At 72.2% G+C, this 112,859-nt stretch carries 101 protein-coding genes, 1 tRNA gene and 2 pseudogenes (2 of these 104 cut by a window edge); 61 read left to right on the top strand and 43 right to left on the bottom strand.

Annotation, left to right across the window (positions count from 1 at the left end; genetic code table 11):
• The 5 genes from OG488_RS07870 to OG488_RS07850 all read left to right on the top strand — a co-directional run.
• On the top strand, window positions 1-884 hold the 3' portion of the coding sequence (locus tag OG488_RS07870) for an LLM class flavin-dependent oxidoreductase (RefSeq protein WP_329227197.1). Its footprint begins 193 nt before the window's first position; only the last 884 of its 1,077 coding nucleotides appear in the window; its start codon lies beyond the left edge, outside the window; its stop codon occupies window positions 882-884.
• 5 nt (window positions 885-889) lie between these two features.
• Window positions 890-2,209, top strand: a complete 1,320-nt coding sequence (locus tag OG488_RS07865) for an NtaA/DmoA family FMN-dependent monooxygenase (protein WP_329238494.1) — start codon at window positions 890-892, stop codon at window positions 2,207-2,209.
• A gap of 4 nt (window positions 2,210-2,213) precedes the next feature.
• Window positions 2,214-3,020: a DUF1684 domain-containing protein gene (locus OG488_RS07860; protein ID WP_329227195.1), complete on the top strand. Its 807-nt coding sequence runs from the start codon at window positions 2,214-2,216 to the stop codon at window positions 3,018-3,020.
• A 270-nt stretch (window positions 3,021-3,290) separates the two neighbouring features.
• On the top strand, window positions 3,291-4,193 hold the full coding sequence (locus tag OG488_RS07855) for a S1 family peptidase (protein WP_329227193.1): 903 nt from the start codon (window positions 3,291-3,293) through the stop codon (window positions 4,191-4,193).
• Window positions 4,194-4,378: 185 nt separating this feature from the next.
• Window positions 4,379-4,858: a hypothetical protein gene (locus OG488_RS07850; protein ID WP_329227191.1), complete on the top strand. Its 480-nt coding sequence runs from the start codon at window positions 4,379-4,381 to the stop codon at window positions 4,856-4,858.
• Window positions 4,859-4,870: 12 nt separating this feature from the next.
• Here OG488_RS07850 and OG488_RS07845 read toward each other — a convergent pair whose 3' ends face one another.
• A complete protein-coding gene (locus tag OG488_RS07845; protein WP_329227188.1) occupies window positions 4,871-5,800 on the bottom strand; it encodes a DUF4231 domain-containing protein in 930 nt (309 codons plus the stop codon).
• Between the two features lie 337 nt (window positions 5,801-6,137).
• Between OG488_RS07845 and OG488_RS07840 the strand changes: the two genes are divergently transcribed.
• From OG488_RS07840 to fxsT, 4 genes are all read left to right on the top strand, one after another.
• Window positions 6,138-6,815 (top strand): hypothetical protein, encoded by a 678-nt coding sequence (locus OG488_RS07840; protein ID WP_329227186.1) that lies wholly within the window; start codon window positions 6,138-6,140, stop codon window positions 6,813-6,815.
• 649 nt (window positions 6,816-7,464) lie between these two features.
• Window positions 7,465-9,744: a radical SAM/SPASM protein FxsBH, inactivated beta-hydroxylase extension form gene (fxsBH, locus tag OG488_RS07835; protein WP_329227184.1), complete on the top strand. Its 2,280-nt coding sequence runs from the start codon at window positions 7,465-7,467 to the stop codon at window positions 9,742-9,744.
• A gap of 152 nt (window positions 9,745-9,896) precedes the next feature.
• On the top strand, window positions 9,897-11,201 hold the full coding sequence (fsxC, locus tag OG488_RS07830; RefSeq protein WP_329227182.1) for an FxsC protein: 1,305 nt from the start codon (window positions 9,897-9,899) through the stop codon (window positions 11,199-11,201).
• A complete protein-coding gene (gene fxsT / locus OG488_RS07825; protein WP_329227180.1) occupies window positions 11,198-15,133 on the top strand; it encodes an FxSxx-COOH system tetratricopeptide repeat protein in 3,936 nt (1,311 codons plus the stop codon). Before fsxC ends, fxsT begins: the two co-directional genes overlap by 4 nt.
• 51 nt (window positions 15,134-15,184) lie before the next feature.
• Here the strand turns inward: fxsT and OG488_RS07820 are convergent, their stop codons facing one another.
• A complete protein-coding gene (locus OG488_RS07820; protein ID WP_329227178.1) occupies window positions 15,185-16,069 on the bottom strand; it encodes an alpha/beta fold hydrolase in 885 nt (294 codons plus the stop codon).
• 435 nt (window positions 16,070-16,504) lie between these two features.
• Here OG488_RS07820 and OG488_RS07815 point away from each other — a divergent pair, with 435 nt between their 5' ends.
• Window positions 16,505-17,590, top strand: a complete 1,086-nt coding sequence (locus OG488_RS07815) for a S1 family peptidase (protein ID WP_329227176.1) — start codon at window positions 16,505-16,507, stop codon at window positions 17,588-17,590.
• Window positions 17,591-17,690: 100 nt separating this feature from the next.
• On the opposite strand, the gene OG488_RS07810 is transcribed toward OG488_RS07815, so the two are convergent.
• From OG488_RS07810 to OG488_RS07800, 3 genes are all read right to left on the bottom strand, one after another.
• Window positions 17,691-18,239, bottom strand: coding sequence for a hypothetical protein (locus tag OG488_RS07810; protein WP_329227174.1), 549 nt, complete (start codon window positions 18,237-18,239; stop codon window positions 17,691-17,693).
• A 194-nt stretch (window positions 18,240-18,433) separates the two neighbouring features.
• Window positions 18,434-18,931 (bottom strand): phospholipase, encoded by a 498-nt coding sequence (locus OG488_RS07805; RefSeq protein ID WP_329227173.1) that lies wholly within the window; start codon window positions 18,929-18,931, stop codon window positions 18,434-18,436.
• A 270-nt stretch (window positions 18,932-19,201) separates the two neighbouring features.
• Complete coding sequence (locus tag OG488_RS07800) at window positions 19,202-20,248, bottom strand: DUF3533 domain-containing protein (RefSeq protein ID WP_329227171.1); 1,047 nt, start codon at window positions 20,246-20,248, stop codon at window positions 19,202-19,204.
• 155 nt (window positions 20,249-20,403) lie between these two features.
• Between OG488_RS07800 and OG488_RS07795 the strand changes: the two genes are divergently transcribed.
• From OG488_RS07795 to OG488_RS07785, 3 genes are all read left to right on the top strand, one after another.
• A complete protein-coding gene (locus OG488_RS07795) occupies window positions 20,404-23,862 on the top strand; it encodes a DNA polymerase III subunit alpha (RefSeq protein ID WP_329227169.1) in 3,459 nt (1,152 codons plus the stop codon).
• Window positions 23,859-24,857, top strand: a complete 999-nt coding sequence (locus OG488_RS07790; RefSeq protein ID WP_329227168.1) for a DNA polymerase Y family protein — start codon at window positions 23,859-23,861, stop codon at window positions 24,855-24,857. The genes OG488_RS07795 and OG488_RS07790 overlap by 4 nt, the downstream gene beginning before the upstream one ends.
• Window positions 24,858-25,039: 182 nt before the next feature.
• Window positions 25,040-25,930, top strand: a complete 891-nt coding sequence (locus OG488_RS07785; RefSeq protein ID WP_329227166.1) for an esterase/lipase family protein — start codon at window positions 25,040-25,042, stop codon at window positions 25,928-25,930.
• 48 nt (window positions 25,931-25,978) lie between these two features.
• On the opposite strand, the gene OG488_RS07780 is transcribed toward OG488_RS07785, so the two are convergent.
• The gene (locus OG488_RS07780; RefSeq protein WP_329227164.1) at window positions 25,979-27,037 is read right to left on the bottom strand and encodes a lytic polysaccharide monooxygenase auxiliary activity family 9 protein; all 1,059 of its coding nucleotides are present in this window, start codon (window positions 27,035-27,037) and stop codon (window positions 25,979-25,981) included.
• A gap of 243 nt (window positions 27,038-27,280) precedes the next feature.
• Window positions 27,281-28,000: a hypothetical protein gene (locus OG488_RS07775; protein ID WP_329227162.1), complete on the bottom strand. Its 720-nt coding sequence runs from the start codon at window positions 27,998-28,000 to the stop codon at window positions 27,281-27,283.
• Window positions 28,001-28,299: 299 nt separating this feature from the next.
• On the opposite strand from OG488_RS07775, the gene OG488_RS07770 reads away from it, so the two are divergent.
• Both OG488_RS07770 and OG488_RS39240 read left to right on the top strand, forming a co-directional pair.
• Entirely contained in the window at window positions 28,300-28,584 is a 285-nt protein-coding gene (locus OG488_RS07770; RefSeq protein WP_329227160.1) for a hypothetical protein, read from the top strand.
• Between the two features lie 36 nt (window positions 28,585-28,620).
• Window positions 28,621-29,028 (top strand): annotated as a pseudogene (locus OG488_RS39240) (DUF4232 domain-containing protein); the annotation flags it as partial.
• 39 nt (window positions 29,029-29,067) lie between these two features.
• Here the strand turns inward: OG488_RS39240 and OG488_RS07765 are convergent.
• Window positions 29,068-30,642 carry an alkaline phosphatase D family protein gene (locus OG488_RS07765; protein ID WP_329227158.1) on the bottom strand — a complete coding sequence of 525 codons (1,575 nt, stop codon included), beginning with the start codon at window positions 30,640-30,642 and terminating at the stop codon, window positions 29,068-29,070.
• A gap of 126 nt (window positions 30,643-30,768) precedes the next feature.
• On the bottom strand, window positions 30,769-31,467 hold the full coding sequence (locus tag OG488_RS07760; RefSeq protein WP_329227156.1) for a response regulator: 699 nt from the start codon (window positions 31,465-31,467) through the stop codon (window positions 30,769-30,771).
• 132 nt (window positions 31,468-31,599) lie between these two features.
• Between OG488_RS07760 and OG488_RS07755 the strand changes: the two genes are divergently transcribed.
• Genes OG488_RS07755 through OG488_RS07740 form a run of 4 tightly spaced genes read left to right on the top strand, consistent with a single transcriptional unit; the run spans window position 31,600 to window position 36,114 of the window.
• On the top strand, window positions 31,600-32,583 hold the full coding sequence (locus OG488_RS07755; protein WP_329227154.1) for a Bug family tripartite tricarboxylate transporter substrate binding protein: 984 nt from the start codon (window positions 31,600-31,602) through the stop codon (window positions 32,581-32,583).
• Window positions 32,580-33,110 carry a tripartite tricarboxylate transporter TctB family protein gene (locus OG488_RS07750; RefSeq protein WP_329227153.1) on the top strand — a complete coding sequence of 177 codons (531 nt, stop codon included), beginning with the start codon at window positions 32,580-32,582 and terminating at the stop codon, window positions 33,108-33,110. Before OG488_RS07755 ends, OG488_RS07750 begins: the two co-directional genes overlap by 4 nt.
• 3 nt (window positions 33,111-33,113) lie before the next feature.
• Entirely contained in the window at window positions 33,114-34,601 is a 1,488-nt protein-coding gene (locus OG488_RS07745) for a tripartite tricarboxylate transporter permease (RefSeq protein ID WP_329227150.1), read from the top strand.
• A 34-nt stretch (window positions 34,602-34,635) separates the two neighbouring features.
• Window positions 34,636-36,114: a trifunctional class I SAM-dependent methyltransferase/NUDIX hydrolase/VOC family protein gene (locus OG488_RS07740; RefSeq protein WP_329227148.1), complete on the top strand. Its 1,479-nt coding sequence runs from the start codon at window positions 34,636-34,638 to the stop codon at window positions 36,112-36,114.
• A gap of 110 nt (window positions 36,115-36,224) precedes the next feature.
• On the opposite strand, the gene OG488_RS07735 is transcribed toward OG488_RS07740, so the two are convergent.
• The 3 genes from OG488_RS07735 to OG488_RS07725 all read right to left on the bottom strand — a co-directional run bounded on the left by OG488_RS07735 (window position 36,225) and on the right by OG488_RS07725 (window position 38,132).
• The gene (locus tag OG488_RS07735; RefSeq protein ID WP_329227146.1) at window positions 36,225-36,629 is read right to left on the bottom strand and encodes a hypothetical protein; all 405 of its coding nucleotides are present in this window, start codon (window positions 36,627-36,629) and stop codon (window positions 36,225-36,227) included.
• Between the two features lie 101 nt (window positions 36,630-36,730).
• A complete protein-coding gene (locus OG488_RS07730) occupies window positions 36,731-37,231 on the bottom strand; it encodes a DUF402 domain-containing protein (protein WP_329227145.1) in 501 nt (166 codons plus the stop codon).
• Complete coding sequence (locus OG488_RS07725) at window positions 37,212-38,132, bottom strand: GNAT family N-acetyltransferase (protein ID WP_329227143.1); 921 nt, start codon at window positions 38,130-38,132, stop codon at window positions 37,212-37,214. The genes OG488_RS07730 and OG488_RS07725 overlap by 20 nt, the downstream gene beginning before the upstream one ends.
• 92 nt (window positions 38,133-38,224) lie before the next feature.
• Between OG488_RS07725 and OG488_RS07720 the strand changes: the two genes are divergently transcribed.
• Both OG488_RS07720 and OG488_RS07715 read left to right on the top strand, forming a co-directional pair.
• Window positions 38,225-38,599, top strand: a complete 375-nt coding sequence (locus tag OG488_RS07720; protein WP_329227141.1) for a GntR family transcriptional regulator — start codon at window positions 38,225-38,227, stop codon at window positions 38,597-38,599.
• Between the two features lie 115 nt (window positions 38,600-38,714).
• Entirely contained in the window at window positions 38,715-39,494 is a 780-nt protein-coding gene (locus OG488_RS07715; RefSeq protein ID WP_329227139.1) for a hypothetical protein, read from the top strand.
• Window positions 39,495-39,658: 164 nt separating this feature from the next.
• On the opposite strand, the gene OG488_RS07710 is transcribed toward OG488_RS07715, so the two are convergent.
• On the bottom strand, window positions 39,659-40,753 hold the full coding sequence (locus OG488_RS07710; protein WP_329227137.1) for a DUF5925 domain-containing protein: 1,095 nt from the start codon (window positions 40,751-40,753) through the stop codon (window positions 39,659-39,661).
• Window positions 40,754-41,045: 292 nt separating this feature from the next.
• On the opposite strand from OG488_RS07710, the gene OG488_RS07705 reads away from it, so the two are divergent.
• Entirely contained in the window at window positions 41,046-41,855 is an 810-nt protein-coding gene (locus OG488_RS07705) for an SGNH/GDSL hydrolase family protein (RefSeq protein WP_329227135.1), read from the top strand.
• Window positions 41,856-41,936: 81 nt separating this feature from the next.
• On the opposite strand, the gene OG488_RS07700 is transcribed toward OG488_RS07705, so the two are convergent.
• The gene (locus OG488_RS07700) at window positions 41,937-43,046 is read right to left on the bottom strand and encodes a serine/threonine-protein kinase (protein WP_329227134.1); all 1,110 of its coding nucleotides are present in this window, start codon (window positions 43,044-43,046) and stop codon (window positions 41,937-41,939) included.
• Window positions 43,047-43,254: 208 nt separating this feature from the next.
• Here OG488_RS07700 and OG488_RS07695 point away from each other — a divergent pair, with 208 nt between their 5' ends.
• A complete protein-coding gene (locus OG488_RS07695; RefSeq protein WP_104790182.1) occupies window positions 43,255-43,518 on the top strand; it encodes a hypothetical protein in 264 nt (87 codons plus the stop codon).
• Between the two features lie 268 nt (window positions 43,519-43,786).
• Here OG488_RS07695 and OG488_RS07690 read toward each other — a convergent pair whose 3' ends face one another.
• The 3 genes from OG488_RS07690 to hmgA all read right to left on the bottom strand — a co-directional run bounded on the left by OG488_RS07690 (window position 43,787) and on the right by hmgA (window position 47,255).
• Window positions 43,787-45,010, bottom strand: coding sequence for a type ISP restriction/modification enzyme (locus OG488_RS07690; protein ID WP_329227132.1), 1,224 nt, complete (start codon window positions 45,008-45,010; stop codon window positions 43,787-43,789).
• Window positions 45,011-45,118: 108 nt separating this feature from the next.
• On the bottom strand, window positions 45,119-45,892 hold the full coding sequence (locus OG488_RS07685) for a GntR family transcriptional regulator (RefSeq protein WP_329227130.1): 774 nt from the start codon (window positions 45,890-45,892) through the stop codon (window positions 45,119-45,121).
• Between the two features lie 43 nt (window positions 45,893-45,935).
• Complete coding sequence (hmgA, locus tag OG488_RS07680) at window positions 45,936-47,255, bottom strand: homogentisate 1,2-dioxygenase (RefSeq protein WP_329227129.1); 1,320 nt, start codon at window positions 47,253-47,255, stop codon at window positions 45,936-45,938.
• 111 nt (window positions 47,256-47,366) lie between these two features.
• On the opposite strand from hmgA, the gene OG488_RS07675 reads away from it, so the two are divergent.
• The 7 genes from OG488_RS07675 (at window position 47,367) to OG488_RS07645 (ending at window position 57,286) form a co-directional block, all read left to right on the top strand.
• Entirely contained in the window at window positions 47,367-47,996 is a 630-nt protein-coding gene (locus OG488_RS07675; RefSeq protein ID WP_329227128.1) for a TetR/AcrR family transcriptional regulator, read from the top strand.
• Between the two features lie 155 nt (window positions 47,997-48,151).
• Window positions 48,152-50,332, top strand: a complete 2,181-nt coding sequence (locus OG488_RS07670; protein WP_329227126.1) for a molybdopterin oxidoreductase family protein — start codon at window positions 48,152-48,154, stop codon at window positions 50,330-50,332.
• A gap of 121 nt (window positions 50,333-50,453) precedes the next feature.
• Entirely contained in the window at window positions 50,454-51,863 is a 1,410-nt protein-coding gene (locus OG488_RS07665; protein ID WP_329227124.1) for a CitMHS family transporter, read from the top strand.
• Entirely contained in the window at window positions 51,863-53,185 is a 1,323-nt protein-coding gene (locus OG488_RS07660; protein ID WP_329227122.1) for an MFS transporter, read from the top strand. Before OG488_RS07665 ends, OG488_RS07660 begins: the two co-directional genes overlap by 1 nt.
• A 116-nt stretch (window positions 53,186-53,301) precedes the next feature.
• Window positions 53,302-54,636, top strand: coding sequence for an ABC transporter ATP-binding protein (locus OG488_RS07655; RefSeq protein ID WP_329227119.1), 1,335 nt, complete (start codon window positions 53,302-53,304; stop codon window positions 54,634-54,636).
• A 146-nt stretch (window positions 54,637-54,782) separates the two neighbouring features.
• Window positions 54,783-56,177, top strand: coding sequence for an aldehyde dehydrogenase family protein (locus OG488_RS07650; protein ID WP_329227117.1), 1,395 nt, complete (start codon window positions 54,783-54,785; stop codon window positions 56,175-56,177).
• A 29-nt stretch (window positions 56,178-56,206) separates the two neighbouring features.
• Window positions 56,207-57,286 carry a Zn-dependent alcohol dehydrogenase gene (locus OG488_RS07645; protein WP_329227115.1) on the top strand — a complete coding sequence of 360 codons (1,080 nt, stop codon included), beginning with the start codon at window positions 56,207-56,209 and terminating at the stop codon, window positions 57,284-57,286.
• A 45-nt stretch (window positions 57,287-57,331) separates the two neighbouring features.
• Here OG488_RS07645 and OG488_RS07640 read toward each other — a convergent pair whose 3' ends face one another.
• The 4 genes from OG488_RS07640 to OG488_RS07625 form a co-directional block, all read right to left on the bottom strand.
• The gene (locus OG488_RS07640; protein WP_329227113.1) at window positions 57,332-58,321 is read right to left on the bottom strand and encodes an Acg family FMN-binding oxidoreductase; all 990 of its coding nucleotides are present in this window, start codon (window positions 58,319-58,321) and stop codon (window positions 57,332-57,334) included.
• 164 nt (window positions 58,322-58,485) lie between these two features.
• Window positions 58,486-59,439: a DMT family transporter gene (locus OG488_RS07635; protein WP_329227112.1), complete on the bottom strand. Its 954-nt coding sequence runs from the start codon at window positions 59,437-59,439 to the stop codon at window positions 58,486-58,488.
• Between the two features lie 44 nt (window positions 59,440-59,483).
• Window positions 59,484-60,209, bottom strand: coding sequence for an ArsR/SmtB family transcription factor (locus tag OG488_RS07630; RefSeq protein ID WP_329227111.1), 726 nt, complete (start codon window positions 60,207-60,209; stop codon window positions 59,484-59,486).
• Between the two features lie 14 nt (window positions 60,210-60,223).
• The gene (locus OG488_RS07625; RefSeq protein ID WP_329227109.1) at window positions 60,224-60,901 is read right to left on the bottom strand and encodes a TetR/AcrR family transcriptional regulator; all 678 of its coding nucleotides are present in this window, start codon (window positions 60,899-60,901) and stop codon (window positions 60,224-60,226) included.
• A 65-nt stretch (window positions 60,902-60,966) separates the two neighbouring features.
• Here OG488_RS07625 and OG488_RS07620 point away from each other — a divergent pair, with 65 nt between their 5' ends.
• The 3 genes from OG488_RS07620 to OG488_RS07610 all read left to right on the top strand — a co-directional run bounded on the left by OG488_RS07620 (window position 60,967) and on the right by OG488_RS07610 (window position 63,222).
• Window positions 60,967-62,118 (top strand): acyl-CoA dehydrogenase family protein, encoded by a 1,152-nt coding sequence (locus OG488_RS07620; RefSeq protein WP_329227107.1) that lies wholly within the window; start codon window positions 60,967-60,969, stop codon window positions 62,116-62,118.
• A 105-nt stretch (window positions 62,119-62,223) separates the two neighbouring features.
• Window positions 62,224-62,514, top strand: a complete 291-nt coding sequence (locus tag OG488_RS07615; RefSeq protein WP_329227105.1) for a YiaA/YiaB family inner membrane protein — start codon at window positions 62,224-62,226, stop codon at window positions 62,512-62,514.
• An 84-nt stretch (window positions 62,515-62,598) separates the two neighbouring features.
• The gene (locus tag OG488_RS07610; RefSeq protein ID WP_329227104.1) at window positions 62,599-63,222 is read left to right on the top strand and encodes a TetR/AcrR family transcriptional regulator; all 624 of its coding nucleotides are present in this window, start codon (window positions 62,599-62,601) and stop codon (window positions 63,220-63,222) included.
• A 53-nt stretch (window positions 63,223-63,275) separates the two neighbouring features.
• Here OG488_RS07610 and OG488_RS07605 read toward each other — a convergent pair whose 3' ends face one another.
• Entirely contained in the window at window positions 63,276-63,737 is a 462-nt protein-coding gene (locus OG488_RS07605) for a MaoC family dehydratase (RefSeq protein ID WP_329227102.1), read from the bottom strand.
• A gap of 159 nt (window positions 63,738-63,896) precedes the next feature.
• Here OG488_RS07605 and soxR point away from each other — a divergent pair, with 159 nt between their 5' ends.
• Window positions 63,897-64,370 carry a redox-sensitive transcriptional activator SoxR gene (gene soxR / locus OG488_RS07600; protein WP_329227101.1) on the top strand — a complete coding sequence of 158 codons (474 nt, stop codon included), beginning with the start codon at window positions 63,897-63,899 and terminating at the stop codon, window positions 64,368-64,370.
• 109 nt (window positions 64,371-64,479) lie between these two features.
• Here the strand turns inward: soxR and OG488_RS07595 are convergent, their stop codons facing one another.
• Window positions 64,480-65,094, bottom strand: a complete 615-nt coding sequence (locus tag OG488_RS07595) for a hypothetical protein (RefSeq protein WP_329227099.1) — start codon at window positions 65,092-65,094, stop codon at window positions 64,480-64,482.
• Between the two features lie 222 nt (window positions 65,095-65,316).
• On the opposite strand from OG488_RS07595, the gene OG488_RS07590 reads away from it, so the two are divergent.
• Window positions 65,317-68,145 (top strand): penicillin acylase family protein, encoded by a 2,829-nt coding sequence (locus tag OG488_RS07590; protein WP_329227097.1) that lies wholly within the window; start codon window positions 65,317-65,319, stop codon window positions 68,143-68,145.
• 195 nt (window positions 68,146-68,340) lie between these two features.
• Here the strand turns inward: OG488_RS07590 and OG488_RS07585 are convergent, their stop codons facing one another.
• Complete coding sequence (locus OG488_RS07585) at window positions 68,341-69,600, bottom strand: exo-beta-N-acetylmuramidase NamZ family protein (RefSeq protein WP_329227095.1); 1,260 nt, start codon at window positions 69,598-69,600, stop codon at window positions 68,341-68,343.
• Between the two features lie 172 nt (window positions 69,601-69,772).
• Between OG488_RS07585 and OG488_RS07580 the strand changes: the two genes are divergently transcribed.
• From OG488_RS07580 to OG488_RS07570, 3 genes are read left to right on the top strand one after another with little or no spacing between them, the layout of a single operon-like run.
• The gene (locus OG488_RS07580) at window positions 69,773-70,537 is read left to right on the top strand and encodes an SDR family oxidoreductase (protein WP_329227093.1); all 765 of its coding nucleotides are present in this window, start codon (window positions 69,773-69,775) and stop codon (window positions 70,535-70,537) included.
• Window positions 70,534-72,201, top strand: coding sequence for an AMP-binding protein (locus tag OG488_RS07575; RefSeq protein WP_329227091.1), 1,668 nt, complete (start codon window positions 70,534-70,536; stop codon window positions 72,199-72,201). Before OG488_RS07580 ends, OG488_RS07575 begins: the two co-directional genes overlap by 4 nt.
• 38 nt (window positions 72,202-72,239) lie before the next feature.
• Entirely contained in the window at window positions 72,240-72,833 is a 594-nt protein-coding gene (locus tag OG488_RS07570) for a TetR/AcrR family transcriptional regulator (RefSeq protein WP_329227090.1), read from the top strand.
• A gap of 32 nt (window positions 72,834-72,865) precedes the next feature.
• Here OG488_RS07570 and OG488_RS07565 read toward each other — a convergent pair whose 3' ends face one another.
• A complete protein-coding gene (locus OG488_RS07565; protein ID WP_329227088.1) occupies window positions 72,866-73,012 on the bottom strand; it encodes a hypothetical protein in 147 nt (48 codons plus the stop codon).
• A 252-nt stretch (window positions 73,013-73,264) separates the two neighbouring features.
• Between OG488_RS07565 and OG488_RS07560 the strand changes: the two genes are divergently transcribed.
• Window positions 73,265-74,572 carry a M28 family metallopeptidase gene (locus tag OG488_RS07560; protein ID WP_329227086.1) on the top strand — a complete coding sequence of 436 codons (1,308 nt, stop codon included), beginning with the start codon at window positions 73,265-73,267 and terminating at the stop codon, window positions 74,570-74,572.
• Window positions 74,573-74,626: 54 nt separating this feature from the next.
• Here OG488_RS07560 and OG488_RS07555 read toward each other — a convergent pair whose 3' ends face one another.
• The 3 genes from OG488_RS07555 to OG488_RS07545 all read right to left on the bottom strand — a co-directional run bounded on the left by OG488_RS07555 (window position 74,627) and on the right by OG488_RS07545 (window position 77,330).
• On the bottom strand, window positions 74,627-75,841 hold the full coding sequence (locus OG488_RS07555) for an acyl-CoA dehydrogenase family protein (RefSeq protein WP_329227084.1): 1,215 nt from the start codon (window positions 75,839-75,841) through the stop codon (window positions 74,627-74,629).
• A 7-nt stretch (window positions 75,842-75,848) separates the two neighbouring features.
• Window positions 75,849-76,871, bottom strand: a complete 1,023-nt coding sequence (locus OG488_RS07550; RefSeq protein WP_329227082.1) for a phosphotransferase family protein — start codon at window positions 76,869-76,871, stop codon at window positions 75,849-75,851.
• A 117-nt stretch (window positions 76,872-76,988) separates the two neighbouring features.
• Complete coding sequence (locus OG488_RS07545; protein ID WP_329227081.1) at window positions 76,989-77,330, bottom strand: winged helix-turn-helix transcriptional regulator; 342 nt, start codon at window positions 77,328-77,330, stop codon at window positions 76,989-76,991.
• A 78-nt stretch (window positions 77,331-77,408) separates the two neighbouring features.
• Between OG488_RS07545 and OG488_RS07540 the strand changes: the two genes are divergently transcribed.
• Entirely contained in the window at window positions 77,409-78,071 is a 663-nt protein-coding gene (locus tag OG488_RS07540) for an NADPH-dependent F420 reductase (protein WP_405695986.1), read from the top strand.
• A 36-nt stretch (window positions 78,072-78,107) separates the two neighbouring features.
• Window positions 78,108-79,043 (top strand): NADP-dependent oxidoreductase, encoded by a 936-nt coding sequence (locus OG488_RS07535; RefSeq protein WP_329227079.1) that lies wholly within the window; start codon window positions 78,108-78,110, stop codon window positions 79,041-79,043.
• 35 nt (window positions 79,044-79,078) lie between these two features.
• Here the strand turns inward: OG488_RS07535 and OG488_RS07530 are convergent, their stop codons facing one another.
• From OG488_RS07530 to OG488_RS07515, 4 genes are read right to left on the bottom strand one after another with little or no spacing between them, the layout of a single operon-like run.
• Window positions 79,079-79,390: a DUF202 domain-containing protein gene (locus OG488_RS07530; RefSeq protein ID WP_329227077.1), complete on the bottom strand. Its 312-nt coding sequence runs from the start codon at window positions 79,388-79,390 to the stop codon at window positions 79,079-79,081.
• On the bottom strand, window positions 79,387-79,782 hold the full coding sequence (locus OG488_RS07525; protein WP_329227076.1) for a YidH family protein: 396 nt from the start codon (window positions 79,780-79,782) through the stop codon (window positions 79,387-79,389). Before OG488_RS07525 ends, OG488_RS07530 begins: the two co-directional genes overlap by 4 nt.
• Complete coding sequence (locus tag OG488_RS07520; RefSeq protein ID WP_329227074.1) at window positions 79,779-80,309, bottom strand: NUDIX hydrolase; 531 nt, start codon at window positions 80,307-80,309, stop codon at window positions 79,779-79,781. The genes OG488_RS07525 and OG488_RS07520 overlap by 4 nt, the downstream gene beginning before the upstream one ends.
• Window positions 80,296-81,213: a DMT family transporter gene (locus OG488_RS07515; protein WP_329227072.1), complete on the bottom strand. Its 918-nt coding sequence runs from the start codon at window positions 81,211-81,213 to the stop codon at window positions 80,296-80,298. The genes OG488_RS07520 and OG488_RS07515 overlap by 14 nt, the downstream gene beginning before the upstream one ends.
• A gap of 154 nt (window positions 81,214-81,367) precedes the next feature.
• On the opposite strand from OG488_RS07515, the gene OG488_RS07510 reads away from it, so the two are divergent.
• Complete coding sequence (locus OG488_RS07510; RefSeq protein ID WP_329227070.1) at window positions 81,368-83,023, top strand: FAD-binding dehydrogenase; 1,656 nt, start codon at window positions 81,368-81,370, stop codon at window positions 83,021-83,023.
• Window positions 83,024-83,041: 18 nt separating this feature from the next.
• Here OG488_RS07510 and OG488_RS07505 read toward each other — a convergent pair whose 3' ends face one another.
• Complete coding sequence (locus OG488_RS07505; RefSeq protein WP_329227068.1) at window positions 83,042-83,467, bottom strand: ASCH domain-containing protein; 426 nt, start codon at window positions 83,465-83,467, stop codon at window positions 83,042-83,044.
• A gap of 241 nt (window positions 83,468-83,708) precedes the next feature.
• Between OG488_RS07505 and OG488_RS07500 the strand changes: the two genes are divergently transcribed.
• From OG488_RS07500 to OG488_RS07485, 4 genes are all read left to right on the top strand, one after another.
• The gene (locus OG488_RS07500; protein WP_329227066.1) at window positions 83,709-84,671 is read left to right on the top strand and encodes a hypothetical protein; all 963 of its coding nucleotides are present in this window, start codon (window positions 83,709-83,711) and stop codon (window positions 84,669-84,671) included.
• Window positions 84,672-84,706: 35 nt separating this feature from the next.
• The gene (locus OG488_RS07495) at window positions 84,707-86,278 is read left to right on the top strand and encodes an APC family permease (protein ID WP_329227064.1); all 1,572 of its coding nucleotides are present in this window, start codon (window positions 84,707-84,709) and stop codon (window positions 86,276-86,278) included.
• 150 nt (window positions 86,279-86,428) lie between these two features.
• The gene (locus OG488_RS07490) at window positions 86,429-87,094 is read left to right on the top strand and encodes a molybdopterin-dependent oxidoreductase (RefSeq protein ID WP_329238492.1); all 666 of its coding nucleotides are present in this window, start codon (window positions 86,429-86,431) and stop codon (window positions 87,092-87,094) included.
• Window positions 87,036-87,701, top strand: a complete 666-nt coding sequence (locus OG488_RS07485; RefSeq protein WP_329227062.1) for a cytochrome b/b6 domain-containing protein — start codon at window positions 87,036-87,038, stop codon at window positions 87,699-87,701. Before OG488_RS07490 ends, OG488_RS07485 begins: the two co-directional genes overlap by 59 nt.
• A 6-nt stretch (window positions 87,702-87,707) precedes the next feature.
• On the opposite strand, the gene OG488_RS07480 is transcribed toward OG488_RS07485, so the two are convergent.
• A complete protein-coding gene (locus OG488_RS07480) occupies window positions 87,708-89,105 on the bottom strand; it encodes a GntP family permease (RefSeq protein WP_329227060.1) in 1,398 nt (465 codons plus the stop codon).
• Window positions 89,106-89,116: 11 nt separating this feature from the next.
• Entirely contained in the window at window positions 89,117-89,626 is a 510-nt protein-coding gene (locus OG488_RS07475; protein WP_329227059.1) for a gluconokinase, read from the bottom strand.
• 144 nt (window positions 89,627-89,770) lie between these two features.
• Between OG488_RS07475 and OG488_RS07470 the strand changes: the two genes are divergently transcribed.
• Window positions 89,771-90,472 carry a FadR/GntR family transcriptional regulator gene (locus OG488_RS07470; protein ID WP_329227057.1) on the top strand — a complete coding sequence of 234 codons (702 nt, stop codon included), beginning with the start codon at window positions 89,771-89,773 and terminating at the stop codon, window positions 90,470-90,472.
• A 73-nt stretch (window positions 90,473-90,545) separates the two neighbouring features.
• On the opposite strand, the gene OG488_RS07465 is transcribed toward OG488_RS07470, so the two are convergent.
• Complete coding sequence (locus OG488_RS07465) at window positions 90,546-91,274, bottom strand: TetR/AcrR family transcriptional regulator (RefSeq protein ID WP_329227055.1); 729 nt, start codon at window positions 91,272-91,274, stop codon at window positions 90,546-90,548.
• A 100-nt stretch (window positions 91,275-91,374) separates the two neighbouring features.
• Here OG488_RS07465 and OG488_RS07460 point away from each other — a divergent pair, with 100 nt between their 5' ends.
• The 4 genes from OG488_RS07460 (at window position 91,375) to OG488_RS07445 (ending at window position 96,427) form a co-directional block, all read left to right on the top strand.
• A complete protein-coding gene (locus OG488_RS07460) occupies window positions 91,375-92,886 on the top strand; it encodes an APC family permease (protein WP_329227053.1) in 1,512 nt (503 codons plus the stop codon).
• A 52-nt stretch (window positions 92,887-92,938) separates the two neighbouring features.
• Complete coding sequence (locus tag OG488_RS07455; RefSeq protein WP_329227051.1) at window positions 92,939-94,576, top strand: amidohydrolase; 1,638 nt, start codon at window positions 92,939-92,941, stop codon at window positions 94,574-94,576.
• Between the two features lie 136 nt (window positions 94,577-94,712).
• A complete protein-coding gene (locus OG488_RS07450) occupies window positions 94,713-95,798 on the top strand; it encodes an S-(hydroxymethyl)mycothiol dehydrogenase (protein ID WP_329227049.1) in 1,086 nt (361 codons plus the stop codon).
• Window positions 95,798-96,427 (top strand): MBL fold metallo-hydrolase, encoded by a 630-nt coding sequence (locus tag OG488_RS07445; protein WP_329227047.1) that lies wholly within the window; start codon window positions 95,798-95,800, stop codon window positions 96,425-96,427. The genes OG488_RS07450 and OG488_RS07445 overlap by 1 nt, the downstream gene beginning before the upstream one ends.
• 12 nt (window positions 96,428-96,439) lie before the next feature.
• On the opposite strand, the gene OG488_RS07440 is transcribed toward OG488_RS07445, so the two are convergent.
• Together OG488_RS07440 and OG488_RS07435 are read right to left on the bottom strand one after the other, a co-directional pair.
• On the bottom strand, window positions 96,440-97,378 hold the full coding sequence (locus tag OG488_RS07440; protein WP_329227046.1) for a pseudouridine synthase: 939 nt from the start codon (window positions 97,376-97,378) through the stop codon (window positions 96,440-96,442).
• Window positions 97,379-97,443: 65 nt separating this feature from the next.
• Window positions 97,444-98,664 (bottom strand): annotated as a pseudogene (locus OG488_RS07435) (immunoglobulin-like domain-containing protein); the annotation flags it as partial.
• A gap of 295 nt (window positions 98,665-98,959) precedes the next feature.
• Between OG488_RS07435 and OG488_RS07430 the strand changes: the two are divergent.
• The gene (locus OG488_RS07430; protein WP_329227044.1) at window positions 98,960-100,012 is read left to right on the top strand and encodes a rhamnogalacturonan acetylesterase; all 1,053 of its coding nucleotides are present in this window, start codon (window positions 98,960-98,962) and stop codon (window positions 100,010-100,012) included.
• 500 nt (window positions 100,013-100,512) lie between these two features.
• On the opposite strand, the gene OG488_RS07425 is transcribed toward OG488_RS07430, so the two are convergent.
• A tRNA-Leu gene (locus tag OG488_RS07425) sits at window positions 100,513-100,597 on the bottom strand.
• A gap of 182 nt (window positions 100,598-100,779) precedes the next feature.
• Here OG488_RS07425 and OG488_RS07420 point away from each other — a divergent pair.
• The 3 genes from OG488_RS07420 (at window position 100,780) to OG488_RS07410 (ending at window position 103,471) form a co-directional block, all read left to right on the top strand.
• Entirely contained in the window at window positions 100,780-102,114 is a 1,335-nt protein-coding gene (locus OG488_RS07420; protein ID WP_329227041.1) for a M20/M25/M40 family metallo-hydrolase, read from the top strand.
• A gap of 208 nt (window positions 102,115-102,322) precedes the next feature.
• Window positions 102,323-102,556 carry a chaplin ChpH gene (gene chpH / locus OG488_RS07415; protein WP_329212748.1) on the top strand — a complete coding sequence of 78 codons (234 nt, stop codon included), beginning with the start codon at window positions 102,323-102,325 and terminating at the stop codon, window positions 102,554-102,556.
• Window positions 102,557-102,694: 138 nt separating this feature from the next.
• Complete coding sequence (locus OG488_RS07410) at window positions 102,695-103,471, top strand: chaplin (RefSeq protein ID WP_329227039.1); 777 nt, start codon at window positions 102,695-102,697, stop codon at window positions 103,469-103,471.
• 57 nt (window positions 103,472-103,528) lie between these two features.
• Here OG488_RS07410 and OG488_RS07405 read toward each other — a convergent pair whose 3' ends face one another.
• Window positions 103,529-103,717, bottom strand: coding sequence for a DUF5703 family protein (locus OG488_RS07405; RefSeq protein ID WP_053930948.1), 189 nt, complete (start codon window positions 103,715-103,717; stop codon window positions 103,529-103,531).
• 47 nt (window positions 103,718-103,764) lie between these two features.
• On the opposite strand from OG488_RS07405, the gene OG488_RS07400 reads away from it, so the two are divergent.
• Window positions 103,765-104,427, top strand: a complete 663-nt coding sequence (locus OG488_RS07400; protein WP_329227037.1) for a hypothetical protein — start codon at window positions 103,765-103,767, stop codon at window positions 104,425-104,427.
• Window positions 104,428-104,530: 103 nt separating this feature from the next.
• On the opposite strand, the gene OG488_RS07395 is transcribed toward OG488_RS07400, so the two are convergent.
• Both OG488_RS07395 and OG488_RS07390 read right to left on the bottom strand, forming a co-directional pair.
• On the bottom strand, window positions 104,531-106,786 hold the full coding sequence (locus tag OG488_RS07395) for a helix-hairpin-helix domain-containing protein (RefSeq protein WP_329227036.1): 2,256 nt from the start codon (window positions 106,784-106,786) through the stop codon (window positions 104,531-104,533).
• Window positions 106,783-107,766, bottom strand: coding sequence for an aldo/keto reductase (locus OG488_RS07390; protein ID WP_329227033.1), 984 nt, complete (start codon window positions 107,764-107,766; stop codon window positions 106,783-106,785). Before OG488_RS07390 ends, OG488_RS07395 begins: the two co-directional genes overlap by 4 nt.
• 142 nt (window positions 107,767-107,908) lie before the next feature.
• Between OG488_RS07390 and OG488_RS07385 the strand changes: the two genes are divergently transcribed.
• Complete coding sequence (locus OG488_RS07385) at window positions 107,909-108,961, top strand: LLM class F420-dependent oxidoreductase (RefSeq protein ID WP_329227032.1); 1,053 nt, start codon at window positions 107,909-107,911, stop codon at window positions 108,959-108,961.
• A 253-nt stretch (window positions 108,962-109,214) separates the two neighbouring features.
• A complete protein-coding gene (locus tag OG488_RS07380) occupies window positions 109,215-110,003 on the top strand; it encodes a ferritin-like domain-containing protein (protein ID WP_329227030.1) in 789 nt (262 codons plus the stop codon).
• A 27-nt stretch (window positions 110,004-110,030) separates the two neighbouring features.
• On the opposite strand, the gene OG488_RS07375 is transcribed toward OG488_RS07380, so the two are convergent.
• On the bottom strand, window positions 110,031-111,017 hold the full coding sequence (locus OG488_RS07375; RefSeq protein WP_329227028.1) for a magnesium and cobalt transport protein CorA: 987 nt from the start codon (window positions 111,015-111,017) through the stop codon (window positions 110,031-110,033).
• Between the two features lie 52 nt (window positions 111,018-111,069).
• Here OG488_RS07375 and OG488_RS07370 point away from each other — a divergent pair, with 52 nt between their 5' ends.
• From OG488_RS07370 to OG488_RS07360, 3 genes are all read left to right on the top strand, one after another.
• Entirely contained in the window at window positions 111,070-111,780 is a 711-nt protein-coding gene (locus OG488_RS07370) for a histidine phosphatase family protein (protein WP_329227026.1), read from the top strand.
• A 105-nt stretch (window positions 111,781-111,885) separates the two neighbouring features.
• The gene (locus OG488_RS07365) at window positions 111,886-112,476 is read left to right on the top strand and encodes a DUF3090 domain-containing protein (RefSeq protein ID WP_329227024.1); all 591 of its coding nucleotides are present in this window, start codon (window positions 111,886-111,888) and stop codon (window positions 112,474-112,476) included.
• Window positions 112,440-112,859, top strand: partial view of an SCO1664 family protein gene (locus tag OG488_RS07360; RefSeq protein ID WP_329227022.1) — the 5' end (the start) only. 429 nt of this gene lie beyond the right edge of the window; only the first 420 of its 849 coding nucleotides appear in the window; it begins with the start codon at window positions 112,440-112,442; its stop codon lies beyond the right edge, outside the window. The genes OG488_RS07365 and OG488_RS07360 overlap by 37 nt, the downstream gene beginning before the upstream one ends.

The raw sequence follows: 112,859 nt of genomic DNA, 5'->3' as shown, positions 1-112,859 counted from the left end.
GGATCGGCCTCGTGCCGACCGTCACCACCACCCACACCGAGCCCTTCCACGTCTCGTCCGCCGTCGCCACCCTCGACTGGGTCAGCAAGGGCAGGGCCGGCTGGCAGACCGACGTGTCGACGACCGAGGCCGAGGCCCGGCTGTTCGGCCGCCGAGCCGCCGCACCCCCCGCCGCCCTGTGGCAGGAGGCGGGGGAGGTGGCCGACGTGGGGGCACGGCTGTGGGACAGCTGGGAGGACGACGCCGAGATCCGGGACGTCGCCACCGGCCGCTTCGTCGACCGCGACAAACTCCACTACGTCGACTTCGAGGGCAGCACCTTCTCCGTCCGGGGCCCGGCCATCGTGCCCCGGCCCCCGCAGGGCCGGCCCGTCACCGTCATCGACGGTACGAGCGGGCCGGCCAGGGAGGCCGCCGCACGCCACGCCGACGTCGTCCTCGTACGGGCCACCTCGCCCGAACAGGCGGCCGCGCTCGCGGACGAGCTGCGCCGCGGTGCCGCCGCACACGGCCGGGACCCCGACAGCCTGCGGGTCCTGGTCGCCCTCACCGTCGACCTGGGGGACGCCGAGACGACGCCCGAACCGGGGCTGGAGAGCGGTCCGCAGCTCGCCGGGCGGGGAACCTACTTCCGCGGCGGCCCGGTCGACCTCGCCGAGCTCATCACCCAATGGCACCGGGGCGGAGCCGTCGACGGCTTCCACCTCACGCCCATCACACCGGAGCGCGACCTCGAACGGATCGTCAACGGCACCGTGGCCCTGCTCCAGCACCGCAGCCTCTTCCGCACCTTCTACCCGGGCGGCACCCTCCGCGAGCACCTGGGCCTGAGCCGGCCGGCCAACCGTCACGCGCCCGCGAGGACAGCAGGGGGGACCTCATGAAGCAGATGCATCTCGCCGCCCACTTCCCGGGCGTCAACAGCACCACCGTGTGGACCGATCCCCGCTCCCGGAGCCAGATCGACTTCAGCTCCTTCGAGCACCTCGCGAGGACCGCCGAACGCGGACGGTTCGACTTCTTCTTCCTCGCGGAAGGGCTCCGGCTGCGCGAGCACAACGGTCGGATCCACGACCTGGACGTGGTGGGCCGCCCCGAGTCCCTCACCGTCCTCAACGCCCTGGCCGCCGTCACCGAACGCCTCGGGCTGGCAGCCACGGTCAACGCCACCTTCAACGAGCCCTACGAACTCGCCCGCCGGCTCGCCACGCTCGACCACCTCAGCGCGGGCCGCGCCGCATGGAACGTGGTGACCTCGTCGGACGCCTTCACCGGCGAGAACTTCCGCCGCGGCGGCTACCTCGACCGGGCCGACCTCCCCCAAGTTCTCGGCTCCGCTCGAACAGGGGGGACCCCCTACACCCGGGCCGCCGAGTTCGTCGCCACCGCACGCGAGTTGTGGGACTCCTGGACCCCTGACGGCACCTCGCGCCCGTTCACGCACACCGGGCAGCACTTCGAGATCTCCGGGGAGTTCACCGTCCCCCGCTCGCCGCAGGGGCACCCCGTCGTCATCCAGGCCGGGGACTCCGGGGAGGGCCGGGAGTTCGCGGCGTCCACCGCCGACGTCATCTTCACCCGGCACGGCACCCTGGAGGCCGGCCGGGCCTTCTACGCCGACGTGAAGGCGCGCCTCGCGGCGTACGGCAGGCAGCCGGACGACCTGAAGATCATGCCCGGGGTCACCGTCGTCCTCGGCGACACGGACGCGGAGGCCCAGGAGAACGCCGCGGAGATCCGCCGGCTCCAGGTCTCCCCGCAGAACGCGATCCTCGCCCTCGAACAGGTCTGGGGCCGCGACCTCTCCTCGTACGATCCCGACGGACCCCTCCCCGACATCGACCCGGACCTCGGATCGGATCTGGTCCAGGGGAGGGTGCGGGTCGCGGACCCCCTGGCCGTGGCCGCGAAGTGGCGGGCGCTCTCCGAGGCCAAGGGGTTGTCCATCCGCCGGACCGTCATCGAGTCGACGGCCCGGCAGTCCTTCATCGGCTCCCCGGAGACGGTCGCCGCGGATCTGGAGAAGTTCGTCGCCACCGACGCGGCCGACGGCTTCATCCTCGTCCCGCATCTCACTCCGGGAGGCCTCGACGACTTCGTCGACCGGGTCGTCCCGCTCCTCCAGGAACGCGGAGCCTTCCGCTCCGAATACACCGGATCCACACTGAGGTCGCACCTCGGCCTGGCGGAGCCGGTGTGGAAAGGTTGACCGCATGAGCACGGACGCACAGCAGGACAGCGAGGAGTTCCACGCCTGGCAGCGCTGGCACGAGGGGCGCATCGTCGCCGTGGCCGCTCCGCACGGCCCGCTCTCCCTCACCGGCACGCACTGGCTCGCCGACCATCCGGAGGGTCGAATTCCGGCCGTACCCGGGCTGTGGCGCGAGGAGGGCGACGAGGTGGTGCTCGCCGCCACGCCCGAGGACGGGCTCACGGTCGACGGGAAGCCGCTCGCAGGAGAGATCCGCCTGGGCGCCGACCGCGGCCCCATCGACGCCTCCCGGGTGGTGCAGGGCGAGCGCCGGCTCGTCGTGCTGAGCCGCGAAGGCCTCTGGGCGGTACGGGACTTCGACCCGCAGTCACCGGCCCGGCACTCCTTCCGGACCATCGACGCCACCCCGTACGACCCGGCATGGGCACTGGAGGGCACCTTCCGTCCGTACGGCTCCGACCGGACCGTCCGCGTCGAGAACGCCGACGGGCGCGAGCGGGGGCTGGGGCTCGCGGGCGAGATCGCCTTCACCGTGGACGGTGCCGAGCACACGCTCCAGGTGGCGGTCGAGCCCGACGGTTCGCTCTGGGCCGTCTTCGCCGACACCACCAGCGGCAACAGCAGCTACCGCTTCCGCTTCCTGCGGCCCGCCGCACCCGACGACGAGGGACGGGTGCGGGTCGACTTCAACCGCACCCTGCTCCCTCCGTGCGCCTTCGCCGACCACTTCATCTGCCCCTTCCCGCCACCCGGCAACACCCTCACGGTGGCCGTGCCGGCGGGGGAGCGGAACCGTATCGACGGCTGACCCGTCCCACTCCGGAGACGAGAGCCGAGCACACCGGCCCCAGCAGCCCCAGGGCTGTCGGGGCCGGTACCGGCCTGCGCGGAAACGGCCGAAAACGCCTCCTTGCGCGGCCTCGTCGCGGCCCTCAATACTCCCGATCAGCGCTCGTCAGGAGCACGACGCATCCGGAATTCGAACATCTTCCGGACCGCGGCAGCGCCCCTTGACCGCGCCTCACGGGTCCGGCCACCCCACAGGCGGGCCCCCGATTCCCCTCGGGAGGAACGTAAAGTGAGGATCAAGCGCACCACCCCCCGCACCGGCAGCACGGGCAGACGCAGGCGGATCACCGCGGTCTCCGCGGGCCTCGTCGCCGTCGCCGCTCTCGCGGTTCCCGCCGCCAACGCCGACCAGTCCGCAACCTTCAGCGCCCAGCAGCTCGGCGCGGCGGGAGAGGCCGTGCTCGACGCCGACGTCGCGGGCACCGCCTGGAACGTCGACCCGGCGAGCGGACGGCTCCTCGTCACCGTCGACAGCACCGTCTCGCAGACGGAGATCAACGAGATCAAGGAGTCCGCGGGAGCCAACGCGGGCGCCCTGCGCATCGAACGCACCCCCGGAAAGTTCAGCAAGCTGATCTCGGGGGGTGACGCCATCTACGCGACGAGCTGGCGCTGCTCCCTCGGCTTCAACGTCCGCAGCGGCAGCACCTACTACTTCCTGACCGCCGGTCACTGCACCGACGGCGCCGGGACCTGGTGGTCCGACTCCGCCCGCACCACCGTCCTCGGCACCACGACCGGCTCCAGCTTCCCGACCAACGACTACGGCATCGTGCGGTACACCAACACCTCGGTCACCAAGTCCGGCACCGTCGGCAGCCAGGACATCACCAGCGCGGCCAACGCCACCGTCGGCCTGGCCGTCACCCGCAGGGGTTCCACCACCGGCATCCACAGCGGCACCGTCACCGGCCTCAACGCCACGGTCAACTACGGCGGCGGGGACATCGTCTACGGCATGATCCGCACCAACGTGTGCGCCGAACCCGGCGACTCCGGCGGCCCCCTCTACTCGGGCACCCGGGCGATCGGACTCACCTCGGGCGGCAGCGGCAACTGCTCCTCGGGCGGGACGACGTTCTTCCAGCCGGTCACCGAAGCGCTGAGCGCGTACGGCGTCAGCGTGTTCTGACCCGGACGGCCACCGTCGCACTCCTGTGAGCCCCCGTCGGTCCACGGCGGGGGCTCCCCTTCGGCCCGGCGCCTTGAGAGGATGTCGGGACGGTCGGTCGCAGCGGCACCACGGGGGGCGGACGCCGTGTCCTCCCGGAGGCGTGCCCTCCGGAGCCCCCGCAGACACCAGGGGGTTCCAGGTCCGTGAAACGCATCGGTGTGACCGGTCACCGCTCCATCCCCCAGGAGCTCCACGCGCACGTGCGGGAAGGCCTCCGAGCGGCACTCCGCGGACACGACGGCTCCCTGGAGGCGCTCTCCAGCCTGGCGGTCGGGGCCGACCAGCTCTTCGCCGACCTCGCCCTGGCCCACGGGGCCGAGCTGACCGTGGTCATCCCCAGCGGGGACTACGAGTCCGGGTTCGCCGACCACACGGAGCTCGCACGCTACCGGGCGCTCAAGGCCAAGGCCGCACGAGAGATCCGGCTCGACTTCCCGCACTCCACCGACGAGGCCTACTACGCGGCGGGGGCCTACATCGCCGACCACTGCGACCGCCTGATCGCGGTCTGGGACGGCCTGCCCGCGCGCGGACTCGGGGGCACCGGCGACATCGTGACGTACGCCCGCAGCCTCGGGCGGCCGGTCACCGTCATCTGGCGCGACGGAGTGGAGCGCGGCTGACTCCGCGCACGCTCACATCCGGTGCCTGACGAGCCAGTCGGTGTGCTCGGGGGAGACGATCCGCTCGGTCTCGAAGACGGCGGCCGACCACTGCCGCTCGGTGAGGGTGGTCTCCATCGCGGCCTGCATGTTCTCCAGGTCGTCCTCGACCAGCGAGTGCGCGGACACCAGGGGATGGTGACGGCGCATCTCGTTCCAGGCGAGACAGGCGGCGGCAGCGGCGGAGAACGTCCCCGTCAGCGCGAACGACCCCGCACCGCCGAAGGTCTGCAGCACGGCGAGGACCAGCGCCGGGAGCGTCAGCGCGGCGATGGTGCTCGACCAGACGAGCGCACCACGCCGTGACACCAGCCGGCGCCTCCGGTACCAGCGCCGCTGCTCGATCAGTCTGTCCCGGACGTACGTCTCCTTGCGCACGGTGAACGCCTTGTCCCGTAACTCCCGCATGGACGGGGTGATGAGACCGCCCCCGGCATCGGCCAGCTCCTCCCTGGGGTCGTCCCAGCCCACCTTCCGCAGCTCCTGGAGCCCTTCCTCCAGCCGGCTGGCGAACACCGCTTCGGGGTGCTGGACGGACGAGTCGAACGGGGAGCCGTGGACCGCGTAGCGCCAGCAGTTCGACTTGATGAACTCGGCTGCGGAACGGTTGAGTTGCCAATGCGACTTTGCTTTGCGCCGGGAGGCCAGGTAGGTCGTGATCAGGACACCGAGATAGGCCAACACCGCTGCCGCGTCGAGCAGTTGCACACCGGAGCCGATCTCTGCCTGCCACGGGAGTGCGGCGGGCACCGTTCCGAGGACGAGCAGGACGAGCTGGCCGCGGGTGGTGTTGACCGCCTCACGCTGGCGGGCGACGGCGACGGCGTCGGTGTGATGGAAGAGTGCGGGCAGATCAGCACTCCTGAAGACCATGCTCTGCAGCGGTCCTGGAATCGCCGTCATGTTCGCCCCCGTCTGCGGTTGTGGTGTGTCCGGTAGGGAGTACGTCCGGGCCTGCCGTGGGCGACCGCGACCCGCGAGGTGCTGCCCGGGGGCTCGGGAGGAGCGCGCAGGCCTGCCGGGGCCATGAGAGTAGGTCGCGCCTGCCTGTACGGCAATGGCGCCTCCGAGGCCGGTGCCTCCCATGGCGGGAAGGTGCCCTCGTGCGATGTGTGCTCCTGTGCAAGGATCGCGCAACATCGTTGCTGTAGAGGGGAGTTGCTGTCCCTGGCGGGACGCATCCCTCTTCCGGTCAGGGGGAGCGCGCGTGGTCGACGCAGGTCCGGGGAGTGCTGTGCCGATGTCCTACGCCCAACGCAGGGTCAGGCGCAGCCCGTTGCTGTTCACGGCTCCTCTGGTGCTGCTTCTCCTGCTGGTCCTCGTCCTGATCTGGGAGTCGGTCCGCGCCAACCTGGGGGCCGGGGCGCAGGGGGACTGGCCCTGGCGCCTGCAGCTGCTCGACACGGAGGTGCTCGGCAGCCTGCTGGCCGTCGCGGCCGGAGGGGTCCTGGCGCGTGCCCAGTACGCCCGGACGGTGCGGCCGTACCTGGGGTGGCGGGGAACGTGGGTGAAGGGCCCGCTGAGGGGGAACACCGAGGCGTGGAGGATGGGGATACTCAACGGCGGCCAGCACATCGCGGCCGTGGAGTCCTGCGACTACGCGGTGGTCCTGGCGGGCTGCGGCAGTCCCTCGCGGCCCCGCTGGGGCGACCTCTCCGCGGTGGTGGCCGAACTGGGCGGGGCGGGAATGGCGGTCGCCGAGGACTTCCAGTTCGTCGAGTTCGGACAGGGGTTCCCCCTGGTGGGCACCGGGACGTACGAGACCGTCCTGGTGGGTGTCTTCTCGCCGGCGTTCGTCGAACGTGTCGACGCGCTCTACGTGCGGGTGCGGGTGACCGATGTCGTGGGGGACACCCACGAGCGCATCGGTGACTGCCTGAGAGGGGCGAAGGTGGCCGCGTGGGCCCCGCTCGACTGACGATGCCGACCGCCGTCACCGCGCACCGCGGAGCGTTCCGGTGCGGACCGACGCGAAATGAGCGCCGAATGAGTGAAAGTCACCTGTCCGTGGACCGGGACGCCGTGAGGCCGCAGCGGGCGACGCGCCCTGTCCGGGGGCCGTGGGCGGTGTCGCTCAGGTGGTGCGGCGACCGGGGGCGTGCGGGGGCGATCAGGCACGTCATGAGGCGGGGTGACCGCTCCGGGGAACGCTCCCGGCCGCCGGCCCGGAGGGCCTGTCCCCGATTCTCACCCGAGTGGGCCAATCGGCCCAGGGTTTCGGGCTGCGCAATTCGGCGTAAACGCGCGATGTCGTCCCGCGGTGGCGCTTGCCGGGGCCTGTCGGAAGAGTAAAGTCATGCCGCCGGACACTGTGAATAAGCAGGAGCCGGCTGCGATCCAGTGTCCAGAAACAATCATCAAGGACGGCCGTGAAGACCTACGAAACCTCTCCCTCCTTCGCCATTGCGAAGAAGAGTCGCGTGCCACTCGCCAAGATCGACGCCCGTGGCGTCGAAGCGTCCAGGAAGATCGGGCGGGTAATCGGTACCTCCACGGTTCGGCCCGCGGGGACTTCGACCTTCAGCTCGTCACTCTGAGTCGAAGACCGAGGTGGCTAGACTGGGGGAATGACAGGACCCCTGGTCCCCTTTCGCGAGATTGTGCTCAAGGTGCACAGCAGGTGCGATCTCGCGTGTGACCATTGCTACATCTATGAACATGCAGATCAGAGCTGGCGTACCCGTCCTAAGTCCATCTCTGACGAAGCGATTTCATGGACAGCTCGACGATTGGCCGAGCATGCCTCGGAGCATGCACTCGATTCGATGTCAGTGATCCTGCATGGAGGCGAGCCGCTCCTGGCCGGCCCTGCGCGACTGCGCCGAGTCTGCGAGGAGCTCACGGCGGCGTTGGACGGAATCGCTGAGCTGGACCTCAGGATCCACACGAACGGTGTCCAGCTCAGCCCCCGGTATCTCGACCTCTTCGACGAGTTCGGGGTCAAGGTCGGCATCTCCCTCGACGGTGACCGCGCGGCGAACGACCGGCACCGCGTCTTCGCCAACGGCCGCAGCAGCCATCCACTGGTCCTCCGAGCCGTCGAGCTCCTGCGCCAGGACCGCTACCGGCACCTGGATCTCGGGCTGCTGTGCACCATCGACATCCGGAACGACCCGGTCGCGGTGTTCGACGCCCTCGCGGAGCTCGAACCCCCGCGCGTGGACTTCCTCCTGCCGCACGCCACGTGGGACGAGCCTCCCCTCCGGCCCGACGGTTCGCCCACCGCCTATGCCGACTGGCTCCTGGCCGTCTTCGACCGCTGGACGGAACGCGGGCGGCCGATGCCGGTGCGGCTCTTCGAGTCGGTCCGTTCCACCTTGAGCGGCGGCCCCAGCCTCACCGAATCCCTCGGACTCGCTCCCACGGACCTCGTCGTCATCGAGACGGACGGTCAGATCGAGCAGGTGGACTCCCTCAAGAGCGCCTACGAGGGCGCGGCGGCCACCGGATTCGACGTCTTCCGGCACGCGTTCGACGAGGTGGCGGCTCACCCAGGAGTCAGGACGCGGCAGCTCGGACTGGCCGGCGTCAGCGAGACCTGCCGCTCATGCCCCGTCGTACGTTCGTGCGGGGGCGGTCTCTACACGCACCGCTACCGCTCCTCCAACGGCTTCGACAACCCGTCCGTGTACTGCCACGACCTGGCGGCGCTGGTGCGAGGGATCGAAGCGCGCACCGGTCCGGCCACGGTGTCCCCGGTTCTGACCGGCCTGGGTGACCTGAGCGCCGAGCAGCACGACTTGAACCGCACGCTCCTCGCCGGCCTCCACGACGCCCTGGGCGGCCGCGGCGGCGACCGGTGGGACGAGGCGTGGGGGCTCGCGGGCGTACTGGAGTCCTCCGGCGACGGCGCCGACGGACTCGAGCACGTCCTCGCCCACCCGTACACACGCACCTGGCTGCTGGACGCCCTGGAGGGGCTGCACGCCGAACGGCCCGGCGCGGTCGGCCGGGCGCTGCGACTCTCCTCGTACGTGGCGGCTGCCGTCGTGCGGTCCGGTCTCGACCTCCCGGTGCCGGTGGACTACCGGGACGGCAGGCTCTTCCTCCCCACGCTCGGCGAGCTGCGGATCGCGGGTCCCGGCGAGACAGGCCGGATCCGGGTGCGGGCCGACGGCGACGGCTTCTCGGTGGAACGCGAGGGCGGGGGCGGCCGCCGGACCGTCCCGAGAGGGGCGGACGGTCCTGACTGGCTCCCGGTGCGGGACGTCGTCGTGGAGGGCGTACCCGGGTTCACCCTCGACGATCTGGATCCTTACCGGGACTGCTTCGAGGCTCCGGTGGCGCCCCGCCTCGGCGGGACGGAGGCGAAGGCCTGGACCGAAGCCGTCGGCGGAGCGTGGCGGCTGCTGGAGAAGGCCGCGCCCGAGCAGGCGGCGGAGGCCGCGAGGAGCCTCACCACACTGACCCCGACCGTCGCAGGACGGAACGCGGAACGGCCCCACGGCTACGGCGCCGTGGGTCTCCCGATGACGGAGGACGCGGCAGCGCTCGCGCTCGCGCTGCTGCGCGGTCTGCGACGGACCAGGCTGCGGGCCCTCCTGGACCTCACCGATCTCTACGCACTGGACGGGGCCTGGGAGTACCGGCCTCCGTGGGAGCGGAATACCAAGGTCCCCTTTTCCGGGCTACTTGCCGACACATATGAACGCGTGGGACTTTCCTTCCTCGCGCCCGGATTCCTGGACGGTGTCCCCGAGGCACTCGACATGATGGAAGGGGCGGCCGAGCCCACTGTCGGAGGAATGCGGCTTCTGAAGTCGCTCCGGGAGGAAGCGAGAGGTGTACATGGGACAAGTGGGATGAACATCCCCATGAATGCCGCGGATCAAGAACCTGTTCGATGAATCCTGGGTAGGGATGACTGGAAAGCGGCGTTGATTGACCGAACGCCATGGGGGTGGAGCACGGTCCGCTCCGGAATGATGAATTCGCTCGCACCCTCGCACCACAGACCTGGGATGCGGGTGCTCACACAGGACGGGGGTCGTGTGCACGCATGACGCATCAGCGAGCGGCGGACCATCGACCGTACTTCTTTCTGAGTTACGCGCACACACCGGGGTACGGCGGTGGTTCGGACCCCGATATGTGGGTCGAACGGCTTTTCCAAGATCTCTGCGGACATGTGATGGCCATGACCAACCTGCCGGCGGGGGCGTCGGCGGGTTTCATGGACCGGGAGATACGTTCGGGCGAGGGCTGGTCCGAGCGGCTGGGGAATGTCCTGGCCAACTGCCGGGTCTTCGTGCCGCTGTTCTCACCACGCTATTTCGCCAGCGAGATGTGCGGCAAGGAGTGGTACGCCTTCGAACAGCGCGCCATCCATCACCGGGCCCGGTCGAACCAGCCGGCCGAGGCGATCGTGCCCGCCCTCTGGGTACCGGTGCCCGCGAACCAACTTCCGGGACCGGCCGAGCGGTTACAGTTCAACCACCGCGACTTCGGGGACCGCTACGTCAGCGACGGGCTCTACGGACTCATCAAGCTCACCCTGTTCGCCCAGGACTACGAGCAGGCCGTCTACCACCTGGCGAAGCGGATCGTCAGTGTGGCCGACACCGTGGAGATCGGCTCGGGCAGACCGCTCGACTTCCGCCTCGTCCCGAGTGCCTTCGGCGCACCGGGCAGCGGAGCGGGCGCCCCGAGGCCCATGCGGATCACTATCGCCGCGCCCACCCGGCACGACCTGCCCGAAGGCCGCAACCCGGAGTACTACGGCGACAATCCGCAGGAGTGGAACCCCTACCACCCGGCCGCCGCCAGACCCCTGGCCTACATGGCCGAAGAACTGGTGCGCTCCCTCAACTACCAGGCCGTCGTGACCCCGTTCGACGAGGACATCGGGCAACGTGAGGGCAAGCAGTCGCCGAGCACTCCGGAGATCCTGCTGGTCGACCGCTGGGCGCTGCAGGACGAGGACCTGAGACGACGTCTCGCCGCCTTCGACGCCGAGAACCGTCCCTGGGTGACCATGGTCGTTCCCTGGTGCCGGGACGACCACCAGAGCAGGGCGGCCGAAGCCGAACTGACCGAGAAACTCGAACAGACGATGCCGGTCAAGATGCGGCAGGGGCGGGCCTTCTGCCGTGTCGCGGCCAAGGGGGTACCCAGCATGGAGGCGTTCGGCCAGATCCTTCCCCAAGTGGTCGAGGTGGCCGCCCAGCAGTATCTGAGGCACGCCACGGTCTATCCACCGGCCGGCGGACGGCACAGCGAACGGACGCGGCTGATGGGGCCCATGGGCAACACCCAGTTCATACCCGACATGCACGACCCTGCGACGGATGCGGAGGACGTATGACAGCCGGTCGTGACGGGCGCATCGTCACTTTCTACTCGTACAAGGGCGGCACGGGGCGCACCATGGCCCTGGCCAACACCGCCTGGATCCTGGCCGCCAACGGCAAGCGGGTGCTGGCCGTCGACTGGGACCTGGAGGCCCCGGGACTCCACCGCTTCTTCCACCCCTTCCTCGACCCGTCGACCCTCGGGGCCACCACCGGGGTGATCGACCTGATCACCGAATTCGCCTGGGCCGCGACCAACCCCGCGCAGCGCGCCGACGACTGGCACCGCGACTACGCCCGTATCCAGCCCCACGCGGTCTCGCTCAACCCCGAGGCCCTCGGCTGGGAGTTCCCCAGGGGCGGCACCCTCGACTTCGTCTCCGCCGGGCGGCAGAACCGCGAGTACTCCGCGACCGTCTCCACCTTCGACTGGGACAACTTCTACGACCGGCTCGGCGGCGGCCACTTCTTCGACGCCCTGCGGGACGACATGAAGGCCAACTACGACTACATCCTCATCGACAGCCGTACGGGCCTCAGCGACATCGCCGACATCTGCACCGTCCACCTCCCGGACGTGCTCGTCGACTGCTTCACCCTCAGCGACCAGTCCATCGACGGTGCGGCCTCCGTCGCGCGGCAGATCGCCGAGCGCTACACCGGCCGGCCCATCTCCATCTTCCCCGTCCCGATGCGGATCGACGAGGGCGAGAAGGAGAAGGCCGACGCAGGCCGGGCGCTGGCCCGGCTGAAGTTCGACCGGCTGCCCCGGGACCTCTCCGGTGACGAACTCACCGCCTACTGGGGCGCGGTGGAGATCCCCTACCGCCCCTACTACGCCTACGAGGAGACCCTCGCGACCTTCGGGGACGAGGCCGGGCTCAGCAACTCGCTCCTGTCCGCCTTCGAACGTCTCACCGCGGTCGTCACCCAACAGGAGGTCACCTCGATGCCCCCGGTGGGCGAGGAGGTGCGGCTGCGCATCCGTGACGCCTTCACCCGGCGCAGGCCCGCACTGCCCGCCGATCTCTTCCTCAGCTACGTGGCGGAGAACCGCATGTGGGCCGACTGGATCGAGTCGGTCCTGGTCCGGGCCGGGTTCAGGGTGGTCCCGCGGGACGTCTCCGCCGACACCGGTCCGGCGGATCCCGCGCATACAGCGGCCGAGAGCGCGGCCCGCACCGTCGTGCTGCTCTCGAGCGCCTACCTCAAGTCGCAGCGGGCCGTGGACCTGTGGGAGAGGGCGGTCGCCGAGGACCCGGGCGGCGGACGGCGTCAGCTGCTCCCTCTGCGGATCAGCGATGTCCGCCTCTCGGCGCCCTATATCGACCGTAACCCGGTCGACCTGTTCCGGCTGGACGAGGTCCATGCGACGACGGCACTCATGCGTGCCCTGGACCGGCCGGTCCAGCTCGGCGACGGCGCGTCGCCCGGCCCCCGCTTCCCCGGCACCGTGCCCAGGATCTGGAACGCGCCTCCGAGGAACCCCGGCTTCACCGGCCGGTCCCTGGTCCTGGAGCGGATGCGCGACCAGCTCGGTGGCGGCATGGCCGTCGTACTGCCCCAGCCGCAGACCCTGTACGGCCTCGGCGGCGTCGGCAAGACCCAGGTGGCGCTGGAGTACGTGCACCGCTTCATGGCCGACTACGACCTGGTGTGGTGGATATCGTCCGAACAGACGGACGACGTGATCGCCGGGCTCGCCGAGCTGGCCGTACGGCTCGGCGCTCAGGGCGGTGACGACATGGCGGCGGCCTCCCAGGAGGCGGTCGACCTGCTGAGGCGCGGTGTGCCGTCGGACCGGTGGCTGCTCGTCTTCGACAACGCCGACGACCCCGAACGCCTCAGGCGCTATTTCCCGCAGGGCGGCTCCGGCCACATCCTGGTCACCTCCCGGAACCAGGCATGGTCCCAGCACGGCGACGCACTGCCGGTCGACGTCTTCCTGCGGGAGGAGTCGATCGAGCACCTGCAGCGCCGCGCCCCGGGGCTCAGCGTCGAGGACGCCGCCCAGGTGGCCACGGCCGTCGGTGACCTGCCGCTCGCCGTCGAACAGGCGGCGGCCTGGATCGCGGAGACCGCGACGCCCATCGACGCCTATCTGGAACAGCTCGCCCAGCAGGCGCCGCAGGTCCTCGCGCTGAACCAGCCCGCCGGCTACCCGCAGCCCGTGGCCGCGACCTGGAACATCTCCATCGAGCGGCTCAAGGAGCGTTCACCGGCGGCTGTACGGCTGCTTCAGCTCTGCGCCTTCTTCGCCCCCGAGCCCATCTCCGCGAATCTCCTCTACAGCAAGGAGATGATCGAAGCGCTGAAGCCCTACGACTCCTCGCTCCAGGAGAAGCTGGTGCTCGGCCGGGTCATCAGGGAGATCGGCCGCTTCGCCCTCGCCAAGGTCGACCAGGTGTCGAACTCCATCCAGGTGCACCGGCTCGTGCAGGCGGTGATCAGGGCGCAGCTCAGCGAGGAGGAGCAGGCGGAGGCCAGGCACGTCGTCCACCTCATCCTGGCGGGTGCCCGGCCCGATGACACCGAGCCGATCGACAATCCGGAGAACTGGCCGCGCTTCGCCACGATCTGGCCCCACCTCGGCCCCTCCGACGCGCGCAACTGCCGGGACCACGAGACCCGCAGGCTGCTGATCGACCGGGTGCGCTACCTCTGGAAGCGCGGGGACGTGAGGACCGCGGGCACGCTCGGGGAGGAACTCCGGGCGACCTGGCTGGAGATGCTGGGCGAGCGCGACATCCAGTACCTGTACCTCTGCTTCCACCTGTCCAACATCCTGCGCACCCGCGGGCGGTACGTGGAGGCGAAGGAACTCGACGAGTTCACCCTGCGGCTGCAGCGGGAGGTGCTGGGCCCGGAGCACCCGCACACGTACATGACCACCAGCGGCCTGGCCATCGACCTCGGGCTGCTCGGGGAGTACGGGCGGGCGATCGAGCTGGCGACCCAGGCCCATGACGGCTTCAACCAGATCTTCCACGAGCGGCACGCCCGGACGCTGGCGGCGGCCAACAACCTGGCGCTGAACCTGCGCAGCATCGGGCAGTACGCCAAGGCCCGGGAGATCGACCAGGACTGCTACGACCTGCGGTCCGAGGTGCTGGGGCAGGAGCACCCGCACAGTCTGTCCTCCGCCCTGAACCTGGCACGTGACCTGCGTGAGGTCGGGCGGTACGAGGACTCCGTCGCGCTGCTCAGCCGCACCTACGACAGCCTCAAGGCGACCCTCGGCCGCACCTACCCCACCACGCTCAGCGCCGCCAAGAGCCTGGCGGTCTCGCTGCGCAGGGCGGGTCAGCTGGAGGACGCGCGCAGGCTGACGGTGGCCACCCGGGCCAGGTACCGGGCCAAGTACACCTCGGCCAACCCCGAGTCGCTGGCCTGCGACCTCAACATGGCGGCCGACCTGTTCGCCGCGGGGGAGGACGGCGCGGCCAGGGACGCCGCGCAGGAGGTCGTCGACCAGTACATGAAGGTGCCGGGCGAACAGCACCCGTACACCCTGGCCGCTCAGAACAACCTCGGCGTCTACCTCTCCGGGGCGGGCGCGTCCCAGGAGGCGGAGAAGCTGCTGACACGGGTGGTCGCCTCGATGCGTGAGGTGTTCGGGCGCGAGCACCCGAACACCCTGCTCTGCGTGATGAACCTGGCCAACGCGACGGCCGACCGGGGCGAGCTCGACATCGTGCTGGAGACGGAGCGCAAGGTGGCCGGGCAGCTCAGGGAGGTCCTCGGGGCGCACCACCCGGAGACCCTGGCCATGACCTCGAACATCGCGGTCACGCTCGACGCGATGGGACGCGGCGACGAGGCGCTGAGGCTACGGATGGAGACGGGGGACGAGCTGGCCCGGCAGCTCGGTGACGATCACCCGCTGACGCGGATAGCGAGGACCGAGGAGAGGTTCCAGCGCGAGCTGGAACCGATGTCGGTGTGAGCCGACGGCTCCGGGGCCCAGCCGCGCCGGGCCCCGGAGCCTCCGCGGCGATCAGCAGGCCGCTGTCTCCCTCTCGTCCAGCAGCCAGTTGAGCACGGTGGGAAGCACGGACAGCGCGTCGAAGTGTGCCGCCGCGGGTTCCAGGACGGCGGTGGCCCCCGGGATCTGCCCGGCCAGCCAGCGGGAGTGACCCACGGGCGAGAAGACGTCCTTCACGCCGTGCCACAGCATCACGGGCCCCTTGATGTCCGCCGGGTCGAAACCCCACGGCCGGCAGAAGGCCAGCGCGTCGTCGATCCAGCCGTACGCCGACGTGCGCAGCCCCTCGCGGAAGTTGGCGAGCAGCATCATGCGGATCCCGGCGTCGTTGACCACGACACGGTCGGAGTCGGTGAGCTCCCTGCGCAGGTCGTCCAGGAGCCGTGCCGGGTCCTGGCGGATCATCGCCGAGCGGCTGATGAAGGACTCCGCCAGTCCGTCCGGATCGGTCACCGCCCTGGAGTACGCGAGCACGTTGGACGCCGCCATGCCGTCGAACCAGTCGAGCCCCTCGGCGTCCCGGGGAGCCAGGCTGACCAGGGCGGCCGCACGGGTGACCCGGTCCGGCATCAGCGCGGCGCACGCCAGGGCGTGCGGTGCGCCGCCCGAGCGGCCGACCACGGCGAAGCGCTCCAGGCCCAGCGAGTCGGCGATCGCCCGTACGTCCTCGGCGACGTCCCTCACCTGCCGTCCGGGCAGCCGGTCGGAGCCGCCGTACCCCGGCCGGTCGTAGGAGATCAGCTGCATGTTCCGCTGGTAGAGGACCATCCCGCGTGGAGCGGGGCCCAGGCGGCTGCCCGGCATTCCGTGCAGGAGGAACACCGGTCTGCCCCGCGGGTCCCCCTGACGCTCGACCATCAGATGCCGCCCGTCCGCCACGCGCACCCGGTTCCGCACCCGCTCCTCCGCTCGGTCGCACCGCTCGGCCGGGCATCAACTACCCGGTATGTACTGCCTGTTCGATGATGACCTATCCGGCGCGATAGCGGCACTCCCTGTCGGAACGCGCCGGTGGTGTTCGGAACGTTCGGAGGCATTCGGTGGTGTTCGGCTTCAGGAGTGCTCTGCGCGGCATCCGGACTCCGAGCGCTGTTTCAGGACAGGACTAGTCCTCACCCGCTGCCGACGCGCGATTGCTGCGGGTGTTCGCAATCGGAACCGACGTGGTGGGACACCCCGGTTGTGAACACGTCGCGGGTGAACCGGTGTCGTCATGTGTGCGTCCGGAAGTCGACCTTGTGTGCTATCGGCCGCATCGGAATAGTGGGCGCCCCATCCTCCGTGTTCCGGGTACCCCACGTGCCCGCCGCACGGCCCCACAGGAGGTCGAAGTTGAAGCACCGACGCATATCCAGGAAGCGCGTGACCATGGCCGGATCGGCCGTCCTCGCCCTGGTCGCGGCTGGAGTCACGTTCCAGACCGCGAACGCCAGTGACGACGTACCCCAGTTCGCCCCCCGGACCCTCAACGCGCACGCGGCCGGAAATCTCGCCGCCACGCTCGACAAGGCTCTGGGCGGCGACACCGCCGGCACGTACTACGACGCCGACTCGGACCACCTTGTCGTCAACGTCGTCGACGACGCCGCCGCCGAGCAGGTCCGCCAGGCGGGCGGCAAGGCCAGACTGGTCCAGCACACGCTCGCCGAGCTGACGAACGCCCGGCAGACCCTCTCGGACAAGGCCACCATCCCCGGGACCTCCTGGGCCGTCGACCCGGTCACCAACAAGGTGGTCGTCACGGCCGACCGCACGGTCGACGGCGCGGCCTGGGACAAGCTCAGCAAGGTGGTCGACGGGCTCGGCTCCAAGGCCGAGCTCAACAGGTCGAAGGGTGAGTTCAAGCCGCTGATCGCGGGCGGCGACGCGATCTGGGGCAACGGCGGGCGCTGCTCGCTGGGCTTCAACGTCGTCAAGGGCGGCGAGCCGTACTTCCTGACCGCCGGGCACTGCACCGAGTCGATCACCAGCTGGTCGGACGCGCAGGGCGGCGCCGAGATCGGTGCCAACGAGGGCTCGAGCTTCCCGGACAACGACTACGGCCTTGTCAAGTACACGTCCGACGTGGCGCACCCCAGCGAGGTGGACCTCTACAACGGCTCCACCCAGGCCATCGCCAAGGCGGGCGACGCGACCGTCGGCCAGACGGTGACCCGCAGCGGCTCCACCACCCAGGTCCACGACGGCGAGGTCACCGCCCTGGACGCCACGGTCAACTACGGCAACGGCGACATCGTCAACGGCCTCATCCAGACCACGGTCTGCGCCGAGCCCGGCGACAGCGGCGGCGCGCTCTTCGCGGGCGACACCGCGCTCGGCCTGACCTCGGGCGGCAGCGGCGACTGCTCCGCCGGTGGCGAGACGTTCTTCCAGCCGGTGCCCGAGGCACTGGCGGCGTTCGGCGCCGAGATCGGCTGACCTCCGGTCATCAGATACGCCGATGAGCCCGTGCCCTCGCAGGAGGGGGCGGGCTCGTCGGCGTCCGGTCCGCTCGGGCGGGGCGGTAGGTGCTCCCGCCTCATGAGTCGGGCGGCGCCGTGATGCCGAGGTCCCGGCGCATGGCGAGCTGCATCTCTCCCAGTGCATCCCACATCCGAAGCATGAAGGTGTGGGCCTCCTGCCATTTCTGCTGGTCGTGCGCGCTGTCCCCGTCCAGCGTTTCCAGGAGCTTCCTTGCTTCCGCGAGTGCCACACGGACTGTCTGGCAAGCGCGTAGGACGTCGTCCGGGACGAGCATCTGGGCCTGTGCGTAGGTGTCCTGGAACTCGATGCGGACCACCTCCGTCGCAGGGTCCGGGCCTGTTCCGGAGCGCAGCGCGTAGAGGTCCTCCAGGATCCGGAACCGATACCGTCGTGCACCGCTGTTGAGGGCGACGTAGATCTCACGTCGGCGTTCCAGGTATGACTCGGCCGCGTCGATGTGCCGCTCGGTCCGGTCGGAGCGCTCCTGGAGCTCGAACTCCTGCCGGCGTGAGCGTGAGCTCACCCAGGCCGTGGTGATCGGTGCCAGCAGGGTCCCCGCTACACCCACCACGGCGACGAGTAACGCGATGACCCCAGTGCTCATTGCTCCCCCTGAGACGGCAAGGCCGTACCGCGTACGGCGGTACCTCCCGTGCGAGCGTCCTGCCGGGCGCCACGGTACGGCCCGCCGCCCTGGCCGGGACGGTGGTTCGACGGCGAGGCCGCACCCATGGCGCCGAGAAGCCCCGGACGGCCGGAGCACGGCGAGACCGGCCGGTCCGGGAGGCGGCGGTCGGGTCAGGCGGCCTGGGGCTGTCCGGTGAAGGCGCCCTTGGCCGGTGCCACCCCGAAGATGTCCACCGCGTGGTAGTACGTCCACGCCGTGCTGTTGCACGAGGTCAGCTTGGCGCCGGAGTAGGCGGCGCACACCCGCTTGAGGTCCGAGTAGAACGCGGAGTCGATGCGGGACTTGTTCGCGGAGAACGTGCCCGCGGCCTTGTAGTTGCGGTAGCCGAAGTCGTGGCGGGCGCAGGCCGTCTGGAACGGGAAGCCGAACGGGTTGTCGGGGGAGGTGCTGCAGTAGTCCGTCGACCAGTCGAAGGCGTACGCGGACCACGCGCCCTGGTTGTTGCGGGCGGAGTTCCACGCGTTGTAGCTGGAGGCGCTCGTCTGGGTCCAGGAGCTGAGGACCTGCGGCTTGTCCGACGGGGCGGCCGAAGCGGAGGCGGCCGGTACGAGGGCGAGCGGGAGCGACAGCGCGACCGCGGCGAACGGGATGGTGAATCTGCGACGCATGAGCAACCTCCGGCGGATGAAAGGGGGTTGTGCCGACCGTGCTCCTCGCGGGTCACGCGAGGCAGCTCCAAGAATGGCGTCATGCACCTGTCATGCCTAGAGGGTTTGCCGATCGGTCGTCAGAAGTTCGCCGCAGCTCAGGTGGCGGGCAGCCGGAAGCCCCGGCCCGTGAGGAGGGCCGGGGCCGGGATGTCGCGCTCACGACGCCACGCTTCCAGGCGTCGTGGTGCCGGGGCCGTACCCCGGCCCCGTGTCCGACCGGCGCCGGGCTCAGCCGGGGTGCGAGCCTCCGTCGGAGGCGGTCGCCGCCCGCGGGGTCTCCTCCGTGCCCCGGCGGCGCATCGACAGCAGCAGGGTGAGGGCCGTGCCGACGACCGCCCAGGCGGAGAGCACCAGCAGGGGGCCGGTGACCGCGTTGCCGTGGAAGTACGCGATCGAGCGCGCGACCCATGTGCCCGCGCCGGGCGGCAGGGCCGGGCCGATCGCCCGCCAGAAGTCCGGCAGCATCGGCAGCGGGAAGGCGCCGCCCGCGCTCGGGTTGCCCGCGATCACGATCAGCAGGACGGCCAGGCCGATGCCGACGATGCCGGTGAGGGCCTCCAGGGCGAGCGTGATCATGCCGACCGCGAAGACGACCAGGGCGCCCAGGCCGGACAGGGCCCACACGCTGCCCGGCAGTGCTCCGAGTACCGGTCCGATGATGACCGCGCCGCCGATCCCGCCCGCGAGCGAGTACAGCGCCATCACCGCGGTGCGGATCACCGCGCGCTGCCGGTTGGCGGGTTTGGTGCCCGCGCTGATCGCCAGGATCGAGGCGCAGAGGTAGCCGCCGACGCACCAGCCCACGACCAGGTAGAACGAGGAGAGGCCGTCGAAGTCGTCCGGGGAGGCGGGGGCCACGTCCACGGTCCGTACCGTGCGCTGCCGGGGCCCCTCCGCCTCCTTGATGATCGTGGCCAGCGAGGTGGCCAGCACGGTGCCGCCGCCGGAGGCGACGAGCACGGTGTCGGTGGCTCCGGTGGGGCTGACGACCAGGGCGCCGTCGAGCTCCCGGTTCTCGATCTGCCGGCGGGCCTCGGCCGCGTCGGAGACCGCGCGCGGGTCCAGGGGGCCGCCCGGCAGGCTGTCCAGCTGCGTGACGAGCCGCCCGGACACCTGCTGCGGGGCGACGACCCCGAAGGGGACGTCCGTCGGGTCGGGGCGGTGCAGCGCGCCGACGTAGGAGGCGATGAAGAGCAGCTGCAGCGCCAGTACGCCGACGACCAGCAGGGCGGCCCGTGCGGTGACGGCGTTCTTCACCTCGTCAGCGAAAGTCATGCCCCCACAGTCGCGGGAGGGCGGTGTCCGCGCAGGCGGGACGGGCCGAATGGCGGAGGAGTGGCCGCGCGCCCGGTTATCGTACGAACGTTCGAAACTTGGTCTATGGTGGAGAGCGAGGGGGTGGCGAGTACGGATCGGTCCAGGAGGTGCGGATGTCCGGGTTCACGCATCTGCATACCGTTTCCGGGTTCTCCCTGCGGTACGGGGCGTCGCACCCCGAGCGGCTGGCCGAGCGTGCCGCCGAGCGGGGGATGGGCGCCCTCGCGCTGACCGACCGCGACAGCCTCGCCGGCACGGTCCGCTTCGCCAGGGCCTGCGAGAAGGCCGGGGTGCGGCCGCTCTTCGGGGCGGAGCTCGCGGTGGCACCGCAGCCGGGGGGAGAGGGGCTCGCGCGCAGGCCGCGTACGCCGGCCCGCGGGGGTGCCTTTGTCGATGAATCCGCACCCCGGGTCACCTTTCTCGCCCGGGACGGCGCCCGGGGCTGGGCCGAGCTGTGCCGGCTGGTCACCGCCGCCCACGCCCCCGACGCCGGCGGCCCGGACACCGGGCAGCCCCTGGTCGCCCGGGACGCGCTGCCCGCCGAAGGGCTCACCGTGCTGCTCGGCCCCGCGTCCGAGGTGGGCGCCGCGCTGGCCGCGGGCAGACCGGACCGGGCCGCCGCGCTGCTCGCCCCCTGGCGGGAGATCTACGGCGACGCCCTGCGCCTCGAAGTCGTCCACCACGGCCGTGAGGGCGCCGGTCCCGGCTCGCTGCGGCTCGCCGCCCGTACGGTCGGCCTCGCCGCCGAGCAGGGGGTGCGGGCCGTGCTGACGAACGCCGTCCGGTACGCCGACCCCGGGCAGGGGCCCGTGGCCGACGTGCTCGACTCGGCCCGCAGGCTCGTCCCCGTCGACCCGCGCCGTTCCCCCCTCGACAGCGGGGAGCGCTGGCTCAAGGACGCCCGCGCGATGCGGGAGGCCGCCGAGCGGATCACCTCCGCCGCCGGGCTCGGGCGGGGCGCGGGGGAGCGGCTGTTCGCGGAGACCCGGCGCACCGCCGACGCCTGCGTCGTCGATCCGGCGGATGACCTCGGGCTGGGCAGCGTCCACTTCCCCGAGCCGCGTCTCGTCGGAGCCGGGCTGCGCACCGCCCAGCGGGTGCTGGCCTCACGCGCCGCCGCGGGCATGGTGCGGCACGGCTACGACCGCAGGCGCGACTACTGGGAGCGGATGCACCACGAGCTGGACATCATCGCGCACCACGGCTTCGCCACGTACTTCCTGACGGTCTCCCAGGTCGTCGACGACGTGAAGGGGATGGGCGTACGGGTCGCGGCGCGCGGTTCCGGGGCCGGTTCCCTGGTCAACCACCTGCTCGGGATCGCCCACGCCGACCCGGTCGCACACGGACTGCTGATGGAGCGCTTCCTGTCCGAGCGGCGCTTCGTGCTGCCCGACATCGACATCGACGTCGAGTCGGCCCGCCGCCTCGACGTCTACCGGGCGATCATCGGCCGCTTCGGCGCCGAGCGGGTCGCGACCGTCTCCATGCCGGAGACCTACCGGGTGCGCCACGCCATCCGCGACGTCGGCGCCGCGCTCTCCATGGACCCGGCCGAGACCGACCGGCTCGCCAAGGCCTTCCCGCACATCCGGGCCAGGGACGCCCGCGCCGCGATGGAGGAACTGCCCGAGCTGCGGGCCGTGGCCGGACAGAAGGAGAGGTACGGGCGGCTCTGGGACCTGGTGGAGTCGCTGGACGCGCTGCCGCGCGGCATCGCCATGCACCCGTGCGGGGTGCTCCTCTCGGACGACTCGCTGCTGCGGCGTACGCCGGTCATGCCCACCAGCGGCGAGGGCTTCCCGATGGCGCAGTTCGACAAGGACGACGTGGAGCACCTCGGGCTGCTCAAGCTCGACGTGCTGGGCGTGCGGATGCAGTCGGCCATGGCGCACGCGGTGACCGAGGTGAAGCGGGCCTCCGGGCAGGAGCTCGACCTGGACGCCGTACCGGAGGGCGACCCGGAGACGTACCGGCTGATCAGGAGCGCCGAGACGCTGGGCTGCTTCCAGATCGAGTCGCCGGGCCAGCGTGACCTGGTCGGCCGGCTCCAGCCCGCCACCTTCCACGACCTGGTGGTCGACATCTCGCTGTTCCGGCCGGGGCCCGTCGCCGCCGACATGGTGCGGCCGTTCATCGAGGCCAGGCACGGCCGCGCGCCCGTGCGCTACCCGCACCCCGACCTGGAGGACGCGCTGCGCGGCACCTACGGGGTGGTCGTCTTCCACGAGCAGATCATCGAGATGGTGAACATCATGACCGGCTGCGGACGCGGCGAGGCCGACCGTGTGCGGCGCGGGCTCTCCGACCCCGAGTCGCAGGCCCGGATCAAGGTCTGGTTCGCCCGGAGTGCGGAGCGGAGGAAGTACGGCGCCGAGGTGATCGCCCGCGCCTGGGAGATCATCGAGGCGTTCGGTAGCTACGGCTTCTGCAAGGCGCACGCGGTCGCCTTCGCCGTGCCGACGTACCAGTCGGCCTGGCTCAAGGCGCACCACCCGGCGGCCTTCTACGCCGGGCTGCTCACGCACGACCCCGGGATGTACCCGAAGCGGCTGCTGCTCGCGGACGCGCGGCGGCGCGGGGTGCCGGTGCTGCCGCTGGACGTGAACCAGTCGGCCGCCGCTCATCGGATCGAACTGGTGTCTGGTGAAAAAGGTGATACATGGGGATTGCGGCTGGCGCTCTCGGACGTCCACGGCATCAGCGAGGCCGAGGTCGCCCGGATCGAGGCCGGGCAGCCCTACACCTCGCTGCTGGACTTCTGGCAGCGGGCCAGGCCCGGGAAGCCGGCCGCCGAGCGGCTGGCCCAGGTCGGCGCGCTGGACGCCTTCGGCGCCAACCGCAGGGACCTGCTGCTGCACCTGTCCGAACTCCACCGCGCCCAGCGGAGCTCCGGATCCGGCGCGGCGGGCGCCCAGCTCCCGCTCGGCGGCGGGCACCGGACCGGCACCGTCGGGCTGCCCGACCTCAACGACGCCGAACGCCTCAGCGCCGAGCTCGGCGTCCTCAGCATGGACGTGTCCCGCCATCTGATGGGCGACCACCACGCCTTCCTGGAGGAGCTGGGCGCGGTCTCCGCCAAGCGGCTGCGGGAGGCCGGGCACGGGGAGACCGTGCTGGTCGCGGGCGCCAAGGTGGCCACCCAGACCCCGCCGGTCCGCTCCGGCCGCCGGGTCATCTTCACCACCCTGGACGACGGGACGGGCCTGGTCGACCTCGCCTTCTTCGACGACAGCCACGCCGCCTGCGCGCACACCGTCTTCCACTCCTGGCTGCTGCTGGTGCGCGGAGTGGTCCAGCGGCGCGGCGCGCGCAGCATGAGCGTGGTCGGCTCGGCGGCCTGGAATCTGGCGGAGCTGGCCGAACTCCGGCGCACCGGCGGCCTCGACGCGGTCGCGGCACGACTGGCGGAGGAGCCCGCCTCCGGCGAGGAGGAGGCGCCGGACGACGGCCGCCGCATCCAGCTGCCGACCGGCTACGAGATGAACCCCTGGTCCGACCTCCAGCCGGCCGGTGAGGGGACGCCCACCGGAAGGAAGCTGTGGCACCAGAGCCAGGGGAGCGCGGGATGAGCGACCAGCCGGCCGTCCTGTGCCTGCGGTTCCGCCGGATCGGCGGCGGACTGCCGGACAGTGCGGGGTACGAGGGGCTGCTCGCCCTCCTCGGGGCGTTCACCCCGGTCGTCGAGGCGGCCCCGCCCGGCGCCGCGCTCGCCGATGTCGGCGGCGCGCTGCGCTACTTCGGGCAGGACGCCCCCGGTCTGGCCTCCGTGATCCGGGTGCGGGCCCTCGCCCTGCACGGTGTGGACTGCGCGATCGGGGCGGCCGCCAACCCCATGCTGGCCAGGATGGCCGCGCGGCAGGCGGCGGGCGGAACCACCTTCGTGGTGCCCCCGGGTGAGCACGCCGGGTTCCTCGCGTCCAAGCCCGCCGCGGCCCTGGACGGCGTCGGGGCGGCGACCGCGCGCACCCTGTGCGGATACGGGCTCGACTCCATCGGCCGGATAGCCGCCGCGCCCCTCGCCACCCTGCAGCGGATCACCGGGGTGCGGACCGGGCGCGAGCTGTGGGAGCGGGCCAACGGCATCGACCGTACGCGGGTCGTGCCCAACGCCGCCGCCCGGTCGATCGCGGCCGAACGCTCCTTCCCCCGCGACGAGCTGGACCCGGAGCAGCACCGCCGCGCGCTGCTCTCGCTCACCGAGGAGCTGGGTGCCAGGCTGCGCGTCGACGGGCAGGTGTGCCGTTCGCTCGCGGTCTCCGTGCGCTACGCCGACCGGACAGGCTACGCGACGCTGACCCGCAGCCGTACGCTCGCGGAGCCCACCGCCCACTCGGTGGCGCTCACCTCGCTCGCGTACCGGATCCAGGACTCGTTCGCCCTGCAGCGGGCGCGGGTGCGGGGGATCGGGCTGCGGGCTGAAGGGCTCCACGACGCGGAACGCGCCGCCCACCAGCTCACCTTCGACCCGGTGGACGAACGGGCGCGGCGGATCGAGGCGGTCTCCGACAGGCTGCGGGCCAGGTTCGGTCCGGGGGCCGTGAAGCCGGGGCGGCTCGCGGCTTGACCCCCGGGGACACCGGGATGTTTTTACCGACGCGTAACTTCCCCAGCGGCCTTACCGGTGCGTAACTTGGCATGAGCACGTTGAAAAAGGCATGAGCACGTTGAAAAAGTGAGATCCGCTGTGGTCCGGACCGCAGGGCGCACCGACATCGCAACTCCCTTGAGCCGCAAGGAGAACACCCGATGCTGCCCTGGACCCGTGCCCCGCGCACCCCACGCGCTCGCCGCACGCTCGCCGTACTGCTCCTCACCCTCGCCGCGCTCGTCGCCCCCACGGCGACCGCGACCGCCGCCCCCGCGCAGGCCGCCGCTTCCTCCCGCGGATGGAACGACTACTCCTGCAAGCCCTCCGCAGCCCATCCCCGCCCGGTCGTCCTCGTCCACGGGACCTTCGGGAACTCGATCGACAACTGGCTGGTCCTCGCGCCGTACCTCGTCAGCCGGGGCTACTGCGTCTTCTCGCTCGACTACGGCCAGCTCCCGGGCGTGCCGATCTTCAACGGCCTCGGCCCGATCGACAAGTCGGCCGGGCAGCTCGACGTCTTCGTCGACAAGGTGCTCGGTGCCACCGGTGCCCCGAAGGCCGACCTCGTCGGCCACTCCCAGGGCGGGATGATGCCCAACTACTACCTGAAGTTCCTCGGCGGCGCCGAGAAGGTGAACGCCCTCGTCGGGATCGCACCCGACAACCACGGCACCACACTCCTGGGCCTCACGAAGCTGCTGCCCTACTTCCCCGGTGTCGAGGACCTCCTCACCATGAAAACCCCGGGCCTCGCCGACCAGGTCGCCGGCTCGGCCTTCATCACCAAACTGAACGCGGGCGCCGACACCGTGCCCGGGGTCCGCTACACCGTCATCGCGACCCGGTACGACGAGGTCGTCACCCCGTACCGCACGCAGTACCTGGACGGACCGAACGTACGCAACGTCCTGCTCCAGGACCTGTGCCCGGTCGACCTGTCCGAACACGTCGCGATCGGGACCATCGACAGGATCGCCTTCCACGAGGTGGCGAACGCCCTCGATCCGGCACGCGCCACCCCGACCACCTGCGCCTCGGTCGTGAGCTGAGAAACGCGCTGCCGGGCCCCCGGGGACGGGGACCCGGCAGCCGCGTGATCAGGCGCGGTGCGCGCCGCCCGAGGACCGGCGCCGGACCGAGACGAACAGGGCGCTCGCACCGAGGGCCAGCGCGGCGGCTCCGCCCATCGCGAGGTACGAGGTGCTGCTGCTCCCACCCGTCTCGGCCAGTGCGTCGTCGCCGGGCACGGCGCTCGCCGGGGAGGCGGCGACGTTGTTCGGCTCCGGCGCGTTGGCCCCGGTGCCCTCGGCGTTCCCGGCGTCCTCGGCCGGAGCGGCCGCCTCGGTCACCTCCGCGTGGGTCGCCGCGTCGTCGTCGCCGTGACCGTTGTGCTCGACGGACGACTTCTCCGCGCCCTCGTCGATCTCCTCCTCGGACGGGGCCGACGCGGCGGGCGCGGGGGCCGTCCCGGCGGTGTCACCGGTGCTCCCGCCACCTGCGGTGCTCCCGCCGCCGAAGACCACGTCGGAGCAGGCGTAGAAGGCCTCGGGGGAGTCCGACCGCTGCCAGACCGTGTAGATCAACTGCCGTCCGGACGCCTGCGGCACGGTGCCGTCGAAGACGTACGAGCCGTCCACCAGCGTCGGGTCGGTGGCCGTGGCGAACGGCTTCTCCTGGAGGTCCGACCACTTCAGGGGCTGCGACGGGTCGTAGCCCGCCTTGGTCAGGTACAGCTCGAACGCGCCCTTGTGAGGAGCGGTGGCCCGGAACCTGAAGGTGTGGCTGCCCGCCTTCATGGGCGTGGACGGCCAGTCGGCGCGCGGCAGATCGAGACCCTTGAACTTGTCGTTGCCGGCGCTGCACAGCTTGCCGTCCGGGATGAGCTGCCGGTGGTTGCCCGCCGCGTTGGCGATGTTCACGCCGTTCCAGTCGTACAGCGCCTGGGTCCCGCCGGCCGCCACCGCCGCCTTGCAGGCCGCCGACCGCGGGTTCTCCGGCCCCTCCGCGAAACAGGCCGAGACCCGGCTGACCGGGTCGCTCAGCGAACCGTGGGCAGCGGCCGGAGCGGCGGCGAGCCCGGTCAGCGCGAGCGGCGCGACGCCGAGCGCGACGATGCTTCCGGCGACCCTGCGACGGGCGGTGGTGATGACGGCCATGGTGGTGGTTCTCCTTCGGCGGCACGGCTGTTGAGCAGGTGGTGATCAGCAAACTAGCCGCCGCGGAGAGGGGATCCGGGTGTGAAAAGGCGCAGGTGAGGATCGTTATGGTGCGCTTAAGGGACGGTTAGGGGAGGGCTCAGGAAGGCGGCCGTGGAGCCCGGTCGCCGTGCTCACCGCCGGCGTGGTCCAAGGGCTGTTGGAGATCGGCGGGGCCGTACGTCGTGAGGCGGTGCGCCCGGGTCACCGGAGCTTCACCTCCCTGCCCTTCCAGGTCGACAGGACGGAGACCTCCGCGTCCGGGGCCAGCCGCAGACCGGCCAGGGCGAGGAAGTCGGGAAGTGCGATCTCCCCGCCGTCGGTTCCGTCGTCCCACAGGGTCCAGAGCCGGGAATCGCCGAGATCCCAGGTGTCGCTGTCCTCGCTCGGGTGCTGCTCGACGGTGCCCTCGCCGTGCCTGTACCGGAAGTAGAGGTACTGGCCCTCCGTCGTCCAGGCGTCCCACTGCGAGGGGCAGGCCAGGCAGGTCCGGACGACCCGTGCCAGGGTCACGTCCTCGTGCAGGTGGGCCTCGACCTCTCCCAGGTGCCGGTCGTGGGCGATGACGAGCTCGCCGTCGAGGACGAGTACGCGGACGTTCCCGTCGGGGAACTGGAACGTGAGCCCGGCCACCAGGTCGACGCCGTCGTGCCGGTGGCGGATCTCCCGGACCGAGCGGATCGGCGCACCGGTGAAGCGGGCCATCGCGTGGTCCTGCCCGGCCTCCGCCGCCGGGGTGCCGTCGGCGGGCGGGGCGGCCGTCAGCGACAGGGTGGAGCCCTGAGGCCGGAGGCGGACCGGGCCCTGCTCCTCCGTGTGCAGTACCAAGGACGACGAGCTGCCGGCCGGACCGTCCTGCGAGACGGTCGCGCCCAGCAGTCGCTTGCCGAGCAGGTCGGAGAGGTACGGCTCGTCGTCGGTCATGCACAGATGGTCGCACCGCCCACGCCGCGGGGAAACCGGATTACGGGGCGTCAGTCACCCGGCCGGGACACCCGTGGCCGCACTGCGACCGGACCACGCCCGACCAGCGATGATCAAGGGATCGCGGCCGGGTGGGGGCCTCGGGTTCCGGTTGTCGTCACACCCCTGCTGCCGCTTCATCCGGGGGCTGTAACAACCCCGGACTTCAGGGATACCGGCCTGCGGACGCGCTCAGAATACCTGTGTCGCTTGCAGGCCGACCGGCCTGGAGGCCGGTCACGGGGGAGTGGGTACAGGGCATGAACGCGAGGAACGACAGAGTCGGTTCGGTACGGCGGGGCCTGCGAGGCACCCTCATGGGGGCGGCCGTGGTGGTGGCCCTGCTGACGGCCACCGGCTGCCAGGACTCCGGTGACGACGGCGGGGCCTCGGGTCCTTCGGGCCCGGCGTCGGCCGGCGCGGGCACCTCGGAGAGCACCGTGCCTTCCGGCGACTCCGGGACCGGCGGCGCGTCCCCGGCCGACGAGGCGAGCGGGGACGGTGGTGAGACCGGCGGCGGCAACGGCACCGGCCACCGGGACTGAGAGGTCACCGACCTCAGCACCGCGGTCGAGCTCCAGGACCCGTCCGGAGAGACGCCCCGCCACTTCCTGCTGACCGTCACCAACGGCAAGAGGACGCCGTGCGTCCTCAACGAGGCTCCGCAGGTACGGCTCGGGGCCGGTGACGACGCCTCGATCGTCGAGTCGCTCGAGGAGCCGGACACCGAGCCCGTCGTCGTCGAAGGAGGTGGCGAGGCCTATGCCGGCCTGTACGTCTTCGGCAACGACGAGGGCGGCGAGGCGGAGTACGACCGGTCGGACCGGTTCACCGCCACCCTGGTCGCCGGTGAGGGCACCGAACTCGCCGGCACGCTCGTCTTCGACCTGCCCGGCGGCCTCGACTCCGTCTCCTACGACGACGCGGCCCGGGTGAACGGCTGGGCCGGTACCGAAGGTCTGGCGATGCGCCCGGTCAACCAGCTCTGACCGCCGCGCACGACGGCTGGAGGGCGGAACCGGCGGCGGTCAGACCTGGACGCCCGGGGTTCCGTCCTCCACGACCACGCTCGCGCGCGTGCTGATCGTGGCGTCCGGCTTCGTCACGAAGGGCAGGACGCGGAAGTCGGTCGTCCACCGCTCCCGGTTCACCGTCACGCGCGCGTAGCCCCGCTGGCTGTTGAAGAACTTCATGTGCGGGTTCGCAGCGAGGAACGTCTGGCCCTGGGCCGTCATGTCGGCGCCGTCGCCGCCGCTCGTGACCGAGGTGCCCACGAACTCCGAACCCACGGTCGCCGATCCCGGGTCGGCGTAGTCGCGCTTCAGGTCCCAGGCGTAGTTCTGGTGGCGGTCGCCCGTGATGACGACCAGGTTGCGCACGCCACGGGTGTCCGCCTCCGCCAGCAGCCGGTTCCGCTCGGCGACGTAGCCGTCCCACGGGTCGGTCCAGACCGTCGTACCGGTGCCCGGGTCCTGGTCGGTCTGGCCCATCGGCGCCTGGTTGCCGAGGATCTGCCAGCGTGCCTGCGAGCGGCTGAAGCCGTTGAGGACCCAGTCCCGCTGCCGGGACCCGAGCAGGGTGCGGTTCTCGTCGAAGCGGTCGGCGCAGTCGGCCGTGGTGCCGTCGCCGCACGCCTGGTCGTCGCGGTACTGGCGGGTGTCGAGCATCGTGAAGTCGGCGAGCCGGCCGTAGGGGAGCCGGCGGTACATCTGCACGTCGGGACCCTTCGGCAGCTGGGTGTGACGCAGCGGCGCGTGCTCGTACAGGGCTTGGAAGGCGGCGGCCCGGCGCAGCAGGAAGGTCTTCGGGTCCTCGTTGTTCTCGGAGGTCTCGTCCGCCCAGTTGTTCTCCACCTCGTGGTCGTCGAAGGTCATGATCCACGGGAAGTTGGCGTGTGCCTCGCGCAGCGGCGCCTCGGACTTGTAGAGGCCGTACTGCAGGCGGTAGCGCGCGAGGTCGAGGGTCTCCGTGTGGAACTTCGGATCGGTGGTCACGCCCCGCTTGTTCGTCCTGACGCCGGACTCGTACAGGTAGTCGCCGAGGTGGACCACCAGGTCCAGGTCCTCCTGCGCCATGTGGTGGTAGGCCGTGAAGTAGCCGTCCTGCCAGGCCTGGCAGGAGGCGAAGGCGAACTTCAGCTCGCGCGGGGAGTGCCACGGTGCGGGCGTGGTGCGCGTGCGTCCCACGGGGGAGATCGAGGAGCCGGCCTTGAAGCGGAACCAGTACGTGCGGTCCGGCGCGAGCCCGTGCACCTCGGGGTGGACGGAGTGCGCCAGTTCGGGGGTGGCGACGACGCTGCCCCGGCGCACGACGCGGCGGAACCGTTCGTCGAGCGCCACCTCGTACGCGACGCGGACGGGCTTCGCCGGCATACCGCCGAGGCCGTCCTGGGCGAAGGGATCGGGAGCCAGGCGCGTCCAGAGCACGACGCCGTCCGACGTCGGGTCGCCCGAGGCGACACCCAGGGTGAACGGGTCACCCTTCAGCGTGGGCGCGGCGAACGCGGACTGTGCCTCCCACGCTCCCGTCCCGAGCATCAGCGCTGCGGCTGCCGCCCCGCCGAATCCGAACATCTGCCTGCGGGACACGGAATGCGCGACCACGGGTCCTCCTCGGTTGATCTGCGCCAACCTGGACCACGGTGCCGGGGGTTGATGTCATGCTCACACGCAACGCATGGCCGGGGGCCGAGCGATACATGAACAGGACAGCTGTACGCCGGGAGGGGCTCAGGACACCGCGCGGTAGCGCCGCTCCGGACGGCCCGTGCCGCCGTACCGCAGGGACACCTCGGCCCGTCCCGTCACCGCGAAGTACTCCAGGTAGCGGCGCGCGCTCACCCGGGACAGGGCGCCGGCCTCGGCGCATTCGGAGGCCGAGAGGCCTGCCGGGTGTGCGCGCAGGACGCGTTCGACCAGGTCCGCGGTGTGGGCCGCGAGGCCCTTGGGGAGTTCACGGGAGCCGGGCGGACGCGTGCCGAAGATGCGGTCCACGTCCTCCTGGCGGGCCTCCTGGCGGGACTCGTCCAGGGCGTCCAGGCGGTTGCGCAACGAGGCCACATGCTGCAGCTGTTCCTGCAGCGCCGAGCGGTGGAAGGGCTTGATCAGGTAGTGCAGGGCGCCCGCCCGCAGAGCCGCCCTGACCACCCCGGCGTCGCGGGCGGCCGTGATGAAGAGCGCGTCCGCGCTGTGGGTGCCGCCGTCGCGCTCCTCCGCCGCGCGCAGCTCCCGCAGCACCTGGATGCCGTCCATGTCGGGGAGGTAGACGTCGAGCAGGACCAGGTCGGGACGGAGCCTGCGGGCCGCCCGCAGGGCGTCGGCGCCCGTGTGGGCCACGCCGACGACCGTGAAACCGTCCAAGGCGGACACATACCGGCAGTGCAGCTTCGCGACCATGAAGTCGTCGTCCACCACCAGCACTTTCGTCACGCCGACACGGTAGGGCGCGACCACAAGGACCACAACGTCCATTGGTTCCGGAACGGCGACAGCGCGTCGGCGCGCGGGCACCATGTGGTCCACCTCACACCCGCCCCCCTACGGCTCGAAAGGCGGCTCCCGGTGCGACTGCGCACTCCACTCGCCCTGTTCGGGGCAGCGCTGCTGGTGGTCGTCGGGCCGCCCCTGCTCTCCTCCGGCAGCGGCACCGACACCGGCACGCAGATCCCCGGACTGCGTTTCATGGTTCCCAACACACCAGGCGGCGGTTACGACATCACGGCGCGCACCGCGGCGAAGAACGCCGAGGACGCGGGACTGACCCACGGCATCGAGGTGTTCAACCTGCCCGGTGCCGGCGGCACCGTCGGGGTGACCCGGCTCGTCGCCGAGCACGGGAACGGCAAGCTGGCCATGTCCATGGGCCTCGGCGTCGTCGGCGCCGTGCGCACCAACAAGTCGCCCAGGACCCTGGCCGACACCACTCCGATCGCCCGGCTCACCGAGGAGCAGGACATCGTCGTCGTCGCCGAGGACTCCCCGTACCGGACCATCGGCGAGCTGCTCACCGCCTGGAAGAAGGACCCGGGGAAGATCCCGGTCGGCGGCGGGTCCTCGCCCGGGGGCCCCGACCACCTGGCACCGATGCTGATGGCGAAGGCCGCGGGGATCGCCCCGAGGCAGGTCAACTACATCCCCTTCGACGGTGGTGGCGAGCTGCTCGCCTCGATCCTCGGGAACAAGGTCGGCTTCGGCGTCTCCGGTGTCGGTGAGTACCTCGACCAGATCGAGGCCGGTGAGCTGCGGCTGCTCGCCGTCACCGGCCCGAAGCGGGTCCCGGGCCTCGACGCGCCCACGCTCCGCGAGGCCGGACTCGACACCGACTTCACTAACTGGCGCGGCATCGTCGCCCCGCCCGGTCTCTCCGACGCCGAACGCGACAAGCTCGTCGGGCTGGTGAGCGAACTGCACGACTCGAAGGAGTGGCGCGACTCCATGGAGAAGAACGGCTGGGACGACGCCTTCCTCACCGGCGACGACTTCGGCGCCTTCCTGGACGGCCAGGACCGCCGCGTCGCCACCGTCCTGAAGGAGCTGGGACTGTGAGCGACGAGACCGCCTCCACCCGGCCCGCCGGCGCGCGCTCCTGGCTGCGCGAGCACTCCGAACTCGGCGTCTGCGTCCTCCTGCTCGTGCTGGGCGTCCTCGTCCTGACCGACGCGCTCACGATGAGCGTCGACCTCACCCAGCGCGGACCCGTCGGCCCCAGGACCGTCCCCGTCGCCGTCGGTATCGGACTGCTCGCCGTCGCCGTGCTGCTGGCCGTCGACGTCCTGCGGGGCGGCCGAGGCGAGGCGGAGGCCGGCGAGGACGTCGACCTCGACGAACCCGCCGACCGGCGCACCGTCGCCCTGCTCACCGGCGTCTTCCTCGCCTTCGCCGTCCTCATAGGGCCGCTCGGCTTCCCCGTCTCGGGTGCCCTCCTCTTCTGGGGGTCGGCCTACGCGCTGGGGAGCCGCCACCTCGACCGCGATCCGCTCATCGCGGCGGGACTGTCCCTGGTGACCTACTTCGTCTTCGACAACCTGCTCGGGGTGCCCCTCCCGGGCGGCCCGCTGATGGGGGTGCTCTGACCGATGGACTCCCTCAACTCCCTCATCGACGGCTTCGGCACGGCGCTCACACCGGTCAACCTGCTCTGGGCCGCCCTCGGAGTCCTGCTCGGCACCGCGATCGGCGTGCTCCCCGGCATCGGCCCCGCCATGGCCGTGGCACTGCTGCTGCCGGTGACGTACGGACTCGAACCGACCGGTGCCTTCATCATGTTCGCCGGGATCTACTACGGCGCGATGTTCGGCGGCTCCACCACCTCGATCCTCCTCAACACCCCGGGGGAGAGCGCGGCCGTCGTCGCCGCGATCGAGGGCAACCCGATGGCGAAGGCCGGACGAGGTGCACAGGCGCTCGCCGCCGCCGCCATCGGCCACTTCGCCGGCGGGATGATCGGCACGCTCCTGCTGGTCGTCCTCGCCCCGACCGTCGCCTCGCTCGCCGTCGACATCGGCGCACCCGACTACTTCGCCGTCATGGTGCTGGCCTTCATCGCCGTCACCTCCGTCCTCGGCTCCTCCCGGATCCGCGGCCTCGCCTCGCTCCTCATCGGCCTCACCATCGGCCTCGTCGGCCTCGACCAGATGACGGGCCAGCAGCGGCTCACCTTCGGCTCGCTCCAACTGGCCGACGGCATCGACGTGGTGATCGTGGCGGTCGGGCTCTTCGCCATCGGGGAGGCCCTCTGGGTCGCCGCACACCTGCGCCGCACCTCCGGGAAGCCGATCCCCGTCGGCCGCCCCTGGCTGGGCGGGGACGACGTCCGGCGCACCTGGAAGCCCTGGCTGCGCGGGCCCCTCATCGGCTTCCCGTTCGGCGCGATCCCGGCGGGCGGCGCGGAGATCCCCACCTTCCTCTCGTACGTGACCGAGAAGCGGCTCTCCAGGCACCGGGACGAGTTCGGCAAGGGCGCCATCGAGGGCGTCGCCGGACCGGAGGCCGCGGCCTCCGCCTCCGCCGCCGGAACCCTGGTCTCCATGCTCACGCTCGGACTGCCCACCACGGCCGTCGCCGCCGTCATGCTGGCCGCCTTCCAGCAGTACGGGATCCAGCCCGGCCCGCTCCTGTTCGCGCGTGAACCCGAGCTGGTCTGGGGCCTGATCGCCTCGCTCTTCGTCGGCATGGTGCTGCTCCTCGCACTGAACTTGCCGCTCGCACCCCTGTGGGCGAAGCTCCTGCGGATCCCGCGCCCCTACCTCTACGCCGGCATCCTGTTCTTCGCCGCGGTCGGTGCGTACGCCGTCGGCGGGGAAACCGCCGACCTGGTGATCCTGCTGGTGATCGGGCTGATCGGCTTCGGAATGCGGCGCTACGGGCTGCCGGTGCTGCCCGCGATCATCGCCGTCATCCTCGGCCCGTCCGCCGAACAGCAGTTGCGGCGCGCCCTGCAGATCAGCGACGGCAGTGCGACGGGACTGGTGAACACCCCGTTCTCCGTGACCGTGTACGTCGTCGTCGCGCTGATCCTCGCGTGGCCCCTGGTGCGGAAGGTGCTGGGGCGCAATCGGGCATGAGGGACTGTCGGCGGCTGCTGAGAGGATGGCGGGTATGACCACGATCGACTGGGACGCCGCCGCCGACTCCTTCGACGAGGAGCCCGACCACGGGCTCCTCGATCCGGTCGTCCGCAGCGCCTGGGCGCGGAGGATGGAGGCCTGGCTGCCCGCCGCCCGCTCCGCGGTCCTCGACCTGGGATGCGGTACGGGCAGCCTCTCCCTGCTCGTCGCCGGACAGGGGCACCGGGTCACCGCCGTCGACCGGTCCCCGCGCATGGTGGAGCAGGCGCGGGCCAAGCTGGCGGGGACCGGCACCGAGGTGCTCGTCGGTGACGCGGGGCACCCTCCCGTCGGCAGGCAGCGGTTCGACGTCATCCTCGCGCGGCACATGGTGTGGCTGCTGCCCGACCCGGAGGCCGCCCTCCGGCACTGGTTCTCGCTGCTGCGGCCGGGCGGACGGCTGATCCTGATCGAAGGCGTGTGGAACGGCACCGGACTCTCCGCCGCCCGCCTCACCGCACTCCTCGCCGAGCACACGGAGCGCGTCCACCACGAGCCGCTCTCCGGCGACCCGCTGCTCTGGGGCAAGGAGGTCGACGACGAGAGGTACGCCCTGGTGGCCCGCGCCGAGCCGCCCCTGCGGCACCGCGAGGTCGTCGACGTCCACCTGATCCTGCGCAGGGGCCCCGACGTGCTGCTCGCCCGGCGGTCCGGCACGGGGTACGCGGACGGGCTGCTCCACGCCCCCTCCGGTCACACGGAGGACGGCGAGGACGTCCGGGCGGCGATGATCCGGGAGGCCGCCGAGGAGATCGGCGTCGAGCTGGATCCGGACGAGCTCCGGGTGGCGCTGGTCATGCAGCACCGGGGGCCGGGCGGCAACCCCCGGATCGGCTGGTTCTTCGAGGCGTCCTACGACCCCGCCCGGCCGCCCCGCAACGCGGAGCCGGACAAGTGCTCCGAGCTGGACTGGTTCCCCCTGGACGCGCTGCCCGACGACATGGTCGCCTACTGCCGCGCGGGCCTCGACGGATACCGCGCCGAGCAGCGCTTCCTGATCCACTGGCACGAGGACGCCGACTCCGTCGCCTACGCACCGCGGGAGGTGCGGCGCGCCGTTCCGCTGCCGGTGGCGGCGGCCCCCACGGGCCGGCTGCACCACGTCGAGCTGAGGGTGCCCGACCTGGTGGAGGCCGAGGCGGAGTGGGGGTGGCTGCTCGGCCGGCTCGGTCATGTCCCGTACCAGCGCTGGGCGCAGGGCCGGAGCTGGCGGCGCGGCGACGGCTACGTGGTCGTCGAGGAGTCACCCGGCCCGACCACCGGCCCGCACGACGGCCCGCCCCCCGGCGCCGGCCGCCTGGCTTTCCACGTAGGGGACCGCGCCCAGCTGGACGCCCTGGTGGTCCAGGCCCCGGACCACGGCTGGCGGCTCCGGGCGCCGGACTGCCATGTGTACGCCGAGAATGCCGGGCCCCGCGTCGTACGTCTGGCGAACACGGCGGGACACGAGGTGGAGCTGGTGGCGCCGTAGGGCCTCGTCCGGATCCGTGTGCGCCGCCCGCCATCCGGGGCTCATCGGCTTGACCTCAACCGGGCCGCGGCAGGATGCCCGGAGCCCTCGGCCCCTGCGCCGCGAAGGGGTCATGCCTCGTCGCCCACGGGCACGCCGTGCTTCGCCACGAGCCACCGCCACCGGGGCTGTTCGGCGACGAGCGAGGCGGCGGCCAGCACCGTCACCGGGACCGCCGCCCACACGGGCCAGGCCGCCCAGGAGGAGGCCACGGCCGCGGTGAGCTGGAGCAGGACCAGCAGGACGGTGACCGCCCCCGGCACCGGGACGATCACCTGTGCCTTGTCCCCGGGTGTCGAGAAGACCGTGGGGAGGCCGATCAGGACGACCACGGACACGATCGCGAGCAGCCACGAGTGCGCCGACAGCGCCCACGGGGTGGCCACCCAGGCGACGAGCTCGCAGGAGAAGCGCAGGACCGACGCGACCCGGTCGTCCTGCCGTCCGGCGGTACCCGCGGTTCCGGTATTGCCCACGATTCCCCCGAGCCGGTGGAGCCTACAAGTGCCCGCCATCGTACGGTGACCGGCCGGCGGGCAGGCGTGCGTTGCGGATCGTCGGGCCGGGGCTCGGGGGGTCAGCGCAGGAGACCCGTGAGTCCCTCGGTGCGGGCGAGGTGCTCCAGATCGTCCAGGGCGCGTACGGCGGCCCGGGCGGCCAGGGGGTCACGGCCGGCGAGGCCGCTCTCCTCGAACTCGTCCTCGTCCAGGCGCAGTACGGACCGGCCGTCCGCGGACACCCACAGATCCAGGTCGAGGTCCTCCACCAGGAGCTCGGTGCCGCGCAGCACGGCGGGCCGGGTGATGTCGCAGTACCAGCCCTTGAGCTCCCCGCCGCCGGTACGGACCTCCTTCACCGCGTACCACCGGTCGCGCCAGTAGTGCTCGGTGAAGACGTCGCCCGGCTCGAAGCGCACGAAGCCGAAGTCCCGGACCCCCGGGGCCGCCCACGGGGCCCGGACCGTGATCCGGGTCCCGTCGTCGCCGACCGGCTCGGCCGGGTAGCGGATCTTGGTGCGGCCTCCCTTGACCAGGGCGACCGTCAGAGTGGAACCGGGCTCAGCCGATGGTGCGGACATGGCGTACCTCCGTGGCGCAGATCTCGTAGCCGAACCAGCGGTTGACCGCCAGCATCGGACCGTTGCCGGCGTCGTTGCCGGTGTAGGCGTCGGTGTATCCCGCGGCACGCGCCCGGTGGAGCGAGTCGTTCTTGGCGAGCTTCGCCAGCCCCCTGCCCCGGAAGGCGCGCAGGGTGCCGGTCATGGCCGTCCGGTACCGGGTCAGGCCGTCGGTCTCCGCCGCGCTGAACGCGGCGATCCGCCCGTCCACCGTCACCACCGTGGTGAGCGCGTGGTCGAAGCCGGGCCGCCGCCAGGTCGTGGCCAGCCAGTTCTCGTAGTCGGAGAACTCCACCGGGGTGTCGCTCGGCTCATCCGCGGTCGTCTCCGCGTCGGCCTCGAACAGGGGGCGGGGGTCGTCCGCGAAGTCCGCGGCGGTGAGCAGCGCGACCCCGGCGGGGAGCTCCAGGAGCGGCGGCAGCGGGCCGTTCGCCAGGTCGAGACGGAGGAAGTGCGCCGGTCTCCGCGCCGCGTAACCGCGCTTCGCCGCGAACGCGCGGTGTGCGGGTTCGTCGAGCACCCATGCGTACACGGCGGTCGCCCCGGCCCCGGCCAGGTGCTCCTCGCCGGACCGCAGCAGCAGCGACCCCGCGCCCCGGCCCCTCCGGTCCGGATGCACGTACGGATTGCAGAACCCCTGCCCCGGCTCCGGGCTCTCGTGGGAGATGCCCACCTGCGCGGTCCCGATGACCTCGCCGTCCTCCTCGGCGACCAGCAGCCGGTACCGCCGGTCGGGATGGGCGTCGGCGAGGTCGCTCAGGACCTGCTCCTGAGTCGTCACCATGTACGGAAGCGCGGCGCGCCGCACCCGTACCCAGGCCTCCGCGTCGGCAGGCAGGAAGTCACGCACGAGGACCGTCATGAGCGGACGCTAACCCCGGACCCGAACCCGCCGCCTCCGAATTTCCGGCGGTGGGCGGGGCGATGCGGAGCCCGGTGGGGGAGAATCTCCGCGTGACCCTCAAGATCGCCGTTGACCCGGACTCCGCCACCGCCCCGTACGAGCAACTGCGTGCCCAGCTGTCCGAACAGGCACGCTCCGGCGCCCTGCCGGTCGGCCACCGGCTCCCGACCGTACGCGGCCTCGCCGGGGAGCTGGGTCTCGCCGCGAACACGGTGGCCAAGGCCTACCGCGCGCTGGAGGCCGACGGCGTGATCGAGACCCGGGGACGCAACGGGACGTTCGTCGCCGCCGCGGGCGACGCCGCGGCCCGTCACGCGGCGTCGGCAGCGCAGGAGTACGCCGAGCAGGCCCGGCGCCTCGGCCTGGAGCGGGCCGACGCGCTCGCGCTGGCCGAGGACGCGGTGCGGGCGGCCTACGCGCGCTAGAAGTCCGATGAAGATCGTGGAGGGGCTGTCCGGCCAAGGACGGGCAGCCCGTCGGTGACCGGCCGGTCGCACCGGCCGGCCACCGACGCGTACCGACAGCAGGGAGCTCTTTCCGATGCCCGCATCCCCCGTACACCCCCAGCGCACCGGCGCCGCGTCCGCCGCGGGCAGGGACGTTCCCTCGTTCAAGCCCTCCCTCGTCAGAGCGGTGTTCAGGGACGTCACCCCGCTGCACGTCTCGCGGTCGGCCGCCCGGGCCGCCGCGTCGGTGACGCGGGCGGTACTGACGGACATCATCGACGGCGCGCTGCGGGCGGCGCGGGAGGAAGCCCGTAGGAAGCTGCTTCCCAAGGACCTCGTGACAGCCATCGACCGGGACGTCGAGCTGGAGGTGGGAGGCGGTTGGTACCACCACAGTCCCACGTTCAAGGGGCTGACCGGAGTCGCGTACGACGCCGAGGGCGCCGTCGTACACGCCCCCAGGCGCAGCAGGTCACGCAAGCCGAGTGCCGTGGTGGGCGCCCACAGGTTCGAGCCCGGGGTCAGGAAGCTGCTGCGCAGCCGGGGTACGGCAGCCGTCCCGGCGATGGTCCGTGATCTGGACGGGCTCGCGAGCGTGTTCCTGACGGACCTCGCCCGGGACGCTGCCATGGTCGTCAGGGAGAAGGGGATCACCCGGTTCGGCACGGTCACCCTGATGACGCCGGGCGAACCCGCCGACACGCGGCCGTCCGTGCCGGAGTCCGTCCTGGCCCTGTCCACCCGCACGGGAGATGGGCGGACGATCGGCAGGGACGACGTCCTGGCCGCCACCATGATCCAGCTGTTCGGTGAGGCCAGGCAGCGAGCCCTTGCCGCGGCCCGGGAAGCGACGGAGACCGGTTCGGACGGCTGAGCGGGGCCACGGGGATCGCGCCCGGCCCGGACGCCGGCACCGGGCGCCCCACCGAGCGGGACGCGCACCGCATGCGTCGGTGAGCCGTCGCCGGGTCCACCCGCGAGGAGGCCCGGCGACGACTCGGCGCCTCCGGCCCGGAAGTGCCTGGCACGGGCCCCGGTTCAGAGATACAGCCCCGCGTCCGCCCCCGCGTCCTGCTTCGGCACCGAGGCGGGTCCGCTGCCGCGCCGCAGGGCGTACAGCTCCGCGAGCGTCGCCCCCTCGCGGCCGAGCCCCTCCTCCGTACCCAGCCAGGACACCGACTCGGCGCGGGTCAGCGAGCCCACCTCGATACGGGCCAGGCAGCGGCCCGGCCTGACGACCGCGGGGTGCAGCCGTTCCAGGTCCTCGTTGGTCGTCACCCCCACCAGGACGTTGCGGCCCTGGCCCAGCAGCCCGTCCGTCAGATTGAGCAGCCGGGACAGCGCCTGACCCGCCGTGTGCTTGGCCTCGCCCCGGATCAGCTCGTCGCAGTCCTCCAGGAGCAGCAGCCGCCACCGTCCCTTCGCCGAACCGTCGTCCTCACCGATGGCGATGTCCATCAGGTAGCCGACGTCGTTGAAGAGCCGCTCCGGATCCAGGACGCAGTCGACCTGGCACCAGTCGCGCCAGGACCGGGCGAGGGTGCGCAGTGCGGAGGTCTTCCCGGTGCCGGGAGGGCCGTGCAGCAGGAGCAGCCGGCCGGAGATGTCGTCGGGGGTGACCTTCATCAGCCGGTCCATCGCATCGGCCACCGGGGCCGTGTAGTTGGACCGGACCTCGTCCCACGTGCCCGCGGCGATCTGCCGGGTGGTGCGGTGCGGACCCCGGCGCGGGGAGACGTACCAGAACCCCATCGGCACGTTCTCAGGCTGCGGCTCCGGCTCGTCCTGGGCTCCGTCGGTCGCCTCGGAGAGGATCTTCCGGGCCAGCTCGGGGGTGGTGGCGGTGACCGTGACATCGGCGCCCCTGTTCCACCGCGAGACCAGCACCGTCCAGCCGTCGCCCTCGGCGAGGGTGGCGCTCCGGTCGTCGTCCCGTGCGGCCCTCAGCACCTCGGCGGCCGGGGGCAGCAGGGTCGCGCCCGACTTGACCCGGTCGAGGGAGGCGCTGTGCGAATACGGCTGCTCGCCCATCGCGAAGCGGCCCAGGAACAGTGCGTCCACGACGTCGGACGGCGAATCGCTGTCGTCGACGTTGAGCCGGATCGGCAGGGCGGACTCGGGGTTGGGAGGCATGGCGCCCATGATCCGGCACGGCGGCACCCCGCGCACCCAGGTTTCAGGAGCTGCCCCCGGGTGGCGGACGGGGCGCCGTCCGGGGGATGTGAACCGAGTCTCCCGGTCTCCGGTCGGATGATCCGGATGGGAAGCTTTGCCCCTCCATGTGCCGGATGCCTGATTCTGATGTGGTGCACCGTCAGCAGGGCTCCGAGTGCGCCACGTCGAAGCAAGTTGGCATGGACACTTCCGGAATTCCGGCCGGGACTGCTACTACGGAGTAGGCAGAGATCCTGCCCAAGGAGGTTCCATGAAAATGTCCAGACTCGTGGCGTTCTCGTCCTCTCTCCTGCTCGGTACCGTTCTCGCCCTGACGGGCGTGGGCGTGGCCCAGGCCCGGACATCGGCGGCGTCGGTCGACTACGTGGCCCTGGGTGACTCGTACTCGTCAGGTGTCGGCGCCGGCAGCTACGACGGTGCGAGCGGCGACTGCAAGCGCAGCACCCGTGCGTATCCCGCCCTCTGGCAGGCGGCCAACAAGCCCGCCTCGTTCGCCTTCACCGCGTGTTCGGGGGCCAGGACCGGTGATGTGACGGCCGGCCAGCTCGGTCCTCTCAGCTCCGCCACCGATCTCGTCTCGATCTCCATCGGCGGCAACGACGCGGGCTTCGCCGATGTCATGACGACCTGTGTCCTGCAGTCCGAGGCCACCTGCCTGAGCCGGATCGCCACCGCCCGTGCCTACGTCGACTCGACCCTCCCCGGCAAACTGGACTCCGTGTACACGGCGATCAGCGCGAAAGCGCCCTCGGCCCGTGTCGTCGTCCTCGGGTACCCCCGCTTCTACAAGCTCGGCGGCGGCTGCATCGCCGGTCTGAGCGAGAAGGAACGCTCCGCCATCAACGGCGCCGCCGACTACCTCAACGCCGCCACGGCCAAGCGCGCGGCCGACCACGGCTTCACCTTCGGCGACGTCTCCTCCACCTTCACCGGGCACGAGATCTGCTCGGGCAGCGCATGGCTCCACAGCGTGAACTGGCTCAACATCGGCGAGTCCTACCACCCCACCGCCGCCGGGCAGTCGGGCGGCTATCTGCCGGTCCTCAACGCGAACGACTGACCGCACTTCCGCAGTGCGGCCGGCCGGTCCGGCCGTGCTGCGGGGAGGGGGTCCTCTCCCGTGGGGCTCCCTCCCCGCACGTCACGGCGAGGACGCCGCCGAGACGCTCGTCGGGGCCTTCCCGTCGCTCCTCCCGCCCGAGTCGTCGTCGTCCGTCAGCGCCCAGACGAGACCTCCGGCGATGAGGAGCGCGACCACCGCTGCCACCGCCACCAGGACACCGGTGCGCCGCGTACTCCCGTCGGGAGCCGCCGGGCCCGCCGGGGGACCGGGCTCCCCGGCCCTCGTGGCCGGGTCGTCCGGCGCGGCCGGATCATCCGCCGGGGGTGTGGGGCCCGCCGCCCCGGCGCCGGGCGATCCGCTCCCGCCCGCGGCCAGGATCCGCAGCCGGCGCTCGGCCTCCGGGGCGGCGAGCCGTGCGGCCGGGTCCTTGCGCAGCAACTCCTCGACGACGGGGGTGAGCGCATCCGCCCGCAGGAGCGGTGCCGGCTCCTCCTCGGTCACCGCGCGCAGGGTCTCCGGAGGGGTGTCCCGCCGGAACGGCGACCTTCCCTCGGTGGCGGCGTACAGAAGCACTCCGAGCGACCAGAGGTCGGACTCGGGCCCCGGTGTGCGCCCCAGCGCACGCTCGGGGGCGAGGTATTCCGGTGAGCCGATCGGTTCACCCGCCGAGGTGAGCGCGGACGAATCCTCGGCCGTGGTGACGCCGAAGTCCGTCAGCATCACCCGCCCGTCGTTGGCCAGCAGGACGTTGCCCGGTTTCACGTCGCGGTGCAGTACGCCGGCGCCGTGGGCGCCGCGCAGCGCCGCGAGCACCTCCGCGCCGATGCGGGCCGCCCGCCGTGGGGACAGCGGGCCGTCGGCGTCGAGCACGTCGGCCAGGGTGAGTCCGCGGACCAGCTCCATGACGATCCAGGGGCGGGCGTCCTGGGTGACCACGTCGTGGACGGCGACGACGTTGCGGTGCGAGACGCGGGCCGCGGACCGGGCCTCCCGCTCCAGGCGCGCGAACAGCCGCTCCGCCTCGGCGGCCGGCAGGCCCGCAGGGGCCCGTACCTCCTTCACGGCCACCTCGCGCCCCAGCACCTCGTCACGGGCGCGCCACACGATGCCGGCCCCGCCCTGGCCCAGGGCGTCCAGAAGGCGGTATCGATCCACGATCACATGTCCGGTTCCGGGGACCTCGCTCATCGGTGACCCTCCATCAGCAGCGTGGTGCGGTACGGACGAATCCCCTCCAAGCTAACTCAACCCGTCCCGGAACCGACAGGATGCGGTAACGGGACGTCAACACCCGTGTACGGGTGTGCAATCCTGCGGCCGGGATACACGTGTGTCGCCGCGGGACGATAGGGTTAACCTGCCCGGGCCGGGTGCCCTCGTACGGGTGGGGAGTGACATGGAACAGATAACGGTGCGCAGCAGGCCGCGTGTGCCTGCGATCACATGTGGGAGCGGTGCGACCAGTTCGCGCCTCGACCGTCATCTCGCAGTGCTGGGCGGTCCCGCCGTCCCGCAGCGCGAGTCGGCGGAAGCGACGCTGCTGATGCTCGAACTTACGTCGCGCGACGCCGCGCACACCCGCAGGAGCAGGAGCGCGCGTGTCTCGCTCTTCGCCCCGCTGCGGCGACTGCGGCGTTCGCTCTTCGGCAGCCGCCGCTGACCGACGGCTGTCAGGACCGGTCCGGCCTCCGCTCAGGGCCGTGTCCACGATCACTCCGCCCCGGCGCAGTGCTGCTGCAAGCCCGTCCGTCATCCCCAGGGCCCGCAGCGTTGCGTCGGTGTGTTCCCCAGCGCCGGTACGGCACCCATCGGCGCCGGCGTCCCGCCCCGCAGCGGATGTCACCACCCTGGCCACGGCGACGCCCGGCACGTCCCGCACCCCGCCTCCTCTGACGGCGGGGGCACCGCACGGCGACCTCACGGCGACCTCACAGCAGGGCGAACTGCCCCTCCGGCCCCTCCTCCTGATGATCCAGTACGGACGCGGGGCGACGGGCCGACGCGGCGACGGGAAGCACCCCGGCCGCGCACAACTCCTCCCGCGTCAGAGCCGGTTCCCGCGCGATCCGCTCCCGCAGCGCCTGCTGCCGGGGGTGCAGTGCGGCGAGCAGTGCCAGCACGGTGATCAGCTCCAGCAGCTCCGAGGTCCGCTCCCGCGGCCAGTCGGGCGGCCCCACCGCGGCCAGCCCCTCCGCCGTCGCCGTGCGCCGCTCGAACCAGAGCTCCAGCATCCGCACCCCGTCGACCCGGAAGTCCCAGGCCCCGGCGGGCACGGGGGAGACGCGTCCCCCGCCGAGGACGATCGCCTCCTCCTCGGCGTCGTAGCGCAGTTCGTCCGGCCGGGGCGGGATCGCGGCCCGCACGTACGGGCGCCGGCCGCCCGGCAGCCTCGGCCGCTCCCCGCCGCGCGCGCCGCGCAGATGGAGCCGCAGCAGCTCCCGGCCGAGCTCCACCCCCTCGGACCAGAGGGCTCCGTCGGCGGGCAGCGGGACGAGCGGCCCGCCGGGGGAGGGAAGGGCGGCGGCGAGGACCCAGGCCAGCACGGCCTCGGCGCCGACCGGCACCCCGTACCGGGCGGTCAGCAGAGCGGGCAGACCCGGCGGGAGATTGGGTTCCTGGCCGCCCGGCCGCCGGTAGAGCGGCCGGATCCGGCCGGGCCGACCCGCGGGGGAGTGTCCGTCGGGCAGGAGCGCGGTCGCCGACAGGACGGGCCCGCCGTCCTGGGGGACGTATCCGTGCTCGACGGCGAAGAGCTGGTGCCCGTCGGCGACCCGCCACAGCTCCGGGCGGGCCGCGTCGAGCAGCCGGTGGTCGGGAATCAGCCACTGCTCGTCGAACGGGCCGTGCAGGATCCGTACGGGTTCGGGGTACGGGCCGGGGTCACGGGCGAAGGCGCTCGTCGACGTGGACCTGCCCGGCAGTGCCGCGGCCGGGGTCATCGGCGTCCGGGAGCGGCTGGGCAGGAAGAGCCGGTCTCGCTCGGCACCCTCGGACCGTACGAGCAGGTCCCAGCGGGCGCGGAGCGAGGAGGCGTCGGGAGCCGTCACCCACGGGCGGCCCGGTCTCAGGGGCCGCACCGACCAGGGCATGAGGTCGTCCAGCAGCGGGAGCGCGTCGCCCCCGCCGGTCCCGGCCGCCACCCGTGCTGCCACCGTGTCGTCCTCCCCGTGTCGCCACGTCCTCCGCCCCAGGCATCGTAACGACCGGCCGCCACGCCCCGGCGGGTCGCTCGGTGCGAGGACCCGACGGCGGCGGCCGCCTCAGTGCGCGTCGACGGTGACGGAGAAGGAGAAGCGGTCGCCCCGGTAGCGGATGCGCGCCACGTCCACCACGGTGCCGTCGTCGTCGTACGTCACGCCGGTGTAGTGCAGGATCGGGCTGAGCAGCGGGACCTGGAGGAGCTCGGCCGTGACGGGGTCGGCGAGGCGCGCCTCGACGGTGTCGGTGATCCGGGAGATCCGTACGCCGACGGCGTCACGCAGCACCTTGGTCATCGGCCACCGCTCCAGGTCGGCCACGTCGATCCGGGCCGCGACCTCCGGACGCACGGCGTTCTCCGCCCAGTTGGTGGGCTCGCCCGACCCGTCGTCGCAGCGGAGCCGCCGGTAGCTGACCACGTCCGGGCAGTCCGGGAAGAACTCGGCGAGATCGCCCGGGACGGGCGCCCGGCCGTGGCCGAGCACCGTCGTCCGCTCACCCGACTGCTGGGCGACGATCGCGTCGATCGACCCCAGCAGCCGGACCGGTGACACCCGCCGGGCCCGCGGCTCGATGAACGTGCCGCGCCGCCGGTGCCTGCTGATCAGCCCCTCGCTCTCCAGCTCCTTGAGGGCCTGGCGCATGGTGAGGACGCTGACGCCGTAGTGCAGGGCGAGCTGCTCCTCGGTGGGCAGCCGGGTCGAGGCGTCCTGGGGGCGGCCCAGTATGGAGGCCCGCAGGGACTGCGAGACCTGGTACCAGAGGGGCAGCTTCCGGTTCAGCACCAGGGAGTCGGGGGCGAAGCCGGGCCGACCCACCTCGTTCACCTGATCCATCCGGTTCACCCGATCTCTCCGCGGTGCGGCCGGCCGGGAGGTCTCACGGCCGGAAGTTGCGGCTCAGACCCTGCCACACCTCGTCGTATCCGCGCTGGAGATGCCCCGCGCCCGCCGCCTGCGCGGTCGCCGTGACCGGCCAGCGGGTCTCGAACATGAACGCCAGGCCGTCGTCGATCCGCTGCGGCTCCAGCTCCGCCGCGCTCGCCCGGTCGAAGGTCTCCCGGTCCGGGCCGTGCGCCGACATCATGTTGTGGAGCGAGCCGCCGCCCGGGACGAACCCGCCCGCCTTCGCGTCGTACGCGCCCTCGATCAGGCCCATGTACTCGCTCATCACGTTGCGGTGGAAGTACGGCGGGCGGAAGGTGTCCTCACCGACCAGCCAGCGGGGGGCGAAGACGACGAAGTCGACGCCCGCCAGCCCCGGGGTGTCGGACGGCGAGGTCAGCACGGTGAAGATCGACGGGTCCGGGTGGTCGTAGCTGATCGTGCCCAGGACGTTGAAGCGGCGCAGGTCGTAGACGTACGGGGTGTGGTTGCCGTGCCAGGCGACGACATCGAGCGGGGAGTGCCCGTACGTCGCCGACCAGAGGTTCCCGCAGAACTTGTTGACCACCTCGACCGGGCCCTCTCGGTCCTCGAACGCCGCGACGGGCGCCAGGAAGTCCCGGGCGTTCGCCAGGCCGTTGGCGCCGATCGGACCCAGGTCGGGCAGGACGAAGGGCTGGCCGTAGTTCTCGCAGACGTAGCCGCGGGCCGTGGCGTCGAGCAACTCGACGCGGAAGCGGACGCCCCGGGGGATCAGCGCGATCTGGCCCGGACCGGCCGCGAGCACCCCCAGCTCGGTGCGGAGCAGCAGGCCGCCGCGCTCCGGCACGATCAGGAGCTCCCCGTCGGAGTCGCTGAACACCCGGTCGGTCATCGAGGTGTTCGCGCTGTAGAGGTGCACGGCCATGCCGGTGCGCTGCGTGGCGTCGCCGTTGCCGCCCAGCGTCCACAGGCCGGTCAGGAAGTCCGTGCCCGGCGCGGGGTCGGGGAGCGGGTCCCAGCGCAGCCGGTTGGGGTCGGGGACCGCCTCGGCGAAGGGCGCGGTGCGCAGGGTCCCGTTGTCGACGCGGACGAAGGCGGGGTGGGCGGCCGAGGGGCGGATCCGGTAGAGCCAGGACCGGCGGTTACGGGCGCGGGGTTCGGTGAAGGCGGAGCCGCTGAGCTGCTCGGCGTAGAGCCCGAGGGGGGCGCGCTGCGGCGAGTTGCGGCCGTGCGGGAGGGCGCCCGGGACGGCCTCCGAGCTGTGCTCGTTGCCGAAGCCGGACAGATGGGCGAGGTTCTCCGCCGTCTTCCTCGCCTGCTCGATGCCGCTCATCGTGTGCTCCTGGTGGATGGGGGATCCCGTGGATCCCCTGACGAAGAATCCTATGGAACACCGTAGGAATCGAAACGTGGCCCGTCAACGGCATACGGGCATCATGGAGGCGTGTCCCACGCTCATACGAACCTCCGACGCGTCCCCGTGCAGCAGCGCAGCGCCGACCGTCTCGCCCGCATCCTCGACGCCGGCGCCGCGCTCCTCGACGAGACCGGCTACGAGCAGCTCTCCACCCGGGCGGTGGCCGACCGGGCCGGCGTGCCCATCGGCTCCGTCTACCGCTTCTTCCCCAACAAGAGGGCGCTCGTCGACGCCCTCGCCGAGCGCAACCTGGAGGTCTTCGCCGAGCGGGTCGTCGCCGGACTCGAAGCGGTCCCGGAGCGGGAATGGCGTCCGGCCATCGACGTCGTGCTCGACGCGTACCTGGCGATGAAGCGTTCGGTCGCCGGCTTCGCCCTCGTCGACTTCGGCCCGCCGGTCCCCGCCGCCGGTCCGCTCGACGAGGAGGCGAACCGCCGCGTCGCGGACCGCCTGGCGGAGCTGCTCTCCGGTCACCTCGGGCAGGGCCGCGACGGGGACGCCTCCGATGCCGCCCTGCGCCGCACGGTCCTGGTCTGCGTGCAGGCCGCCGACGCCCTGCTCCAACTCGCGTTCCGCGCCGATCCGTCGGGCGACCCGGACCTGATAGCCGAGACCCGTCTCCTGCTCCAGGCGTATCTCGCGCGCGTCCTCGGCTGAGGGGGTGAGCGGCCGGCGCAACCGGCCGCTCCAGGCCCTCGCCAGCATCCGTACCGGTCGGTATGCTCGGTCCGCCGGGAGCCCGCACCCGCCGAGCGTGCCGCGGGGCGCCGGACCACGCCCGCGCGCCACCGCCGCCGCCCCGGGGAGGGCCCATGTCCCACGAATCCCGTACCGCTCTGCGTGTCTGCCCGCTCTGCGAAGCCACCTGCGGACTCACCCTCACCATCGAGGGGACCGAGGTCACCGGTGCCCGCGGTGACCGCGACGACGTCTTCAGCCAGGGCTTCATCTGCCCCAAGGGCGCCTCCTTCGGAGGGCTCGACGCCGACCCGGACCGGCTGCGCACCCCGCTCGTCCGCACCGACGGGGTCCTGCGCGAGGCGACCTGGAGCGAGGCCTTCGACCTGATCGCCGCGAGGATCCCGGCCCTGGTCCAGGAGCACGGCGCCCAGGCCGTGGGGGTCTTCCTCGGCAACCCCAACGTGCACACCATGGCGGGCGGCCTCTACCCGCCGCTGCTGCTGTCCGCGCTCGGCACCCGTAACGTCTTCACCGCCAGCACCCTGGACCAGATGCCCAAGCACGTCTCCAGCGGGCTGCTCTTCGGCGACGCCCACGCCATTCCCGTCCCCGACCTGGACCGCACCGCCCACCTGCTGCTCATCGGCGCCAACCCGCTGGAGTCCAACGGCAGTCTGTGCACCGCCCCCGACTTCCCCGGCAAGCTCAAGGCGCTCCGCAAGCGCGGTGGCACCCTCACCGTCATCGACCCGCGCCGCACCCGCACCGCGCGCCTCGCCGACCGCCACGCCGCCATCAGGCCCGGCACCGACGCCCTGCTGCTCGCCGCACTCACCCAGGTCCTCGTCGAGGAGAAGCTCACCGACCCCGGCGCACTCGCCGAGCACCTCGACGGGTACGACGAACTGGCCGAGGCCATGGCGGACTTCACCCCCGAGGCGGTGGCCGCGGCGTGCGACCTGGACGCGGGGACCATCCGGGAGATCGCGCGCGAACTGGCCGCCGCCCCCGCCGCCGCCGTCTACGGGCGCATCGGCAGCTGCACCGTCGAGCACGGCACCCTGGCCAGCTGGCTCGTCGACGTGCTCAACATCCTCACCGGCAACCTCGACCGCCCCGGCGGGGCCCTCTTCCCCCTCTCCGCGACCGCCCGCGCCCCGCGCCCCGCCGCGCCGGGCAAGGGCTTCGCGCTCGGCCGCTGGAGGAGCAGGGTCTCCGGGCACCCCGAGGCGAAGGGGGAGCTGCCCGTCGCCGCGCTCGCCGAGGAGATCGAGACACCGGGGGAGGGCCGGATCCGGGCGCTGATCGTCATCGCGGGCAACCCGGTGCTCTCCGCCCCCGACGGGAACCGGCTGGACCGCGCCCTCGCCGACGGCCTCGACTTCATGGTCAGCGTCGATCCCTACCTCAACGAGACCGCCCGCCACGCGGACGTCGTACTGCCTCCGCCGCCGCCCTCGCAGAGCGCCCACTTCGACTTCTCCCTCAACTCCCTGGCCGTCCGCAACCAGGTCCGCTACAGCCGCCCCGCCGTGCCGCTGGACGAGGGGCGGATGGACGAGAGCGAGATCCTCGCCCGGCTCGTCCTCGCCGTCGGCGGCCGGCACGGCGCGCCGCCCGAGACCGTCGACGACCTGGCCGTCACCGCGGCGCTCGCCAGGGCCGGCGTCCCCGAGGAGTACGCCGCCGGGCTGACGGGCCGCACGGGCGGGGAGCGGCGCCTCGACCTGATGCTCCGCCTCGGCCCGTACGACCTCACGCTGGAGCAGCTCCTCGCACAGCCGCACGGGATCGACCTCGGCCCGCTGGAGCCCCGCGTGCCGCAGGTGCTCAGGACCCGCAGCGGCCGCATCGAGCTGTTCCCCGCGCCGATCGCCGCCGACCTGCCCCGGCTCCGCGCCGCCCTCGGCGCGCGGCCCGCCGGGCTCGTCCTCGTCGGCCGCCGCCACCTGCGGTCCAACAACAGCTGGATGCACAACGTCGCCGCGCTGCGCGGCGGCACGAACGTCTGCACCCTGCAGATCCACCCCGACGACGCGGCCCGGATCGGACTCGCCGAGGGCGACACGGCCCGGATCACCGCGGCCGGCGGCGAGGTCGAGGCGCCCGCCGAGATCACGGACTCGGTGAGGTCCGGGGTCGTGAGCCTCCCGCACGGCTGGGGCCACAGCCGCTCCGGCACCCGTATGTCGGTCGCGGGGGCGGAGCCGGGCGTCAATGTGAACCAGCTCCTGGACGGCACCCTCCTGGACCCGCTGTCCGGCACCGCGGTGCTCAACGCCGTCCCCGTCTCCGTAGCGCCAACGCGCTGACCTGGGGTTCTGCTCGTATTGCTCACACGTCAACATCTTGTTAACGCTGCTTCGGGGCCCCTAACGTCATCCGGACCGCCGAGACCGGTGAGAGTTCAAAGGTGAACGTTAGGTATCCCATATGTTGACAATCCTCGGCTTCGCCATGATCGCGACCTTCCTGGTCCTGATCATGACGAAGAAGATGTCGCCGATCGCGGCCCTCGTCCTGATCCCCGCCCTGTTCTGCGTGGCCGTCGGACAGGGCGCGCAGCTCGGTGACTACGTCATCGAAGGGGTCGGCACCCTCGCGCCGACCGCGGCGATGCTGATGTTCGCCATCGTCTACTTCGGCGTGATGATCGACGTCGGCCTCTTCGACCCGGTCGTCCGGGGCATCCTGCGCTTCTGCAAGGCGGACCCGATGCGGATCGTCGTGGGCACGGCGCTGCTCGCCGCGGTCGTCTCGCTGGACGGCGACGGCTCCACCACCTTCATGATCACCGTCTCGGCGATGTACCCGCTCTACAAGCGGCTGAAGATGAGCCTCGTGGTCCTGACCGGTGTCGCCGCCACGGCGAACGGCGTCATGAACACCCTCCCGTGGGGCGGCCCCACCGCCCGCGCCGCCACGGCGCTCAAGGTGGACGCCGCCGACATCTTCGTCCCCATGATCCCGGCGCTCGCCGTCGGCCTCCTCGCGGTCGTCCTCCTCGCCTGTGTCCTGGGCCGCCGCGAGCGCAGGCGCCTCGGCATGCTCACCCTCGACGAGGCGCTGGTCACCGAGCCCGAGACCGTCCTGGTCGGCGCGGGCGGCGGCGACCGGCTCACGAAGGCCCCCGAGGGAACCGCCACCGGCGGGACGGGAACCACGGGCGGCGGCGCCGACGACGCCGGGGCGGACGAGGAGTTCAAGGGCCTCGACCCCCACCGGTCCACCCTGCGTCCCAAGCTCTACTGGTTCAACGCCGGCCTCACCGTCGCCCTGCTGGCCGCGATGATCCTGGAGCTCATGCCGATCCCGGTGCTCTTCCTGCTCGGCGCGGCCCTCGCCCTCACCGTCAACTTCCCCCACATGCCCGACCAGCGGGCCAGGATCGCGGCCCACGCCGACAACGTCCTCAACGTCTCCGGCATGGTCTTCGCCGCGGCCGTCTTCACCGGCGTGCTCACCGGCACCGGTATGGTCGAGCACATGGCGGACTGGCTCGTCGGGGCGATCCCCGACGCCATGGGCCCGCACATGGCCGTCGTCACCGGTGTGCTGAGCCTCCCGCTCACCTACTTCATGTCCAACGACGGCTTCTACTTCGGCGTACTGCCCGTGCTCGCCGAGGCCGGCGCCGCCCACGGCGTCTCCTCCCTGGAGATCGCCCGCGCCTCCATCGTGGGCCAGCCGCTGCACATGTCGTCCCCGCTCGTGCCCGCCGTCTACGTCCTGGTCGGCATGGCCAAGGTCGAGTTCGGCGACCACACGCGCTTCACCGTCAAGTGGGCCGTGCTCACCTCGCTGGTGGTCCTCGCCGCCGGCATCCTCTTCGGGATCATCTGATGCCTCCGGAACCCGGGCCCGGCAGGGGCTGGCTGCTGCGCCTCGTCATCGCCTTCGCCTTCGCGCAGGGAGCGGTGTCGATGGCGCGGCCCGCCGTCTCCTACCGGGCCCTCTCGCTGGGTGCCGACGAGCGCGCGATCGGCGTCATCGCGGGGGTGTACGCGCTGCTGCCGCTCTTCGCCGCCGTACCGCTCGGCCGGCGGACCGACCACGGCCGCTGCGCACCCCTGCTGCCCGTCGGGGTCCTCCTGATCGGCGGCGGCTGCGCGCTCGGCGGCACCTCCGGCTCCCTCGCGGCGCTGGCCGCCTGGAGCGGGGTCATGGGCCTCGGTCACCTCTGCTTCGTGATCGGCGCCCAGTCGCTCGTCGCCCGGCAGTCGGCGCCGGCCGAACAGGACCGCAATTTCGGCCACTTCACCATCGGCGCCTCCCTCGGCCAGCTCGTCGGGCCGATCGCCGCGGGCCACCTGATCTCCGGGCGGGACGGGGCCATGGCCCGTACGAGCGCGCTCGCCCTGCTCGTCTCGGCGGTCGTCGCCGCCGTCTCCTTCACGGCGCTGTGGCGCATCGAGCACCGCGGGGCGTCCGGTGCCGCCCGCCGGGCCGCCGGGAAGGTCCCGGTGGGGAGCATCCTGCGGACCCGCGGCGTCCCGGCCGGGATCTTCATCAGCCTCGCCGTGCTCAGCGCCACCGACATCCTCACCGCGTACCTGCCGGTCGTCGGCGAACACCGCGGCATCGCGCCCGCCACAGTCGGACTGCTGCTCAGCCTGCGGGCGGCCGCCACCATCGCCTGCCGTCTCGTCATGACGCCGATGCTGCGCCTCCTCGGCCGGACCGCCCTGCTCACCACGACCTGCCTGCTCGGCGGCCTGCTGTGCGCGGGCATCGCCCTGCCGGTGCCCGTCCGGGGGCTGGCCGTGATGCTCGCCGTGCTGGGCTTCTGCCTGGGGGTCGGCCAGCCGCTCTCGATGACCACCGTCGTCCGGGCGGCCCCCGCGGCGGCCCGCTCGACCGCGCTCGCCCTCAGGCTCACCGGCAACCGGCTCGGCCAGGTCGCCGCGCCCGCGTCCGCCGGGCTGATCGCCGGGGTCGCGGGCACCGCGGCGCCGTTCGTGATGCTGGGCGCCCTGCTGATCGGGGCGGCCGGACTCGGTCTGCGGGGGGACCGGAGCGCGACCGGGGACCCCGACCCGGCCGGACCCGCCTCCCGGGCAGCTGACCCCGACCCGGCCGGGCCCGCCTCCCGCGCCGGTGACCCCGCCCCCGCCGCGCCCGGCCACCGTGCCGAGAGACCCCCCGCCAACCGGAACCACGCCTGACAGTTCCCGGAACCGATGGGTCCTGCACGAGCCGTTCCCACACCCCGCCGGGTGGGTTAGCTTCGGGCCACGCAGCCGCTCCCCACGCGCACGCTCACTCCTTCCCGGGCGGAACCATGTCTCGTGCCATCTCCCTGCACCACGTGAGCAAGACCTACGGACGGTCCCCGCGCGCCGTCGACCGGTTCTCGCTCTCGGTCGCCCCCGGCGAGTTCGTGGTGCTGCTGGGCCCCTCGGGCTGCGGCAAGTCGACCGTGCTCCGGATGATCGCGGGTCTGGAGGACATCTCCGAGGGGGAGCTGCTGCTCGACGGCGAGCCGGCGAACGAACTGCCGCCGCGCGAACGCGGTATGGCCATGGTCTTCCAGAACTTCGCGCTCTATCCGAGCATGACCAACCGGGACAACATCGGCTTCCCGCTGAAGCTGGAGAGCCCCCGCGACGACCACTCCGAGCGCGTGGAGTCCACCGCCCGGATGCTCGGCATCGAGAGCGTGCTGGACCGCTACCCCCGCCAGCTCTCCGGAGGCGAACGCCAGCGGGTCGCGATGGGCCGGGCCATCTCGCGGCGGCCGTCCGTCTTCCTGATGGACGAACCGCTCTCCAACCTCGACGCCAAGCTGCGCAACCACCTGCGCGCCGAGATCGCCCACCTCACCGCCGAACTGGGCGTCACCACCGTGTACGTCACGCACGACCAGTCGGAGGCGATGTCGCTCGGCGACCGCGTGGCCGTGATGCGCGGCGGCGTGCTCCAGCAGGTCAGCACGCCGCGGGAGGTCTACGCGCTGCCGGAGAACGTGTTCGTCGCCGCGTTCATCGGCACCCCGAGGATCAATCTGCTCCAAGCCGTCGTCCACGCCCCGCTGGAGGGGATGATGTCGATCGACCTCGGCCGGCAGCGCCTCCCGCTCCCCGAACCGCTCAGCGCCGACCACCAGTTGCTCCGCATCCAGCAGGGCCGCCCGATCATCGTGGGTCTGCGCTCCGAGGCCGTCCGGATCGCCCCGCGCAGCCATGCCCGCCCTGGCGAGGTGGCGCTCAGCGGCATCGTCGAACACGTCGAGTACCAGGGGCACGAGGCGCTCGTCCACCTCAACACCGGCTCCCGGCCGGCCGTGGTGCCCGACCTGGAGTCCGCCCGGCCGCAGGCCCCCCAGCGCCGCCGTCCCGGGGGCGGCGGAACCGGTGTGCTGGACCGCCTCAAGCGGCGCGCCACCGGCTCCGTCGCCGTACTCGACCCGCCGGCCCCGGAGCCGTACGCCGTGCGCAGTCCCGACCGCCCGGCCGTCACGGCGAGCGACCTCGTGGTCCGCACCGGCCCCGACATGCGGCTTCGCACCGGCGGACAGGTGCCGCTCCTCGTCGATCTGGCGCATCTGTACGTCTTCGACCACTCCGGGCGCAGGATCTGCCCCCTGCCGAGGGACATTCCCGGGCTCGACGTGTGACCGCTGCCCGCGGCCCGTGCGTGATCTGTGTCTCCAGTGGTTCCCTGGCGCCGAAAAACTAACAGCGCTAGTTTGGGGCCGGGACGGATCCGTCCGTACGACGCACGGCTTCGGCGGCAGGCACAGCGAGCCCGGGAGGAACAGCCATGAAGGCGCATGACGGGATGTACATCGGCGGGGAGTGGCGGCCCGCCTCGGGCCAGGACACGATCGCGGTCGTGAACCCGGCGGACGAGCAGGTCATCGGCCACGTCCCGGCGGGCACCGCCGAGGACGTCGACGCCGCGGTACGCGCCGCACGCGACGCGTTCCCCGGCTGGGCCGCCACACCGCCCGCCGAGCGCGCCGCGAGGATCGCCGCCCTGCGCGACGTCCTCGCCGCCCGCCAGGACGAGATCGCCGAGACGGTCACCGCCGAGCTCGGCTCGCCGCTGCCGCTCTCCCGGGCCGTGCACGCGGGCGTACCGGTCCTGGTCGCCGGTTCGTACGCCGAGCTGGCGGCCTCGTACTCCTTCGAGGAGAAGCTGGGCAACTCCACGGTCCTGCTGGAGCCCGTGGGCGTCGTCGGCGCGATCACGCCCTGGAACTACCCGCTCCACCAGATCGTCGCCAAGGTGGCCCCGGCACTGGCCGCGGGCTGCACCGTCGTCCTGAAGCCCGCGGAGGACACCCCGCTCACCGCGCAGCTCTTCGCCGAGGCCACCCAGGAGGCGGGCCTGCCCGCCGGTGTCTTCAACCTGGTCACCGGCATCGGCGCGGTCGCCGGCCAGGCGCTGGCCGAGCACGAAGGGGTCGACCTGGTCTCCTTCACCGGCTCCACCGCCGTCGGCCGGCAGATCGGGGCCACCGCCGGAGCGGCGGTCAAGCGCGTCGCGCTGGAGCTCGGCGGCAAGTCGGCCAACGTGATCCTTCCCGGGGCCGACCTCGCCAAGGCCGTCAACGTCGGCGTGGCCAACGTGATGTCCAACTCCGGCCAGACGTGCAGCGCCTGGACCCGGATGCTGGTCGACGCCGAGCGGTACGAGGAGGCCGTGGGCCTCGCCGCCGCCGCCGTGGCCAAGTACGTGCCGGGGGAGCGCGTCGGCCCCGTCGTCAACGCCAAGCAGCAGGCCCGGGTGCGGGGTTACATCGAGAAGGGCGTCGAGGAGGGCGCCCGCCTCGTCGCGGGAGGCCCCGAGGCGCCCAGGGACCGGGGCTACTACGTCAGCCCCACCGTGTTCGCGGACGTGACGCCCGGCATGACCATCGCCCAGGAGGAGATCTTCGGCCCCGTGCTCTCCATCCTGCGGTACGAGGACGTGGACGACGCCCTGCGCATCGCCAACGACACCGTGTACGGCCTGGCCGGCGCGGTCTGGGGTGCGGACGACGCGGAGGCCGTGGCCTTCGCCCGCCGCATGGACACCGGGCAGGTCGACATCAACGGCGGCCGCTTCAACCCCCTGGCCCCCTTCGGCGGCTACAAGCAGTCGGGGGTGGGGCGCGAGCTCGGCCCGCACGGCCTCTCCGAGTACCTCCAGACCAAGTCCCTCCAGTTCTGATCCCCGCCGATCCACCGAGGAGTCTGTTCGTGGTCCGCGCCGCCGTACTGCCCGCCGTCGGAGCTCCCCTGGAGATCACCGACATCGAACTCCCGGAGCCCGGACCCGGCCAGGTGAGCATCTCGCTCGCCGCCGCCGGCGTCTGCCACTCCGACCTGTCCCTCTCCAACGGCACCATGAGGCTGCCCGTCCCCGCCGTCCTCGGCCACGAGGGCGCCGGCACGGTGCTCGCCGTCGGCGAGGGCGTCACCCACGTCGCCGCGGGCGACGCGGTCGTCCTCAACTGGGCCCCGTCCTGCGGTGAGTGCTTCCACTGCGGGATCGGCGAGGTCTGGCTCTGCGCCGACGCGCTCAAGGGCGCGGCGAACGTCCACGCCCGTACGGCCGACGGCACCGAGCTCCACCCCGGCCTGAACGTCGCGGCCTTCGCCCAGGAGACCGTCGTCGCCGCCAACTGCGTGCTGCCGGCCCCGGCCGGCATCCCGCTCGACGACGCGGCCCTGCTCGGCTGCGCGGTCCTGACCGGCTACGGGGCGGTCCACCACTCCGCCCGGGTGCGTGAGGGCGAGAGCGTCGTCGTCTTCGGGATCGGCGGGGTCGGTCTCGCCGTCCTCCAGGCCGCGCGCATCGCCGGGGCCTCGAAGATCATCGCCGTGGACGTGTCGCCGGAGAAGGAGGAACTCGCCCGCCGGGCCGGTGCCACCGACTACGTCGTCGCCTCCGACACCACACCGCGTGCCGTCCGTAAGCTCACGGGCGGTCAGGGCGCGGACGTAGCCGTCGAGTGCGTCGGCCGGGCCGCCACGATCCGCGCTGCCTGGGAGTCGACCCGTCGCGGCGGCCGCACCACGGTCGTCGGCATCGGCGGCAAGGACCAGCCCGTGACCTTCAACGCCCTGGAGATCTTCCACTGGGGCCGTTCCCTCACCGGCTGCGTCTACGGGAACAGCGACCCGGCCCGCGACCTGCCGGTGCTCGCCGACCACATCCGCGCCGGACGGTTCGACCTCTCGATGCTGGTCACGGAGCGGATCTCGCTGGACGGCATCCCGGCGGCCTTCGAGAACATGATCGCGGGCAAGGGCGGACGCGCGCTGGTCGTGTTCTGACGGGGGCCGGCCGGGCCGGGGCGGCACACCGCCCCGGCCCGGCACTCAGCCCCGCAGCCCGGGGAACACCTCGCTCAGCGGCCGGCGGGGCGGGACCGGGGGCCGTGCGGTCGGGTAGCCCAGGCGCAGGACCATCTGAGGGCTGCCGTGGTGCGCGGCGCCGCCGGACACTACGGGGCGCAGTTCGGCGTCCTCCAGGGGCTGATTGGCGAACGAGGCCGCGACGCCGTGTCCGGTGGCTTCGAGCAGGAGCCTCTGCAGCGCCTGGCCGGCGGTGACCCAGGAACCGGGGTCGTCGTCCGCGGTCTCCAGGACGGCCAGATCCGGGTGCGGCTCGAAGGCCGCGCTTCCCCGTCCCGCCACATCGAGCCCCTCGGCCATGTCCCGCACCGGCGGGTCGTCGGGGAGTTCCCGCCGGGGCACGGGTCCGAGGTTGCCAACCGGGATGGCGGGCCCGCCGGCGCCCGGCGACAGGCGGGCCTCCCGGTCGTCCCGGACCGACTCGTCCTCGGTCCACACCGCGCGCCGGATGGTCGTCAGCATCCGCTGGTACTCGGGCTCCCCGTCCAGGAGGCGCAGGGTCGCCCCTTCGAGGCGGGCGGCGTCGTGCAGCAGCGCCAGCACGCCGGCGGGGACGCCCTCGGGCCGGAAGGGGTAGCGGTTCGTGCGACGGGTGTCCACCCACCGGTACAGCGCGTCCAGCGCCGGGTCGGGGGCGTCACCGCTCAGGGTGACCCGCGCGACCAGGAGCGGCTCGCCGGCGTCGGGCAGCACCGACACCCGGGACCCGTGGCCGAGGCGGGCCAGGGCGACGCGCGCGTTGAACACGGCGGCCCCGCACGACAGGCGGACGTCGCGCCCCGCGGACGGCGTCGGCATGGAGGCGTCGTCCGGATCGGCGCGTACCTCCAGCCCGCCGTCGGCGAAGGCGAACGACCACGGCTGGGTGTTGAACACCGACGGGGCGGCAGCCGCCGCGGCTGCCACGACGAGCTGTTCCGAAGCGTTGAGCACGGCGTGGTCGGTGTACTGCATGACTCGGGTGCCTCCAGGAGGGTCGGACCGGCCGTGCGGAAGGACGGCCCGCACGGATGTGACGCACCTCCCACTGTGCGATTCGGGCCGGGCCGCCGTGAGGGACCTCGGTCACCGGCCGGAAGGACTTCCGGCCCGCCCGGCGGCTCCCGGTGCCGGTGCGGTCACCCGCGGGCATCAGCCGGCGGATCCGCCGGCCCGCCGCGGCCCCCGCGCCCACGGGTCCGGGAGACCGCCACCCCCGCCAGGCAGAGCAGCCCGCCCGCGACGGCGAGCAGCGCGGGAACCTCGTCGAGCAGCAGCCAGGACATCAGCACCACCAGCGCGGGCACCGCGTACGTCGTCGCGCCCATCCGGCCCGCGGTGGTCCGCGCCAGCGCGTAGGCCCAGGTGGTGAAGGCCAGCGCCGTCGGGAAGACACCTAGATAGATCATGTTCAGCGTGGCGGACAGGGGCGCGTCGGCCGCCTCGGAGACCAGCACGCCGGTGAACGGCAGGCAGGCGACCGTACCGATCAGACAGCCGAACGTGGTGATCTGCAGGGCCGACCCGTGCCGGAGCGCGGGCTTCTGGCCGACCACGCCGCCCGCGTACGCCACCGCGGCCACCAGGCACAGCACGACACCGAGCACCGACGAGCTCCCGTGCCCCGACATGGAGAGCCCGACCACCGCCGCGCCGCCGAACGACACGGCCATGCCAGCGAGCAGCCGCCGGGGGAGCCCCTCACCGAGGAGTCCGGCGCTCAGCAGGGCGATCAGGAGGGGGCCGATGTTCACGACCATCGCGGCGGTGCCCGCGTCCACCTGCTGCTCACCCCAGTTGAGCACCACCATGTAGAGCCCGAACCAGAGCAGCCCGGAGGTGACGATCCCCGGCCAGGCCGCCCGGGCCGGCAGGCCCTCGCGGCGTACGAGCAGGAACGCGCCGAGGGTCAGTGTGCCCGCCACGAGCCGTCCCAGGGCCAGCGCACCGGGCGAGTACGCCTCTCCCGCGCTGCGGATGGAGACGAACGCCGAGGCCCACAGGATGACCGTGGTGCACGCGGCGGCCGGGGCGCGCCAGTCGCGTCCGGAGGTGGCGGGCGCGGCGGGGCGCGCGGTCGGTGTCGTCGTCATGGATACGACGGTAGGCCGGAGACCCTTCGGCGCCCACCGAACGGTCAGTCCGCGTCGAGGGCCGCGGGCTCGATGCCCAGGTGCTCCCGCAGGGCACGCAGCCCGGTGGGCGTCGCCCGGACCGCCCGTCCCGTGCCGACGCGTTCGCACCACCCGGCGTCCAGCACGTGCCGGCACAGGGCGGCACCCGCGGTCCCCGCCAGGTGCGGCCGCCGCTCGGTCCAGTCCAGGCAGCCGCGTGCCAGGGGGCGCCGCGACGCCGTGTCGAGCGGGACACCGAGGGCGCCGAACCACTCCACGCCGTCGTCGGTGAGCGCGAAACCGTTGTCCTGCCGCAGGAGTCCGCGCCCGGTCATCGCGTCGGTGACGCGGATCCCGAGCCTCCCCGCGAGGTGGTCGTAGCAGGTGCGCCCCCGTGCCAGCGCGTGCTGGAGGCTCGCCTCGCGCAGGGTGCGCGGAGGCGTCCGCGTACCGGGGTGGGTGTGGGCGGCCAGCTCCTCGATGAGCTGTGCGGTCCGGGCGTCGGCGAGCCGCACGTAGCGGTGACGGCCCTGGCGCTCCTCCGCGAGCAGCCCGCCGGCGACCAGCTTGCCCAGATGCTCACTGGCCGTCGAGGCGGCCACCCCCGCTCCGCGCGCCAGCTCGCCCGCGGTCCAGGCCCGGCCGTCGAGCAGGGCCAGGCAGAAGGAGGCGCGGGTCTCGTCGGCGAGCAGGGCTGCCAGCGCGGCGAGCCTGGGTGCCGCCGGATCGGGCGGTGTCGTACGGGGCATACGCCCAGGATGCGTCAGGCACCGTTCGGCGTGTGCCGAACCGTGCGGCCCGCGGCGGCCGTCTGCTCGTACTGGAGGGCCAGGCCGTCCAACAGGGCGCGCAGCCCGGTCTCGAAGGCGCCTTCGTCCACCTGCTGGCGGCGGTCGGCCAGCAGGTGGGCCTGGCCCAGGTGGGGGTAGTCGGCGGGGTCGTACGCCGTCTCGTCGTCGACGAAGCCGCGGGCGAAGGAGCCGAGCGCCGACCCGGTGATGAAGTAGCGCATCAGCGCGCCGATGTACGTCGCCTGGGCGGGAGGCCATCCGGCCCTGACCATCGCGCCGAAGACCGCGTCGGCGACCCGCAGGCCGGCCGGTCTGCGGCCGGGCCCCTGGGCGAGCACCGGGACGATGTGCGGGTGGGCGGCGAGCGCCGCGCGGTAGGAGACGGCCCAGTCGTGCAGGGCGGCGGGCCAGTCGCGCGGGTCGTCCTCCTCGAACATCGACAGGTCGACCTGTGCCGACACCGCGTCGGCCACCGCGTCGAGGATCTCGTCCTTGTTCCGGAAGTGGTTGTAGAGCGAGGGCCCGCTGACCCCCAGTTCGGCGGCGAGACGGCGGGTCGACACGGCGTCCAGCCCTTCGGCGTCCACGAGCGAGCTCGCCGCCTCGACGATGCGGTCTCTGCTGAGGAGGGGCTTGCGCGGTCGGGCCATGCGGCACATAGTAGGGCCTGCAAGCATTAAACTAGCAGTGCTAATTAAAAGTGGGGTGCCGCAGGATGAACCTGGAGCTGAGCGAGGAGCAGGACGCCGTACGGCAGCTCGCCGAGGACTTCGTCGCACGGGAGATCACTCCGCACGTCGTCGAGTGGGACCGTGCCGAGAGTGTCGACAAGTCGATCGTGAAGAAGCTGGGCGCCCTCGGCTTCCTGGGCCTGACGATCCCGGAGGAGTACGGCGGTTCCGGCGGTGACCACCTCGCCTACTGCCTGGTGACCGAGGAGCTCGGCCGCGGTGACTCCTCGGTGCGCGGCATCGTCTCCGTCTCGCTCGGCCTGGTCGCCAAGACGATCGCGTCCTGGGGCAGCGAGGAGCAGAAGCGGCAGTGGCTGCCGAAGCTCACCGCGGGCGAGGCGGTCGGCTGCTTCGGCCTCACCGAGCCGGGCACCGGGTCCGACGCCGGGAACCTGACGACGAGGGCCGTGCGCGACGGCGACGACTACGTCATCAACGGCTCCAAGATGTTCATCACCAACGGCACCTGGGCCGATGTCGTCCTGCTGTTCGCCCGTACCGGCGACGCCCCCGGCCACCGGGGCGTCTCGGCCTTCCTGGTGCCGGCCGACACCCCCGGGCTCACCCGGCGCACCGTCCACGGCAAGCTCGGACTGCGCGGCCAGGCCACGGCCGAACTGGCCCTGGAGGACGTCCGCGTCCCCGCCTCCACCCTCCTGGGGCCCGAGGGCAAGGGATTCTCCGTCGCCATGTCCGCCCTGGCCAAGGGCCGGATGTCCGTCGCGGCGGGCTGTGTCGGCATCGCGCAGGCCGCCCTGGACGCGGCCGTCCGCTACGCGGGCGAGCGCGAGCAGTTCGGCAAGTCCATCGCGAGCTACCAGCTCGTCCAGGAACTCATCAGCGACATCTCCGTGGACGTCGACGCCGCGCGGATGCTGACCTGGCGCGTCGCCGACCTCGTCGACCGCGGCAAGGACTTCGCCACGGCGGCGTCCACCGCGAAGCTCTTCGCCTCCGAGGCCGCGGTGCGGGCCGCGAACAACGCCCTGCAGGTCTTCGGCGGCTACGGGTACATCGACGAGTACCCCGTCGGCAAGCTGGTCAGGGACGCCCGGGTGATGACCCTGTACGAGGGCACCAGCCAGATCCAGAAGCTCATCATCGGCCGCGCGCTGACCGGGGTCTCCGCCTTCTGAGGCCGCCGCCGGCCGGCCCGGCGCGCCGGGCCGCCCCTCTTCTGAGTACCGGGTGAGTACGCCGGCGGATACCGGCGTACGCCACCGCGCCGGATGCTGAGCGACATGAGTGAGACATCATCGGTCAAGCAGCAGAGCACCGCCGCCTTCTACGGACAGGCCGTCCTCTCCTTCGGGGTGGCCATGGGGGCGGTGGCCCTCGGTATCTTCTTCCTCGACGCCGACGCCTGGGTGCGGGCGTTCCTCGCCATCGGCGTCCTCTACCTCGTCACCTCGTGCTTCACCCTCGCCAAGGTCATCAGGGACCGGCAGGAGGCGGGGCAGATCGTCAGCAGGGTCGACCAGGCCAGGCTGGAGAAGATCCTCGCCGAGCACGACCCCTTCCAGAAGCTCTGACCGTCTCACCCCCCGAGCGCTCTAAGCGCTTGCTCAGGTTCGCGGTATGGTGTTCGTCCTGCCAGCGGAAAGGGGCACGTGGCGATGAGCACGGCGGAGGAGACCGACGGCGACAGCACGCCGTGGAGCGAGGTCACGCCCGAGGCGGCGAGGCGGCTGCTCGTCGCGGCCGTCGAGGCCTTCGCCGAGCGTGGCTACCACGCGACCACCACCCGCGACATCGCCGGCCGTGCCGGGATGAGCCCGGCCGCGCTCTACATCCACTACAAGACCAAGGAAGAGCTGCTCCACCGGATCAGCAGGATCGGCCACGACCGCGCCCTGCTCCTCCTGGAGACGGCGGCCGGCCAGGACGGCACGGCGTCCGAGCGGCTCGCCGACGCGGTCCGCTCCTTCGTCAGCTGGCACGCCGAGCGGCACACCACGGCCCGGGTCGTGCAGTACGAGTTGGAGGCGCTCGGCGACGAGCACCGCGCCGAGATCGTGGCGCTGCGCAGGCGCAGCGACGCCGCCGTGCGCCGGATCATCGGCGAGGGTGTCCGGGCCGGCGAGTTCGACGTCCCGGACGTCCCGGGCACGACGCTCGCCGTGCTGTCCCTCTGCATCGACGTGGCGCGCTGGTTCAACGCGCAGGGCAGCCGGACGCCCGAAGAGGTCGGCGACCTCTACGCGGACCTCGTCCTGCGCATGGTGGGCGCCCAGAAGTAGCGCGTGCGGGAGCCGCGCGGTCCGGCGGACCGCGCGGCTCCGCGCGCGACGGCTCAGAAGTAGTAGCGCGACACCGACTCCGCGACGCAGGCCGGCTTGTCGCCGCCCTCGCGCTCGACGGTGACCAGGGCGGTCACCTGCACGCCGCCGCCGGCCTCCTCGACGTTCTTGAGGACGGCCGTGGCGCGCAGCCGCGAGCCGACCGGCACGGTCGAGGGGAAGCGGACCTTGTTCGTCCCGTAGTTGATGCCCATCTTCGCCCCGTCGACCCGCAGGATCTGCGGTACGAGCACCGGCAGCAGCGACAGGGTCAGGTACCCGTGCGCGATCGTCGTCCCGAAGGGGCCGTTCGCGGCGCGTTCCGGGTCCACGTGGATCCACTGGTGGTCGCCCGTGGCCTCGGCGAACTGGTCGATCCTCTTCTGCTCGACCTCCAGCCAGTCGCTGTGCCCGAGCTCCTCGCCCACGGCGTCCCGCAGCTCCTGTGCGGACGTGAAGATCTTCGGCTCTGCCATGGTGCTGGTCCCTGCCTTCCGGCTGTCGGTCGCCCCTCTCCGGGGCAGTGTCTAAGCGCTTGCTCAGCATGGTTGGGCCGCGCGTCCCTGTCAACGACGGACCGCCCGGGTTCTCGAAGTGGCGGCAGGGGCCGCGGTGCGGCCATTAGGGTTCGGGGAGTGCCACACATCCCGCAGACATTCCAGGAACTCACCGTCGGTCAGCTCTCCGCCCGTAGTGGCGCCGCGGTGTCCGCCCTGCACTTCTACGAGTCCAAGGGCCTGATCAGCAGCCGCCGCACCAGTGGCAACCAGCGCCGCTACACCAGGGACGCGCTGCGCCGGGTGGCATTCGTCCGGGCCGCGCAGCGGGTGGGCATCCCGCTCGCCACCATCCGGGAGGCGCTGGCCGAGCTGCCGGAGGAGCGCACGCCGAACCGTGAGGACTGGGCCCGGCTCTCCGAGACGTGGCGCTCGGAGCTGGACGAGCGCATCAAGCAGCTGGGGCGCCTGCGCGACCACCTCACCGACTGCATCGGCTGCGGCTGCCTGTCGCTGGAGGCCTGTGTGCTGTCCAACCCCGACGACGCCGTAGGCGAGCGGATGAGCGGCTCGCGACTCATGCCCGAACGGGGCGGCGCGAAGCGCTCCTGACGAAGCGCTCCTGAGAGGGCGCTCCTGCGTGGGCGTTCCGTGGGCAGGGCGCGGCGAACCGCCCCCGGGGCGTCCCGCCTCCGGTCGGTCCCGCCGCGGCCCCGCGCCCTCAGGCCGCCGACGCGGTCAGCCCCCTCGTCCGGATGCTCCTGGCGCTGGCCAGCGCGCTCGCCGTCAGGACGGGCCGGGGGACCACGATGCCGCACCCCGTGCAGACCGGGCCGGCCCAGGGCTCGTGGTCCGGATCCTGCCGCCAGACGATCCCGGTCCCCGTGCAGACCGGGCAGGCGGTGCCCGGCTTCGCGCCCAGTGCCGCGATCAGCCGCCCCAGGACGTCGCCGAGAGGGGCGCTGGGGTGGACGCCCGGATCCTCGCAGTGCGCGATCCCGTTGCCGCCCCACGTCAGGCGGTGCCAGTCGTCGAACGAGCCGGGCCGGCGCAGCCCGTCGTGCTTCTCGCGGCGCCGCCGTTCGGCGAAGCCTGTCTCGTACGCGAGCCAGACGGCCCGCGCGTCCTCCAGTTCGTCCAGTGCGCGGATCAGGCGCACCGGGTCGGGGGCCCGGTCCTCGGGCTCGATCCCGTGCCGGGCGCACAGATGATCCCAGGTCGCCCGGTGACCGTACGGGGCGAATCGTTCCAGGCATTTGCGCAGCGAGTACCGCCGCAAAGCCAGATCACCCCGCGGATCGCGGACCTGTCTCGCAAGACTCCGGAAACCGGCCATGGCACTGCCACCTCCGTCGCTCGTACTTCGGCGTCAAGGGATGGACGTACGACTGCCCGATTCGGCTCCATCGAAAGGTGAAAAGCGTCCACGGATCGAGACAGTGCCTGTGGGGCCGTGCACCGGCGTGTGGTGATTCGGAAAAAGTGACTGATGTTCATCTTCCCGGGCGGGGCGTACCGCCAGTAACCTCCGGCGCATCGGCCACCCGGAGGAGCACGCATGCCCCCACGCACCCGCACGCTCGGAGCCGCCACGTTCGCGGCTGTTCTCGCTCTCGGTACGTCCCTGCTCGCCTCGGCCCCCTCGGCCGGAGCGGCGGAACCGGAACCCCTCGCCGTCACCGACCACTGCCGCAGTCAGTGCGCGGACATCCTGCCGCCCGGCGAGAACGGCAACGCCACGCTCGTCGAGATCCTCGGGAACAAGGCGTTCGGCACCCACCCCGCCCACAGCGACGACCAGCTCGACCGCTACAACGGCCTGGTCGCGGGCCATACGGGCCTCACCGACCAGAAGCTCACGGACTTCTTCAACGACGCCTCCTTCGGGGTCGCCGCCGACCAGACCGAGTCCGTCACGAAGCCGCGCGAGGACGTCACCATCACGCGGGACAAGAAGAGCGGCGTGCCCCACATCAAGGGCACCACCCGCTACGGCACCGAATTCGGCGCGGGGTTCGCCGCCGGGCAGGACCGCCTGTGGCTGATGGACCTCTTCCGCCACATCGGCCGCGGCCAGCTGACCTCCTTCGCCGGGGGAGCGCTGGCCAACCAGGGCCTGGAGCAGCAGTTCTGGCCGCAGGCGCCGTACACCGAGGCGGATCTCCAGGCGCAGGTCGAGCGGATCAGGACCACCGAGGGCGCACGCGGTGAGCAGGCGATGGCCGATGCACAGGCCTACGTCGACGGCATCAACGCCTACCGGGTGAAGTCCAAGAACGGCCGCTACTTCCCCGGTGAGTACGTGCTCACCGGGAAGATCGACTCCATCACGAACATCGGCGAGATCCAGCCGTTCGGACTGACGGACCTGATATCGATCGCCTCGGTCGTCGGCGGACAGTTCGGCGGGGGAGGCGGCGGCGAGGTCCAGGCCGCGCTCTCGCTGCTCGCCGCCCAGCAGAAGTACGGCGTCGAGGAGGGCACCCGCGTCTGGGAGTCCTTCCGCCAGCGCAACGACCCCGAGGCCGTCCTCACCGTCCACGACGGCACCTCGTTCCCGTACGCGGGCAAGCCCGACAAGGCCCGCGGGACCGCGCTCCCCGACCCGGGCTCCGTCACCCCCGAACCCCTGATCCACGACCGCACCGGTTCGGCCGGGACCGGCGTGAAGGCCCCGGTGAAGGCGCCGGCCGCCCTGAAGCCGCTGCAGGGCATGTTCGACGACGGTGTCATCCCGGAGGGATCGCTGCCCGGATCCGGTGAAGGCGCCCAGAAGCGCGGGATGTCCAACGCGCTCCTGGTGTCCGGCAAACGCACCGCGAGCGGCAACCCGATCGCCGTCATGGGCCCCCAGACCGGCTACTTCGCGCCCCAGCTGATGATGCTTCAGGAGATCCAGGGCCCGGGCATCAGCGCCCGCGGGGTGTCCTTCGCCGGGGTCGGCATGTACATCCAGATGGGCCGCGGGCAGGACTACGCCTGGAGCGCCACGTCGGCCGCCCAGGACATCACCGACACCTACGCCGTCGAGCTCTGCGAACCCGACGGATCCACGCCCACCAAGGACTCCGCGCACTACCGGAACGACGGCGCCTGCACGGCCATGGAGAAGATGGAGCGCACCAACTCCTGGAAGCCGACGGTCGCCGACTCCACGGCCAAGGGCTCCTACCGGATGCAGGTGTGGCGCACCGACTACGGCATCGTCACCCACCGCGCCACCGTGGACGGCAAGCCCGTCGCCTACACCTCGCTGCGCACCACCTACCGGCACGAGGCCGACTCGATCATCGGCTTCCAGATGCTCAACGACCCGGCGTACGTGACGGACGCGGCCTCCTTCCAGCAGGCCGCGAGCAACATCGACTACGCCTTCAACTGGTTCTACGCGGACTCGCGCACCGCGGCCTACTACAACAGCGGCATGAACCCGGTGCGGGCGGAGGGCGTGGACGCCGCGCTGCCGGTCAAGGCCGAGAAGGCCTACGAGTGGCGGGGCTACGACCCGGCGGCCAACACCACCGACTACACCCCGTTCGCCGCGCACCCCCACTCCAGCGGCCAGGACTACTACATCTCCTGGAACAACCGCCAGGCCAAGGACTACTCCACCGCCGCGTTCGGCTTCGGGGCCGTGCACCGGGGCGACCTGCTCGACGACCGGGTGTCCGCACTGGTCGAGGACGGCGGAGTGACCCGCGCCTCCCTCACCCGTGCCATGGCCGAAGCGGCGCTCACCGATCTGCGCGGGGAGCAGCTGCTGCCGGAACTCCTGAAGGTGCTGCGCTCCCAGCCGGTCACCGACCCGGAGCTCGACACGGTGGTGCAGCAGCTGGACTCCTGGCGCGCCGCAGGGGCGCAACGCAAGGAGACCTCCCCGGGCTCGCACACGTACACGCACGCCGACGCGGTCCGGATCATGGACGCGTGGTGGCCGAAGCTGGTCGAGGCGGAGTTCCGTCCCGGCCTGGGGGACTCCCTCTACACCGCGCTGACCGCGAGCCTGGCCACGGACGAGTCGCCGGCCGCGAGCCACGGACCGAGCGGGGCGCACAGCGGCTCCGCCTTCCAGTACGGCTGGTGGGGGTTCGCGGACAAGGACCTGCGCCAGGTGCTCGGACAGCCCGTCAAGGGGCCGCTGGCGAAGACGTACTGCGGCGGCGGTGACCTGAGCGCCTGCCGTTCCGCGCTGCTCAGCACCCTGAAGGAGGCGGCAGCCGTGCCCGCGGCGACGGTCTACCCGGGGGACGACAACTGCAAGGCCGGTGAGCAGTGGTGCACCGACGCGATCATCCACCGCGCGCTGGGCGGGATCTCGCAGAAGTCCATCCACTGGCAGAACCGGCCGACCTACCAGCAGGTCGTGGAGTTCCCCTCGCACCGCTGAGTCCGGTCCGTGCGTCCCCCGCGGTCCTGACGCGACAACAGAAGCGGTCCCCCGTAGCGCCGTTCACGGTGGTACGGGGGACTCGCGTCGCGGAACGGGAACGGGAGCGGGAACGGGAGCGAGACCGGGGCGGGGTGGTACGGGCCCGGCCCGTACCACCCCGCCTCCGCGTGCGGAGCTCCGGCACCCGGTCGCTCACCGGTACTGGAGGTACCTCCTGCGGACGGCCCGGAAGGCGGCCAGATCCGCCGACCACGCGCCGACGACCTCGTCCGTGTCCGCGCCCGCGTCGATCATCGTGCGGACCCGTGTGTTGCCCGTGAGCTTGTCGATCCAGTTGTCCGCCCGCCACGCGAACCCGCTCCACGTCCGCTTCGCGGTGACCAGCAGCGCGATCCCCGTCCGTACGGGGTCGAAGGCCGCCCGGTCCTGGACGTGCACCTGCACCCCACCCACCGTCTTCCCCTGGAACTTGGAGAACGTCGGCGCGAAGTACGCCTCACGGAAGGCGACGCCGGGCAGCTCCAGCGCGTTCGCCGCGGCCGCCCACCGGTGGTCGATCCCCTCCGCGCCCAGCAGCTCGAACGGCCGTGTCGTCCCGCGCCCCTCGGAGAGGTTCGTCCCCTCGAAGAGACAGGTCCCGGGGTAGACCACCGCCGTCTCCGGCGTCGGCATGTTGGGGCTCGGCGGCACCCACGGCAGGCCGGTCGCGTCGAAGAAGTCCGAACGCCGCCATCCGGACATCTTCACGATGTCCAGTTCCACCGGCCGGGAGGCCAGGAACTCCGCGTTGAAGAGCAGCGCGAGCTCCGCCACCGTCATGCCGTGCGCCTGGGAGATCTCCCGCCGTCCCACGAAGGTCGCGAACGCCGGATCGAGCACGGGCCCCAGGGCGGCCCTGCCGGTCACCGGATTCGGCCGGTCCAGGACGACGAACCGCTTGCCGGCGAGCGCGGCCGCCTCCATGCAGTCGTACAGGGTCCAGATGTACGTGTAGAAGCGGGCGCCCGCGTCCTGGATGTCGAAGACCACCGTGTCGACTCCCGACGCCGTGAAGACGTCGGCGAGGGCCTGCCCGCTCTTCAGATACGTGTCGTAGACCGGCAGGCCGGTCGCCGGGTCGTCGTACCGCCCCTCCGAACCGCCCGCCTGTGCCGTCCCGCGGAAGCCGTGCTCGGGGCCGAAGACGGCGGTCAGGTCCACCCGGTCGTCAGGGTGCATCACGTCGACGATGTGCCGGACGTCCGCGGTGATCCCCGTGGGATTGGTCACGATGCCGACCTTCTGCCCGGCCAGCAGCCGGTAGCCGTCGGCGGCCAGCCGGTCGAAGCCGGTGCGCACACCGGCCCCGTGACCCCGGCCGGCGGCCGCGGCCGTCCCTGGGCCGGCGGCGGTCGCCGCGAGGGCTCCCATCGCGCCGCCGACGGCCAGCACACCACGCCTGGACAGGGTCATTCCGCTACCTCCATGATCGCGACGACTGTCATGGTCACGCACGCTAGCGCGGGTCCGGGCCAGGTGGAACGGCCACGACTGGGCAGATTCCCAGTCCTGCCCCGAACCCCTTCCCCGATCACATACCGACTGGTTAGTCTGCCGTGGACGACTGCTGAGAAAGGCGGGACCGATGAGTACGGTGCAGGGCGCTGGCGTAGTGGTGACCGGAGCCGGAGGCGGCATCGGAGCCGCCCTGGCCCGCAGATTCGCCGCGGAGGGCGCGCGGGTCGTCGTCAACGACCTCGCCGCCGACCGGGTCGAGGCCCTCGCCGAGGAGATCGGCGGCATCGTCGTGGCGGGCGACGCCTCCACCGTCGTGGACGCCGCCCGCGACGCGCTCGACGGCACGATCGACGTCTACTGCGCCAACGCGGGCCTCGCGTCGGGCGGGGACGCCTTCGCGGAGGAGGACGTCTGGGCCAGGGCCTGGGACGTCAACGTGATGGCGCACGTCCGCGCGGCCAAGGCGCTGCTGCCGGACTGGCTGGAGCGCGGCAGCGGCCGTTTCGTGTCCACCGCGTCGGCGGCCGGTCTGCTGACGATGATCGGCGCGGCCCCGTACAGCGTGACCAAGCACGGTGCCGTCGCCTTTGCCGAGTGGCTCTCGCTGACCTACCGGCACCGGGGCGTCAAGGTCCACACGATCTGTCCCCAGGGCGTGCGCACGGACATGCTCACGGCGGCCGGCTCCGCGGGCGACCTGGTGCTCGCACCCACCGCGATCGAGCCGGAGGCCGTCGCCGACGCCCTGTTCGACGCCATGGCCGAGGACCGCTTCCTGGTCCTGCCGCACCCCGAGGTGGCCGGCTACTACCGCGCCCGCGCCAAGGACCCCGACCACTGGATCGGCAACATGAACCACCTTCAGCAGAAGTGGGAGGAGGCCGGCGCATGACCGAGTCGATCTACGCGGCGAAGCCCTGGACCGCCCTGCTCAGCGAGGCCCAGCTCGCCCCCGTCCACCCCGCCGAGACGATGGTGCACGCCTTCCGCGCAGCCGTCGGACGGGCCCCGGACCACACCGCGCTCGCCTACTTCGACGGACGCCTCAGCTACCGCGAGACCGACGAGCTGTCCGACTCCGTGGCGGGACACCTCGCGGCCGAGGGCCTGCGCCGCGGCGACCGCGTCGCGATCATGCTCCAGAACACCCCGCACTTCGTGCTCGCCCTCCTCGGCGCCTGGAAGGCCGGCGCGACCGTCGTCCCGCTCAACCCGATGTACAAGTCGGGCGAGGTCGGGCACGTGCTGAAGGACGCGGAGGTCTCGGCGCTGATCTGCTCGGACCGCGCCTGGGGGTCCTATCTGCGGGCCGCCGCCGAGGCCGCCCCGAGCGTGCGGATCGCCCTCACGGCCTGCGAGCTCGACCTCCAGTCGGCCGACGACCCGCGCGTGCTCGGCTTCGAGCGGCTTCCCGCGCCCGGCGCCGACGACCTGGCCTCCGACCTCGTCGCCGTCGCCCGTCAGGGCCTCGCCGCCCCCGAGGGCCGCGAGCTCACCGCCTCGGACACCGCCCTCATCAGCTACACCTCCGGGACGAGCGGCACCCCCAAGGGGGCCATGAACTCCCAGGGCAACATCATGGTCAACGCCGAGCGGCAGCGGGCCGGCCACCCCATCGCCGAGGGATCCGCCTACTTCGCCCTCGCCCCGCTCTTCCACATCACCGGCATGGTCTGCCAGCTCGCCGCGTGCGTCGCCAACGCGGGCACCCTCGTCCTCGCCTACCGCTTCGAGGCGAGCGTCGTCCTGGAGGCCTTCGCCGAGCACCGCCCCGCCTACACCGTGGGACCCTCGACCGCCTTCATGGCGCTCGCCGCGCACCCCGGGGCCACCCGGGAGCACTTCGCCTCCTTCGAGGTCATCTCCTCCGGCGGCGCACCGCTGCCGCCCGCGCTGGTCGAGAAGTTCCGCGAGGGGTTCGGCCCCTACATCCGCAACGGCTACGGACTCACCGAGTGCACCGCGCCCTGCGCCTCCGTACCGCCGCAGCACGAGGCGCCCGTCGACCCCGTGTCGGGGACCCTGTCCGTCGGCGTCCCCGGGCCGGACACTGTGGTGCGGATCATCGACGAGAAGGGCGACGACGTCGCCTTCGGTGAACTGGGCGAGATCGCCGTACGCGGGCCCCAGGTGGTATCCGGCTACTGGAACCTGCCGGAGGCCACCGCCGCGGGCTTCCCGGACGGCGAGCTGCGGACCGGTGACATCGGTTTCATGGACACGGCGGGCTGGCTCTACGTCGTGGACCGCAAGAAGGACATGATCAACGCCTCCGGCTTCAAGGTCTGGCCCCGGGAGGTGGAGGACGTCCTCTACACCCACCCGGCGGTCCGCGAGGCGGCCGTCGTGGGCGTTCCCGACGCCTACCGCGGCGAGACCGTACGGGCCTACGTCAGCCTGCGGCCGGGGGCCGAGCTCGCCGACGGTGAGCTCGGCGCGTACTGCAAGGAGCGGCTGGCGGCGTACAAGTACCCGCGCGAAGTGGAGATCCTGGCCGAACTCCCGAAGACGGCGAGTGGGAAGATCCTCAGGCGGGAACTGCGTTCCCCCCGTTAGAACAGTTCACGCGCGGTACGAGAGGGCAGGTGGCGGCAATGGCCAAGGCGACGGACGGGAACGGTACCCCCGTCCCCCAGAGGCTGCTGGCCGCCGCCACCCGGCTCTTCGCGGAGCACGGCTACGACCGCACCTCCGTCCAGGAGATCGTCGAGGCGGCGGGCGTCACCAAGGGGGCGCTCTACCACTACTTCGGCTCCAAGGAGGACCTCCTCCAGGAGGTCTACGCCCGGGTGCTGCGGCTCCAGCAGGAGCGGCTCGACGCCTACGCGGACGCCGAGGCGCCGATCGAGCGGCGGCTGCGCGACGCGGCGGCGGACGTGGTCGTCACGACCATCGACAACCTCGACGACGCCTCGATCTTCTTCCGCTCGATGCACCACCTGAGCCCGGAGAAGAACAAGCAGGTCAGGGTGGAGAGACGCCGCTACCACGAGCGCTTCCGGGCGTTGATCGAGGAGGGGCAGCGGGCCGGGGTGTTCTCCTCCGCGACCCCGGCCGACCTGGTCGTCGACTACCACTTCGGCTCGGTCCACCACCTGTCCACCTGGTACCGCCCGGACGGCCCGCTCACCCAGCAGGAGGTCGCCGACCACCTGGCGGACCTGCTGCTGAGGGCCCTGCGTCCCTGACGGCCCACCGAGGCCCCGCCGGACCGCGCCCGTCAGCCCGGCACCGGCAGGCCCAGCGCGGCGAGCAGCAGCGAGGCGAGCTCCTCGGCGAAGACCGCCGAGCCGGTGAACGCCAGGCGGACACGCTCCTCGTCGGGCGCCGGCCCGGCCGCGAGCGCCCAGGACGTCGCGTCCTCCACGGCCCGCTCGCCGGGAACCGCCCGCTGTTCCCCATGCTCCGGAGGCTGGCGGGAGGCGCTGACAACGCATCAGGCCTGCCTGTTCCGTCCGATATGCGGACGGCGTTGTCCGAAACCCGCCCTTGACGGTGCGCGGTCATTGATTGAGCATCGGTTCCGCACATCGCACCGCCAGCTCCAGGCCCCGGTCGTGCACGCCCGGGGATCCCCCGCACGTTCCGTCAGTCCCCGAACGGAATCCGGAGCCTCCCGATGAGCCCTGCCCGTCTCAGACCCCTGCTCACCGCCGCCCTCGCGGCCACGGCCCTGCTGGCGACCGCCGCACCCGCCGTGCAGGCCGCACCCACGAGGGTCGCGGCCGCCCCCGACATCCCGCTCGCCAACGTCAAGGCGCACCTCACCCAGCTCCAGTCGATCGCCACCGCCAACAGCGGCAACCGGGCCCACGGCAGGGCCGGTTACAAGGCCTCGGTCGACTACGTGAAGGCCAAGCTGGACGCCGCCGGATACACCACCGCGCTCCAGCAGTTCACCTCCGGCGGTGCCACCGGCTACAACCTGATCGCCGACTGGCCGGGGGGTGACCCGAACCAGGTCCTCATGGCCGGCTCCCACCTGGACTCGGTGACCTCGGGCGCCGGGATCAACGACAACGGCTCCGGATCGGCCGCCGTGCTGGAGACGGCCCTCGCCGTCTCCCGGGCGCAGCTCGCCCCCGACAAGCACCTGCGCTTCGCCTGGTGGGGAGCCGAGGAGCTGGGCCTCGTGGGCTCGAAGTACTACGTCAACAACCTGGCCTCCACGGAGCGCGCCAAGCTCGCCGGCTACCTCAACTTCGACATGATCGGCTCGCCCAACCCCGGGTACTTCGTGTACGACGACGACCCGGTCATCGAGCAGACCTTCAAGGACTACTACGCGGGGCTCTCCATACCCACCGAGATAGAGACCGAGGGCGACGGCCGCTCCGACCACGCCCCGTTCAAGAGCGCGGGGGTCCCCGTCGGCGGACTGTTCTCCGGCGCCGACTACACCAAGACCAGCGCCCAGGCCCAGAAGTGGGGCGGCACGGCCGGACAGGCCTTCGACCGCTGCTACCACTCCTCGTGCGACACGACGGCGAACATCAACGACACGGCCCTGGACCGCAACAGCGACGCGGTGGCGCACGCCGTGTGGACCCTGTCCGCGGGGACGGTCACCCCGCCGACCGGGACCGTCTTCAGCAACGCCACCAACGTCAACGTGCCCGACAACGCCGCCGCGGTGACCTCGTCGGTCGCGGTGACCGGACGTACGGGCAACGCCCCGTCCGCGCTCAAGGTCGGTGTGGACATCAAGCACACCTTCCGCGGCGACCTCGTGGTCGACCTGCTGGCGCCCGACGGCACGGCCTACCGGCTGAAGAACTCCAGCAGCAGCGACTCCGCGGACAACGTGATCGCGACGTACACGGTCAACGCGTCGAGCGAGACCGCCAACGGCACCTGGAAGCTCCAGGTCAGGGACGTCGCCGCGCAGGACACGGGCTACATCGACAGCTGGCAGCTCACCTTCTGACCCGTCGGAGACACCCGCGGGGAGGCGCCTTCCGGTCGCCTCCCCGCACCGGGATCAGAGGTACTTCTTGATCTCACGCCGGGCCAGCGACCGCTGGTGCACCTCGTCCGGCCCGTCGGCCAGCCGCAGCGTCCGCGCCGACGACCAGAGTTCGGCCAGCGGGTAGTCCTGGCTCACGCCGCCGGCGCCGTACAGCTGCACCGCCTGGTCCAGGATGGAGACGACCGCGCGCGGGGTGGCGATCTTGATCGACTGGATCTCGGTGTGCGCGCCGCGGTTGCCCACCGTGTCCATCAGCCAGGCGGTCTTCAGGACGAGCAGCCGCAGCTGCTCCACCGTCACCCGGGCGTCGGCGATCCAGTTCTGGACGACCCCCTGCTGGGCCAGCGGCTTGCCGAAGGCCGTACGGGCCACGGCACGCCTGCACATCAGCTCGATCGCGCGCTCCGCCATCCCGATCAGCCGCATGCAGTGGTGGATCCGCCCCGGACCCAGCCGCGCCTGCGCGATGGCGAAGCCGCCGCCCTCCTCGCCGATCAGGTTCGCGGCGGGCACGCGCACGTCGGTGAAGACCACCTCGGCGTGGCCGCCGTGGGAGTGGTCCTCGTAGCCGTACACCTGCATCGCGCGGCGCACCTCGAGGCCCGGGGTGTCACGGGGGACGAGGATCATGGACTGCTGGCGGCGGATGTCCTCGCTGTCCGGGTCCGTCTTGCCCATCACGATGAACACCGCGCAGTCCGGGTTCATCGCCCCGGAGATGTACCACTTGCGGCCGTTGATGACGTAGTCGTCACCGTCCCGGGTGATCCGCGTCTCGATGTTCGTCGCGTCCGACGAGGCCACGTCGGGCTCCGTCATCGCGAACGCCGAGCGGATCTCCCCGGCGAGCAGCGGCTCCAGCCACTGCTTCTTCTGCTCGTCCGACCCGAACTGGAAGAGCACCTCCATGTTCCCGGTGTCCGGGGCCGCGCAGTTCAGCGCCGTCGGCGCCAGGTGCGGGCTGCGGCCGGTGATCTCGGCGAGCGGGGCGTACTGGAGGTTCGTCAGACCGGCGCCGTACTCCGCGTCCGGCAGGAAGACGTTCCACAGCCCCTGCCCGCGCGCCTCGGCCTTGAGGTCCTCCACGATCCGCGGGGTGTCCCACGGTGACGCAAGCGCCGCGCGCTGCTCCTCGGCGACCTGCTCGGCCGGGTACACGTGCTCGTCCATGAAGGTGAGCAGCCTGGTGCGCAGCTCCTCGGTACGGGCGTCGAATGCGAAGTCCATGGGGTGATCAGCCTTCCTGGAGGGTGGTGAGGCCGTGCGCGATGAAGACGGGGACCAGGTCGCCGATGCGGTCGAAGCCGGCTCCGACGGTCTGGCCCAGGGTGTAGCGGTAGTGGATGCCCTCGAGGATCACGGCGAGCTTGAACCAGGCGAAGGCCGTGTACCAGGAGATGGCGGAGGTGTCGCGGCCGGAGCGGGCCGCGTAGCGCTCGATCAGCTCGGCGGGGCTGGGATGGCCGGGCGCACCGCTCGTCGTGGAGACCGGCGACGCGGGCAGGTCCAGGTCGGAGCTGTACATCACCAGCAGGCCGAGGTCGGTCAACGGGTCGCCGAGCGTGGACATCTCCCAGTCCAGCACCGCCTTGATCCGGTCGTCCCGGCCGACCAGCACGTTGTCCAGGCGGTAGTCGCCGTGGACGACGGTGGGCGCGGGGGAGACGGGGAGCTCCCGGCCGAGCGCCGCGTGCAGCTCGTCGATCCCGGCGAGCTCGCGGTTGCGGGAGGCGTCGAGCTGCTTGCCCCACCGGCGCAGCTGCCGGTCCAGGAAGCCGTCCGGACGCCCGAAGTCGCCGAGGCCCACCGAGGCCGGATCCACGGCGTGCAGGTCCACCAGGGTGTCGACGAGCTCCAGGACGACGGCCCTGGTGCGCTCGGCGCCGAGCGGGGCGAGCTGTTCGGCGGTGCGGTACGGGGTGCCCTCGACGTACTCCATGACGTAGAAGGGCGAGCCGATGACGGCGTCGTCCTCGCAGAGCAGGAGGGTCTCGGGGACCGGGACCGCCGTCGGGTGGAGGGCGCTGATCACCCGGTGCTCGCGCTTCATGTCGTGCGCGGTGGCCAGTACGTGGCCGAGGGGAGGCCTGCGCACGACCCACTGACCGGACCCGTCGGTGACGACGTAGGTGAGGTTCGACCGGCCGCCCTCGATCACCCGGGCTTCGAGCGGTCCGTTCACCAGCCCCGGCCGCTCGCGGTCGAGATGGCCGCGCAGCAGGTCGAGATCGAGACCTGGCGGGTGGACTGGGCTCATGGTGCGCACCTCCGGGGCGGTTGAACGGTCGGGACCATGATGCCGACCAGTCGGTATGTCGTCCAGTGTCCGCCCGGAATCCGAGAGGTGATCTCCGGCTCCACCCTGCTGTACGGCTCAGTCGTCCCAGCCCTGCGCCGCCACGAACGCGTCCCCGTGCGCGGCGGACCAGCGGCCCAGCGCCTCGATCGGCTCCAGCAGCGTCCGGCCCAGCGCCGTCAGCGCGTACTCCACGCGCGGCGGGGCCTCGGCGTACGCCCGGCGCTCCACCAGCGCGTACTCCTCCAGCCTGCGCAGCGTCTCCGTGAGCACCTTCGCGCTGATGCCGCCGATCTCCCTACGCAGCTCACGCGGCCTGCGCGGGCCCGCCGCGAGCGCGTACAGGACGACCGGATTCCAGGTGTTGCCCAGCAGGTCGAAGCCGAGCCGCGCCCGGCAGTCGGCGAGCAGCCGGTCCATGCGTTCCCCTTCCCCCGGCCGTCGGGCACCGAACGGTGCGCGACGGGCCCCCTAACGTCCCCTTCGGTACGACGCTACGTGACCGGACTTCGGAGGAGAGACATGCGTATCGGGATCATCGGGACCGGCAACATGGCGGACGCGCTGGGCAGCCGGTGGGCGGCGGCCGGACATCAGGTGCTCTTCGGCGGCAGGTCCGCGGAACGGGCGGGTGCGCTCGCCGGGCGCACCGGACAGAGCGCCGGCACGGTCCGGGAGGCGGCGGCCTTCGGTGACGCGGTCCTGCTCGCCCTGCCCCACGACGCCGTGGCGGGCGTGCTGGCCGGGCTCGGCGCGGCGGACGGAGCGCTGCGCGGCCGGCTCCTCGTCGACTGCACCAACGCCGTCGGCCCGGGCTTCCGGCTCACCACCGGTACGGGCCCCGGCGCAGCCCGTGCGATCGCCGAGGCCACCGGGGCGCGGGTCGTCAAGGCCTTCAACCACCTGCCCGACTCCGTCTGGAGGCGCCCCGCGCCCTGCTCCCCCGACGGTCCGCTCACCGTCCCGCTGTGCGGCGACGACGCGTCGGCCCTGGAGACGGTGGGGACCCTGGTCCGGGACCTGGGCTGCGTGCCCCTGACCGTGGGCGGGCTCGACCGGGCCGCGTACCTGGAGGCGACCACCGCCTTCCTCATCGGGCTCTGGCACTCCGGTCACGACCCGCGCACGCTGCTGCCGCCCTTCGACGTCGTCACGGCCTGAGTTGCGGGGACCCCCGGGCGCGCCGATCGTCGGAGGATGAAGGCGATCAGCTACAGCAGGTACGGCTCTGCCGACGTCCTGGAGTACGGCGAGCGGCCCGACCCCAAGGTCGGTCCCGACTCGGTCCTGGTGAAGGTGCGGGCCGCCGCCGTCAATCCCGTCGACTGGAAGGCCCGGGAGGGCTATCTCCAGGCGGGGCTCGAAGCGGTGTTCCCCGTCATCCCCGGCTGGGACGTCGCCGGTGTCGTGGTCCAGCCCGGAGCCGCCGTGGACGAGTTCGCGGTGGGGGACGAGGTCATCGGCTACGTGCGCGAGGACTTCCTCTCGCGCGGGACCTTCGCCGAGTACGTCGCCGCACCCGTGCGCACCCTCGCCCGCAAACCCCTGAGCATCGGCTTCGAGGAAGCCGCCGGCCTCCCGCTGTGCGGCCTCACCGCCTACCAGGTGCTGCACCACACCCTGAAGATCCGGGAGGGCGAGGCCGTCCTCGTCCACGCGGCCGCCGGCGGGGTCGGGTCGCTCGCCGTCCAGCTCGCCCGGCACGCGGGCTGCCGGGTCGTCGGCACCGCCGGGCCCCACAACCACGACTACGTGCGCCGGCTGGGCGGCGAACCGGTCGAGTACGGCGAGGGCCTGGCCGCCCGGCTGCGGGACCTCGTTCCCGACGGCTTCGACGCGGCGTTCGACACCGTCGGCGGGGAGGCGCTCCGGATCTCCGCCGAGACCCTCGCCCCCGGAGGCCGGCTCGCGTCGATCGCCGACGGCGAGGTCTTCTCCTACGGCGGGCGCTACGCCTTCGTACGGCCCGACGCCGCCGACCTCGCCCACCTCGCGGGCCTGGCCGAGCAGGGCATCGTCTCCGTCCACGTCGACCGGGTGTTCCCCCTGGAACAGGCCGCCGACGCCTACCGGCTCAACCAGGAGGGGCGCACCCGGGGCAAGATCGTCGTCTCCGTGGACTGGGAGGACTGAGGCCGCGCGGCCCGGCCGTCCGGCGGGGCGGCCGGTCAGAACAGCGTCACGGCGGCGAACACGGCGAGCGCGACCGTGCACCCGGCCGCCGTCAGCGCACGGCGCGGCGACAGGGGGGCGGGCTCCGCGCTCCCCATGCCGGTCACCCTGCGGTGCGCCACCGCGAGGAACCCCAGCCAGGCCAGCAGGGACAGGGCCACCGCGAGCCCCGAGGCCGCGGTCGCCCCCTGATACAGCGCCTGCCGCAGCGCGAGCAGGGCCACCACCGTGCAGGACAGGGTGGTGCGCCGCCAGGCCAGCCGTGTCCGCTCGGGCTGGAGGCCGGGGTCGCGCTCCGCGGGGGTCACCGGCCCTCCCAGCCGAACAGGACCACCACCACCATCGCGACCGCCACCACCGCGACCACCAGGCTGAGCAGCGCGGGGAAGCGCGACGCCGGCAGGTCCTCCCCGCGCCGCATCGCCCGCTCGCACCGGACCCAGTGGTTGACCGCGCGCAGGGAGCAGAGCACCCCGGCGGCCAGCAGCCCGAGGGCCAGCCCGGCGCGTACGCCCCAGGCCAGTCCGGGCAGGAACTGGTCGACGGCGAAGCCGCCGCCGATGAGTGCGAGGGCCGTCCGGATCCAGGCGAGGAAGGTGCGCTCGTTCGCGAGGGAGAAGCGGTAGTCGGGGGTGTCGCCCTCCTCGCGGATCCGCCCCGGCGCGAACCACAGCCGCAGGCCGCGTACGAAGTCGCTCACGCGCCGCCACCCGCCCCGCCCGCGGCCCGGAACTCACGCAGCCGGTGGTAGGCCTCCAGCCCGTCGGGCACCCACGACCACGAGCCCAGACGTTCCTCCACCTCGGCGTCGGTCAGGAAGGCGTGCCAGGCGACCTCCTCCACCTGCGGGGCCACCGGCACCGGGCAGCGCACCTCGTACACGGACGACCACCAGCTGTGCCGCGGGCTCTCGTAGAGGAACGTGAAGAGGGGCGTCGGGCGGGGGAGACCGGAGACCCCCAGCTCCTCCTCGGCCTCCCGCAGCGCGGCCTCGTCGTACGACTCGCCCGCGCCCACGACCCCGCCGACGAACATGTCGTGGTGCGAGGGGAAGACCAGCTTCGTGGCCGTCCTGCGGTGGACGAAGAGCCGGCCCTCCGGGTCCCTGGCCTCGATGAAGACGCAGCGGTGGCGCAGGCCGCGCGCGGTGGCCTCGCCGCGGGGCGCCTGCCCGACCACCTCGTCGTTCTCGTCCACGATGTCCAGGATCTCGTCAGCCGGATTCATGGGGCCCATCCAACATCAACCGGTCCGCGGCCGTTGATCCGTGCCGGTCCTTCCCCTCCGGCATCGCCGGGTGCAGCCCCAGCAGCACGATCCCGGCCACGATCGCCGCGAGCCCCGCCGCCTGCCAGGCCAGGGCGCCGGTGTCGGTCCGCACCTGGTCGCCGAGGAACCCGATCCCGCAGAGGATCCCCGACAGCGGCTGCGCGGCGGTCAGCGCCGGCAGGGACATCCGCAGCGGCCCGGCCTCGAACGCGCTCTGGACCAGGAGCAGCCCGGTCACCCCCAGGAAGAGGACGGCGTACGGGTACCAGCTCGTCAGCAGCGCGTCCCAGCCGTCGGCCGTCAGCCGCTCCCCGCTGAGCCTGGTCAGGGCGTCCTGGAGACCGTAGAGCAGGCCCGCCGCGAGGCCGAGGTAGACCGGGGTCCCCCGAGTCCGGGGATGTCTGGCACACGCGGTCAGGACCAGGGCGAGGCCCGCCACCACACCGATCACCAGCCACTGCCTCAGGGACGACGTCTCCGCCTCGCCGCCCTGCGGCTCGCCCGCCAGCAGGAACGCGGTGACGCCGCCCGCCAGCAGGCAGAGCCCACCCCAGCCCTGGCGCCCGAGGCTCTGGCCCGTGCGGTGGCGTGACAGCGCCATCGCGAAGAGGAGATTGGTCGCCAGGAGAGGTTCCACGACGGACACCTCGCCCTGACCGAGGGCGAGGGCCCCGAGGACCATCCCGCAGACCATCAGGCCGAGCCCGGCCAGCCAGCTCGGCACCCGCATGAGGTCGAGCAGCAGCCGGGGCGAGAGGAAATCGCTCAGGGGCGCGCGGCGGGCGGCGTCCTGCTGGAACACGAAGCCGAAGCCCAGGCAGCAGGCGGCGCCCACGGACAGCAGGATTACCAGCACCGACACGGTCCGACGATAGCCCGGCAGCCGTACAGGATCGGTGAGGGCGCCACCGACCGGACGGTTGACGTGGGGGCGGCCCGTGCCCAAGATCTGACCCACAGGTAACTTGGCCTGCCGCGCCCGCCGCTGCCCCGCACCGCCCCGAAGGATGGAACCCATGGCGTACGACGCTGATGTGATCGTGATCGGGGCAGGGCTCGCCGGGCTGGTGGCCACCGCGGAGCTGGTCGACGCGGGCCGCACGGTGATCCTGCTCGACCAGGAGCCCGAGCAGTCCCTGGGCGGCCAGGCGCACTGGTCCTTCGGCGGGCTCTTCCTCGTCGACTCGCCCGAGCAGCGCCGCTTCCGGATCAAGGACAGCCACGACCTGGCCCTCCAGGACTGGTACGGCACGGCCGGCTTCGACCGCGACGAGGACCACTGGCCGCGGAAGTGGGCGGAGGCGTACGTCGACTTCGCGGCGGGCGAGAAGCGGTCCTGGCTGCACGCCCAGGGACTGCGGTTCTTCCCCGTCGTCGGCTGGGCCGAACGCGGAGGCTACGACGCGAACGGCCACGGCAACTCCGTCCCCCGCTTCCACATCACCTGGGGCACCGGGCCCGGCGTCGTCGCCCCCTTCGAGCGGCGGGTCCGCGAAGGCATGGCGAAGGGGCTCGTCCAGGCGCGCTTCCGGCACCGGGTGACCGGCCTCGGCCGCTCGGCCGGAGCGGTCGACACGGTCACCGGCGAGGTCCTCGAGGAGAGCGGCGCCGAGCGGGGCACCGCGAGCAGCCGCGAGGTGACCGGCGCCTTCGAGCTCAGGGCGCAGGCCGTGATCGTCACGTCCGGAGGTATCGGGGGCAACCACGACCTGGTGCGCGCCCAGTGGCCCGAGCGGCTGGGCACCCCGCCGGAGAAGATGCTCTCCGGGGTCCCCGCCCACGTCGACGGGCTGATGCTGGGCATCGCCGAGAAGGCCGGTGCCCACCACATCAACCGCGACCGGATGTGGCACTACACCGAGGGCATCGAGAACTGGAACCCGATCTGGGACAAGCACGGCATCCGGATCCTGCCGGGCCCGTCCTCCCTCTGGCTGGACGCCCGCGGCAAGCGGCTGCCGGTTCCGCTCTTCCCGGGCTTCGACACGCTGGGCACCCTCGAACACATCATGAGGTCCGGTCACGGCTACACCTGGTTCGTCCTCGACCAGAAGATCATCGGCAAGGAGTTCGCGCTCTCCGGATCCGAGCAGAACCCGGACCTGACCGGGAAGTCGGTGCGCGGGGTCATCGGCAGGGCACGCGCCGAGGTCCCCGCACCGGTGAAGGCCTTCATGGACAACGGCGCCGACTTCGTCGTCGAGAAGGACCTCGGCGCGCTCGTGAGGGGAATGAACGCGCTCACCGGCGAAGGGCTCATCGACGAGGAGGACCTGCGCCGCGAGATCACGGCCCGCGACCGCGAGATCGCCAACCCCTTCACCAAGGACCTCCAGATCACGGCGATCAACGGTGCCCGCTCCTACCTCGGCGACAAGCTGATCCGCACGGCGAAGCCGCACCGCATCCTCGACCCGGCCGCGGGCCCGCTCATCGCCGTACGGCTGAACATCCTGACCCGGAAGTCCCTCGGGGGGCTGGAGACGGACCTGTCCTCCCGCGTCCTGACCGAGGACGGCACCCCGCTCCCCGGGGTCTACGCGGCGGGGGAGGCGGCGGGCTTCGGCGGCGGCGGGGTGCACGGCTACCGCTCCCTGGAGGGCACCTTCCTCGGCGGCTGCATCTTCTCGGGCCGGGCAGCGGGCCGGGCGGCGGCGAAGGCGATCGGCTGAGGGCCCCCGGACCCGCCGTCAGACGAGCCGCTCCACCACCCGGAAGCGCTCCGCGACGATCATCGTCGAGTCGTCCACGGTGAACAGCGGGTCCCCGAGGGCCTCCCGCATCTCCTCGCTGTGCCAGAACCCCTCGTGCCCCGCCCGCCACCCGGCCACCGACGTGTATCCCTCGCCCTCGTCGAGCGCGTGCCGCAGGTCCACCGCTCCCAGCGGCAGCACACGCACCTCCGTGAGCTCGAGCACGGCGACCTCCCGTCCGTCGGAGTCGATGAGCGCGGACCGCTCACCCACGGGCGGGAGCTCCTCGCGCTCGACCTCGTACTCCAGGAGCAGCCCGGACGTGGAGACCTTCTCGCCCGAGAGCACCGCGGCCACCAGCCGGTCGCGCAGGGGCCCGGGGAAGGCGAGGAGGCAGGGCTTGAGCGGTTCGCGGTTCTCCATGGCGGCAGTGTGGCACGCGTCACTCCGCCCCCGCGCGTCACTCCCGTAGCGTGCGCGCGAACTGCGTGAATCGCGCGGGAAGCCCCTCCGGGCAGTCAACTGCCTGCATTGTGAATGCAGTTGGGGCAGGGCGGCGCTTGACGGGGAGCCTTGCCTACCGCTTTGCTGTGCGCGATCGTTTGCTCGCACACAGCATCGAAATGTGCTGGTGTCATGTCGAAGTCGAAAAGGAACCCTGCGGATGTCTCCGCCTCCGCCGCCGCCCCTGGGCCGTTCCCGCCGTAAGGGCGGACGCTCGGACCACATCTTCGACCCGGCTCTCGACGACACCGAACTCATCGACGTACGCGCACAGTTCGCGCAGGGGCGCTGGACCCGGGCGCGGTCCCTGCTCGTCGCGACGGGTACGGACTGGGACCGCCGGGGCCACCGGCTCCTCGCGCTCGCCGCCGTCCCGTCCGCCGCAGGCTGGGCCCGCGACTGGCTGCTCGCCGAACCCGGCAGCCCGGACGCCACGACGCTCCTCGCCTGCGCGACCGTCGCCCGCGCCCAGCGCCCCAAGGCCGCCGCCGAGAGCGGCCCGGCCCGCGAGGCATGCCTGGCAGCCGCCGCGCTCGACCCCGCCGATCCCACGCCCTGGCTCGGTCTGATGACCCTGGCGCGCACGCACGGCACCCCGGAGGAGACCGCCAGGCACTTCGAGGAGATCCGGGCGCGACACCCCGAACACCACCATGCCCACCACCTCATGACGGCCGCGCTCGCCGAGTCCCACCCCGAGAGCGATCCGCTCCACGAGGTCTACGACTTCGCCGCGTGGGCCGCCGAACAGGCCCCGGCGGACTCGCCGCTCGCCGTCCTCCCCGTCGTCGCCCACGCCGAGCGTTACCGCGTCCTCGTCGCCGCCGGTGCCGTGTCCGACGACCCGGCGGCCTCCGGCCACTGGTCGGGACGCCGGGCCAGACAGGTGATGAAGGCCGCCTTCGACTGGTGGCTCGAATGGGAACGCGAGGACCACCCCCGCCACCGTGCCGACCTCAACTTCCTCGCCCACGCCAAGACCTGCGAGGGCCGGCCCGCGGAGGCCGCCGCGCTGTTCCACCGCATCGGCTCCCACGCGACCGAGGCGCCGTGGTCGTACGCCGGCCGCGACGCGTACCCCGAATTCCTCGCCGCGCGCGCCCTCGCGCTCGGTGCCCCCTGACGCACGTTGTTATCGACGAAGGGACCATCCCCGCCATGTCGACGGGCAGAACAGATACGAGCGAGACCGGCACCACCGGAGCGGCCGGCGACACCGGCGGGATCAGCACCTACAAGGGTGAGGAACGCGCCCTGCGCGCCGACCGGCTCGGCACCCCGGGGCTGCTCCTGTCCGTCCTCGCGGCGAGCGCCCCCCTGATGGTCGTCGCGGGGGTGATGCCCACGGTCTTCGGCGTGATGGGCATCGTCGGCCAGCCCCTGCTCTACGTCATCCTCGGCGTCGTCCTCATGCTGTTCGGCGTCGGCTACGCGGAGATGAGCCGGCACGTCCACAACGCCGGGGCCTTCTACGCGTACATCGCGCGCGGCCTCGGCGCCACGGCCGGCGCGGGCGCCTCGTTCGTCGCCCTCGTCGCCTACAGCGCGATGCAGGTGGGCATCTACGGCATCCTCGGCTTCGAGGTCTCCGGCCTCTTCGCCACCTACCTCGACACCGAACTCCAGTGGTGGATCCCCGCCCTGCTCGCCGTGGCCGTCGTCGGTGTACTGGGCTGGCTGAAGATCGACCTCAACGCCAAGGTCCTCGGCGTCCTGCTCGTGATCGAGTGCGCCCTCGTCGTGATCTTCGACATCGCCGCCGTCGGCGACCCGGGCCCCGAGGGGCTGTCCTTCCACGCGTTCAACCCGGAGACCCTCACCGGAGCGGGCCTCGGCACCGCGCTCTGCTTCTGCATCGCGGCGTTCGTCGGCTTCGAGCAGGCCCCGGTGTACGCCGAGGAGACCAGCCGCCCGCAGGTCGTCGTCTCCCGCGTGATGTTCATGGCGGTCGGCTACGCCGCCCTGTTCCTCGCCGTCAGCTCCTGGGCCCTGACGGTCGCCGCCGGGCCCGCCTCCATCGCGGACACCTCGCTGAAGCAGGGGCCGGGCATGCTCTTCGGCCTCACCGAGGAACGGCTCGGCGCCACCTTCACCGACGTCCTGCACGTCCTCTTCGTCACCGGCATGTTCGCGGCGCTGCTCAGCTTCCACAACGTGGTCGCCCGCTACGCGTTCGCCATGGGCCGCGAAGGGCTGCTGCCCGCCGCCTTCGGCCGCACCAACAAGGCGAGCGGCGCCCCCGCCACCGGGTCCATGCTCCAGTCCGCGCTCTCCGCCGTGATCGTGCTCGCCTTCGCCCTCACCGACGACCACCCGGTCGGCGACCCCACCGCGCCCGTCCTGCACCTGTTCACCTGGATGGGCAACGTCGGCGCGCTCGGCGTGATCGTGCTGATGGCCGCCGCCTCCTTCGCCGTCATCGCCTTCTTCGTGCGCCGCGGCGCGGGCCGGGTCCAGGCCCTCCGGCTGGTGGCCTCCGGACTGGCGGGCCTGGCCCTGCTGGCCATCGCCGTCCTCACCGTCCGGGACTTCGACGTCCTGGTCGGCTCGGGCCCCGGCTCGTCGCTGAACTGGCTGCTGCCCGGCGTCATCGTCCTGGCCCTCGCCGGAGGCCTGGCCTACGGGGCGGTGCTGCGCCGCACCAAGCCCGAGGTCCACGCGCGGATCGGTCTCGGCAACGAGGCGTTCCAGCTGGAGAAGGCGGCGGAGGGCACGGCCGTGCCGCGCTGAGCGGCCCGATCCTTACCGAAGCATGACGCGCGCCCGCGGCCCCTGGTGAAGGACGGCCGCGGGTGTTCGAATGAGCGGGTGAACAGTCCCCCTCCCGGCCCCTCACCCGATGCCGGCGGCACGCCGGTCGGACGCCGTCTGGTCCTGGCCATGCTCGGCCTCGGCGCCGCCGGCGTCGCGGCCGCGCCCTTCCTCCAGGGGGCGGTGGAAAGCGGCCTGGGAGCCGTCGCCGACAAGGACCCCACCGGGCTCAGCGGCCTGCTGCCCAACGGAGGCGGCTTCCGCTACTACTCCGTCACCTCCTCGGTGCCGCGCAGGACCTCCGCGGACTACGAGCTGACCGTGGACGGCATGGTCGACCGCCCGGCGACGTACACGCTCGACCGCCTGAAGGCCCTGCCGCAGACCCGCCTCGTACGGGACGTCCAGTGCGTGACCGGCTGGCGGGTGCCCGAGACCCCGTTCGAGGGCGTCACGCTCTCGGCGCTGCTGGACGCGGCAGGGGTGCGGCCCGGTGCGAAGGCGATCCGCTTCACCTGCTTCGACGGGGCCTACAGCGAGAGCCTCACCCTGGAACAGGCCCGCCGCCCGGACGTGCTGGTCGCCCTGCGCATGCAGGACAAGGCGCTGGCCCACGCCCACGGGGGACCGGTCCGGCTGTACGTCGCCCCCATGTACTTCTACAAGTCCGCAAAATGGCTGTCCGGGATCACCGTCACCGACTCCGTGCGCCCCGGCTACTGGGAGGAGCTCGGCTATGACGTCGACGCCTGGGTGGGCCGTTCCAACGGCCGGGACGACACCCCTACTGCCTGAACACGGCCCGCCGGTCCGGCGCTTCACCGCCGCCGAGCGCTGGGTGCACCGCACCACGGCGTGGCTGGTGCTGCTCTGCGTGGCCACGGCGGCCTGCCTGTACGTCCCCCAGCTGGCGCAGCTCGTCGGCCGCCGGCACCTCGTGGTGACCGTCCACGAATGGTCCGGGATCCTCATCCCCCTGCCGCTCCTGGCGGGGCTGGTCTCCCGGGCGCTGCGCGCCGACCTCTCCCGGCTCAACCGGTTCGGGCCGCACGACCGCCTGTGGCTGCGGGCCGCCCTGCGCCGCGACCGCGGGCCCGGCTCCCGGCCGGCCGGGAAGTTCAACGCGGGCCAGAAGCTCTACGCCGCCTGGATCGCGGGCGCCGTGCTGGTGATGGCCGGCACCGGGCTGCTGATGTGGTTCACCGGGCTCGCCCCGCTGGTGTGGCGCACCGGCGCGACCTTCGTGCACGACTGGCTCGCGCTCGCGATCGGCGTCGTCCTCGCCGGGCACATGGCGAAGGCGCTCGCCGACCCGGAGGCACGCCGTGGCATGCGCACCGGGTCGGTCGAGCGCCCCTGGGCCCGTTCCGAGCACCCGCTGTGGCGGGAGCCGGAGGAGTGATGCCGCCTACAACACCAGCGACAGCAGGAGGATGAAGCCCAGCGAGACGACGGAGATGATCGTCTCCATCACCGACCAGGTCTTGATCGTCTGCGGGACGTCCATGCCGAAGTACTCCTTCACCAGCCAGAACCCCGCGTCGTTGACGTGGCTGAAGAAGAGCGAACCGGCACCGACGGCGAGGACGAGCAGGGCGACGTGCGAGGTCGACAGGTCGGCGGCCAGCGGGGCGACCAGACCGGCCGCCGAGATGGTGGCCACCGTCGCCGAGCCCGTCGCCAGGCGTATCGCGACGGCGATCAGCCAGCCCAGCAGCAGGGCGGGGATCGACCAGTTCTCGGAGAACTCCAGGATCATCTGGCCCACACCGGCGTCGATGAGGGTCTGCTTGAACCCGCCGCCGGCGCCCACGATCAGGAGGATGCCCGCGATCGGGGCGAGCGACTTCTCGACGGTGCCGGCGAGCCGGTCCTTGGTGAACCCGGCCGCCCTGCCCAGGGTGAACATGCCGACGATCACGGCGGCGAGCAGGGCGATCAGGGGCGAGCCGATGACGTCGGTGACCCGCTGGACGTGGTTCTCCGGGTCGTCCACCACGATGTCGACGAGTGCCTTGATCAGCATCAGCACGACGGGCAGGAGGATCGTCGCCAGGGTCGCGCCGAAGCTGGGGCGGCGGTCCAGGTCCTCGGACGGACGCTGCGGGATCATCTTCTCCGGCGCCTGGATGTCCACCCAGCGGGCGGCGTAGCGGGAGAAGACCGGACCCGCGATGATCACCGTCGGGATGGCCACCAGCACACCGAGGGCCAGCGTGACACCCAGGTTGGCGCCCAGCGCGTCGATCGCGACCAGCGGGCCGGGGTGCGGGGGGATCAGCCCGTGCATCACGGAGAGACCGGCGAGCGCGGGGATGCCGATCCGCATCAGCGAGTAGTTGCCGCGCTTGGCGACCAGCAGCACCACCGGAATCATCAGCACGATTCCGACCTCGAAGAACAGCGGAAGCCCGATGATCGAGGCGATCAGGACCATCGCCCACGGCATCGCACGCCCGCTCGCCTTCGCGAGGATCGTGTCGACGATCTGGTCGGCGCCGCCGGAATCGGCGAGCAGCTTGCCCAGGATGGCGCCGAGGGCGATGAGGACACCGACACCCGCGACGGTCGAACCGAGGCCCGCGGTGAAACTCGCGATGGTCTTCGCCGGGTTGGCTCCGGCGAAGGAGCCGAGCGCCAGCGAGCCGATGGTCAACGCGAGGAACGCGTGCATCTTGAACTTGGTGATGAGCAGGACGATGACGGCGATGCCCGCCAGGACGGCGATGCCCAGCTGTGCGTTACCGGCCGAAGTGATGGGTTCGACGGCATCCGCTGCCAGCATCTCGACGCTGAGACTGGTCACGGTGGTGATCCTTAGTTCGCGAGCCGGCGCAGCGCGGCGACGGCCCGGTCGGTGATTTCCTCAGGGGTGCCGGACACGTCGACGGAGACGCCCGCTTCGTCCTCCTGCAGCGGCTGCAGGGTCGCGAACTGGGAGTCGAGCAACGCGGTCGGCATGAAGTGGCCCTTGCGGTCCGCCATGCGGCGTTCGATGAGGGACCGGTCGCCGGTCAGATGCAGGAAGACGGCACCGGGGGCCTCGGCCCGCAGCCGGTCGCGGTAGGCGCGCTTCAGCGCCGAGCTGCTGACGACGCCGCCGAGCCCCGCCCGGCCGTGCGCCCACTGCCCGATCGCGTCCAGCCACGGCCAGCGGTCGTTGTCGTCCAGAGGCGTACCGGCGGACATCTTGGCGATGTTGGCCGGCGGGTGGAAGTCGTCGCCCTCGGCGTAGGGGACGCCCAGGGCGTCGGCGAGCAGGGGGCCGATCGTGGTCTTGCCGGTCCCTGCTACGCCCATCACCACGACGACGTGGGGGGTGCTCATTGGTGCCTCGCTGTCTTCATCGACATCGGTCCGCGACATCGGTCCGTCGCGCTACTGAAACCCATTACATACGACTTATTCAAGAGGCTGTGACGTAAACGTCGTACTTTTTGTTCCTCCAGGCCGCCCCGTAGGCTTGTGGACATGACCACACCTGCCCAGGGGCTCCATACGCATGTGCTGGACACCCTGGGCCTGGAGATCGCCGCGGGTGAGTCCCCGCCCGGTCTGGTCCTGCGCACCGACGAGCTCGCCCAGCGCTTCGACGTGTCACGCACCGTCGTGCGCGAGGTCGTCCGCGTCCTGGAGTCCATGCACCTGGTCGAGTCCCGGCGCCGGGTCGGAGTGACCGTGCGGCCCACCGAGGAGTGGAACGTCTACGACCCCCAGGTCATCCGCTGGCGGCTCGCCGGGGCCGACCGGCCCCGCCAACTGCGCTCCCTCACCGTGCTGCGGTCCGCCGTCGAACCCGTCGCCGCGGGTCTCGCGGCCCGGCACGCCACGCCCGAGCAGTGCGCGGCGCTCACCGAATGCGCCCTCGGCATGGTGGCGACCTCGCGCGGCCAGCAGCTGGAGGGGTACCTCCGGCACGACATCGCCTTCCACCGCATCGTGCTCGACGCGTCCGGGAACGAGATGTTCGCGCGGCTCGGTGACGTCGTCGCCGAGGTCCTCGCCGGGCGCACCCACCACCAGGTGATGTTCGAGGACCCCGATCCCGCCGCCGTCACGCTCCACGTCCGGCTCGCCGAAGCCGTGCGTGAGGGGGACGCGGCGGGCGCCGAGCGGCTCACCCAGGAGATCGCGGTCGGCGCCCTGCACGAACTGGACGTCCTCGCGCCCTGAGGTCAGGTGCGTGCGCGCGCGGCCGGACCCCCTCGGCCACCGGGCCCGGACGGGCGCATGCCCTGGGGCGCCCTCAGCCGCCCGGCCCGGCGCCGTCCAGGTGCAGCAGCCGTGCCGACGCCGCGGCGAGCATCATCTCCAGCGCCGCCGGATATCCGCTGCGGCCCATCTCCGCCACCAGCACCGGGGCGGTCGCCGCGATGTTCGGATGGGTCCGCGCCGACTGCCGGGCGTAGACCTCCGGCCAGGCCCGGACCTCCAGGGCGCGCGCCTGCTCCGAGAGCACCAGCGTCGAGGCGTCCAGTGCCGCGAACGACAGGGTCTGGTCGACGAAGACGTGGTAGATCCGCACCGCCTCGGCGTCCGGGAAACCGGCCCCGCGCAGCACCCCGAGGATCGCCTCCACCGACCGCACCTCGTGCGTCCGGCCGGTCACCCGCGAACAGGTCAGCATCGCCGCCTGCGGATGCGCCAGGTAGTCCGCGTGCATCCGCAGTCCCAGAGCCCGAAGGTCGGCCCGCCAGTCGCCTGTCGGGCGCCAGGCACGCAGGGTCCGTCCGATCAGCTCGTCGGCCACCGCGAGGAGCAGCTCGTCCGTGTCCCGGAAGTACCGGTAGAGCGCGCTCGGATCGCAGCCCAGTGCCGCGCCGAGCCTGCGCACGGTGAGGGCCGCCGCCCCGTGCTCGCCGATGAGCCGTAGCGCCGTCTCCACGATCAGCTGTTCCGACAGCACCGTGCCCTGCTTCGTGGGCCGCCTGCGGCGACGCGCGCCCTCGGCGACCACCCGCTCGCTCGCGTTCATGCCGGGCACCTTATGACAACGGCGTTGACGTGCGGAAGCCCCGGGGAGTTCGATGTGCCGCCATCGGGGCCGACGAGCGCCCCTCGGCGAAGGAGTGGCCATGGCGTCCCCTCGTACACCCTCCGGCGGCGTGCCACCGGCACCCGCGGGCCTGAACAAGAACCTCGGCGTGATCGACGGGTTCGCCATCGCGGCCTCGTCGACCGCTGCCACCACCAGCATCGGGATCGGACTCGGTGTCACCGCGGGCGCCGTCGGACTGCACCTGCCGATCATCATGCTGCTCGCCTTCCTGCCCGTCCTGGCCATCGCGGGCGCGTACTCCCGGCTCAACAGGGTCGAGCCGAACATGGGCAGCGGCTACGTCTGGGTCGGACGCTCCCTCAGCCCCTGGCTCGGCTTCCTGGTCGGCTGGATCGGCATCGTCGCCACGCTGGTGTTCCTGGCCTACACCACCACCGTCTCCGGATCCGCCCTGCTCCAGCTCGCCGGCGAGGCCGGGGTGCACGAGGCGGCCGGGCTCCGGCTCGACCCGGACTCCACCGCGCAGTCGACCCTGCTCGGCATCGTGGTCCTGGTCGCCGTCACCCTCACCGCGGTCACCGGCATCCGGTCGGCCGCCAACCTCCAGAAGTACCTCCTGGTGTTCGAGTACGTGGTCCTCCTCGGCTTCTGCGGATACGGGCTGTTCGCCGGCCCGCACCCCTTCAGCCTCGACTGGATCAACCCGTTCACCATCCCCTCCGGGCAGCAGCTCGCCCAGGGACTCCTGCTCTCCGTCTTCTGCTTCTGGGGCTTCGAGGCCTCGTTCAGCGTCACCGAGGAGGTCCGCGACCCCGAGGACGCCTCCAGGGCCGGCGTCATCACGCTCTTCACCATGCTCGGCCTGTTCCTGCTCGGCTCCTTCGCCTTCCAGCGCGTCCTCTCCCTCGACGAGCTCACGGGCCACGGTGCCCAGGGCCTCACCTACTTGGGCGACCGGCTGGCCGACCAGCCGCTCGCGGCGCTGCCGTTGATCGCCCTCACCTTCTCCGCCGTGGCGTCCCTGCAGTCCGGCGTGATCCCCACGGTCCGCGGCATGTTCGCGATGGGCCGCGACCGCACGCTCGGGCCGTTCTGGACCAGGGTCAGCCCCCGGTACGGGACACCCGCCGCGGGGACCGTCGCGGTGGGCTGCGTCGCCGCCGCCGTCGCCGTGCTCTCCCTCGTCCTGCCGAAGGTCGGCGACCTGATCCTCGCCTCCGTCAACGCGATCGGCGTCGTCGTCGCGCTCTCCTACGCCCTCACCGCGCTGGCCGCCGCGGCACGCTTCCGGGGCACCGTGCGGGAGAGCCTGCACCAGGCGCTGCGCGCGGTGGTGTTCCCCGTGGCCGGCGCCCTCGTCCTGCTCTCCCTCGGCGGCTACCTCTGCTGGACCTTCTACACCTCCGCCGACCACTTCGAGGTCAGCCCGGACAACGGCTGGTTCATGCTCACGTGCCCGGCGGTGATGCTGCTGACCGGGGTCGTCGCCGCCGCCTGGGCCAAGTGGGTGAGGAAGTCCCCGTACTTCGCCACCGGCCGCTCCCTCGCACCCGACCCCCTCCCGGAGCCCGTCCGCGACCCGGCCTGACGACCCCTCAACCGCACGCCCCATCCGCCCGTCCGACGAAACGGAACCTCCCATGCACCGCACCCCCGCCGACCTCGTGTTCACCGGCGGCCCCGTCCACACGGGGGACCCCGCCCACACCCGCGCCACCACCGTCGCCGTCACCGGAGAGCGGATCACGGCCGTCGGCCACGACGAGGTACGCGCACTCATCGGCCCCCGCACCGAGGTCGTCGACCTCGCCGGACGCCTCCTGGTCCCCGGCTTCCAGGACGCCCACGTCCACCCGGTCACCGCCGGTCTGGAGCTCGCCCGCTGCGACCTCACCGGCGCCCGTACCGCGGCGGCCACCACAGCCGCCGTACGGGCCTACGCCGAGGGTTGCCGGGACCAGGAGTGGATCACCGGCGGCGGCTGGTCCATGGAGGCCTTCGACGGAGGAGCCCCCACCCGGCAGCAGCTCGACGCCGTCGTCCCGGACCGCCCCGCCTACCTGGTCAACCGCGACCACCACGGTGCCTGGGTCAACAGCCGGGCCCTCGCCCTCGCCGGAATCACCGCCCGCACCCCCGACCCGGCGGACGGCCGTATCGAACGCGACGGACGGGGCGAGCCCACCGGACTCCTCCAGGAGGGCGCCATGGACCTCGTCGCCCGGCACACGCCCCGCTCCACCCCCGCCGACCGGCTCGCCGCCCTCCTCCGGGCCCAGCGCCTGCTCCACGCCCACGGCATCACCGCCTGGCAGGACGCCATCGTCGGGGAGTACGGCTCGATGGACGACGTGTCCGACGCCTACCTGACGGCGGACCGCGACGGCTCGCTCACCGCCCGCGTCACCGGCGCCCTGTGGTGGGACCGCGAACGCGGCAGCGAGCAGATCCCCGGACTCCTCGCCCGGCGCTCCGAGCTGAACGGCCGGAACGTCCGGGCCGGGACGGTGAAGATCATGCAGGACGGGGTCGCCGAGACCGGAACCGCCGCCCTCCTCGCCCCGTACCTCGACGCCTGCGGCTGCGCCACGGCAGACAGCGGCACCAGCTTCGTCGACCCCGCCGCGCTGTGCCGCTACGTCACCGAACTGGACGCCCTGGGCTTCCAGACCCACTTCCACGCCTTGGGCGACCGCGCGGTGCGCGAGGCCCTGGACGCCGTCGAGGCCGCCCGCGCCGCCAACGGGAACACCGACACCCGCCCCCACCTGGCCCACCTCCAGATCGTCCACCCCGACGACATCCCCCGCTTCCGCGCCCTCGGCGCGACGGCCAACATCCAGCCGCTCTGGGCGGCCCACGAACCCCAGATGGACGAACTGACCATCCCCTTCCTCGGCGGCGAACGGGCCGCGCTCCAGTACCCGTTCGCCGCGCTGCTGCGCTCCGGCGCCACCGTCGCCGCGGGCTCCGACTGGCCGGTCAGCAGCGCCGACCCGCTGCAGGGCATCCACACCGCCGTCAACCGCGTCGCGCCCGGCGGCGACGGGCCCGTCTTCCTCCCGGACCAGCGCATCTCCCTGACCGACGCGCTCACCGCGTACACGGCCGGCTCGGCGTACGTGAACCACCTGGACGACACCGGCGTCATCCGTGCCGGCGCCCTGGCCGACCTGGTGGTCCTGGACCGCGACCCCTACGCCGCCCCCGCGGAGGAGATCGCCGGTACGGGGGTCCTGGCCACCTATGTGGGCGGCCGCCGGGTGCACGGGGACTGACGCACGCGGCCTGTCCGGCGGGGGAGGGCCGACACCGTGATGCGCCAACGCGGCGCGCTCCCACGGCCCCCTCGGACGGCGTACGGTTGTTCGTGATCGATCTCAGAGGAAAAGTCGGGAAAGGGAGTCCACGGGAATGCCGCAGCACGTACAAGGGGTCATCGCTCCGGGAAAGAACGAGCCGGTACGGGTCGAGACCATCGTGATTCCGGACCCCGGCCCCGGCGAGGCCGTGGTCACGATCCAGGCGTGCGGCGTCTGCCACACCGACCTCCACTACAAGCAGGGCGGCATCAACGACGACTTCCCCTTCCTGCTCGGCCATGAGGCCGCGGGCGTCGTGGAGTCCGTCGGCGAGGGCGTCACGGACGTCGAGCCGGGCGACTTCGTCGTCCTCAACTGGCGTGCGGTGTGCGGCCAGTGCCGTGCCTGTCTGCGCGGACGCCCCTGGTACTGCTTCGACACCCACAACGCGAAGCAGAAGATGACTCTTCTGGACGGCACCGAGCTCTCCCCGGCGCTCGGTATCGGCGCCTTCGCCGAGAAGACCCTCGTCGCCGCGGGGCAGTGCACCAAGGTCGACCCCGAGGTCTCCCCGGCCGTCGCCGGACTGCTCGGCTGCGGAGTCATGGCGGGCATCGGCGCCGCCATCAACACCGGCCAGGTCGGCCGCGGCGACTCCGTCGCCGTCATCGGCTGCGGCGGAGTCGGCGACGCGGCGATCGCCGGCGCCCAGCTCGCGGGAGCGGCGAAGATCATCGCGGTCGACATCGACGACCGCAAGCTGGAGACGGCGAAGACGATGGGTGCCACCCACACCGTCAACTCCCGCTCCGACGACCCCGTCGAGGCCATCCGCGCACTGACCGGCGGCAACGGGGCCGACGTCGTCATCGAGGCGGTCGGCCGCCCGGAGACGTACAAGCAGGCCTTCTACGCCCGCGACCTCGCCGGCACCGTCGTCCTCGTCGGCGTCCCCACGCCGGAGATGCAGCTCGAACTCCCCCTGCTCGACGTGTTCGGCCGCGGCGGTTCGCTCAAGTCCTCCTGGTACGGCGACTGCCTGCCCTCGCGCGACTTCCCGATGCTGATCGACCTGCACCAGCAGGGACGCCTCGACCTGGGCGCCTTCGTCACCGAGACCATCGGGCTCGGCGAGATCGAGCAGGCCTTCGCCCGGATGCACGACGGCGACGTCCTGCGCTCGGTGGTGGTCCTCTGATGGCCGCCCGCATCGACCACCTGGTCACCTCCGGCACCTTCGCCCTCGACGGCGGCGAGTGGGACGTCGACAACAACGTCTGGATCGTCGGCGACGACACCGAGGCCGTCGTCATCGACGCCGCCCACGACGCAGCCGCGATCGAGGCGGCGCTCGGCGGACGCAGTCTGCGCGCGATCATCTGCACCCACGCGCACAACGACCACATCGACGCCGCCCCCGCCCTCGCCGACGCGACGGGCGCGCCGATCCTGCTGCACCGGGACGACCTGCCGCTCTGGCAGCAGACCCACCCGGACCGCGCGCCCGACGCCGGACTGACCGACGGTCAGGAGATCGAGGTCGCCGGGACCCGCCTGACGGTGCTCCACACACCGGGCCACGCACCCGGAGCCGTCTGCCTGTACGCCCCCGAACTGGGCACGGTCTTCACCGGCGACACCCTCTTCCAGGGCGGTCCCGGCGCCACGGGGCGGTCCTTCTCGCACTTCCCGACGATCATCGACTCGATCAGGGACCGGCTGCTCAGCCTTCCGCCGGAGACCACCGCCCGCACCGGCCACGGGGACCCCACCACCATCGGCGCGGAGGCCCCGCAGCTGGAGGACTGGATCAACCGAGGTCACTGACGGCGGCGGGGATCACCGGTCCGGCCACGCGGAGAGCCGCAGCCCGCTCTCGAAGCGGTGCGGCTCACCCGTGACCGGGTCGGTGAACTCCAGCACCCTGGCCAGCAGTTGCAACGGCCGCCCGTAGTCCTCCCGCTCCGGCTCGGGCTCCACCACCGGGTAGACCGGATCGTTCACCAGGGGCAGCCCCAGCGCGTTCATGTGGACCCGCAGCTGATGGGTCCGGCCGGTGGCGGGCAGCAGGCGGTAGCGGCCCGCGCCGCTCCGGTGCTCCAGCAGTTCGATCCGGCTCTCGCTGTTCGCGTCCCCCGGCTCCTCGCGTGCGGCGATGACCCCGCGCTCCTTGACGATCCGGCTCCGCACGGTGCGGGGGAGCGTGAGCCCCGGATCGTACGGTGCCACCGCCTCGTACTCCTTGCGCACCAGCCGGTCGCGGAACAGCGTCTGGTACGCGCCCCGGTCCCCGGCCCGTACGACGCAGAGCACCAGCCCCGCCGTCATCCGGTCCAGCCGGTGCGCGGGCTGAAGCTCCGGCAGGTCCAGCCCGTCGCGCAGCCGTGCGACCAGGGTCTGGGTGATGTGCCGGCCGCGCGGAGTCGTGGCGAGGAAGTGCGGCTTGTCCGCGATCACGAGGTGCTCGTCGCGGTACACCACACCGACGGGGAACGGCACCGGCTCCTCCGGCGCGAAGTCCCGGTGGAACCAGAGGTGGCGCCCGGCGGTGTACGGCTCGTCCGCCCGCACCGTGCAGCCGTCCGCACCGACGAACCTGCCCTCCGCCAGCATGGCGTCCACCCGCCCGGCGCCGATCGCCCCCGCGAACCGGTCCAGCAGATGGTCCCCGACGGTCGCCCACACCCCCGCCGGGTCCGCCGGGAGCCGCACCCGCACCGGGTCGACGCCCGCGCGCTGGGGGAGCGGGGCGGCGGGAGGCTTCGCCCGTCCTCTCATCGCGTCGGTCCTTGTCGCCGGAGGGGCCCGGAAAGGACGGGCGGGGCTCTCCATCATCCCACCGCGTAGGCCCCCAGCAGACGCTCGTACTCCTCCTGCGTGACCGGGAGGACCGTCCCGTGCCGGGCGCCCGGCGGGAGCTCGTACCGCGCCGACATCGTCCACGTGCCGGAGTCGAGGTCGTCGGTCTCGAACGGCACGTAGCCCCGGCCGCCGAACTCGTCGATGAGGAGGTACCACTTCTCCTCGGTGTGGGACCGGAAGACCGCCGGGCCCTCGCCCCGGTCGACCGAGCCCTTGCCGACGCAGTCGGCGACGAACCCGTAGGTCCCGGAGGTCAGCTCCTGGGACTTCTCCACCGTGATGAACTTGGAACAGGGGGTGTCGGACGACGTGTTCCGCTCGTCCTTGGTGAAGCGGTAGTAGCTGCCGTCGTGGCGGATCACCGTCGAGTCGATCACCGAGTAGCCGGGGTCGTGCCACACCGCCGGCTCGCTGAACGTCCGGAAGTCGCGCGTGGTCGCGTACAGCATCCTGTTGTACGTGCTGCCGGTGTGCTCCGGGTCGTCCGCCGAGTAGATCCTGGAGGCCCAGAAGACGACGTACGAGCCGAGCTCCTCGTCGTAGTACGCCTCGGGTGCCCAGGTGTTGCCGGCGGTCTCCGGCGCGACCTCCACCAGGCGCTGATCGGTCCAGTTCACCAGGTCCGTGGACTCCCAGACCATGACCGACCTGCTGCCGGTGCGCTGCACCTGGTCCCAGCTTCCGCCGCCGCCCCCGTACATCCGGAGGTCGGTGGCGATCTGGTAGAACGTGTCGCCCTCCGGGGAGCGGATGACGAACGGGTCGCGGAGCCCCTCGGTGCCGAGATCCGAGGTGAGCACCGGCTTGCCGCCGTTCAGCTCCTGCCAGTGCAGGGCGTCGCCGCCACGGCTGAGCGCCATGCGGATCTGTTCGCCGTCCGCGGTCCCCTCACCGGTGAAGTAGCTCATGGCATAGCCGGTGTACGCCTGCTTCCGGGGGAGTTCGGGCACCGAGGCGGTGAAGGTGCGTCGCGATACGGCCCGCCCGCGTGTGACGACGGCGGTGAGCTCCACCCGCTCCGGCCCCGCGCCGGGCTGCGGGCGGTGCACGAGACCCGTCGCGTCGATGACGCGGGGCTTGTGGGACCTCCAGGCGACGGACGTGCCGTGGGCTCCGGTGGCGGGCAGCGTCAGATTGCCGCGCACGTCGTCGAGGCCGTGGACCGCGAGGGAGGCGGCGGCACGCGCGGTGGCGGCGCTGTCGCCCGGCGGGACGGGCCCCGCCTCAGCGGTTCCACCGGGGAAAGCGAGCAGGCCGACGACGAGGGACAGCAGGGGCAGCAGAGAGCCGAAGGCTCTTCCGGTGAGGTGCGGACGCATGACTCTCCCGACGGCTTGTTCGGTATATCGGACTGCGTTCGTGAAATCGGACCGACGCTAGGGCTGCCGGCGACTCGCGTCAAGAGGTGCGGAGAAAGCCGTTCGCACCGTAGAAAGCGCTTGCGGGACCGCGTATGGTCTGGCCCCGCTGAATCCATTCAACCCCCGGAGACCCGCCATGCGCCGAGCTGGATCCGTACTGCTGGCCGCCTGCACCGCCGCTGCCGCCCTGACCGCCCTGGCGGCCGTTCCCGCCGGAGCCGAGGGCCGCGTCACGGCCGGGCGGGACCACTGCACCGGTACCGCTCCCGTCGTCTGCCACTTCGACGTCGCCCCCGGCACCTACCGTGTCCGGGCCGTCCTCGGGGGTGGTGCGGAGGCCGGCTCCACGGCGGTCACCGCCGAGTCCCGCAGATCCGTGCTCGCGGAGACTCCCAGTGCCCCCGGTCGGACCGTCCGCCGCACCTTCACCGTGGACGTGCGCGACCCGGAGGGCGAACCCACCGGCCCCACGGGCAGCCCGGGGCTCGACCTGACCTTCGGCGGCGCCGCCCCGCAGCTCGCCTCGCTGCGCGTCGAACGCGTCGGGGTGCCCCAGATCCTGCTCGCCGGCGACTCCACCGTCTGCGACCAGCCGGGCGACCCCTACGCGGGCTGGGGGCAGCAGCTCCCGCGCCATCTGACCGACCGGGTCTCCGTCGCCAACTACGCCGACTCCGGCGAGAGTTCGCAGACCTTCCGGGACAACCCGGCCCTCTTCCCCGCCCTCCGGGCCCGCATCCACCACGGGGACCTCGTCCTCATCCAGCTCGCCCACAACGACAAGCAGACCGACCGCGACACCTACCGCGCCAACCTCACCGCGATGATCGAGGGGGTGCGCGCCGAGGGCGGGCGCCCCGTGCTCGTCACCCCGATCGTCCGCCGCTGGTTCAATGCCGACGGCACCCTCGACAACGGCACGGCACTGCTCGTCAACGGCCTGGGCGTCGACCTGCCCGCCGAGGTGCGCACCCTCGCCGCCGAGCAGGACACCCCGCTCATCGACCTCACCGCCCTGACCAGGGCGCGGGTCGAGGAACTCGGCCCCGAGGCGTCCAAGGCCCTCTACCTCTACGACGAGAAGCGCGACAACACCCACACCTCGGCGCGCGGGGCCGGCGAGTACGCCGCGCTCGTCCTCGGCGAACTGCGGGCGCAGAAGCTGGTCCCGGCACGCGCCGTCCGGTGAACCGGGCCCACGCGGATTCCCGGCATCGGGCTTCCGTGCGACATCCCCACGCCGAGATCCCCCGTGAAAGGCGAAACCCCTGAGCCGAGCCGAAGTGCCCAGCCGCAGGACCGTGCTGAGGGGGCCCTGGCCGCAGGGGCCCTCGGTGCCGCCCCCCGGCGTCGCCCGCCCGTGCCGCCGGCCCCGTACCGCAATCCGGTGGTCGGGCAGCGCGCCGACCCGCACATCACGCGGCACACCGACGGCCGCTCCTCCTTCACTGCCGACGCTTCCTCGCCGGTGAGCGGTGGGGCACCTTCACCGACGACGAGCCCGCCGAACCCTTCCGGCAGGTGGTCACCCGCGACGACGCCATGGGTGACCTCGTCGTCAAGGTCGTGAACGCACAGGCGGCGGACGCCAGGACACCTTCCCGGCGCACTCCGTGACCTTCCCGCGCATCAAGGGGTAAGGGCCGGGAAAAGCGAAAACCCCCAGGGTGACCTGGGGGTTTTCCACTGTGTCCGAGGGGGGACTTGAACCCCCACGCCCGATAAAGGGCACTAGCACCTCAAGCTAGCGCGTCTGCCATTCCGCCACCCGGACCGGGTGTCCGTCGTCCGGGCCGTGCCCGTTCCGACGTGGAAAACCATAGCAAACATTCGAGGGTGCTCGATCACCCCCACGGCATGTGAAAGGCGCGTGACAGGGGGCGGGCGGTCTTGGGTGTGCGGGCCGTCCGCGCGAGGATGAGGGGGAGCACCACCGCGACAGTGGAAGGAAGCAGTGTGAGCGAGACCAACACGGCCCGGACCGGCATCGGTGAGTCCGCCGAGAACGAGGTCGTCGACCTCTGTCGTGACCTGATCCGGATCGACACCAGCAATTACGGCGACCACTCGGGCCCCGGCGAACGGGCGGCCGCCGAGTACATCGCGGAGAAGCTCGCCGAGGTCGGGCTGGAGCCGCAGATCATCGAGTCCCACAAGGGGCGCGCGTCCACCGTGGCGCGGATCGAGGGCGAGGACCCCTCGAAGCCGGCGCTGCTGATCCACGGGCACACCGACGTCGTGCCGGCCAACGCCGCCGACTGGACCCATGACCCGTTCTCCGGAGAGATCGCGGACGGGTGCGTCTGGGGCCGCGGCGCGGTCGACATGAAGGACATGGACGCGATGACCCTCGCGGTCGTACGCGACCGGATGCGCAGCGGGCGCAAGCCCCCGCGCGACATCGTGCTGGCCTTCCTCGCGGACGAGGAGGCGGGCGGTACGTACGGTGCGCGCCACCTCGTCGACCACCACCGTGATCTCTTCGACGGTGTCACCGAGGCGATCGGCGAGGTCGGCGGCTTCTCGTTCACCGTCAACGAGAACCTGCGGCTCTACCTGGTGGAGACCGCGCAGAAGGGCATGCACTGGATGCGGCTCACCGTGGACGGCACCGCCGGGCACGGCTCCATGACCAACAACGACAACGCGATCACCGAGCTCTGCGAGGCCGTCGGCCGGCTCGGGCGGCACAAGTGGCCGGTCCGGGTGACCAAGACCGTGCGGTCCTTCCTCGACGAGCTGTCCGACGCGCTGGGCACGCCGCTCGACCCGGAGGACATGGAGGCGACGCTCGCCAAGCTCGGCGGGATCGCCAAGATGGTCGGCGCCACCCTGCAGAACTCCGCCGCTCCCACCATGCTCGGCGCCGGCTACAAGGTGAACGTGATCCCCGGACAGGCCACCGCCCACGTGGACGGCCGTTTCCTGCCGGGCTTCGAGGACGAGTTCCTGGCCGACCTCGACCGCATCCTCGGCCCGCGGGTGAAGCGTGAGGACGTGCACGGCGACAAGGCGCTGGAGACCAGCTTCGACGGCTCCCTGGTGGACGCCATCCAGCTCGCGCTCAAGGCCGAGGACCCGATCGCCCGGGCCGTGCCCTACATGCTCTCCGGAGGTACCGACGCGAAGTCCTTCGACGACCTCGGCATCCGCTGCTTCGGCTTCGCCCCGCTGAAGCTGCCGCCGGAGCTGGACTTCGCGGGCATGTTCCACGGTGTCGACGAGCGGGTCCCGGTCGACGGCCTGAAGTTCGGCACGCGGGTGCTGGACCGGTTCATCGACCACTCCTGACCCGGCGACCGCTCCTGACCGAGACCGAGACCGAGACCGAGACCTCTCCTGACCTGGCGGCCGCCCTGCGAGCGACCAAAATCGACAGCCTGTACGCACCTCACCGGAAAGGGTGAAAGGGATCACGGACTCGTAGCCCCGGCACTCCCTCCTCGTTACAGGTGATGCGGTCCGCGGCTGGGACCGCACTTGTCAACCAGGAGGAATAATGATCAAGAAGGTCGTCGCAATCGCGGCTGCTACCGGTGGTCTCGTGCTCGCGGGTGCGGGTATGGCGTCCGCCGACGCCGGTGCGCAGGGTGCCGCCATCGGCAGCCCCGGCGTGCTCTCGGGCAACGTCATCCAGGTTCCGGTCCACGTTCCGGTGAACGTGTGCGGCAACACGATCTCCGTGATCGGGCTGCTGAACCCCGCCTTCGGCAACGCCTGCGTCAACGACTGACGTTGAGCACCAACCCGTAAGGGTGTGAGCCCGGTCGGCCCCGGAGTGCGCGCCATGCACTCCGGGGCCACTGGGCATTCGGCCCCTTCACTGCTGTGTCCGGGGCATTTCGGTAGGCAGAAGGCAGGAAGACAACCTATGCGACAGGTCACACGTAAAGGCCTGATCACGATGGCAGCGGCGGGCGGAGTGCTGGCGCTCGGTGGCGGTTACGCGCACGCCGACGCGGGTGCGGCCGGCGCCGCGTCGGGTTCACCGGGCGTGGTCTCGGGGAACTCGATCCAGGTCCCGATCGACGTACCCGTCAACGTGTGCGGAAACTCCGTGGACGTCGTCGGTCTGCTCAACCCCGCGGCCGGGAACGACTGCGGAAACGGATCTTCGGACTCCGGTCACGCGTACGCCCCGGACGGCGGTTCCTCGTCCGGTCACGGTTCCGGCAGCGAGGCGTCCGGGCACGGACGCGGGCACGACCGCGCACGCGACGGCGAGGCGTCCGGGCACGACAGCGGGGCGGGGACGGGCAGGCACCGGGCCTCCGGCACCTCGGCGCAGGCCGAGACCACCGGTTCCCCCGGCATCCTCTCCGGCAACCAGGTGCAGGTGCCGGTGGAGATCGCGCTGAACCTCTGCGGCAACAGCGTCACCGTCGGCGGCCTGCTCAACCCGGTCTTCGGCAACTCCTGCGAGAACGAGTCGGAGACGGCCCCGCCTCCCGTCGTGCCGGAGACGCCGCACACCCCGGAGCGGCCGGTCACCCCGGACGCGCCCCCGGCTCCCGAGACCCAGCTCGTGACCGAGCAGCTCGCCCACACCGGTGGGGGCGGGCTCGACCTGCTCGTCCCGGCGAGCGCGGGCCTGCTGCTCGCAGGTGCGGGCACGGTCCTGTACCGGCGTTCGCGCAGCGCCGCGTAGACGCACGGCGGCACCGGTACGACGAGCGGGTTCCGCGTGCGCGGAACCCGCTCCGTCCTACCAGGTGGGCCGGAGCTGGCGGATGATGCGGCGGCGCAGCCGCACCCGGCGGCTGCCGTCGCGGCGCAGCGTCAGCCGGTCCAACTCCCAGTGCCCGTACTCGGCATGGTCGGTCAGCAGTCGGGCCGCCTCCTTGCGGGACACCCCGCGCGGCACGTACACGTCGATGAATTCGTATTCCGGCATCGCATCTATTGTGCGGGCAGACCCCCGGTACGGATAGCGTCTCTCCTATGTCTGATGCTGCGCAGCCCACCGCTGCCGAGGTACGCGCCGCCGCCGATGCAGTCAAAACCGCGCTCGACCGTCACCTCCAGGCGGTCGAACGCCGTACCGGGGACGACGACCCCACTGTCTACGACGCGTTCAACGCACTGGCCGCCGCGGCCGAGGTCTACGACGAACTGCTCTACGACCGCTACGACGAGGTCACCCCTTTCGAGATCCCCGGAGCCGAGGACTCCCTCCCGCCCTACGCGGGCCCGGAGGAGCCGCACGCCGTCAGCGTGCTGATCAGGCGCGACTACGCGGTGGCGGAGCCCGCGCGGCTGATCGCCCAGGCGCAGCGGCTCGCCGAGCTGGATCCGGACGGCCGGGACGCCGGCGTACCGGCCGTCGCCGACGCGGGCGTCCATGCCGCACTGGGTGTGGTGTTCGGAGAGTACGAGGCGGACGAGATCGCCTCCCGGCACAAGGAGTTCGGGCTGGAGGAGGGGGACTCCACCCTCTGGGTCTCCGCCGTGGACGAGCTTCCCGAGCCGGGGGAGTGGCTCGGAGCGCCGTTCGACGAGGCCGACCCCGCACTGGTGGTCTGCCGCTTCGACGTCAGCGCGGTCTTCGACGAGGAGGACGAGCTCGACGGGGAGCCGCCCGCAGTCGTCCCGGAACGCCCCTGATCTCTCCGCCTGACGGCCGTGACGGCCCTGACGGCTCCGACAGCACGGACGGCCCCGGCGCGCGGCGCGCCGGGGCCGTCCGCGTGTTCCCGCGGACCGGGGGCTACGAGGCGTCCGGTCCGGGAAGCGCCTCCAGCAGGGGGCGCAGCCGGGTGGTCCGCTCCTGCGCCGGGACCTCGGCCACCGCGCGGGGCAGAGCCTGGTCCACCCCGTGCACCACGGACAGATGCCGCTCCCCGCGGCTGAACGCCGTGTAGACCCAGGGCCTGCTGAGCCCCTGAGCGGCGTCTCCCGGCAGGACGACCACGACGGCGGGCCAGCGCATCCCGGCCGCCTGGTGGGCGCTGAGCGCCCAGCTGTGGCGCACGGAGGCCTCCACCTGGTCCGGCGCCACGACGACGGGAGTGCCGGAGCAGTCCAGGTGCAGACCCTCGGCGTCCGCCGAGACGACCGAACCGGGTACGGCCCTGCCGGGTGCGGGGATGTGGACCACCCGGTCGCCCGGGTCGAACCCGCCGAAACGGCCCGGCCCCGGATTGAGCCGCTGCTTGAGCGCCGCGTTCAGCGCGGTGGTGCCCGCCGATCCGCCGTGTCCGACGGTGATCACCTGGGTGTCGGAGGAGGGTACGCCGATGGCGCGCGGCACCGAGTCGGCCACCAGCTGCACCGTGCGGTGGACGGCCTCGCCCGCGTCGCGGACGGGCACGATCACGACCTCCTTGCCGGGCGCCTCGACCTGGGCGAGCTCGCCGATGCCGATACCGGAGACCAGCTCGCCGATCGGCCCGGGGTCGGGCGTGCGCGAGACGACGTGCGGGCAGGCACGCGCCGCGATCACGTCGGCGAACACCCGGCCCGCACCGGCGGACCCGAGGACCCCCGGATCGCCGCTCAGGACCAGCCGCGTCCCGTCGGCGAGCGACTCCACCAGCATCGCGGCCGTCTCCACATCGAGCTGCGGGGCGTCCAGCACGACCAGCAGGTCGAGGGCGAACGCGCCGTCCGCGTCCCGGCCGGGACCGTCCTCGCCGGAGAGCAGGGCGGAGAGCGTGACGGCCGACCGGGCGTCACCGACCGCTTCGGCGAGCCTGCGCTGTCCGTCGGTGCTGTGCGTGGTGCCCATGGCCCGCAGGCCGAGGCCGTGCGCGGCGGCGATCAGGGCGGCGGGCTCCGCGCGGGCGCTCTCGCCCCCGCTGTGGGCGACCAGGCCCGCGGTGGCCGCGGCGCGGATCAACTCGCCCGCCGAGGGGGACGGGGCGGCGGCAGCGGACTCCGACCAGTCGGCGCCCTTGTCGCACGAGTTGACCAGCCGGCCCAGGCCGTCGGCGAGGCTCTCCTCCGCGAGGGCGTACCGGTCGAGGCCGAGCAGGACCCGTACAGGCTCCTCGTCGGCCGGCGTCCCGTCCTCACCGGTGTCCTCGCCGGCCTCGTCCGGCTCCTGGGCCCCCGTGGCGTCCACACCGTCCTGGAAGACCAGGACGACGCCCTCGGCGACCGCGTGCTGGACGGCCTCCTCGGGATCGGTGACCGCGAATCCCTCCAGCGCCTTCCGCGTCTCGTCGGCGTCGAGCGCGGTGTGCCCCCGCAGCGCGGCCCGCTCCAGCAGCCAGCCCACCAGTGCGGCCGCGCGCCGTTCGTCGTCGGGTCCGCACTCGGCGCCCAGCAGCGCCCGCGCGAAGCCGTCCGCCTGCTCCGGCCGGACACCGGGCAGGGACAGCAACTGCCACGGGTCCTCGCGCAGGAGACCGGCGGCCCCCTCGCCCAGCGTCGCCGTCGCCGGGCGCGCCAGGGCCTCGGGAGCCCCGCCCTCGGCGAGCACCGCCGCGACCGAGGCCGCGGCCTCGGGGGACGCGGCCCGCGCGGCCGGCGTGCCGGCGGCGGGGGAAGGACGGGCGGGCGGGGCGGGTGCCGTGCGGCGCGGCGCGGGCGCCGACGCCGGTGAGTCGAAGAAGTCGGTGCCCGGCGTCTCACCGCTCTCGACCGCGCGCACGGCCGCGAGCAGATCCGCGGCCGGACCGCTCAGCTTCGTGCCGGCGGCGATGGGGCCGGCCTTCTCGGCCTTGCGCTGCTCGATCCGCAGGCGCAGCTCGCGCTGAGCGGCCAGCTCCGCCTCGGCCTCCGACAGCGCGGGCGCCGCGGGTGCCTCCTCCGCTCCCTGTGCGCTCTCGGCGCTCTCCGGGCTCTCCGGGCTCTCGGCGTTCTCCGCGCCCTCTTCGCTCTCCCCACCGTCGTCCGCTCCCTCCGCGCCGCCCTCGTCGGGAGTGGCGGGCGGGTCGGCGGCCTGGACACCGGCGTCCTCGCCGGCCTCGTGGTCCTCGGCGGCGGGGTCCGGGGTCTCCCCCCGGGGATGCGCAGTCACAGCGTGCTCCAGTCCTGGTCGGGATAGCGGTGCACGGGCGCCGACACGTCGTCGAGCGCCTGGCAGATCTCGTCAGGAAGACTAAGCGCCTCCACCGACAACGCCTCGGTCAGCTGCCGCGCGTTGCGCGCGCCGACGACCGGGGCCACCACTCCGGGCCGGTCCCGCACCCAGGCGAGCGCGACCTGGAGGGGGGTCGTGGCGAGGCCGTCGGCAGCGGTGGCCACCGCGTCCACGATCCTGCTCGCCGCGTCGTCGAGGTACGGCTCGACGAAGGGGGCCAGCTGCTCGGAGGCGCCACGCGAGCCCGAGGGGGTGCCGGTCCGGTACTTCCCGGTCAGCACGCCTCTGCCCAGCGGGGACGAGGGCAGCAGTCCCACTCCCAGGTCCCGCGCCGCCGGCAGCACCTCCCGCTCGACGCCGCGCTGCAGCAGCGAGTACTCCATCTGCGTGCAGGCGAGGCGGGTGCGCTGCCCGGGCGCGGCGAGCTGCCAGGTGGCCGCCTTGGCCAGCTGCCAGCCGCTGAAGTTGGACACCCCGGCATACCGCACGCGCCCCGAGGACACGGCCAGGTCGAGCGCCTGCAGGGTCTCGTCCAGCGGTGTCACGGGGTCGAACGCGTGGATCTGCCACAGATCGACGTAGTCCGTCCCGAGCCGTCGCAGGGAGGCGTCGAGCGCCGCGAGCAGGTGCCCGCGCGATCCGTCGGAGCGGCGGTACGGATCCGGGACGCTGCCCGCCTTGGTCGCGATGACCAGATCCTGTCGCGGGACCAGGCTGTCCAGGAGGCGCCCCAGCAGGTGTTCGGCCTCGCCGCCGCCGTAGACGTCGGCGGTGTCGACGAGGGTGCCGCCCGCGTCCCAGAAGACTTTGAGCTGGTCGGCGGCGTCGTGCTCGTCCGTGTCCCGGCCCCAGGTGAGGGTGCCCAGCCCGATCCGGGACACACGAAGGCCGGTACGGCCGAGATGCCTCTGCTCCATGGGCGCTGAGATTACTGGCCGGGGCCCGACCAGGTGGAAGCCTGTGGACAACCGGTCCGCCCGGGCGAGCCTGCCGGATTCCGCCGCCCCGCGCTAGAGTCCCGGGCACAGGAACGTTACTGATCAGTAGAGGAGCGTGGGTATGCGGCTCGGCATCAATCTCGGTTACTGGGGTGCGGGGATGGACGGCGACAACCTCGCCGTCGCCCAGGAAGCCGACCGGCTCGGCTACGACGTCTGCTGGGCGGCCGAGGCGTACGGCTCCGACGTGCCGACGGTGCTGGCCTGGGTCGCGGCCCGGACCGAGTCCATCGACGTGGGCTCCGCCATCATGCAGATCCCCGCCCGCCAGCCCGCCATGACGGCGATGACCGCGGCCACGCTCGACTCGCTCTCCGGGGGCCGCTTCCGCCTCGGCCTCGGCGTCTCGGGCCCGCAGGTCTCCGAGGGCTGGTACGGCGTCAAGTTCGACAAGCCGCTGGCCCGCACCCGCGAGTACGTCGAGATCGTGCGCAGGGCGATGTCCAGGGAGCGGCTGTCCTACGACGGCGAGCACTGGACGCTGCCGCTGCCCGACGGGCCGGGCAAGCCCATCAAGCTGACCGTCCACCCGCAGCGCGAGCACATCCCGCTCTACATCGCGGCGATCGGCCCCAAGAACCTCGAGCAGACCGGTGAGATCGCCGACGGCGCCCTGCTGATCTTCCCGTCCGCCGAGCACCTCGAGGAGACCGCGGTGAAGCACCTGCGGGCCGGGCGCGAGAAGGCGGGGAAGACCATGGACGGCTTCGACGTCTGCCCGACCCTGCCCCTGGCGATCGGCGACGACGTCAAGGGCCTCGCCGACATGTTCCGCCCGTACACCGCGCTCTACGTCGGCGGCATGGGCAGCCGCAAGCAGAACTTCTACAACCAGCTCGCCGGGCGCATGGGATACGAGAAGGAAGCCGCCGAGATCCAGGACAAGTACCTGTCCGGCGACAAGGCGGGCGCGGCGGCCGCCGTGCCGCACCAGCTCATCGACCAGACCACCCTGCTGGGCTCCGTGGACCGGATCGCCGACCGGATGCAGGCCTACGCGGCGGCGGGCGTCACGACCCTGACGCTGGCCCCGGCCGGCTTCACGCTCGACGAGCGGCTCGCGGCGCTGCGCGCCGGGACGGACGCCCTGGAGCGCTCCGGCCTCGCGGCCTGAGCCTCCAGGGGCGGCGCCGGCGCAGCACTACGGCCGTGGTGGGGGCTCGGGGGTCCTCCCCGCCACGGCCGTCGTACGGAACAACGCGCCGGGCCGCCCCCGGGTTACGCCCCGTACTCCTCCCGGGAGACCCGGGCAGGTCCGTCCCCCGCGCGGAGCCCGTTCGGCCCTGCCGGGTCCTCTCCGTGTTGCCTACCGACGCGTACCGAATTTGACTGTGCCTCTGCGGACACCGGTGCGAAAGGTGGCAGTGATGCTCTCGGCAAAGAGTCTGTTCCAGGAGATCCTCGACAACGACGAGTCGTTCCGGCTGTTCTGCTCGATCGCTGCCGGCGGCGAGTCGCAGGGCGGCTGGGAGAACGGGCGCATCGCCGCACTCGTCCCCGCGGGACTGCGCGAGCTCGCCCCCAAGGTCGCCCGGCACGGCGCCGACGAGGACAAGCACGGCCGGATCTTCAACGCCCTCCTGAAGCAGCGCGGGCTCCAGCCCGTGGCGGTGCCGTACGAGACCGACTACACCCTCCTGCTGGAGCGCCACGGCATCGGCCTCGCCCACGACCGGCTCAGCCGTGAGGAGCCGCTCACCGAGCGGGACGTCATCGTCTACCTCGCCCACAGCAGGGTCACCGAGCAGCGGGCCTCCGAGCAGATGCGTCTCCTGCTGAAGCACTTCGCCGACCACCCCCTCCTGGGCCGCGCCGTGAGGATGATCTCCCGGGACGAGGACAGCCACCTCGCGTACTGCCACGAGGAACTCCTCCGCTTCGCCCGCGCCGGTCACGGCAGGACGATCCAGTCCGTACTGCGGGAGTGTGCCGAGGCCGAGATCCGGGTGTACCGCGACGTGAGCCTTGCCGTGATGAGCCACATGGGCACCGTGCTGCGCTGGCCCCGCGCCAAGTCCGCCGTGCTGGCCGCGGGCATCCACGCGATGTACGGCTACGAGCGGCTGCTGGGCTGGCGACGCATGGTGAGCCTCGAACAGCCCGTCCTGCGCGACGCGCTGGGCGGCCGGGCCGTGCCCGAGACCGAGTACGCCTGAGGCGGGCGCAGGCCGTGCGGAGCCCGGCTACATCCAGCCGCGGCGCTTGAACAGGCGGTACAGCCCGGCGACCGCGACGCCCATCAGCACGATCACCGCCGGGTAGGTCCACACCAGGTCGAGCTCCGGCATGTGCGTGAAGTTCATGCCGTAGACGCCGGCCACCATCGTCGGTACGGCGGCCATCGCGGCCCACGCCGAGATCTTCCGCATGTCGTCGTTCTGTCGCACCCCCACCTGCGCCAGGTGCGCCGACAGGATGTCCGAGAGCAGCCGGTCGAGCCCCTCCACGTGCTCGACGGCACGCGTCAGGTGGTCGTTGACGTCCCTGAAGAAGGGCTGCGAATCGGTGTCGACGAACGGGACCCCCGCGCTCGACAGCCGCGCCATGGGGGCGCCCAGCGGATTGGTGGCCCGGCGGAATTCGAGCACCTGCCGCTTGAAGGTGTAGATGCTCGCGGCGGTGTTGGTGGTGTCCCTGGATCCGGTCGGGGCGAAGACCTGCGCCTCCAGCTCCTCCAGGTCGACCTGGAGCTCCGCGGCGACCTCGATGTAGTGGTCCACCACCGCGTCGCTCACCGCGTAGAGCACCGACGTCGGCCCGTGCCTGAGGACCTCGGGCTCGGCCTCCAGCCGGCTCCGCACGGCGGCGAGGGGGGCGCCCTCGCCGTGCCGCACCGTCACCACGAACGAGTCGCCTATGAAGAGCATCAGCTCGCCGGCGCTCACGGTGTCGCTCTTCGGCTCGTAGACCACCGGCTTGATCACGACGAACAGGGAGTCGTCGTAGATCTCCAGCTTGGGCCGCTGATGGGCGCGCAGGGCGTCCTCCACGGCCAGGGGGTGCAGCGAGAACTCGCTCGTCACCAGCTCGAATTCCTTCGCCGTCGGCTCGTGGAGGCCGATCCAGACGAAGGCGTCCCCGGCGGCCCGTGCCTCGTCCAGGGCATCGGAGAAGTCGGAGGGGCCCTCGGTCCGGCGTCCGTCCCGGTAAATTCCACAGTCGACGATCACCCGCGCATTCTTCCCTGCCGCCAAGGGTTCACGCACCTCTACGCTGGCAGGTATGCCCACGCTCATCCTTGTACGTCACGGACGCTCGACCGCCAACACCTCCGGAGTGCTCGCGGGCCGGACCCCGGGGGTCTCCCTCGACGGACGCGGCGCCGCACAGGCCGCCGCGCTGCCCGGCCGGCTCTCCGCCCTCACGCTCGTCGCGGCGGTCAGCAGCCCGTTGCAGCGCTGCCGGGAGACGCTCCAGCCGCTGCTCGACGCCCGCCCGGAGCTCCCGCTGCACACCGAGGGCCGGATCAGTGAGTGCGACTACGGGGACTGGTCGGGGCGCAAGCTCGCCGAACTCTCCGACGAACCACTGATGAAGGTCGTCCAGCAGCACCCCTCGGCCGCCGTGTTCCCCGGCGGCGAGTCCATGCGCACCATGCAGGCCCGGGCGGTCGACGCCGTGCGGGACTGGAACGCCCGTATCGAGGCGGAACACGGCGAGGACGCCACCTATGTGATGTGTTCGCACGGCGACATCATCAAGGCACTGGTCGCCGACGCACTCGGCATGCACCTCGACCTCTTCCAGCGCGTCCAGGCCGAGCCCTGCTCCGTCACCGCGATCCGCTACACCCGGCTGCGACCGTTCCTCCTCCGCCTCGGCGACACCGGCGACTTCGCGTCCCTGGCACCGCGTGAGCAGGCCATCGGGGCCGACGCGGCGGGGGACACGGGGGCGGACGCGGCCGTCGGGGGCGGCGCTGGGGCGCCGTGATCGCTCCGCGCAGTAGGGTGGACGCGCCGTAGAGGCCGTGCGGGACCTCCCGCAGGGCCCCGGGGCCGCCCCCATCCGCCATCTCATTCTCAAGGGAGACAGGACGTGTCCCGTCAGGTGTTCCTCTACGACCCGCCGGACCGTTTCGTGGCCGGTACGGTCGGGCTGCCTGGCCGCCGTACGTTTTTCCTGCAGGCATCCTCGCGAGGACGGGTCACGAGCGTGGCCCTGGAGAAGACCCAGGTCTCCGCGTTGGCCGAACGGATCGACGAACTCCTCGACGAGGTCGTCCGGCGGACCGGCGGCAACTCACCGGTGCCCGCGGTGGCTCCCATGGACGTCACCGACACCGCGCCGCTCGACGCCCCCGTCGAGGAGGAGTTCAGGGTCGGCACGATGGCCCTCGCCTGGGACGGCGAGGAGCAGCGCATGATCGTCGAGGCGCAGGCTCTCGTCGAGCTGGACGCCGACTCCGACGACGATCTCGCGGAGGCCGAGGAAAGGCTTCTGCAGGACGAGGAGAACGGCCCGCCGATGCTGCGCGTCCGGCTGAGCGGTGCCCAGGCGCGTGCGTTCGCCAAGCGCGCCCTGGACGTCGTGAACGCCGGCCGCCCGCCGTGCCCGCTGTGCAGCCTCCCCCTCGATCCGGAAGGACACGTATGCCCGCGCCAGAACGGATACCGTCGCGGGGCCTGACGGAGGCCGGGCTGCGCACCCTGCTCGCCGAGGGGGAGCTCACGGTCCTCGGCCGGGTCAGGGGCGCGTCGAACGCGGTCCTGTACTGCACGGTCGCCCACGAGGGCGAGGAGCGCCCGTGTGTCTACAAGCCGGTCGCCGGCGAGCAGCCGCTGTGGGACTTCCCCGACGGCACGCTCGCCCAGCGTGAGGTCGCGGCGTACGAGATCTCCGAGGCCACCGGCTGGGGCCTCGTGCCGCCCACGGTCCTGCGGGAAGGCCCCTACGGCGAGGGAATGTGCCAGCTGTGGATCGAGGCGGACGCGGAGGCCGCCCCGTCCGACGGGCTGCCGCCCCTGCTCGCGCTCGTCGACACCGAGGAACCGGGGGACGGCTGGAAGGCC

Source organism: Streptomyces sp. NBC_01460, from assembly GCF_036227405.1.
Classification (GTDB): Bacteria; Actinomycetota; Actinomycetes; order Streptomycetales; family Streptomycetaceae; genus Streptomyces.
Note: the sequence above shows the minus strand (reverse complement) of the source record. Positions and strands in the feature narration are given on the sequence as shown.

Excerpts from the sequence above, each read along its gene's own strand:
- OG488_RS07865 (WP_329238494.1), top strand. The coding sequence starts at position 890 with ATGCATCTCGCCGCCCACTTCCCGGGCGTCAACAGCACCACCGTGTGG.
- OG488_RS07860 (WP_329227195.1), top strand. The coding sequence starts at position 2,214 with ATGAGCACGGACGCACAGCAGGACAGCGAGGAGTTCCACGCCTGGCAG.
- OG488_RS07845 (WP_329227188.1), bottom strand. The coding sequence starts at position 5,800 with ATGACGGCGATTCCAGGACCGCTGCAGAGCATGGTCTTCAGGAGTGCT.
- OG488_RS07840 (WP_329227186.1), top strand. The coding sequence starts at position 6,138 with ATGTCCTACGCCCAACGCAGGGTCAGGCGCAGCCCGTTGCTGTTCACG.
- fxsBH (WP_329227184.1), top strand. The coding sequence starts at position 7,465 with ATGACAGGACCCCTGGTCCCCTTTCGCGAGATTGTGCTCAAGGTGCAC.
- fsxC (WP_329227182.1), top strand. The coding sequence starts at position 9,897 with ATGACGCATCAGCGAGCGGCGGACCATCGACCGTACTTCTTTCTGAGT.
- fxsT (WP_329227180.1), top strand. The coding sequence starts at position 11,198 with ATGACAGCCGGTCGTGACGGGCGCATCGTCACTTTCTACTCGTACAAG.
- OG488_RS07810 (WP_329227174.1), bottom strand. The coding sequence starts at position 18,239 with ATGAGCACTGGGGTCATCGCGTTACTCGTCGCCGTGGTGGGTGTAGCG.
- OG488_RS07805 (WP_329227173.1), bottom strand. The coding sequence starts at position 18,931 with ATGCGTCGCAGATTCACCATCCCGTTCGCCGCGGTCGCGCTGTCGCTC.
- OG488_RS07800 (WP_329227171.1), bottom strand. The coding sequence starts at position 20,248 with ATGACTTTCGCTGACGAGGTGAAGAACGCCGTCACCGCACGGGCCGCC.
- OG488_RS07795 (WP_329227169.1), top strand. The coding sequence starts at position 20,404 with ATGTCCGGGTTCACGCATCTGCATACCGTTTCCGGGTTCTCCCTGCGG.
- OG488_RS07790 (WP_329227168.1), top strand. The coding sequence starts at position 23,859 with ATGAGCGACCAGCCGGCCGTCCTGTGCCTGCGGTTCCGCCGGATCGGC.
- OG488_RS07785 (WP_329227166.1), top strand. The coding sequence starts at position 25,040 with ATGCTGCCCTGGACCCGTGCCCCGCGCACCCCACGCGCTCGCCGCACG.
- OG488_RS07780 (WP_329227164.1), bottom strand. The coding sequence starts at position 27,037 with ATGGCCGTCATCACCACCGCCCGTCGCAGGGTCGCCGGAAGCATCGTC.
- OG488_RS07775 (WP_329227162.1), bottom strand. The coding sequence starts at position 28,000 with ATGACCGACGACGAGCCGTACCTCTCCGACCTGCTCGGCAAGCGACTG.
- OG488_RS07770 (WP_329227160.1), top strand. The coding sequence starts at position 28,300 with ATGAACGCGAGGAACGACAGAGTCGGTTCGGTACGGCGGGGCCTGCGA.
- OG488_RS07745 (WP_329227150.1), top strand. The coding sequence starts at position 33,114 with ATGGACTCCCTCAACTCCCTCATCGACGGCTTCGGCACGGCGCTCACA.
- OG488_RS07740 (WP_329227148.1), top strand. The coding sequence starts at position 34,636 with ATGACCACGATCGACTGGGACGCCGCCGCCGACTCCTTCGACGAGGAG.
- OG488_RS07730 (WP_329227145.1), bottom strand. The coding sequence starts at position 37,231 with ATGTCCGCACCATCGGCTGAGCCCGGTTCCACTCTGACGGTCGCCCTG.
- OG488_RS07725 (WP_329227143.1), bottom strand. The coding sequence starts at position 38,132 with ATGACGGTCCTCGTGCGTGACTTCCTGCCTGCCGACGCGGAGGCCTGG.
- OG488_RS07715 (WP_329227139.1), top strand. The coding sequence starts at position 38,715 with ATGCCCGCATCCCCCGTACACCCCCAGCGCACCGGCGCCGCGTCCGCC.
- OG488_RS07710 (WP_329227137.1), bottom strand. The coding sequence starts at position 40,753 with ATGCCTCCCAACCCCGAGTCCGCCCTGCCGATCCGGCTCAACGTCGAC.
- OG488_RS07705 (WP_329227135.1), top strand. The coding sequence starts at position 41,046 with ATGAAAATGTCCAGACTCGTGGCGTTCTCGTCCTCTCTCCTGCTCGGT.
- OG488_RS07700 (WP_329227134.1), bottom strand. The coding sequence starts at position 43,046 with ATGAGCGAGGTCCCCGGAACCGGACATGTGATCGTGGATCGATACCGC.
- OG488_RS07695 (WP_104790182.1), top strand. The coding sequence starts at position 43,255 with ATGGAACAGATAACGGTGCGCAGCAGGCCGCGTGTGCCTGCGATCACA.
- OG488_RS07685 (WP_329227130.1), bottom strand. The coding sequence starts at position 45,892 with ATGGATCAGGTGAACGAGGTGGGTCGGCCCGGCTTCGCCCCCGACTCC.
- hmgA (WP_329227129.1), bottom strand. The coding sequence starts at position 47,255 with ATGAGCGGCATCGAGCAGGCGAGGAAGACGGCGGAGAACCTCGCCCAT.
- OG488_RS07670 (WP_329227126.1), top strand. The coding sequence starts at position 48,152 with ATGTCCCACGAATCCCGTACCGCTCTGCGTGTCTGCCCGCTCTGCGAA.
- OG488_RS07665 (WP_329227124.1), top strand. The coding sequence starts at position 50,454 with ATGTTGACAATCCTCGGCTTCGCCATGATCGCGACCTTCCTGGTCCTG.
- OG488_RS07660 (WP_329227122.1), top strand. The coding sequence starts at position 51,863 with ATGCCTCCGGAACCCGGGCCCGGCAGGGGCTGGCTGCTGCGCCTCGTC.
- OG488_RS07655 (WP_329227119.1), top strand. The coding sequence starts at position 53,302 with ATGTCTCGTGCCATCTCCCTGCACCACGTGAGCAAGACCTACGGACGG.
- OG488_RS07650 (WP_329227117.1), top strand. The coding sequence starts at position 54,783 with ATGAAGGCGCATGACGGGATGTACATCGGCGGGGAGTGGCGGCCCGCC.
- OG488_RS07640 (WP_329227113.1), bottom strand. The coding sequence starts at position 58,321 with ATGCAGTACACCGACCACGCCGTGCTCAACGCTTCGGAACAGCTCGTC.
- OG488_RS07635 (WP_329227112.1), bottom strand. The coding sequence starts at position 59,439 with ATGACGACGACACCGACCGCGCGCCCCGCCGCGCCCGCCACCTCCGGA.
- OG488_RS07630 (WP_329227111.1), bottom strand. The coding sequence starts at position 60,209 with ATGCCCCGTACGACACCGCCCGATCCGGCGGCACCCAGGCTCGCCGCG.
- OG488_RS07625 (WP_329227109.1), bottom strand. The coding sequence starts at position 60,901 with ATGGCCCGACCGCGCAAGCCCCTCCTCAGCAGAGACCGCATCGTCGAG.
- OG488_RS07620 (WP_329227107.1), top strand. The coding sequence starts at position 60,967 with ATGAACCTGGAGCTGAGCGAGGAGCAGGACGCCGTACGGCAGCTCGCC.
- OG488_RS07615 (WP_329227105.1), top strand. The coding sequence starts at position 62,224 with ATGAGTGAGACATCATCGGTCAAGCAGCAGAGCACCGCCGCCTTCTAC.
- OG488_RS07610 (WP_329227104.1), top strand. The coding sequence starts at position 62,599 with ATGAGCACGGCGGAGGAGACCGACGGCGACAGCACGCCGTGGAGCGAG.
- OG488_RS07605 (WP_329227102.1), bottom strand. The coding sequence starts at position 63,737 with ATGGCAGAGCCGAAGATCTTCACGTCCGCACAGGAGCTGCGGGACGCC.
- OG488_RS07595 (WP_329227099.1), bottom strand. The coding sequence starts at position 65,094 with ATGGCCGGTTTCCGGAGTCTTGCGAGACAGGTCCGCGATCCGCGGGGT.
- OG488_RS07590 (WP_329227097.1), top strand. The coding sequence starts at position 65,317 with ATGCCCCCACGCACCCGCACGCTCGGAGCCGCCACGTTCGCGGCTGTT.
- OG488_RS07585 (WP_329227095.1), bottom strand. The coding sequence starts at position 69,600 with ATGACCCTGTCCAGGCGTGGTGTGCTGGCCGTCGGCGGCGCGATGGGA.
- OG488_RS07580 (WP_329227093.1), top strand. The coding sequence starts at position 69,773 with ATGAGTACGGTGCAGGGCGCTGGCGTAGTGGTGACCGGAGCCGGAGGC.
- OG488_RS07575 (WP_329227091.1), top strand. The coding sequence starts at position 70,534 with ATGACCGAGTCGATCTACGCGGCGAAGCCCTGGACCGCCCTGCTCAGC.
- OG488_RS07570 (WP_329227090.1), top strand. The coding sequence starts at position 72,240 with ATGGCCAAGGCGACGGACGGGAACGGTACCCCCGTCCCCCAGAGGCTG.
- OG488_RS07560 (WP_329227086.1), top strand. The coding sequence starts at position 73,265 with ATGAGCCCTGCCCGTCTCAGACCCCTGCTCACCGCCGCCCTCGCGGCC.
- OG488_RS07555 (WP_329227084.1), bottom strand. The coding sequence starts at position 75,841 with ATGGACTTCGCATTCGACGCCCGTACCGAGGAGCTGCGCACCAGGCTG.
- OG488_RS07550 (WP_329227082.1), bottom strand. The coding sequence starts at position 76,871 with ATGAGCCCAGTCCACCCGCCAGGTCTCGATCTCGACCTGCTGCGCGGC.
- OG488_RS07545 (WP_329227081.1), bottom strand. The coding sequence starts at position 77,330 with ATGGACCGGCTGCTCGCCGACTGCCGGGCGCGGCTCGGCTTCGACCTG.
- OG488_RS07535 (WP_329227079.1), top strand. The coding sequence starts at position 78,108 with ATGAAGGCGATCAGCTACAGCAGGTACGGCTCTGCCGACGTCCTGGAG.
- OG488_RS07520 (WP_329227074.1), bottom strand. The coding sequence starts at position 80,309 with ATGAATCCGGCTGACGAGATCCTGGACATCGTGGACGAGAACGACGAG.
- OG488_RS07510 (WP_329227070.1), top strand. The coding sequence starts at position 81,368 with ATGGCGTACGACGCTGATGTGATCGTGATCGGGGCAGGGCTCGCCGGG.
- OG488_RS07505 (WP_329227068.1), bottom strand. The coding sequence starts at position 83,467 with ATGGAGAACCGCGAACCGCTCAAGCCCTGCCTCCTCGCCTTCCCCGGG.
- OG488_RS07500 (WP_329227066.1), top strand. The coding sequence starts at position 83,709 with ATGTCTCCGCCTCCGCCGCCGCCCCTGGGCCGTTCCCGCCGTAAGGGC.
- OG488_RS07495 (WP_329227064.1), top strand. The coding sequence starts at position 84,707 with ATGTCGACGGGCAGAACAGATACGAGCGAGACCGGCACCACCGGAGCG.
- OG488_RS07490 (WP_329238492.1), top strand. The coding sequence starts at position 86,429 with ATGCTCGGCCTCGGCGCCGCCGGCGTCGCGGCCGCGCCCTTCCTCCAG.
- OG488_RS07485 (WP_329227062.1), top strand. The coding sequence starts at position 87,036 with ATGACGTCGACGCCTGGGTGGGCCGTTCCAACGGCCGGGACGACACCC.
- OG488_RS07475 (WP_329227059.1), bottom strand. The coding sequence starts at position 89,626 with ATGAGCACCCCCCACGTCGTCGTGGTGATGGGCGTAGCAGGGACCGGC.
- OG488_RS07470 (WP_329227057.1), top strand. The coding sequence starts at position 89,771 with ATGACCACACCTGCCCAGGGGCTCCATACGCATGTGCTGGACACCCTG.
- OG488_RS07465 (WP_329227055.1), bottom strand. The coding sequence starts at position 91,274 with ATGAACGCGAGCGAGCGGGTGGTCGCCGAGGGCGCGCGTCGCCGCAGG.
- OG488_RS07460 (WP_329227053.1), top strand. The coding sequence starts at position 91,375 with ATGGCGTCCCCTCGTACACCCTCCGGCGGCGTGCCACCGGCACCCGCG.
- OG488_RS07455 (WP_329227051.1), top strand. The coding sequence starts at position 92,939 with ATGCACCGCACCCCCGCCGACCTCGTGTTCACCGGCGGCCCCGTCCAC.
- OG488_RS07450 (WP_329227049.1), top strand. The coding sequence starts at position 94,713 with ATGCCGCAGCACGTACAAGGGGTCATCGCTCCGGGAAAGAACGAGCCG.
- OG488_RS07445 (WP_329227047.1), top strand. The coding sequence starts at position 95,798 with ATGGCCGCCCGCATCGACCACCTGGTCACCTCCGGCACCTTCGCCCTC.
- OG488_RS07440 (WP_329227046.1), bottom strand. The coding sequence starts at position 97,378 with ATGAGAGGACGGGCGAAGCCTCCCGCCGCCCCGCTCCCCCAGCGCGCG.
- OG488_RS07430 (WP_329227044.1), top strand. The coding sequence starts at position 98,960 with ATGCGCCGAGCTGGATCCGTACTGCTGGCCGCCTGCACCGCCGCTGCC.
- chpH (WP_329212748.1), top strand. The coding sequence starts at position 102,323 with ATGATCAAGAAGGTCGTCGCAATCGCGGCTGCTACCGGTGGTCTCGTG.
- OG488_RS07410 (WP_329227039.1), top strand. The coding sequence starts at position 102,695 with ATGCGACAGGTCACACGTAAAGGCCTGATCACGATGGCAGCGGCGGGC.
- OG488_RS07405 (WP_053930948.1), bottom strand. The coding sequence starts at position 103,717 with ATGCCGGAATACGAATTCATCGACGTGTACGTGCCGCGCGGGGTGTCC.
- OG488_RS07400 (WP_329227037.1), top strand. The coding sequence starts at position 103,765 with ATGTCTGATGCTGCGCAGCCCACCGCTGCCGAGGTACGCGCCGCCGCC.
- OG488_RS07390 (WP_329227033.1), bottom strand. The coding sequence starts at position 107,766 with ATGGAGCAGAGGCATCTCGGCCGTACCGGCCTTCGTGTGTCCCGGATC.
- OG488_RS07385 (WP_329227032.1), top strand. The coding sequence starts at position 107,909 with ATGCGGCTCGGCATCAATCTCGGTTACTGGGGTGCGGGGATGGACGGC.
- OG488_RS07380 (WP_329227030.1), top strand. The coding sequence starts at position 109,215 with ATGCTCTCGGCAAAGAGTCTGTTCCAGGAGATCCTCGACAACGACGAG.
- OG488_RS07370 (WP_329227026.1), top strand. The coding sequence starts at position 111,070 with ATGCCCACGCTCATCCTTGTACGTCACGGACGCTCGACCGCCAACACC.